General features: G+C 43.7%; 106 protein-coding genes, 1 pseudogene and 2 riboswitches (2 of these 109 only partly in view). Of the genes and pseudogenes, 94 read left to right on the forward strand and 13 right to left on the reverse strand.

The genetic code is table 11. The annotated features are described in order from the left end of the window. The 5 genes from dapA to ISALK_RS00850 all read left to right on the forward strand — a co-directional run. A protein-coding gene (gene dapA / locus ISALK_RS00830) for a 4-hydroxy-tetrahydrodipicolinate synthase (RefSeq protein WP_160718339.1) crosses the window boundary here: on the forward strand, positions 1–197 show its end. 715 nt of this gene lie to the left of the window's left edge; only the last 197 of its 912 coding nucleotides appear in the window; the start codon falls outside the window, past its left edge; it ends in the stop codon at positions 195–197. 5 nt (positions 198–202) lie between these two features. Further along, a complete protein-coding gene (gene dapB, locus ISALK_RS00835; protein WP_160718340.1) occupies positions 203–931 on the forward strand; it encodes a 4-hydroxy-tetrahydrodipicolinate reductase in 729 nt (242 codons plus the stop codon). Between the two features lie 90 nt (positions 932–1,021). Next, complete coding sequence (gene dapD / locus ISALK_RS00840; RefSeq protein ID WP_160718341.1) at positions 1,022–1,744, forward strand: 2,3,4,5-tetrahydropyridine-2,6-dicarboxylate N-acetyltransferase; 723 nt, start codon at positions 1,022–1,024, stop codon at positions 1,742–1,744. A gap of 5 nt (positions 1,745–1,749) precedes the next feature. Beyond that, positions 1,750–2,991 (forward strand): aspartate kinase, encoded by a 1,242-nt coding sequence (locus ISALK_RS00845; RefSeq protein ID WP_160718342.1) that lies wholly within the window; start codon positions 1,750–1,752, stop codon positions 2,989–2,991. Next, the gene (locus tag ISALK_RS00850; RefSeq protein WP_160718343.1) at positions 2,972–4,147 is read left to right on the forward strand and encodes an aspartate aminotransferase family protein; all 1,176 of its coding nucleotides are present in this window, start codon (positions 2,972–2,974) and stop codon (positions 4,145–4,147) included. The genes ISALK_RS00845 and ISALK_RS00850 overlap by 20 nt, the downstream gene beginning before the upstream one ends. Before the next feature lie 141 nt (positions 4,148–4,288). Here ISALK_RS00850 and ISALK_RS00855 read toward each other — a convergent pair whose 3' ends face one another. The 7 genes from ISALK_RS00855 to ISALK_RS15480 all read right to left on the reverse strand — a co-directional run bounded on the left by ISALK_RS00855 (position 4,289) and on the right by ISALK_RS15480 (position 10,329). Next, positions 4,289–5,395 carry an NADH:ubiquinone reductase (Na(+)-transporting) subunit F gene (locus ISALK_RS00855; RefSeq protein ID WP_160718344.1) on the reverse strand — a complete coding sequence of 369 codons (1,107 nt, stop codon included), beginning with the start codon at positions 5,393–5,395 and terminating at the stop codon, positions 4,289–4,291. Between the two features lie 13 nt (positions 5,396–5,408). Beyond that, positions 5,409–5,996: an NADH:ubiquinone reductase (Na(+)-transporting) subunit E gene (locus ISALK_RS00860; RefSeq protein WP_160718345.1), complete on the reverse strand. Its 588-nt coding sequence runs from the start codon at positions 5,994–5,996 to the stop codon at positions 5,409–5,411. Then, on the reverse strand, positions 5,996–6,616 hold the full coding sequence (locus ISALK_RS00865; protein ID WP_160718346.1) for an NADH:ubiquinone reductase (Na(+)-transporting) subunit D: 621 nt from the start codon (positions 6,614–6,616) through the stop codon (positions 5,996–5,998). Before ISALK_RS00865 ends, ISALK_RS00860 begins: the two co-directional genes overlap by 1 nt. After that, complete coding sequence (locus tag ISALK_RS00870; RefSeq protein ID WP_160718347.1) at positions 6,616–7,209, reverse strand: RnfABCDGE type electron transport complex subunit G; 594 nt, start codon at positions 7,207–7,209, stop codon at positions 6,616–6,618. Before ISALK_RS00870 ends, ISALK_RS00865 begins: the two co-directional genes overlap by 1 nt. Next, positions 7,206–8,168, reverse strand: a complete 963-nt coding sequence (locus ISALK_RS00875) for an RnfABCDGE type electron transport complex subunit D (protein ID WP_160718348.1) — start codon at positions 8,166–8,168, stop codon at positions 7,206–7,208. The genes ISALK_RS00870 and ISALK_RS00875 overlap by 4 nt, the downstream gene beginning before the upstream one ends. A gap of 80 nt (positions 8,169–8,248) precedes the next feature. After that, positions 8,249–9,508: a [Fe-Fe] hydrogenase large subunit C-terminal domain-containing protein gene (locus tag ISALK_RS00880; protein WP_160718349.1), complete on the reverse strand. Its 1,260-nt coding sequence runs from the start codon at positions 9,506–9,508 to the stop codon at positions 8,249–8,251. 32 nt (positions 9,509–9,540) lie between these two features. Beyond that, on the reverse strand, positions 9,541–10,329 hold the full coding sequence (locus tag ISALK_RS15480; protein ID WP_371723320.1) for an NAD(+)/NADH kinase: 789 nt from the start codon (positions 10,327–10,329) through the stop codon (positions 9,541–9,543). Between the two features lie 232 nt (positions 10,330–10,561). On the opposite strand from ISALK_RS15480, the gene ISALK_RS00890 reads away from it, so the two are divergent. From ISALK_RS00890 to wrbA, 13 genes are all read left to right on the forward strand, one after another. Then, positions 10,562–11,458 carry an RluA family pseudouridine synthase gene (locus ISALK_RS00890; RefSeq protein WP_160718350.1) on the forward strand — a complete coding sequence of 299 codons (897 nt, stop codon included), beginning with the start codon at positions 10,562–10,564 and terminating at the stop codon, positions 11,456–11,458. 55 nt (positions 11,459–11,513) lie between these two features. Next, positions 11,514–12,743 (forward strand): molybdopterin molybdotransferase MoeA, encoded by a 1,230-nt coding sequence (locus ISALK_RS00895; protein ID WP_160718351.1) that lies wholly within the window; start codon positions 11,514–11,516, stop codon positions 12,741–12,743. A gap of 68 nt (positions 12,744–12,811) precedes the next feature. Next, on the forward strand, positions 12,812–14,782 hold the full coding sequence (locus tag ISALK_RS00900) for a molybdopterin biosynthesis protein (protein ID WP_160718352.1): 1,971 nt from the start codon (positions 12,812–12,814) through the stop codon (positions 14,780–14,782). After that, positions 14,755–15,192: an MOSC domain-containing protein gene (locus ISALK_RS00905; RefSeq protein WP_160718353.1), complete on the forward strand. Its 438-nt coding sequence runs from the start codon at positions 14,755–14,757 to the stop codon at positions 15,190–15,192. The genes ISALK_RS00900 and ISALK_RS00905 overlap by 28 nt, the downstream gene beginning before the upstream one ends. Before the next feature lie 11 nt (positions 15,193–15,203). Continuing rightward, positions 15,204–16,967, forward strand: a complete 1,764-nt coding sequence (gene polX / locus ISALK_RS00910) for a DNA polymerase/3'-5' exonuclease PolX (RefSeq protein ID WP_160718354.1) — start codon at positions 15,204–15,206, stop codon at positions 16,965–16,967. 36 nt (positions 16,968–17,003) lie between these two features. Then, positions 17,004–17,858, forward strand: a complete 855-nt coding sequence (locus ISALK_RS00915; RefSeq protein ID WP_160718355.1) for a GNAT family N-acetyltransferase — start codon at positions 17,004–17,006, stop codon at positions 17,856–17,858. 96 nt (positions 17,859–17,954) lie between these two features. Next, positions 17,955–20,474: a U32 family peptidase gene (locus tag ISALK_RS00920; RefSeq protein ID WP_160718356.1), complete on the forward strand. Its 2,520-nt coding sequence runs from the start codon at positions 17,955–17,957 to the stop codon at positions 20,472–20,474. Between the two features lie 291 nt (positions 20,475–20,765). Beyond that, positions 20,766–21,308 (forward strand): hypothetical protein, encoded by a 543-nt coding sequence (locus ISALK_RS00925; protein ID WP_160718357.1) that lies wholly within the window; start codon positions 20,766–20,768, stop codon positions 21,306–21,308. A 349-nt stretch (positions 21,309–21,657) separates the two neighbouring features. Further along, positions 21,658–25,920: a 2-hydroxyacyl-CoA dehydratase gene (locus ISALK_RS00930; protein ID WP_160718358.1), complete on the forward strand. Its 4,263-nt coding sequence runs from the start codon at positions 21,658–21,660 to the stop codon at positions 25,918–25,920. A 178-nt stretch (positions 25,921–26,098) separates the two neighbouring features. Continuing rightward, positions 26,099–27,958 (forward strand): preprotein translocase subunit SecA, encoded by a 1,860-nt coding sequence (locus ISALK_RS00935; RefSeq protein ID WP_160718359.1) that lies wholly within the window; start codon positions 26,099–26,101, stop codon positions 27,956–27,958. 70 nt (positions 27,959–28,028) lie between these two features. Further along, on the forward strand, positions 28,029–28,544 hold the full coding sequence (locus ISALK_RS00940; RefSeq protein WP_160718360.1) for a PAS domain-containing protein: 516 nt from the start codon (positions 28,029–28,031) through the stop codon (positions 28,542–28,544). A gap of 14 nt (positions 28,545–28,558) precedes the next feature. After that, positions 28,559–29,965, forward strand: coding sequence for an HD domain-containing phosphohydrolase (locus ISALK_RS00945; RefSeq protein WP_160718361.1), 1,407 nt, complete (start codon positions 28,559–28,561; stop codon positions 29,963–29,965). 155 nt (positions 29,966–30,120) lie between these two features. Further along, positions 30,121–30,732 carry an NAD(P)H:quinone oxidoreductase gene (gene wrbA / locus ISALK_RS00950; protein WP_160718362.1) on the forward strand — a complete coding sequence of 204 codons (612 nt, stop codon included), beginning with the start codon at positions 30,121–30,123 and terminating at the stop codon, positions 30,730–30,732. A 343-nt stretch (positions 30,733–31,075) separates the two neighbouring features. On the opposite strand, the gene ISALK_RS00955 is transcribed toward wrbA, so the two are convergent. From ISALK_RS00955 to ISALK_RS00970, 4 genes are read right to left on the reverse strand one after another with little or no spacing between them, the layout of a single operon-like run. Then, positions 31,076–31,579, reverse strand: coding sequence for a hypothetical protein (locus ISALK_RS00955; RefSeq protein WP_160718363.1), 504 nt, complete (start codon positions 31,577–31,579; stop codon positions 31,076–31,078). Next, positions 31,579–32,346: a hypothetical protein gene (locus tag ISALK_RS00960; RefSeq protein ID WP_160718364.1), complete on the reverse strand. Its 768-nt coding sequence runs from the start codon at positions 32,344–32,346 to the stop codon at positions 31,579–31,581. The genes ISALK_RS00955 and ISALK_RS00960 overlap by 1 nt, the downstream gene beginning before the upstream one ends. Beyond that, positions 32,327–33,223: an ABC transporter ATP-binding protein gene (locus ISALK_RS00965; protein WP_160718365.1), complete on the reverse strand. Its 897-nt coding sequence runs from the start codon at positions 33,221–33,223 to the stop codon at positions 32,327–32,329. The genes ISALK_RS00960 and ISALK_RS00965 overlap by 20 nt, the downstream gene beginning before the upstream one ends. Beyond that, on the reverse strand, positions 33,223–33,660 hold the full coding sequence (locus ISALK_RS00970) for a GntR family transcriptional regulator (RefSeq protein ID WP_160718366.1): 438 nt from the start codon (positions 33,658–33,660) through the stop codon (positions 33,223–33,225). The genes ISALK_RS00965 and ISALK_RS00970 overlap by 1 nt, the downstream gene beginning before the upstream one ends. Positions 33,661–34,137: 477 nt before the next feature. On the opposite strand from ISALK_RS00970, the gene ISALK_RS00975 reads away from it, so the two are divergent. From ISALK_RS00975 to lepB, 5 genes are all read left to right on the forward strand, one after another. Then, the gene (locus ISALK_RS00975; protein ID WP_160718367.1) at positions 34,138–34,923 is read left to right on the forward strand and encodes a response regulator transcription factor; all 786 of its coding nucleotides are present in this window, start codon (positions 34,138–34,140) and stop codon (positions 34,921–34,923) included. Positions 34,924–35,006: 83 nt separating this feature from the next. Continuing rightward, on the forward strand, positions 35,007–36,494 hold the full coding sequence (locus tag ISALK_RS00980; protein ID WP_236660214.1) for a flavocytochrome c: 1,488 nt from the start codon (positions 35,007–35,009) through the stop codon (positions 36,492–36,494). 287 nt (positions 36,495–36,781) lie between these two features. Continuing rightward, positions 36,782–38,401 carry an ATP-binding protein gene (locus ISALK_RS00985; RefSeq protein WP_160718368.1) on the forward strand — a complete coding sequence of 540 codons (1,620 nt, stop codon included), beginning with the start codon at positions 36,782–36,784 and terminating at the stop codon, positions 38,399–38,401. A gap of 106 nt (positions 38,402–38,507) precedes the next feature. Further along, positions 38,508–39,095, forward strand: coding sequence for a magnesium transporter (locus ISALK_RS00990; RefSeq protein WP_160718369.1), 588 nt, complete (start codon positions 38,508–38,510; stop codon positions 39,093–39,095). A 626-nt stretch (positions 39,096–39,721) separates the two neighbouring features. Continuing rightward, the gene (gene lepB / locus ISALK_RS00995) at positions 39,722–40,243 is read left to right on the forward strand and encodes a signal peptidase I (RefSeq protein ID WP_160718370.1); all 522 of its coding nucleotides are present in this window, start codon (positions 39,722–39,724) and stop codon (positions 40,241–40,243) included. 66 nt (positions 40,244–40,309) lie between these two features. On the opposite strand, the gene ISALK_RS01000 is transcribed toward lepB, so the two are convergent. After that, positions 40,310–41,263: a helix-turn-helix domain-containing protein gene (locus ISALK_RS01000; protein ID WP_160718371.1), complete on the reverse strand. Its 954-nt coding sequence runs from the start codon at positions 41,261–41,263 to the stop codon at positions 40,310–40,312. Between the two features lie 103 nt (positions 41,264–41,366). Between ISALK_RS01000 and ISALK_RS01005 the strand changes: the two genes are divergently transcribed. The 7 genes and pseudogenes from ISALK_RS01005 (at position 41,367) to ISALK_RS01035 (ending at position 45,801) form a co-directional block, all read left to right on the forward strand. Next, the gene (locus ISALK_RS01005; RefSeq protein ID WP_160718372.1) at positions 41,367–41,513 is read left to right on the forward strand and encodes a hypothetical protein; all 147 of its coding nucleotides are present in this window, start codon (positions 41,367–41,369) and stop codon (positions 41,511–41,513) included. A gap of 120 nt (positions 41,514–41,633) precedes the next feature. Next, positions 41,634–41,948 (forward strand): hypothetical protein, encoded by a 315-nt coding sequence (locus ISALK_RS01010; protein WP_160718373.1) that lies wholly within the window; start codon positions 41,634–41,636, stop codon positions 41,946–41,948. A gap of 125 nt (positions 41,949–42,073) precedes the next feature. Continuing rightward, complete coding sequence (locus ISALK_RS01015; protein WP_160718374.1) at positions 42,074–42,694, forward strand: HD-GYP domain-containing protein; 621 nt, start codon at positions 42,074–42,076, stop codon at positions 42,692–42,694. Positions 42,695–42,939: 245 nt separating this feature from the next. Beyond that, a pseudogene (rpiA, locus tag ISALK_RS01020) lies at positions 42,940–43,620 on the forward strand (ribose-5-phosphate isomerase RpiA). A 156-nt stretch (positions 43,621–43,776) separates the two neighbouring features. After that, complete coding sequence (locus tag ISALK_RS01025) at positions 43,777–44,262, forward strand: ASCH domain-containing protein (RefSeq protein ID WP_160718375.1); 486 nt, start codon at positions 43,777–43,779, stop codon at positions 44,260–44,262. Positions 44,263–44,569: 307 nt separating this feature from the next. After that, positions 44,570–44,839, forward strand: coding sequence for a GNAT family N-acetyltransferase (locus ISALK_RS01030; protein ID WP_371723378.1), 270 nt, complete (start codon positions 44,570–44,572; stop codon positions 44,837–44,839). Positions 44,840–44,865: 26 nt separating this feature from the next. Further along, complete coding sequence (locus tag ISALK_RS01035) at positions 44,866–45,801, forward strand: ATP-grasp domain-containing protein (protein ID WP_160718377.1); 936 nt, start codon at positions 44,866–44,868, stop codon at positions 45,799–45,801. A 213-nt stretch (positions 45,802–46,014) separates the two neighbouring features. On the opposite strand, the gene ISALK_RS01040 is transcribed toward ISALK_RS01035, so the two are convergent. Continuing rightward, positions 46,015–46,971, reverse strand: coding sequence for a hypothetical protein (locus ISALK_RS01040; protein WP_160718378.1), 957 nt, complete (start codon positions 46,969–46,971; stop codon positions 46,015–46,017). A 371-nt stretch (positions 46,972–47,342) separates the two neighbouring features. Here ISALK_RS01040 and ISALK_RS01045 point away from each other — a divergent pair, with 371 nt between their 5' ends. The 64 genes from ISALK_RS01045 to ISALK_RS01360 all read left to right on the forward strand — a co-directional run. Beyond that, positions 47,343–47,933, forward strand: coding sequence for a hypothetical protein (locus tag ISALK_RS01045; RefSeq protein ID WP_160718379.1), 591 nt, complete (start codon positions 47,343–47,345; stop codon positions 47,931–47,933). A 150-nt stretch (positions 47,934–48,083) separates the two neighbouring features. Then, positions 48,084–48,536 (forward strand): GNAT family N-acetyltransferase, encoded by a 453-nt coding sequence (locus ISALK_RS01050; RefSeq protein WP_236660226.1) that lies wholly within the window; start codon positions 48,084–48,086, stop codon positions 48,534–48,536. A 24-nt stretch (positions 48,537–48,560) separates the two neighbouring features. Beyond that, entirely contained in the window at positions 48,561–49,274 is a 714-nt protein-coding gene (locus ISALK_RS01055) for a GNAT family N-acetyltransferase (protein ID WP_160718381.1), read from the forward strand. Between the two features lie 167 nt (positions 49,275–49,441). Next, positions 49,442–49,558 (forward strand): helix-turn-helix transcriptional regulator, encoded by a 117-nt coding sequence (locus ISALK_RS15485; RefSeq protein WP_160718382.1) that lies wholly within the window; start codon positions 49,442–49,444, stop codon positions 49,556–49,558. A gap of 253 nt (positions 49,559–49,811) precedes the next feature. Next, a riboswitch (cobalamin riboswitch) is annotated at positions 49,812–49,991 on the forward strand. A gap of 170 nt (positions 49,992–50,161) precedes the next feature. After that, on the forward strand, positions 50,162–50,680 hold the full coding sequence (locus ISALK_RS01065) for an ECF transporter S component (RefSeq protein WP_160718383.1): 519 nt from the start codon (positions 50,162–50,164) through the stop codon (positions 50,678–50,680). Beyond that, entirely contained in the window at positions 50,677–51,408 is a 732-nt protein-coding gene (locus ISALK_RS01070; RefSeq protein ID WP_160718384.1) for an AIR synthase related protein, read from the forward strand. The genes ISALK_RS01065 and ISALK_RS01070 overlap by 4 nt, the downstream gene beginning before the upstream one ends. Before the next feature lie 39 nt (positions 51,409–51,447). Continuing rightward, a complete protein-coding gene (locus tag ISALK_RS01075; protein WP_160718385.1) occupies positions 51,448–52,833 on the forward strand; it encodes a cobyrinic acid a,c-diamide synthase CobB in 1,386 nt (461 codons plus the stop codon). Continuing rightward, positions 52,820–53,749, forward strand: a complete 930-nt coding sequence (locus tag ISALK_RS01080) for a GHMP family kinase ATP-binding protein (protein WP_160718386.1) — start codon at positions 52,820–52,822, stop codon at positions 53,747–53,749. The genes ISALK_RS01075 and ISALK_RS01080 overlap by 14 nt, the downstream gene beginning before the upstream one ends. Positions 53,750–53,766: 17 nt before the next feature. Continuing rightward, a complete protein-coding gene (locus ISALK_RS01085; RefSeq protein WP_160718534.1) occupies positions 53,767–54,411 on the forward strand; it encodes a precorrin-8X methylmutase in 645 nt (214 codons plus the stop codon). Further along, positions 54,398–55,789 (forward strand): cobalt-precorrin-5B (C(1))-methyltransferase CbiD, encoded by a 1,392-nt coding sequence (cbiD, locus tag ISALK_RS01090; RefSeq protein ID WP_160718387.1) that lies wholly within the window; start codon positions 54,398–54,400, stop codon positions 55,787–55,789. The genes ISALK_RS01085 and cbiD overlap by 14 nt, the downstream gene beginning before the upstream one ends. Before the next feature lie 2 nt (positions 55,790–55,791). Next, positions 55,792–56,535 (forward strand): precorrin-6y C5,15-methyltransferase (decarboxylating) subunit CbiE, encoded by a 744-nt coding sequence (gene cbiE / locus ISALK_RS01095; protein ID WP_160718388.1) that lies wholly within the window; start codon positions 55,792–55,794, stop codon positions 56,533–56,535. Continuing rightward, a complete protein-coding gene (gene cbiT, locus ISALK_RS01100) occupies positions 56,447–57,046 on the forward strand; it encodes a precorrin-6Y C5,15-methyltransferase (decarboxylating) subunit CbiT (protein ID WP_160718389.1) in 600 nt (199 codons plus the stop codon). The genes cbiE and cbiT overlap by 89 nt, the downstream gene beginning before the upstream one ends. Next, positions 57,043–57,750, forward strand: a complete 708-nt coding sequence (cobI, locus tag ISALK_RS01105; RefSeq protein ID WP_160718390.1) for a precorrin-2 C(20)-methyltransferase — start codon at positions 57,043–57,045, stop codon at positions 57,748–57,750. Before cbiT ends, cobI begins: the two co-directional genes overlap by 4 nt. Beyond that, complete coding sequence (gene cobM, locus ISALK_RS01110) at positions 57,747–58,505, forward strand: precorrin-4 C(11)-methyltransferase (RefSeq protein ID WP_160718391.1); 759 nt, start codon at positions 57,747–57,749, stop codon at positions 58,503–58,505. Before cobI ends, cobM begins: the two co-directional genes overlap by 4 nt. Next, positions 58,502–59,701, forward strand: coding sequence for a cobalt-precorrin 5A hydrolase (locus ISALK_RS01115; RefSeq protein ID WP_160718392.1), 1,200 nt, complete (start codon positions 58,502–58,504; stop codon positions 59,699–59,701). The genes cobM and ISALK_RS01115 overlap by 4 nt, the downstream gene beginning before the upstream one ends. Then, complete coding sequence (gene cobJ, locus ISALK_RS01120) at positions 59,698–60,441, forward strand: precorrin-3B C(17)-methyltransferase (RefSeq protein ID WP_160718393.1); 744 nt, start codon at positions 59,698–59,700, stop codon at positions 60,439–60,441. The genes ISALK_RS01115 and cobJ overlap by 4 nt, the downstream gene beginning before the upstream one ends. Next, the gene (gene cobK / locus ISALK_RS01125) at positions 60,438–61,211 is read left to right on the forward strand and encodes a precorrin-6A reductase (RefSeq protein WP_160718394.1); all 774 of its coding nucleotides are present in this window, start codon (positions 60,438–60,440) and stop codon (positions 61,209–61,211) included. Before cobJ ends, cobK begins: the two co-directional genes overlap by 4 nt. Positions 61,212–61,379: 168 nt before the next feature. Then, positions 61,380–61,781, forward strand: a complete 402-nt coding sequence (locus tag ISALK_RS01130; RefSeq protein WP_371723379.1) for a sirohydrochlorin chelatase — start codon at positions 61,380–61,382, stop codon at positions 61,779–61,781. A 17-nt stretch (positions 61,782–61,798) separates the two neighbouring features. Continuing rightward, positions 61,799–63,073: a glutamyl-tRNA reductase gene (gene hemA / locus ISALK_RS01135; RefSeq protein WP_160718396.1), complete on the forward strand. Its 1,275-nt coding sequence runs from the start codon at positions 61,799–61,801 to the stop codon at positions 63,071–63,073. Between the two features lie 181 nt (positions 63,074–63,254). Beyond that, positions 63,255–63,920, forward strand: coding sequence for a precorrin-2 dehydrogenase/sirohydrochlorin ferrochelatase family protein (locus tag ISALK_RS01140; protein ID WP_160718397.1), 666 nt, complete (start codon positions 63,255–63,257; stop codon positions 63,918–63,920). Between the two features lie 71 nt (positions 63,921–63,991). Further along, positions 63,992–64,939 carry a hydroxymethylbilane synthase gene (hemC, locus tag ISALK_RS01145; RefSeq protein WP_160718398.1) on the forward strand — a complete coding sequence of 316 codons (948 nt, stop codon included), beginning with the start codon at positions 63,992–63,994 and terminating at the stop codon, positions 64,937–64,939. Then, on the forward strand, positions 64,920–66,479 hold the full coding sequence (gene cobA / locus ISALK_RS01150; RefSeq protein WP_160718399.1) for a uroporphyrinogen-III C-methyltransferase: 1,560 nt from the start codon (positions 64,920–64,922) through the stop codon (positions 66,477–66,479). The genes hemC and cobA overlap by 20 nt, the downstream gene beginning before the upstream one ends. Positions 66,480–66,599: 120 nt before the next feature. Beyond that, positions 66,600–67,571, forward strand: coding sequence for a porphobilinogen synthase (gene hemB / locus ISALK_RS01155; RefSeq protein WP_160718400.1), 972 nt, complete (start codon positions 66,600–66,602; stop codon positions 67,569–67,571). A gap of 58 nt (positions 67,572–67,629) precedes the next feature. Continuing rightward, positions 67,630–68,916, forward strand: coding sequence for a glutamate-1-semialdehyde 2,1-aminomutase (hemL, locus tag ISALK_RS01160; RefSeq protein ID WP_160718401.1), 1,287 nt, complete (start codon positions 67,630–67,632; stop codon positions 68,914–68,916). Positions 68,917–69,037: 121 nt separating this feature from the next. Further along, complete coding sequence (locus ISALK_RS01165; protein WP_371723331.1) at positions 69,038–69,661, forward strand: CbiM family transporter; 624 nt, start codon at positions 69,038–69,040, stop codon at positions 69,659–69,661. After that, complete coding sequence (locus ISALK_RS01170) at positions 69,658–70,374, forward strand: energy-coupling factor transporter transmembrane component T family protein (protein ID WP_160718403.1); 717 nt, start codon at positions 69,658–69,660, stop codon at positions 70,372–70,374. The genes ISALK_RS01165 and ISALK_RS01170 overlap by 4 nt, the downstream gene beginning before the upstream one ends. A 19-nt stretch (positions 70,375–70,393) precedes the next feature. Further along, the gene (locus tag ISALK_RS01175; RefSeq protein WP_160718404.1) at positions 70,394–71,203 is read left to right on the forward strand and encodes an energy-coupling factor ABC transporter ATP-binding protein; all 810 of its coding nucleotides are present in this window, start codon (positions 70,394–70,396) and stop codon (positions 71,201–71,203) included. Then, positions 71,193–71,648: a hypothetical protein gene (locus ISALK_RS01180; protein ID WP_160718405.1), complete on the forward strand. Its 456-nt coding sequence runs from the start codon at positions 71,193–71,195 to the stop codon at positions 71,646–71,648. The genes ISALK_RS01175 and ISALK_RS01180 overlap by 11 nt, the downstream gene beginning before the upstream one ends. After that, positions 71,648–73,237 (forward strand): cobyric acid synthase, encoded by a 1,590-nt coding sequence (locus ISALK_RS01185; RefSeq protein ID WP_201756809.1) that lies wholly within the window; start codon positions 71,648–71,650, stop codon positions 73,235–73,237. The genes ISALK_RS01180 and ISALK_RS01185 overlap by 1 nt, the downstream gene beginning before the upstream one ends. 2 nt (positions 73,238–73,239) lie before the next feature. Next, on the forward strand, positions 73,240–74,205 hold the full coding sequence (gene cbiB, locus ISALK_RS01190) for an adenosylcobinamide-phosphate synthase CbiB (RefSeq protein WP_160718406.1): 966 nt from the start codon (positions 73,240–73,242) through the stop codon (positions 74,203–74,205). A 38-nt stretch (positions 74,206–74,243) separates the two neighbouring features. Beyond that, positions 74,244–75,377: a pyridoxal phosphate-dependent aminotransferase gene (locus tag ISALK_RS01195; RefSeq protein WP_160718407.1), complete on the forward strand. Its 1,134-nt coding sequence runs from the start codon at positions 74,244–74,246 to the stop codon at positions 75,375–75,377. A 128-nt stretch (positions 75,378–75,505) separates the two neighbouring features. Next, a complete protein-coding gene (cobU, locus tag ISALK_RS01200) occupies positions 75,506–76,075 on the forward strand; it encodes a bifunctional adenosylcobinamide kinase/adenosylcobinamide-phosphate guanylyltransferase (RefSeq protein WP_160718408.1) in 570 nt (189 codons plus the stop codon). Continuing rightward, positions 76,072–76,836 (forward strand): adenosylcobinamide-GDP ribazoletransferase, encoded by a 765-nt coding sequence (cobS, locus tag ISALK_RS01205; protein ID WP_160718409.1) that lies wholly within the window; start codon positions 76,072–76,074, stop codon positions 76,834–76,836. The genes cobU and cobS overlap by 4 nt, the downstream gene beginning before the upstream one ends. A gap of 468 nt (positions 76,837–77,304) precedes the next feature. After that, a complete protein-coding gene (gene pflB / locus ISALK_RS01210; protein WP_160718410.1) occupies positions 77,305–79,548 on the forward strand; it encodes a formate C-acetyltransferase in 2,244 nt (747 codons plus the stop codon). A 43-nt stretch (positions 79,549–79,591) separates the two neighbouring features. After that, a complete protein-coding gene (gene pflA / locus ISALK_RS01215; RefSeq protein ID WP_236660215.1) occupies positions 79,592–80,455 on the forward strand; it encodes a pyruvate formate-lyase-activating protein in 864 nt (287 codons plus the stop codon). 16 nt (positions 80,456–80,471) lie between these two features. Beyond that, on the forward strand, positions 80,472–81,194 hold the full coding sequence (locus tag ISALK_RS01220) for a Crp/Fnr family transcriptional regulator (protein ID WP_160718411.1): 723 nt from the start codon (positions 80,472–80,474) through the stop codon (positions 81,192–81,194). A gap of 70 nt (positions 81,195–81,264) precedes the next feature. After that, positions 81,265–82,119 carry a class I SAM-dependent methyltransferase gene (locus ISALK_RS01225; protein WP_160718412.1) on the forward strand — a complete coding sequence of 285 codons (855 nt, stop codon included), beginning with the start codon at positions 81,265–81,267 and terminating at the stop codon, positions 82,117–82,119. 573 nt (positions 82,120–82,692) lie between these two features. Then, positions 82,693–83,349 (forward strand): cobalamin B12-binding domain-containing protein, encoded by a 657-nt coding sequence (locus ISALK_RS01230; protein WP_160718413.1) that lies wholly within the window; start codon positions 82,693–82,695, stop codon positions 83,347–83,349. 102 nt (positions 83,350–83,451) lie between these two features. Beyond that, positions 83,452–84,678 carry a sensor histidine kinase gene (locus tag ISALK_RS01235; protein WP_160718414.1) on the forward strand — a complete coding sequence of 409 codons (1,227 nt, stop codon included), beginning with the start codon at positions 83,452–83,454 and terminating at the stop codon, positions 84,676–84,678. 27 nt (positions 84,679–84,705) lie between these two features. Beyond that, the gene (gene chrA / locus ISALK_RS01240; protein ID WP_160718415.1) at positions 84,706–85,887 is read left to right on the forward strand and encodes a chromate efflux transporter; all 1,182 of its coding nucleotides are present in this window, start codon (positions 84,706–84,708) and stop codon (positions 85,885–85,887) included. Positions 85,888–86,076: 189 nt separating this feature from the next. Continuing rightward, entirely contained in the window at positions 86,077–86,511 is a 435-nt protein-coding gene (locus ISALK_RS01245) for a universal stress protein (RefSeq protein ID WP_160718416.1), read from the forward strand. Positions 86,512–86,608: 97 nt separating this feature from the next. Continuing rightward, a riboswitch (THF riboswitch) is annotated at positions 86,609–86,700 on the forward strand. A gap of 78 nt (positions 86,701–86,778) precedes the next feature. Further along, a complete protein-coding gene (locus tag ISALK_RS01250) occupies positions 86,779–87,366 on the forward strand; it encodes a folate family ECF transporter S component (RefSeq protein ID WP_160718417.1) in 588 nt (195 codons plus the stop codon). Between the two features lie 449 nt (positions 87,367–87,815). After that, entirely contained in the window at positions 87,816–88,169 is a 354-nt protein-coding gene (locus ISALK_RS01255; protein ID WP_371723380.1) for a nitroreductase family protein, read from the forward strand. A 529-nt stretch (positions 88,170–88,698) separates the two neighbouring features. Further along, complete coding sequence (locus ISALK_RS01260) at positions 88,699–89,058, forward strand: ArsR/SmtB family transcription factor (protein WP_160718418.1); 360 nt, start codon at positions 88,699–88,701, stop codon at positions 89,056–89,058. 45 nt (positions 89,059–89,103) lie between these two features. Beyond that, on the forward strand, positions 89,104–90,135 hold the full coding sequence (locus ISALK_RS01265; RefSeq protein WP_160718419.1) for a permease: 1,032 nt from the start codon (positions 89,104–89,106) through the stop codon (positions 90,133–90,135). A gap of 444 nt (positions 90,136–90,579) precedes the next feature. Beyond that, complete coding sequence (locus ISALK_RS01270; RefSeq protein WP_160718420.1) at positions 90,580–91,218, forward strand: DUF1847 domain-containing protein; 639 nt, start codon at positions 90,580–90,582, stop codon at positions 91,216–91,218. A 92-nt stretch (positions 91,219–91,310) separates the two neighbouring features. Further along, positions 91,311–92,417, forward strand: a complete 1,107-nt coding sequence (locus ISALK_RS01275; RefSeq protein ID WP_371723339.1) for a plasmid pRiA4b ORF-3 family protein — start codon at positions 91,311–91,313, stop codon at positions 92,415–92,417. A 360-nt stretch (positions 92,418–92,777) separates the two neighbouring features. Further along, positions 92,778–93,404 carry a class I SAM-dependent methyltransferase gene (locus ISALK_RS01280; protein WP_160718422.1) on the forward strand — a complete coding sequence of 209 codons (627 nt, stop codon included), beginning with the start codon at positions 92,778–92,780 and terminating at the stop codon, positions 93,402–93,404. A 127-nt stretch (positions 93,405–93,531) separates the two neighbouring features. Further along, entirely contained in the window at positions 93,532–94,368 is an 837-nt protein-coding gene (locus tag ISALK_RS01285) for a tetratricopeptide repeat protein (protein ID WP_160718423.1), read from the forward strand. 499 nt (positions 94,369–94,867) lie between these two features. Beyond that, the gene (locus tag ISALK_RS01290; protein ID WP_160718424.1) at positions 94,868–97,045 is read left to right on the forward strand and encodes a diguanylate cyclase domain-containing protein; all 2,178 of its coding nucleotides are present in this window, start codon (positions 94,868–94,870) and stop codon (positions 97,043–97,045) included. Between the two features lie 664 nt (positions 97,046–97,709). Further along, the gene (locus tag ISALK_RS01295; protein WP_160718425.1) at positions 97,710–98,999 is read left to right on the forward strand and encodes an MFS transporter; all 1,290 of its coding nucleotides are present in this window, start codon (positions 97,710–97,712) and stop codon (positions 98,997–98,999) included. 49 nt (positions 99,000–99,048) lie between these two features. Next, a complete protein-coding gene (locus ISALK_RS01300) occupies positions 99,049–100,500 on the forward strand; it encodes an NAD(P)/FAD-dependent oxidoreductase (RefSeq protein ID WP_160718426.1) in 1,452 nt (483 codons plus the stop codon). A 172-nt stretch (positions 100,501–100,672) separates the two neighbouring features. Beyond that, on the forward strand, positions 100,673–101,047 hold the full coding sequence (locus ISALK_RS01305; RefSeq protein WP_160718427.1) for an HIT family protein: 375 nt from the start codon (positions 100,673–100,675) through the stop codon (positions 101,045–101,047). Positions 101,048–101,108: 61 nt separating this feature from the next. Next, positions 101,109–101,930, forward strand: a complete 822-nt coding sequence (locus tag ISALK_RS01310) for a M55 family metallopeptidase (RefSeq protein WP_160718428.1) — start codon at positions 101,109–101,111, stop codon at positions 101,928–101,930. 87 nt (positions 101,931–102,017) lie between these two features. Then, positions 102,018–102,779 carry a glycerophosphodiester phosphodiesterase family protein gene (locus ISALK_RS01315; RefSeq protein WP_160718429.1) on the forward strand — a complete coding sequence of 254 codons (762 nt, stop codon included), beginning with the start codon at positions 102,018–102,020 and terminating at the stop codon, positions 102,777–102,779. 237 nt (positions 102,780–103,016) lie between these two features. Then, positions 103,017–103,616 carry a TetR/AcrR family transcriptional regulator gene (locus ISALK_RS01320; RefSeq protein WP_160718430.1) on the forward strand — a complete coding sequence of 200 codons (600 nt, stop codon included), beginning with the start codon at positions 103,017–103,019 and terminating at the stop codon, positions 103,614–103,616. After that, complete coding sequence (locus tag ISALK_RS01325; RefSeq protein ID WP_306770674.1) at positions 103,616–104,995, forward strand: glycoside-pentoside-hexuronide (GPH):cation symporter; 1,380 nt, start codon at positions 103,616–103,618, stop codon at positions 104,993–104,995. Before ISALK_RS01320 ends, ISALK_RS01325 begins: the two co-directional genes overlap by 1 nt. After that, the gene (locus ISALK_RS01330) at positions 104,995–106,173 is read left to right on the forward strand and encodes a galactokinase (RefSeq protein WP_160718431.1); all 1,179 of its coding nucleotides are present in this window, start codon (positions 104,995–104,997) and stop codon (positions 106,171–106,173) included. The genes ISALK_RS01325 and ISALK_RS01330 overlap by 1 nt, the downstream gene beginning before the upstream one ends. Then, positions 106,170–107,720: a UDP-glucose--hexose-1-phosphate uridylyltransferase gene (locus ISALK_RS01335; protein ID WP_160718432.1), complete on the forward strand. Its 1,551-nt coding sequence runs from the start codon at positions 106,170–106,172 to the stop codon at positions 107,718–107,720. The genes ISALK_RS01330 and ISALK_RS01335 overlap by 4 nt, the downstream gene beginning before the upstream one ends. Next, complete coding sequence (locus ISALK_RS01340; RefSeq protein WP_160718433.1) at positions 107,717–110,155, forward strand: glycoside hydrolase family 2 protein; 2,439 nt, start codon at positions 107,717–107,719, stop codon at positions 110,153–110,155. Before ISALK_RS01335 ends, ISALK_RS01340 begins: the two co-directional genes overlap by 4 nt. After that, positions 110,152–112,569, forward strand: coding sequence for an alpha-galactosidase (locus ISALK_RS01345; RefSeq protein ID WP_160718434.1), 2,418 nt, complete (start codon positions 110,152–110,154; stop codon positions 112,567–112,569). Before ISALK_RS01340 ends, ISALK_RS01345 begins: the two co-directional genes overlap by 4 nt. A gap of 57 nt (positions 112,570–112,626) precedes the next feature. Beyond that, positions 112,627–113,607: a UDP-glucose 4-epimerase GalE gene (gene galE / locus ISALK_RS01350; RefSeq protein WP_160718435.1), complete on the forward strand. Its 981-nt coding sequence runs from the start codon at positions 112,627–112,629 to the stop codon at positions 113,605–113,607. A 38-nt stretch (positions 113,608–113,645) separates the two neighbouring features. After that, on the forward strand, positions 113,646–114,689 hold the full coding sequence (locus ISALK_RS01355; protein WP_160718436.1) for an aldose epimerase family protein: 1,044 nt from the start codon (positions 113,646–113,648) through the stop codon (positions 114,687–114,689). A 174-nt stretch (positions 114,690–114,863) separates the two neighbouring features. Continuing rightward, positions 114,864–115,343: the 5' portion of a glycerophosphodiester phosphodiesterase family protein gene (locus tag ISALK_RS01360; protein ID WP_201756810.1), read on the forward strand. It continues 300 nt past the right edge of the window; 480 of the gene's 780 nt are visible here — the first part of the coding sequence; it begins with the start codon at positions 114,864–114,866; the stop codon falls past the right edge of the window.

A 115,343-nucleotide genomic window follows, 5' to 3' on the forward strand; every position in this document is an offset into this window, starting at 1 on the left:
TTCATCAGGTCTTCGCTGAAGTAAACCCCATACCGATTAAGGCGGCAATCTCTCTGATGGGTATGGCCCTGAATGAACTCCGGCTTCCCCTGACTCCCCTTAGTGAAGGGGCGAGGCTGAACCTTATTCGTGAGATGGAAAATTACGGGCTACCCCTTAGGGAAGCAACGGAAAAGCAACAAAAGGATCCGAGGTGAAGTCGATGAAATTACTGATTTGGGGCATTAGCGGTACCATGGGAAGAAATATGGAAGCCTTGGCCGAACAGGAGGAGTACTGGACAGCAATCCAAGGGGTGGATTCAAAAACCGACCTGGATAAACTGGATGAAGATATGGATGTAATTATTGATTTTTCCCATCCTTCAAGCCTGGAAAAACTCTTGGGCTTTGCACTGAAAACCAAAACCCCGGTGGTAGTGGCCACAACGGGATTCAGTGAAAAACAGCAGCAGGAGATTGACTTGGCATCAAAAAAAATTCCCGTGCTTCAAGCCTCCAACACTTCTATCGGAATGAATCTGCTGTTTTCCTTGGTAAAGCAAAGTGCCAAGGCCTTAGGAAGCAGTGTGGACATTGAAATTGTAGAGACCCATCACCGAAGAAAGAAGGATGCCCCCTCGGGCAGTGCCAAAACCCTGGTTCATTCCCTGGAAGAAGGACTTGGAGAGAAGCGGAAAATCACCTACGGCCGGGAGGGGGAATGTCCCCGGGAGACGGGGGAAATCGGAGTCCATGCCCTAAGAGGCGGGGATATTAAGGGAGTCCATCATGTGCACTTTATCGATGATATGGAACAGATCACCCTATCCCATGAAGCCATGGATCGAAAGGTTTTTGCGGGAGGCGCCTTAAAGGCGGGAAAATTTCTGATAAACAAAGGCCCCGGACGCTATGGAATGGAAGATGTATTGAACCAAAGGGAAGAGTGATAATAAAAATTTGAAAAATCACCTTTGGAGTGAAGAATAAACCAATGGTTAAAGAAAGGATCAAAAAACCAAAATAAAGGAGACGAAACAATGGAACCAATGAATGCACAGGAAATTATTGATTATATTTCTAACAGCGAGAAAAAAACTCCGGTGAAGGTAATCCTTGCGGGAGATTTGATAAATATTCCGAAGGAAAATTATGATATTGAAGTTTACTTTGAAAAAAATTCCGGAATCCTGTTCGGAGACTGGAAAGAGGTAGAAAAATTTTTAGAAAAGGAAAAAAACAAAATTGAGCGGTACCGGGTGGAAAGCGATCGATGCTTTTCCGGGGTGCCTCTTCTGGATTATCCTTCCCAGAAAGCCCGGATAGAGCCGGGAGCCCTTATTCGGGAGAAAGTGACCATCGGAGAAAATGCGGTGATTATGATGGGAGCCACTATCAATATCGGAGCCGTGATCGGTGAGCGGACCATGGTGGATATGAATGTGGTCATCGGCGGTCGAGGAACCATCGGCGCCGACTGTCACATCGGTGCGGGAGCCGTGATTGCCGGGGTCATTGAACCGCCTTCGGCAGATCCCGTAGTGATTGAAGACAACGTGGTTATAGGAGCTAATGCCGTAATCCTGGAAGGGGTTCGGATAGGTAAAGGAGCGGTGGTCGCCGCGGGGGCGGTGGTTACCAAAGACGTAGCCCCGGGCACCGTGGTGGCAGGCATGCCGGCGAAGACCATTAAAACCTTGGATGATCAGACAAAGGGGAAGACGGAGATCGTAGCCGCCCTTCGATCCTTGTCCGAGGAGTAATTCCCATGAAAATTCTGGTTCAAAAATACGGGGGGACCTCCCTGGGAAGTCTGGAAAAAATCAAAGCCGTGGGAGAGAAAATCCGAAAAAAAAACGAAGAAGGATATAAAATTTTGGTGGTGCTTTCAGCCATGGGATCCGCCACTAATGACCTGATCAGTCTCGCCCAGGGGATAACGGAAAAACCCTCTCCAAGAGAAATGGACATGCTGTTGGCTACAGGAGAACAAACGTCAATTTCCTTACTGACCATGGCATTAATTGATCGGGGCTGTCGTGCCATATCCTATACCGGTTATCAACTAGGGATTGAAACTACGGCACTCCATCAAAATGCGAAAATAAAAAAAATTGATCAAGAAAAAATCCTCGCCGCCTTTGAAGACTATGAGGTTATTGTGGTGGCGGGATTTCAAGGAATAAATGAACAACAGGATTACACCACCTTAGGAAGGGGAGGTTCCGACACCTCCGCCGTGGCGCTGGCCTGTATCCTTCAGGCAAGATGCGAGATCTACACCGATGTGGAAGGGATTTTCACCGGGGATCCGGGAAAACTTCCCAAGGCAAGAAAAATTGAAAATATCGGCTATCAGGAAATGATGGAGATGTCCAGCCTGGGAGCGGGGGTTATTCATCCCCGAGCCGTGGAGTTAGCGGGAAAATATAAAATTCCCCTGTATGTGGCCTCCACTTTTTCCGATCAACCCGGTACCATGATCGAAGACAAGGAGGAAAAAATGGAAGAAGCAGTCATTACCGGCATCACCTCCAGTTTGGAGGATGTGCAAATTACCATTCATCAGCTGGATCCAACAACGGATCATTTGTACAATCTTTTTTCCCGGTTGGGAGAAGAAAACATCAATGTGGATATGATCTCTCAAACGGTGGTCAAAGGGGATTTAATGAATGTCAGTTTCACCCTTCCTAAAGCCGATCGGGAAAGGGGCCGAAAATTGATAGAACAGTGGGAGGGGGTCAATCCCCATACCAAAATGGATATTATGGATATTAATGAAGATATTGCAAAAATCTCCGTAGTGGGACTGGGGATGCGCTCACATTCCGGAGTAGCCGCCAAGGTTTTTCAGACCATGGCGGAAAACCGGATTCCGATAAAAATGGTCACCACCTCGGAGATCAGTATCAGTTGGGTGGTGGATTCCCGGTACGAAAAAGAGGTGATTCGACGGATCGGAGAAGCCTTTAGTCTGGAGGAAGACAATGGAAAAATGGATCGATAGAGAAGAAAACATCTTGCTGAATACCTACAATCGCATGCCTGTCGTTGTCAGTCACGGAGAGGGCTGCTATCTATATGATGATTCAGGGAAGAAATACTTGGATATGTTCTCGGGACTTGCGGTCAATGCCTTGGGGCATTGTCACCCTGAGGTGGTGGAGGCAGGGAAAAACCAGTTGGAGAAATACCTTCATATCTCGAACTTCTTTTACTGCAAACAGGGCATTGCCTTAGGGGAAGCTCTGGTTTCAAGGAGTTTTCCCGGGAAGGTGTTTTATACAAATACCGGAACGGAAGGGGTGGAAGCCGCGGTTAAATACCTGTACAAAATCGGGAAGAAAAAAGGTAAACGGGGCATTGTCTGCCTTTCGGGGAGTTTTCACGGCAGGACCTTAGGGGCCCTTGGCCTAACGAAAATCCCCTCCGTCGCCCAGGACTTTCCTGTTATCGATTACCCGGTGTATGAAAACTCAAGAGAGGCCTTAGAAAACTTAGAGGAACTGTTTGATAAGAAGGAACCCGTAGGGATGATCTTAGAGCCGATCAGCGGCAGCGGAGGTATAGAAGTGCTTTCCCGGGAGGAGATGAAAAGAATTTCCGAGCTTTGTGAAAAGTACGATGTGGTTCTTTGCATGGATGAGATCCAAACCGGCATCGGCAGAACCGGAAAGTTCTTTGCCTACCAGCATTACGGTGTGATTCCGGATCTAGTGATCTTTGCCAAGGCAGTGGGGGGCGGAAGTCCCCTGGGTGGAATGCTGGTTCATAAGAATATTGACGGTTATTTTAAGCCGGGGGACCATGGCACCACCTTTGGACCCAGTCCTTTAGGCGCAGCTTTGGGAAGGAAAGTGTTGGAAATCATTGATGAGGATTTTCTGATGGAAGTAGAGGAGAAAGGCCGGTTCTTGCAGCTGGGTCTTGAAAATCTGCAAAAAAAACATCCCGAAAGCCTTGGAGAAATTCGGGGTAAAGGACTGATGATGGGAGTTGATTTGAAAATCGATCCCGCAAAGTTGAAGAGGAACTTTTTAGAGGAGCAGGTATTGATCAATATTACGGCAAAAAATGTGCTGAGACTCCTGCCACCCTTAATCATCCGCGAGAAGGAAATCCGGGAGTTTTTACTGGCCTTTGAAAAGGCTTTGAGTAAATAAGGGTATAGGAAGATTAAAGACTTGCATTGAGTTTGTTCGGGAGTTCGGGGTTCCCGAATGAAAAACTTATAACTAAAAAAGGTTGCCCTATAATAGTGGGCAACCTTTTTTTCGGATATTGATAAACTTGTTATAAAGAAACTAATCGAATTTATCATAGAAGACCTTGTCTTCTTTTAATCCTTTTTTCACTAAGGCTTTTTCCGTAGAGTCAATCATCGGTGCGCTACCGCAGAGATAGGCTTCGCACTCTCTTTCCGCCTTATCTTCCAAATATTTATCTACAAGATCCGTAACTCTTCCGGTTTCTCCATCCCATTCGCCTTCTTCCGCTCGGGAAAGGACGGGGATGAATTCAAAATCATACATTTCTTCTTCCAGTTTTTCCATTTCCTCCACCATGAACAGGTCCTCGGGTTTACGGGCACCAAAGTAGTACCGAACCCGGCGCTCGATGTTATGTTCATTCATATAATGAAGGATGCTTCGAAGGGGGGCCATTCCAGTTCCCACCGCCACCATATAGATATCACTGCTCGAGTCCTCGTTCAAATAAAAATCTCCGAAGGGTCCGTTAAAGATGACTTCATCTCCTTCAGACAAGTGTTCATGGACATAGGTGGTAACTAAGCCTTCCTCTACATAACCAATGATCAGATCAATATAATCTTTATGATCAGGAGAAGAAGCAACGGAGTAGGCTCGGAAAACCTCTTCTGCATTCCCGGGATAGGGAGGCGCTAAAAGCTGGACATACTGTCCCGGCTTAAAATCGATTTCCTGTCCATCGGTGATTTTGATTCGTAAATATTTGATTTTATCGGTCAAGTCCTTGGAAAACTCGATTTTACCTTCAAACTGCTTGACGTTAAACAGCTCTTCGGGGATTTCAATTTTCATATCCTCTTTAACCTTTACCTGACAGGTAAGGCGGATACCGTTTGCCTTATCCTCCTCGGTAAGATAAGAAAGTTCTGTGGCAAGAACCGGACCGCCGCCTTCGATGACTTTTGCTTTACAGTAACCGCAGCTTCCCTTTCCTCCACAGGCCGAGGGAAGGAAGATTTTATTATCCACTAGGGCTCCAAGAATACTTTTGCCCCCTTCTACAATAAACTCCTTATCATTGTTGATGAGAATTTTCTTTTCGCCGTAATCGGCGATAAAGGCATTGGCAAAGGTAATCAGTATGGCTAAGGTCGTAGTTATACCGGTTATAATCAAGATGGTTGTCAGTATATTTGTCATTGGATCACCTCCGTTATTGTATTGTAACGACACCGGATAAGCCAATAAAAGCTAAGGCCATCAGTCCCGTAATAATCAAGGTAACCCCGGCTCCTTGCAATCCTTTTGGTATTGGGGCATTTTTAATTTTTTGTCGAATCGCCGCCAAGGCTACAATGGCTAAAGTCCATCCCAGTCCGGAACCGATGCCGAAGGCTAGGGATTGTAGCAGGGTATACTCCCGAATAACCATAAATAAGGAGACCCCTAAGATAGCACAGTTCACCGTGATCAAGGGCAGGAATATTCCCAGGGAATAATACAGTGTGGGAACGTAACGCTCAATGACCATTTCCACTAACTGGACAAAAGCGGCAATGGTAATGATGAATACAATAAAACGAAGGTATTCCAGGCCGAAAGGTTCTAACAAATAGGTATAGACTAAGTAGTTGATCACAGAGGTTCCGGTTAGGACAAAGGTTACCGCCTGACCGAGACCCAAAGAGGTTTTAATTTCCTTGGATACCGCAATAAAGGAGCACATCCCCAGGAAATTAGCTAAAATCATATTGTTGGTAAAGATTGAAGCGATCAGAATCGTCATCGGATTAATATCCATTATTGAGCACCTCCCATTTTTTCTTCCTTAGTGGGAACGTAAGTATTCGCAACCCATAGGATGATTCCCAGCATGAAGAAGGCTCCCGGAGGCATGATCATGAAAATCCAATTGGTCCACCAGTCTCCTACCACACCTATACCGAAAAAGGTTCCAAAGCCCAGGAACTCCCGAAAAAGGGCAATGGACATCAAAACTAAGGTATACCCAAGCCCTGAAGCAATGCCATCTAAAAAAGAGGGCAGGGGTTTATTGTTTTGGGCGAAAGCCTCGCAGCGGCCCATGATAATACAGTTGGTAATAATCAGTCCCACATAGGGGCCTAAGGCGTCACTCATGGCGGGGAAATAGGCTTTCAGGACAATATCTACAATAATTACATAAGAGGAAATAATCAAGGTTTGTACCATCATTCGAACATGACCCGGCGTGTGATTTCGAAGCAGGGATACCGTAAGACTCGAAAATGAGGTTACAAAGATTAAACCGAGACTCATAGCAAGGGAGTTGATTAATAGATTGGTTACTGCTAAGGCGGAACAGATCCCCAGGATTTGACGGTAAACCGGATTATCTTGGAAAACTCCGTTTTTAAAAATATTCTTTACGCCTTTAATCATTATAACTCCTCCTTTACTTCGTTGATAAACTCATAAAGATGATCATTTATAATATCTCTTACGGCATTGGAAGTACCGGTAGCTCCGGATATGGCGTCGATCTCCCCTTCATAATCAACGAAGTTATCCCCTTCCACATCGGAGATGTCAAGTTCGCGAAATTGTTCTTTGAACTCCTCTTCTTCAATTCTACCACCCAGGCCGGGCGTTTCGTTATGGGACAAAAATTCCACACCTAAAAGGTATTCAAAATCTCGGTGAATGCCAATGATCCCACGGATCTCTCCCCATACGGCGCTGTCAGCCATGGGATACACATAACCTAAGAGTTCATCGTTTGGGTGAACTTCGTATAAATCCCGTCCCGCCACAGTGATTTCCGTAAAGGTTTCTTCGAAAAGCTCTGTGACCTCTTCGGCGGAGAGGTCTTCATACTCCAAATCCGCTACATTTAAAAAGGACCGCTGCTCCGCTGCCTCTTCGTTAAGTTCAACCTGCTCTGCGGTGATTTCGTTGATGGTTGCCAGGATACCGGTAAAAACCACGGTAATAGCAATCATAAATAAAATAGGTTTCGGACTCATTTTTTTCATGCAGGATTCCCTCCTTTTTCTGACTTCGTTGCTTTCAGTTCTTTAACCGCTACATCCAGAATCGGAGCGAAGGTGTTCATGATGAGCAGAGCGAACATTCCGCCGGCGATGAAGATGCCGTAAGTTCGGATAATCATTGCCACAAATCCGATCAGAATTCCATAAATCCATTTAGCCTCTGTGGTTTTCGGGGCACTGATGGGCTCGGTAACAAAAAACACGGAAAGAAACAACATGCTTCCCGATGTTAAACCGAATACCGGATCGGGAACTCCCTCAACACCCATCATATAAAAAATGCTGTTAAAAGCGACAAAACCCACCAAAGGGGCGGCCATCAGCTTCCAGTCCGCGGTTTTCGTAGCCAGCAAATAAACCGCGGATACAAGGATCAGGATTATACTGGTCTCTCCTAAGGAGCCGGAGACATTACCGATAATCAGTTCCGATAATCCCGGGGCGTCGGCAGTTCCCATGGCAGCCAAGGGTGTGGCGCCGGAGACCGTTTCAATGGAATCCGTAATGTACTTCGTAAAACCTCCGGGAAAGGATTGGGAGGGTAAATTCCATGTGGCGGTCAAGTATTCGGGAAAAGAAACATAAATAAAAGTCCGTCCGGCGATGGCGGGATTGAAAACGTTACGACCGAAACCGCCGAAGACTTCCTTAGCGAAAACAATTCCAAAAATAATACCTACCATAGCTACCCAGTAAGGGGTGCCCACGGGAAGCGCCAGGGTAAATAATACGGCGGATACGATTACCGCTTCGCTAACCGGTTTTCCGTCCTTTCGTTTAAATAAATACTCCGTAATAATTGCGGTTAATGTAACTACTGCGGTTAAGGTTAGTGTCCTTAATCCAAAAAAATAGGTGGCTCCGATGAGAATCGGTATGGTAGCGAAAAGGACTTTCCTCATCATGGCCTGTTTCATGAAAAATGATTTCTGTTTTGCCATAAACTTCCCTCCTAAATGTAAGTGATCAATCGATAAAATTCCATACTAATAAGTTTTTACCCAAAAGTTTTGAGTAAAAACTAGTCTTTTTTCTTCAAAAGCACAACACAATCCTCATGGGAAGCATAACCCATAACAATATCCTCTGCCAGAGATCGACAGGAAGGAGAACCGCAAGCACCGCAGTCTATATTCGGCAGGGTTTCCAGAACTTTGTTGATTTTTTCCATCTTTTCTAAGGCTTCAGAAAGATTCTCATCCAAGGAAGATATCTCAAAGGGGAGAATTTTCTTTTGTATTTTAAACCGTTCGCTTTCTTCGGTTACAGGCTTTGATTCGTAGGATTGGTGCTTTTCCGCTAAGATCCGTATTCGATTTCGGGCCACAAAGGAGTTTTCAATGGAAAAATTCCCTCCCACACAGCCGTTGGTACAGGCCTGACATTCTAAAAATGACAGATGCTGTAGTTTGTCATCCTCCACTTCTTCTAGGATGCTGATCACATTTTCAATCCCATCCACGGCGAGAAACTCTTTGATTGATAGGGCTTGACTCTGGCCTCCCAGTCTTGCCCAGCCGATGGCTTTTCCGTTAGGATAAAACTCAGAGTCTTTAGAGCTCTCAGTTATTGTATTTTTATCGCTATTTTTCATACCGCTGATTTTCAGAAAAACATCTTTGATGGAAAGGGTTCCGTCCACATTGGAAGTTTCCCGGCCGATGGGGTTTTTAAAACTGAAGGAGCGGGCGGGACAGGTGGAGATGTAGAAGGCTCCGATGTCCTCCTTTGAAATCTTTTCTTTTTCCGCAAATCGCTCCTTGGCCAGTTCCGCCGCAATTTCCGCAGGGGAGTCCATAGGCAGGATGTGATCGATCAGATCCGGGAAACGAATTTGAATGGTTCGTAGAATTGCCGGACAGGAGGAGGAGATCACCGGTAAATTTCGGGATTCTTCCATGAATTTCTTAGTGAAATCCGTAATAATCGGGGCACTTCTAGTAACTTCATAGACCATATCAAAGCCCAGACGACGAATTCTATTCAATATATCCTCAGGGTTCAGGGTATCTTCGTTGAATTGGGCATAGAGTACAGGATCCACTAAGGCAATTTTATAAGAATAGGCTTCGATAGCCTCCAGTTTGTCGCTGATCCCCGTGAGGGCATTGTGGGGACAGACGGAAATACACTGTCCGCAGTTGATACATCGTTTTTTTATAATTTTTGCCTTTTGATTTTTTACCCGAATGGCTTCCGTGGGACATACGCGAATACAGTTGGTACAGCCATTGCATTTTTCTTCACATAGGGCAATTGCATAGATTTTTGATTGGGGCATGAAAATTACCTCCTAGGTTAAGTTCATAGAATTTACAAAAACTTGTCAATAACTTTATTCCAAAAATTCCCTTTTTCCAAGCGGATCATTTCAATGGTTTCCTCGGCAATATAAATATCTACCTCGGTAATTTTACTGTAGCGGTGTTCCACTCCGTCACAAACAATCACGATATTGTCCTCGAAGCGATACTCAGGACTGATCTTAACCCGGGCATCGGGAGGGAGAATTACGCTAGAAGTAAAGGAGCGATAGGCATTGGTGTTTATCGGTGCCAAGGGTGTGATCTGCAGTACGCTCAAACGGGGATCTACGATACTGCCTCCGATGGAGTAGTTGTAAGCCGTACTTCCCAGGGCGGAGGAAATCAATATTCCGTCACCGCTGAAGCGCTGAAGGAGTTGATCATCTACGGAAATGTCCAGGTGAATGGTTCGGGACTTATCTCCTTTAATGACAATTTCATTCACGCCCATTTTTTTAATACAGCTGTTTCTTGTACAAATAGAAGCCTCCACCGGGTGGGAGATCTCCGTGGTATACTCTCCCCGTTGGTATCGTTCGAGGAAATAGTCGATGCCGTCGGGATCCACCTCCGCTAAAAATCCCAAATGACCGGTGTTAATACCGATGATGGGGATATTGGGAAAATCATAATCATGAAGGGCTTTCAAAAAGGAGCCGTCTCCACCCACACAGATGATAAGGTCCGCATTTTCGTCAAAATCTTCCGCAATGGTAAAGTTCATATCCTGTAATTTTTTTCGCAAATATTTAGCAGTTTCCTGGGAAAACTGAAGTTCGTTGTATACAATGTTCACTAATTTTTTATTTCCGATAATGAATCACTCCTTATTCCATAGTTCCTTATTACCTAAAAGTATACCCTTTTTAAGAAATATTAACAATAAAAACTCCGGGGATTGTAAAAATTAATAGGCTGAACCCGGCTTTTTTCCTTCGGGATCCCGGGGAATTGGTTGTTTATCCAAAGGATTCATATTATAATGATAAGGATGGATTGTATGAAAAAAAATATACTGGAGGATTTATATGCTGGATCCGAAAAAACAAAGCGCCACAACCATAACTCATATTGTGGAAATCTCTGAGGAAGGCGGGACTCTGAAGGACTTTTTAAGAGACCGTTACGGGATTTCCAGCAGATTGCTCAGCAAGATGAAAAAAAAACGACAAATATTAATGAATGGGGAGTATGCCCCTTATCATACCCGGATCTACCGGGGGGATCAAATCGAGATGAATTTTGAAGAAGATCCCAACAGCTACCCTTCGGTTCCCATGAATTTAGAGATCGCCTATGAGGATCTGGATCTACTGATTATCAATAAAAAACCGGGGATTGTCACCCATCCCACCCAGGGCCATCATAAGGATACCCTAACCAACGGAGTGGTGGACTATTTCCAACGGATCGGATTGAATATGAAGGTACGGTTTGTTAACCGGTTGGATATGAACACCTCAGGACTTTTAGTGATTGCGAAAAATCCCTTCGCCCATTTCGATTTAATGAAACAGATGCAGGAGGACCAAGTGACTAAGAGCTACCTTACCTGGGTGCACGGCAAAGTAAAGGAAGATCAGGGGATGATTGAGGAGCCGATTTATAACCCTGAAGACAGCGGCGGCCGTAGAATCATAGATTCCCGGGGGCAAATTTCGAAAACCGGTTACCGGGTTCTACGGCGAAAAGAAAACCGAACGTTGTTAAATGTTCGACTGTATACCGGAAGAACCCACCAGATCCGGGTACACCTAGGATCTATAGGCCATCCCATCATCGGGGACACCTTATACGGAGATGAAGGAGAGGAAAGCTTTCCGAGACAGGCCCTTCATGCCTTCAGCCTGGAGTTCTTCCAGCCCCGGTACCGGAAAAAAATACAGGTAGAGGCCCCTATGCCTAAGGATATGGAAGCTTTATAGAAGGTTTTGTAAAAAAGGAATCATTAAAAATAAATGGTAGAACAGGGAGGTTTATATGGAGTTACTCAGCACTTACACCGTAGAACAGGTTCAGAAAAAAATCAAGGAAGCATTTCAGGATTTTCCCTTAAAAACCGAAAGAATACCCCTTACCGAGGCCCGAAACCGTGTCTTGGCCCAGGAGGTGATTTCCTATGAGAACATACCGGAATTTCACCGTTCCACCGTGGACGGCTACGGGGTGCACTATTCCGACACCTTAGGGGCCGGCGAAGCGCTACCTGCTTATGTACAAAAGAAATTCACCGTGGAAATGGGTAAGGAAGCTCCGGGAAAAATTGCCCCGGGGGAATGTGCTTATATCCCCACGGGGGGCATGGTTCCCGAAGGGGTAAATGCCGTGGTGATGATTGAGCATACGGAAGTCTTTGATGAAAACACCATCGGAGTGCTAAATAGTGTATCGGATCAGGAGAATATTTTGCAAAAAGGAGAGGACATCCAAGCAGGGGCCGTGGTATTTACCAGGGGTGAACGGCTTCGTACCGAGGATATCGGTCTGTTGGCGGGCCTTGGTGTCGGGGAGGTCCGGGTTTATCAGAGGATTTCCGCAGGACTGATTTCCACCGGGGACGAGATTGTGGATATTCATCGGCTACCCGGCCTCGGAGAGGTTCGGGATATGAACCGTTACAGTCTGGGAGCCGCCTTGGAACGGGACGGATTCACCTTGCAACAAACCGCCGTGGTGCCGGATCAGCGTCGGAAGTTGCAGGAGACCCTGGAAGAGTTTTTGAAAAACTGTGATCTGGTATTGATTTCCGGAGGCAGCTCCATGGGGGAGAAGGATTATACCAAAGAGGTGATTAACGCCCTGGGAGATCCCGGGGTTTTTGTCCACGGGGTATCCATGAAACCGGGAAAACCAACGATTATCGGGAAGGTCGGGAAAAAAGCGGTCTTTGGCCTTCCGGGACAGCCGGTATCGGCATTGATGGTCTATGAAGTCTTAGTAAAAACCCTGACAGAACTTTATGAGACACCAAAAATCGAAGCTCCCTATGTTCTTGGGGAGATGGATCGAAATTTTCCCTCCGCAGCGGGACGGGCTCATTATTTTATGGTGTCCATAAAGAATGAAGAAGGAAAAAACCATGTGACTCCGGTGTACGGAAAATCCGGCACCCTGTCTATGATGAGCCGGGCCGTGGGCTATGTGGTCATCGGCCATAATGAGGAAGGACTGAATAAGGGGGATCCGGTCAAGGTGTATCCGCTGACCTAAAAGGATGGGAATTTATAACAATGATTGATAAAGGATGTACCCACTAATTATTTGAAGGGGGTTTTGCCGTGGAACGAAACAGTCGAAATATTTATTTAAAAAGTGCAGAGTTTGTAGAAGCCGTGGAGGGCTATCAACAGGCCATGGTAAAAAGAAATATAGGAAGACAAGTCGAGTTGCTGGATACAAAAGCAGGCTTAAACCGTGTCACCGCTGCTCCGGTGTTTGCCCGGGATTCTTCACCGAACTACAGTGCCGCCGCCATGGACGGCATTGCCGCCGTGTCGGAAAGGACCCGGGGGGCCTCGGAGACCCGCCCGGTAATTTTGGAAAAAAACCGGGATTTTGTCTATATCAATACGGGGGGGAGGGTCAAAGATCCCTACGATACAGTGATAATGATTGAAGACCTGGTGGAGGTCAGCTCCAACGAAGTGGAAGTCCGCAGCAGTGCCCCTGCTCGACAACATATCCGAGAGATCGGAGAAGATGTGGTTAAGGGTGAGTTGATCCTCCCATCCAACCATGTGCTTCGACCCATGGATATTGGCGCCTTGTTGGCGGGAAAAGTGGAAACCATAGAAGTTTATAAAAAACCCCGGGTGGGGATCCTGCCCACGGGTTCGGAGATTATTGATGTGGGAGACTCTCAGGAGCCCGGAAAGATCATCGACTCCAACTCCTATTTGTTTGAAGGAATGATTGAAGAAGCGGGAGGCACTTCGAAACGTTATCCCGTTACTGAGGATGATTATGATTTATTAAAGGAAAGAATTTTGCAGGGGGTTCGGGAGAATGATGTATTTGTCATCAACGCCGGATCCTCAGCGGGGAGCAAGGATTTTACCGGGGATCTGATCAAGGAACTGGGAGAGGTGCTGATCCACGGAGTGGCCATTAAGCCCGGAAAGCCCATCATTCTGGGGTTTATCCAAAACAAACCGGTCATCGGCATCCCCGGCTACCCCGTCTCCGCTTTCATTGATTTTAAATATTTTGTACAGCCCTTAATCGAGGATTTAGCAGGAAGAAAAGCAACCACGGAAAAAAACTTAACCGTCACTCTGTCTCGAAGAATCGTCTCTTCCTTAAAGCATGAGGAGTTTGTCCGTATCAAAGCGGGGAAAGTGGAAGATAGTTATGTGGCTACTCCCTTAAGTCGAGGGGCGGGGGTCAGTACTTCCCTGGTTAAGGCCGACGGGATCCTACGTATACCCAAAGGGCTGGAGGGCTATGAAAAAGGAACCGCCGTAAGTATTCAACTGATGAAGGAACTAAAGGAAATTGAAAACACTCTGGTGTCCGTGGGAAGCCATGATGTGGTCATGGATCTCCTAAGCGACCGGCTACAATGGAACCGACGGGACGCAGGGCTTTCTTCCGCTCATGTGGGTAGTTTCGGAGGCATCTTGGCTCTGAAAAACCGGGAGTGCCATATGGCTCCGATGCATATTTTAGACGAGGAAACCGGCGGCTACAATAAAGCAATGATTCAGTCCCATTTTCCTGCAGGGGACATGGGGATAATAAAGCTGGTCAAAAGAAGCCAGGGCTTAATGGTTCCTAAGGGAAATCCAAAAGGGATCACCGGTATTTCCGACCTTGCCGGAGAAGGCGTGGAGTTTGTTAATCGTCAAAGAGGATCCGGGACTCGAATTTTACTGGATTATCACCTGAAAAGACTGGGGATTTCCTCGGGGGACATCGCCGGTTATGACCGGGCTTTGACCACCCACACCGCCGTGGCGGCGGCGGTTGCTAATAACACCGCCGATGTGGGCCTGGGAGTGTACTCGGCGGCCAAGGCCCTGGATGTGGATTTTATCCCCATCGAATGGGAGGACTATGATCTGGTGCTTTCGAAAAAATACTTGGAGGATCCCAGAATCCTTGAAATCATTGATCTGATTCAACAAGAGGGTTTCAAAAAGAAAATTGAAAACTTAGGCGGCTATCAAACCGATGAAATAGGAGACGTTTATATTTTGGAAAAAACCGAGGAGGAAACAACATGGCAAAAGTGGTATCCATCAACGTAAGTGATAAAAAAGGGGTGGTAAAGACCCCGGTGAAGGAAGGTACTTTTATTAAGGACCACGGCATCGAAGGGGACGCCCATGGAGGGAAGTGGCACCGTCAGGTAAGCTTACTGGCTCAGGAAAGCATCGACTATGCGATGAAAAAGGACGGACTGGAGTTAACCCCGGGGATGTTTGCAGAAAACCTCACCACGGAAGGGGTGGTTTTACATGAACTGCCGGTGGGAACGAAAGTCCGAATCGGAGAGACCCTTCAGGAGGTTACCCAGATCGGGAAAAAATGTCACAGCAAATGCGAAATTTATTTTAAAACCGGGGATTGTGTAATGCCCAGAGAAGGGATCTTTACGGCGGTGCTTAAAGGGGGAGCCATCAAGGTGGGAGACCCCGTGGAAATTATGAAAGAGTAGGGGGGGGTTAAATGGATAAAAAAGAGGTGGCGAAAATCCTGGAGGAAATCGCGCTTATGCTGGAGTTGAAAGGGGAGAATACCTTTAAAATTCGAGCCTACCAAAATGGAGCCCGAAGCATAGAAAACCTGGAGCAGAACCTGGAGGAACTGGTAAAAAGCAGGGAACTGGGAAAGGTTCCGGGAATCGGAAAAGGTCTTAGTGAAAATGTAACGGAACTGATTAACACCGGAGAAATGACATATTACCAGGAACTGAAAGAGGAGTTTCCGCAAACCCTGTTTGATCTTTTCAAGGTGCCGGGGCTGGGCCCGAAAAAAGTTAAAGTTCTCTATGAAAAGCTGGAAATTGAAACGCTGGGAGAACTGGAGTATGCCTGTTTGGAAAATCGGTTAACGGACTTGAAGGGCTTTGGGAAAACCACCCAGGAAAAAATCCTTCAGGGCATCGAAAACCTGAAAAAATACCGGGGGAAATACCTAGTATCCACGGGAATCATGGTGCTGGAAGAATTGCGGGATTATTTTCAACAAGAGGAAAGAGTTCTTCGTTTCAGTGAAGCGGGCAGTCTCCGGCGACGTAAAGAAGTGATTAAGGATGTGGATATTCTTGCCGCCGTTAAGGAAACGGACCGTAAGGCCCTGGGGGATTATTTCATTGCCTTTCCCCGGGTGGAAGAGGTCATTGCCCAAGGAGCGACCAAGATCAGTGTCCGGCTGGATTTAGGTATCAATGTGGATTTACGGTTGGTGACGGAGTCGGAATTTCCCTACGCCCTCCATCATTTTACCGGCAGTAAGGCCCATAACACCAAAATACGGCAGATGGCCAAGAAAAAAGGACTGAAAATGAATGAATACGGCATTTTTGACGGGGAGGAGAGAATCCCGGCGAAAACCGAAGCCGATGTGTTTAAGGTGCTGGACCTTCCCATGATTCCACCGGAGCTTCGGGAAGATCAGGGGGAAATTGAGGCCGGGGAAGCCGGAGAACTTCCCCCACTGGTGGAAAAACAGGACATTAAGGGACTGTTTCATATCCACAGCCATTACAGTGATGGCATAAACGCTGTGGAAGAGATTGTTCAGGAAGCTGTGGAGCGGGGCTTTCAGTATATCGGAATTTCCGATCATAGCCAGACGGCCTACTATGCCAACGGCCTGAAACCCAAGGATATAGAAAGACAGCATCGGGAAATTGAGAGCCTTCGGGGAAAATACCCGGAGATAAAAATTTTAAAGGGCATTGAATCCGATATATTAAAGGACGGCAGTCTGGACTATGAAGAGGAGGTGCTGGAAAAATTCGATTATATTATCGCCTCCCTGCATTCGAATTTGAAGATGGACCGGGATTTGATGACGAAGCGCCTGATCGGCGCCATTGAAAATCCTTATACGAAAATCCTCGGTCATATGACCGGACGGTTGTTGTTGTCCCGGGAGGGTTGTGACTTCGACGAGGAACAGGTCTTTAAGGTTCTACAGAAAAACAAGGTAGCTGTGGAAATCAACAGCAATCCCCATCGCCTGGATCTGGACTGGAGAAAATGCAAAAAAGCCAAGACCATGGGGATATCCATTACTATCGATCCCGATGCCCATAAACTTTCCGGTTTTGACCATGTAGACTACGGTATAGGAGTTGCGAGAAAGGGCTGGATCGAAAGGAAAGAGGTAATTAACGGACAAAGCTTTTCGGATTTGAAAGTATTTTGGGGCCTGAACTTGGAGGATAAGAAATCGGAGCAAGGGGAAAATACAAAACAATCATAGCCCTGAATCAAGGGAGGCACAAGGAGGCATAGGAAAATGGAAGAAACCCTTCGACAGGGAATCTACGAAGACAAAGAACAGATACTGGAAATATCCAAAACCGTGTGGGAGCGAAACGACTTTATCCTTCGAACCGTGGATAGCTGGCTGGATCCGGAAAGCGGCAAGATTTTGGTGGTGGAAAAGGACGGGGAAATCCGGGCCTTTGCCAAGATGAGTTATTTAACAAAGATCGATTACTGGCTGGAGGGACTGAGGGTAAAGGAGGCATATCGGGGCAGGGGTTATGCGAATCTATTAACAGGTGAACTGATCCAAGAAGCGAAAAAAACCAACCCCCGGTCTCTGCGTTTTGCCTGCCACCGAAAAGCGGTAGGTAGTATTCGCTCGGGAGAAAAACACGGCTTCCTTCGAAAAGCGGAGTTGAACTTTATTCTCTGTGAAAAATTGCCCCGGGTAAAACCTGAAATAAGGATTTCTCTCCTTTCCAAGGACCAAAATCCCTATGAGAAATTACGGGAATTTCCCCAGTTTTATCGACACCACGGGTTTTTGTTCGGGAGCAAGTGGAAGTTTCTTCCCGCCGAGGAAAGGATCCTGAAAAAACTTCACCGGGAAGGGAAAATTCTCGTCACCGAAGAGGAAAAGGATCTCTTAGTTTATGATCACGACAGCGACGACCTGCGGCTACTCTTTTACGCCGGCGGGAGGGAAGGGGTAAAACAGCTGATTTTAGCCCTGGGAGAAAAAGAACCGGGGAAATTGATAAAAACCATGACCCTGCCGAAGTCAGAGTACAACCCGATCTTTCAGGAGCTGGGCTTTCATATGAAAGGGGAAAGGGAAGTGGAACTCCCTCCGAATGTTTATCTTTATGAATATCCTTTATAACTTATAGGCAAAGGTCCTTTTGGAAAAATTAGAAATTAGTTTTATGCGTTAAGGTTCGAGTGTAGGTTTGAGTGTTAAGAAATGAGGGATTCATTGATGAAGGATCGATTGAATGCAGGAAAGAAAAGCGGGAAAAAGCCTCCCGTTTATGAAATTTTAGCCCCGGCGGGAAGGCGGGAGGCCTTAGAGGCGGCGGTGCAAAACGGGGCCGACGCCGTCTACTTATCGGGAAAGGAGTTCGGTGCCCGGAAATTTGCCGCCAACTTCTCTAAGGAGGAGCTTTTATCAGCTTTGGATTACTGTCATGAGCGGGGGGTTTCGGTGTATGTCACCGTAAACACCCTGTTGTTTAATCAGGAGTTTGAAAAGCTGAAGGAGACCCTTGACTATTATTACGGCATCGGTGTGGACGCCGTGATCGTACAGGATATGGGAGTCCTATCCTTTATCCGGAGGACCTATCCGGAAATGGATATTCACTGTTCCACCCAGATGTCGGTACAAACCGTGGAGGATATTCGCTTCTTAGAGTCCCTCGGGGTAAAACGGGTGGTTCTTGGCCGGGAAATGTCTCTAGAGGAGATTCGCCGGGCAAAAAAGGAGACCGATGTGGAGCTGGAAGTTTTTATCCACGGGGCACTTTGCATCTCGGTGTCGGGACAGTGCTTAATGAGTAGCATGATCGGAGGTCGAAGCGGGAACCGTGGGAGTTGCGCCCAACCCTGCCGACAAAAATACACCCTGTATAATGAGGATTCGAATAAAGAAATTCCCTCGGAAAAGGGAGATTATCTCCTGAGTCCCAAGGATCTTGCCGCCGCTGAAAATATTGCCGCCGTCATTGAAGCCGGAGGGTATTCTCTGAAAATTGAGGGGCGGATGAAAAAGCCGGAGTACGTGGCCACCGTGGTTCGAGTATACCGACAGCTGATCCGGGCCTCCTACGGTGATGAATTGAGAGGAAAAGACGTTGAAAAAGCCTTGGAAGATCTGACCATATTCAATCGAGGGTTTACCAAAGGGCATTTATTCGATGACCCGGGTAAAGATTTTATGAGCCTGAAGATTCCTGGAAACCGGGGGATCTATATCGGAAAAGTGCTGAAACAGGATCGTTCCTCGGAAAAAATCGCCATCGCTCTGGAAAGGGATTTGTCCCATAACGATGAAATCCAGCTGCAACGCCGGGAAGGAACGGTGGGAGGCCGGGTGGAGCGACTGGAGGACCGGGGGAAAGTGGTAAAACACTGTTCCAAGGGAAAAACCTGTGAAGTTAATTTCAAACACCGGGTAACGAAAGGAGAGCCGGTTTATAAAACCTTTGATGAGGTTTTAATGAAAGAGGCCCGGCAGACGTATCATAAGGAGTTTTTAGAAATTCCGATTACCGGGGAGTTCACATTTAGAGAAGGGCTTCCTCTTCGGGGGATGCTCACCGATGGAAAAATAAAAGTTCTGATGGAGAGTACAGAGGTTCCTGAGAAAGCCAGGGGGAAAAGCCTTACGATTCAGGGGCTTCAAAAGCAACTTTCTAAACTGGGAGGCACGCCGTATAATATGAGGCGTATTGATGTGGACCTTCAAGGGGAATTGTTTATTCCTGCAAGGGCAGTCAATGAGTTGCGCCGGGATCTGGTGGAAAAGCTTAGTGAAGAGCGAATACAGCGATATCGCCGGGATTTCTCCTCTCTAAGTTTAAACGGCGGAGATATTATTGCCGGTGAAACCGATGGAAAGGAAGAGTCACCTAAGAGAAAAACACCGGTGGAAGGCCAAGAGTCCGGGAATCCTTGGTCGATAGAACTTACCTATAGTGCGGCAAACCTGGAGCAATTGGATAAATTGCTGGAATTACAAGGGAAGACCATTTACTATAAAGAACTGGAAACATTGAAAGAGGCCTTTGAAATGGTCGAGGGGAAAAACTTTTCCGGGGATTTTATTCCGGAGGTCTATGGGGCCGCCACGGGGAAGGAACTGGATACTTATAAAAAAATAATTTCCAAGGAAAGGCCCTCCCGGGTATTGGTTCAATCCTTCGGCCATATCCCGGAGTTTGAAGGGGTTGCATTGACGGGGGACCTTTCGTTAAATGTGGTCAATGACCGCTCCTATGAATTTTATCGAAGACAGGGGGTTTCCCGGATCACCCTCTCTCCGGAGTTGACGTTAGCTAAAATCAAAGAGATGAAGTTCGAGACGAAGGCCACGGAAATTTTCGGCTATGGGCACCTGCCGGTGATGGGGCTGAAGCACTGTCCCATAAGTACGGTAATGGGACTTCAGAAACACTGTAACGCCTGCAAAGAAGGGGATTACAGCCTGGTGGACAGAATGGGTGAGCACTTTCCTCTGCTTCGCCGGAATCACTGTTATGTTGAACTTTATCATTGTAAAAAGCACTTTTTGCTTGAGGATCTGAAAGTCCTAGAACAAGCAGGGATAGGGTACTTTCGACTGAATTTTGTGAAAGAGTCCTCAGGAGAAGTGGAAAAAATCGTGAAACTTCACCGCAGGGTGCTCAAGGAAGGTTTGACCGATGAGATCAAGGATCTTCTTCGATGGATGAAAAAAGAGGAAATGACTAAGGGCCACTTATACCAAGGAGTGGAATAAAAAAAGACAGGAGACTTATCCCAGGTGGATAAGTCTCCTGTCTTTTTTTCCTTTGTTCCATTGTTCTTAGGTAAGAAGTCTTTCATGAGGACACCTTTCCTGGTCCTAGAGTTATGGTGTCGTGCCAAATCCCGGGGCTATCATTCACAGGATAAATCTGAGCCTCAGTACAAATATAATATAGTGTATTCGGAAGGCTTATGGTATAATAATTAAGCAGACATAAAACTCTGAAAACTACCGATCATCCGAAGGAGAGAATATCAATTGAATAAAAAGGCAGGTGCTTTCATGGATCGAACAGAAATACTGAAAAAACAGAACCGGGTTGTGGTACAGCTTTTATGGATCGCCGGGTTTTTAGCTTTTTTAAATAATTTACTCAGTGTTCGGGACCCTATTGCCGGGACTCTGATTATCGGTGTGATCGGAGGACTGGCTCTGATTATGTCCTATCTGGTCTACACCAATAAAATGCTTCACTCCGTAAAATATTTAGGAATTGCTGGAATCTTCATCACCGTATTCGTCTTTATTGAGTTTACTCCGGGGTTGCTATCCTACCTTACCATTTATATCGCATTGTTTATTCTAGGGATTTATCAGGAACAGGAGGTCATAACCATAGCAGGGGTCTTAAGTATTATGGTCTCCAGCTACGCTTTTTTCATGCATAAGGAGATGATATTCCATGAACGATACTTTGACCTGCTCTCCCTCGTCTCCATAAATTTCTTTATATTACTGGCCTGTGTGCTGTTAATTATTCAAAGTCAGTTCGGTTTACGATTGCAGCGGGATATGAAAAGAGAACATGAAACCCCAAAGAAATAAAAGCTTAAAGACCACCGAGGATTCTGAAAAATCTTCGGTGGTTTTTCCAGTAATTAATTTACGCGTAAATGGGTATACATCCTAATAACCGGCAAGTTATTTGGTGAAAAGGTAAAGTGCCTGGTTATTTAGTAAAACTTTGGGTATGAGTGAACAGTCATTTGTTACAAAGGATTAAAACACAGGAAAAGGAGAATAATAACTATTCTTAAAAAAGAGACTTTATGGTAAAATATTGTTCAGAGATTATAAAGTACAATATGAAAAAAATAAAAAGCTTGAAAATTCAAGCAAGAATTAAGGGGTATTAAAAGACTAAGCATTAAAATTAATGATGGGGTGAGAGCGTATGAATAAGGTCTTAAATATCGGTTTAGATGTGGGATCCACAACGGTGAAAGCTGTTGTTCTCAATGAAGAAAGGGAAACGGTTTTTAAAGATTACCGACGTCATTATTCCGACGTAAAAAACACGGTGAATGAGCTTTTTAACAACATGGAGGCGACTTTTAATCAACGGGAACTCCGCATTACCGTCACCGGTTCTGCCGGCCTTGGGCTTGCGGAGACGTTGGACATCCCCTTTATTCAGGAGGTAACCGCCTGCAGCAAAGCCATTGGACACTTAGCCCCAGAAACCGACGTGGCCATTGAACTTGGGGGAGAAGATGCGAAAATCATGTACTTCACCAATGGTATCGAACAGCGGATGAACGGCACCTGTGCCGGAGGGACCGGAGCCTTTATCGATCAGATGGCCTCTTTACTTAAAACCGATGCAGGAGGGCTTAATCAATTGGCCACAAAGCATCAAACCATATATCCCATCGCTTCCCGTTGTGGGGTATTTGCGAAAACCGACATTCAACCTCTGTTAAACGAGGGAGCCAACAAATCGGATATTGCCGCCTCGGTGCTACAAGCCGTGGTAAACCAAACCATTGGAGGTTTGGCCTGCGGAAAACCCATCCGGGGAAAGGTTGCTTTTTTAGGTGGTCCATTAACCTTTATGCCGGAATTGAAAGAACGTTTTCGCTCCACCTTAAATCTGCGATTCGAGGATGAAGTGAAGTTGCAGGATACTCAGTATTTTGTAGCAATGGGGGCCGCTTATGCAGCTTTTAACGAAGAAACCATGGAACCGAAATGCTTATACGATCGAATACCTAATTTATTTTGTGAAAGCAAGGATATTGCAGAAAGTTTAGAACCACTGTTTGGCAGTGAAGAGGAGTATGAAGCCTTTAAACAGCGGCACAGCAAAAACCAGGTGAAAAAACGGCCCTTAGCGGAAGCTACCGGGGAGCTTTACCTTGGCATTGATGCCGGGTCTACCACCTTAAAGGTGGCGGCGGTGAACGAAGACAAGGAACTGGTATTTTCCCATTACAGTTCCAATCACGGCAATCCACTGCAAATCGCACGGCAAGCGGTACAAAAGCTCTATGCTGAGATGCCAAAAACCGCAACCATTGCTCAAAGTGCGGTAACCGGTTACGGAGAGCAGCTCTTAAAGGCAGCCCTGGGTGTAGATCACGGGATTATTGAAACTGTGGCCCATTCCAAGGCGGCGGACTATTTTATGCCCGGTGTGGATTTTATTTTAGACATCGGCGGTCAGGATATGAAAAGTCTTCGGGTCCATGACGGAGTCGTAGACTCCATAATGTTAAACGAAGCCTGTTCCTCGGGATGCGGCTCTTTTGTGGAGACCTTTGCCAATGCCTTGAATCATGAAGTGGAGGAATTTGCAAAACTGGGAATTTTTGCAGAAAACCCGGTGGATCTTGGGACCCGGTGCACCGTATTTATGAACTCCCGGGTAAAGCAGGCCCAAAAGGAAGGGGCCAGCGTCGGAGATATCTCCTCAGGAATTGCCATCTCCGTGGTGAAAAACGCCCTGTTTAAGGTAATACGCATGCGGTCTAAGAAGGATTTGGGCGAAAAAGTTGTTGTTCAGGGTGGCACCTTCTATAACGACGCCGTTCTTCGTGCCTTTGAGCGGATTGCGGAAAAGGAAGTGGTTCGACCGGATATCGCCGGAATTATGGGAGCCTTCGGAGCCGCTTTGATTGCCAAGGACAATCGGGATCCTAAATTTCAAAGTACGTTTTTAAGCCGGGAACAGCTGGATGAATTTAAAGTGCTTTCGGAAAATAAACGGTGCCAACTATGTAATAATCACTGCCAGCTGAACGTCAATTATTTCTCCGACGGCCGTCAATATATTACAGGGAACCGCTGCGAACGGGGTTCCAATGTGGTGAGCAATAAAGAGCCCATGCCCAACATCTACGCTTATAAGCTCAAGGAAGTCTTTAAAATCCCGAAAACCGAAAAAACCCAAACCCGGGGTATCGTCGGACTGCCGCGAGTACTGAATATGTACGAGGACTTTCCCTTCTGGGCAAGATTTTTTACCAGTCTGGGTTATCAAGTGAAGCTCTCAGGGCATTCCACTAAGAAAATTTATGAACTGGGTATGGAAACCATTCCTTCGGAGAGTGTTTGTTACCCTGCAAAACTGGTACACGGACATATCGAAGATTTACTGAATAAAAAGGTGGATATGATTTTTTATCCTTCCATCCCCTTTAATATTAAGGAGAACCCTGAGGCGGATAATCAGTTTAACTGCCCCGTGGTCACCTCCTATCCCGAAACCATCAAGGCCAATGTGGACCGGCTCCATGAGGAGGATGTGGAGTATTTGCATCCGTTTTTACCCTTAGATGACGAAAAGCGAATGATCAAACGGATCCAGGAGGTATTCGCCCATAAGAATATCCCTCGAGGAGAACTGACAAAAGCTGTGAAGGAAGGCTATGAAGCGCTAGAGCACTACAAAGAGAAGGTGCGTAGGGAAGGGGAGCGGATCCTGGAATGGCTGGAGGAAAAGAATAAAAAAGCCGTGGTATTGGCGGGGCGGCCTTATCATATCGATCCCGAGATCAATCACGGAATTCCGGAACTGATCGCCTCTTACGGATACGGAGTTCTTTCCGAGGATGCCATCAGTCATTTGGAACGGGTGGGGAGACCTTTAAATTCTGTGGATCAGTGGATGTATCATACCCGTCTTTATGACGCCGCCGAGTACGTAACGAAGCATAGAAATTTGGAGCTGGTACAGCTAAACTCCTTTGGTTGCGGATTGGATGCCGTAACCGCCGATCAGGTAGCGGATATTTTAAAACGGAAAAATAAGCTAAGCACTTTGATAAAAATTGACGAAATCAATAATTTGGGAGCTGCACGAATTCGCATGCGTTCCTTGTTTGCCGCTGTGGAGCAGCGGGACAAAAAATCCGTGCCGGCAATCGAAGAAAAACCGGACATTCCAAAGGTTCTTTTCACCAAGGAGATGAAAAAGACCCATACCATACTGGTCCCTCAAATGTCGCCGATCCATTTTCAGTTTCTAGAGCCCGCTCTGCAGTCGGAAGGCTATAATGTGGAGTTTCTCCCTGCCATCGATACCAAGGCCATTGATGAAGGATTGAAATATGTAAACAACGATGCCTGTTATCCTTCGATTCTGGTAACGGGACAAATGATGAAGGCCCTGAACTCCGGAAAGTATGATCTGGATAAAACCGCCCTGATCATCTCTCAAACCGGAGGGGGATGCCGGGCCACCAATTACATCGCCTTTATTCGTCAGGCTCTATATGAAGCAGGGATGAGTCAAGTCCCTGTAATCAGCCTAAGCGCCCAGGGAATCGAAAAACATCCCGGTTTTAAAATATCCCCCAAGCTATTAAAACGACTGGTGGAAGGGGTGCTTTACGGAGATCTATTCATGCGGGTACTCTATAAAACCCGACCCTATGAGGCGGTGCCCGGTTCGGCCAACGAATTGTATAAAAAATGGAGGAAAATCTGTACCGAATCCATTGAAGGAAAAACCGGCAGAAGTTTCAAGGAAAATGTAGGGGATATCGTTCAGGATTTTGATGAACTGCCCCTATCGGATATTCAAAAACCCAAGGTGGGCCTTGTTGGTGAGATTCTGGTGAAATTCCATCCCACAGCCAACAACAATATTGTGGAAATGATCGAAAAAGAAGGAGCGGAAGCGGTTATGCCGGACCTGATGGACTTTTTCGCCTATTCCTCCTATAACAGCGTGATTAGACGGGAATATCTGTCGGGTTCCATGAAAAACGCTATGATGGCAAAAACCGCCATCAGCGCTATTGAATTTATGCGAAAGGCCATGACTGAGGCCTTGAGAGACAGTAAGCGTTTTACTCCTCCTGCATCTATTGAAGAGCTGGCGAAACTGGCGGCACCTCATCTGTCTCTTTGTCATCAAACGGGGGAGGGGTGGTTTTTAACCGCCGAGATGTTGGAGCTTATTGAACATGGCGTGGACAATATAGTATGCATGCAACCCTTTGCCTGTCTTCCGAATCATATCACTGGAAAGGGTATGATTAAGGCATTAAAGAAAAGCAATCCGAAGACCAATATCGTGGCCATCGATTACGATCCCGGTGCCAGTGAAGTTAATCAATTAAACCGAATTAAACTGATGCTTTCTACCGCTTTTGAAAATCTGGACCCCAAAGGTCCCGAGGAAACCAAAGGATTTGAAGAAAGTTTCTAAGTCTCAGGAATACAATAACCCAGGATGAATAGTTCCTAAAAACCCTGAAAGCTAAAAGCTTTTAGGGTTTTTTGAAAAAAAATTAAAAGTAAACAGGAATCTTGAGCAGAGATATCGAATTACTAATAGAGAGAACATGGAAAAATGTTCAGATCAAAAAAATGAATCGAGGTGTACTATGAAAAATTTACTTAAAAAATTCTTCGGAGGTTCCACTGTTAAAACCAAGGAAGAAGTAAAACAGCCAAGGGAAGACTTTCGGTCCTTTGAAGAAGCTTGGAAAGAGGTCGTAGACCAGGATTTTAAGGAACCGGCGATTGAAACTGCTACAGCCCTTACCCTGGGACAGGTGGTGGTAAATTCTGATCGGGAATCCCGATTTCAAGGAATGGCCTTAGCTACCTATCTTAAAGCCTCCCGAGGGGAAAGGGTACATGTTATTTCCATCAATGAAGCCGTAGCCTCCCGTCGTTTTGAGGAGCTTCAAAGTCTTTATGAAGCCTTGGGTTTTACCGCCGGTCTTCTCAGTCGTGGTCAAAGCAACAAAGAAAGACAGGAAGTCTATCAAAAGAATGTGGTTTTCGGCACCTCCGGAGCATTTATTTATGATTATCTAAAGGATCAGAAAGTTCTGGATGCAAAAGAGCGAAGACAGCCTGTCCGGTCCTTCGCCATTGTGGAAAAAGCCGATCTGGTTCTTCTGGATCAAGGCACACGGCCTGTGGGTATTTTTGAACAGGATGAAAAGGTTATCGACAGTATCACCCTGCGCAGTTATTTTTCCAACTACCAGAATTTAAGCGCCTTAGTGGACTTTGATGGAGGGGACCAGCCGGAGTTCTCCGATCTTTACGGTATGGAAACCCGAAAGATCGGAGAGCAAAAAGCATCGAAGAATTCCGAAGAAGAACCCCCGGTTCGAATTTATAAAACTCTTGAAGAAAAACGAAAAGCCATCCTAGAGGAACTGAAACAAAGAGCGGGATCTTCTGAGCCCTTATTGGTATCCCTTCGCAGCGACGAAAAAGCGGAACTGTTGATGGAACATTTAGATGGAGAGGGAGTGTCCTATCGCAGTCTTTTATTAAAGGATGATAGTAAGGAAAAGGCGTTTGTACAACAAGCATTGGAAAATCAGGAGATGATGCTGGTGGTCAATCCTGTATCCCGGGGAGTGGAAGAATTCTTACCGGAAAACATTCATATTCTCAGTACCGAGCGCTATATGTTAAAAAGGAATGACCGGCATCTGATAAAAATGGCGGAAAATGCGGGGAGTAAAGGAACGGTGGAGTTTGTTCTATCTCTAGGGGATGATTTGCTGGATGTGTTTTCCGAAGAGGAAATGGAACACTTTAAAGACAGTATCAACGTAGAAGCGGGGCAGCCTATTGAAAACGGCAAAGTCCGTGAAATGATGGAATACGTTCAACAGCGAATGAAGGAGAAGAATGCTTCCCTTCGAAGTTATGTACGAAACTTTGAAGCGGTGATACAGAAACAGCGGGAGGTGATTTACTCCGAGCGGGAAAAAGTTTTGACGGAAGAGGACATCAAACAGCATGTGTTGAACCTTATGGAAAAAGCCATCAATGAAGAAATCGATAAATATACGGCCAATAGTGTGTTTCCTGAAGAATGGGATTTAGAAGGGTTGGCCGAGACCCTCAGCAACAGCTTTTTACCGAAGGAACAGCTGGTATTCAGCAATGTAGAGGATCTTACGAAGAAGGATTTGAAAGGTCATTTGATTCAGAAGGCCTCGAAGGCCTATCTTGAACGAAAAAAAGAAATGGGGGAAGAGTCTTTCGAAAGAATGCAAAGGATCTTGCTGCTGAAAATCATCGATAGGAAGTGGTCGGAGCATTTAGAGGCTATGGAAGAACTTCGCCAGGACATGAATCTGCGGGCCATGGGAAGGCAAGACCCAATCCGGGCCTTTCAGGTGGAAGGCTTTGAACTCTTTGAAAACATGACGAAAACCATTCCAAAGGACCTGATGCATGGACTTTTCAGTATTGAGCCCTTAGAACAATAAATAGTGGTTGCTATTAGGCTTTAAAGTTTTATAAACTGTATAGTAGAAAAAAACACAGGAGGAGATTCCTTTGGCTATCCCAGACGCAGTACGCACAATTCCCATGTTACAACCAAATTATACCCCCTTGGAAACCCTAGGAATTCTCACTCTTCCCATGCTTTTGTTTATTCTGCTGGTGGTTCGGCAAAGAAGGCGTAATCGGGAACTCAGTAAAATGAAGGAAGAACTGGAGCGTTTTAAGGAACGTTATGAACAGCTGTCAGAGCAGAGCGGCACCTTCATCTGGGAGGTGGACCGTGAAGGCCTCCATACCTATGTGGATCCCACGGTGGAAAAGGTTTTAGGATATACCCCCGGAGAAATGATCGGCAAACGAACTTTTTATGATGAGCTTTACCCTGAGGACAGGGAAAAAATGAAAAACTTTGGATTTATGGTTATGGCAAAGGGGGACAAAATTAAAAATCGGGAAGTGCGACAACTCCATAAAAATGGTCATACCGTATACACCATCACCAACGGTCTGTCCATCCATGACGGAAAAGGAAATGTGATTGGTTACGGGGCACTGATACGGATATAACCAAGCGAAAAGAGATGGAACTGTCCCTTAAGAAAAGCGAAGAGAAATATCGATTGCTCTTTGAAAATGCAGTGGAGGGCATTGCGGTGTTGCAACAGGGGAAAATTAAAATATGGAACCCCATGCTTCAGAATATGTTGAAGATTTCTGGAGAGGAGTTACAGGATAAAAACATTGGAGATCTGATTTATGTTGAAGATCGGAAACGGGTAGAAGAACTTCACTTTCAACGGGTACAGGGCTTAAAGGACCAAATCACTGAAGAATTCCGTATTGTACGCCAGGACGGAAGCCTTCGCTGGCTGGAATCCAAGGGCATACAGATTACCTGGAACGGAAGCCCCGCTTCCCTGAATTTCTTAACGGATATCACCGAGCGAAAGGAAACGGAGAAAAATATTCTGCACCTTAGCTATCATGACCAACTAACCGGGATTTATAACCGTCGCTTTTTCGAAGAGGAACTGAAGCGCTTAGACAATCCTCGAAATCTGCCCCTGTCCATTGTGATTGTGGATGTTAACGGATTGAAACTCTTTAATGATGGATTCGGTCACGAGGCCGGGGACCGGCTAATTATCACCGTGGCTCAACTTCTGGATGGAGAGAGTCGTGGCAATGATGTGACCGCCCGTATAGGGGGAGATGAATTTGTGGTGATGATGCCCAATACAGATCAGACCCAGTTAAAAGCCTTTCAAAAACGTTTTGAGCAACAATTGGCCAAGAAAAACCTTTCGGGAATTCCTATTTCCGTATCTATGGGGTATGCAACAAAATTTGAACAGGAGATGAGTGTTCAGGACATATTTAAGCGGGCAGAAGAGCGGATGTATCGAAGAAAAACCGAGGACAGCTCGAAATACAAACGTAAAACCCTGGGTCGTATTATGGAATCGGTTTTTGATATGATTCCCTGGGAAAAACGTCATGGGGAAAACACGGCAAAGCTGGCCAAGCTATTCGGAGAAGTCATGGATTATAGCGATAAGGAGCAGGAAAATTTAAAATTGGCGGGGTACTACCATGATATCGGGAAAATCGGTGTGGACCGGAAAATTTTAATAAAAAACACAATGTTGGAGCCTGAGGAGATGCGGGTTGTGGAAAGGCATCCGGAGGTGGGCTATCAGCTTTTAAATACCACCAATGAAACCCTAGCCATTGCGGAAATGGTGTTGTATCACGATGAAAAGAGGGACGGCACCGGCTATCCCCAGGGGCTGAAAGAAGAAGAAATTCCCAAAGGGGCTCGGATTCTTTCCATTGTGGAGGTTTATGAAAATCTTATCCATGACCGGCCTTACCAAAAGGCCTTAAATCCTCAGGAAGCAAAAGCCATTATGGTATCGGAAAAGGGTAAGGCCTTCGATCCGGAACTGGTGGACATCTTTATTGAAGAAGTGGAAAAGATCACTTGACCTTGTCAAAAGTCCCGATGATTTTTTAATTGAATATTATTCTCATTATATGTTTGCGATAATCTCTTTCGGGTATCTAACATACTAGGTTGGTTATCACCGGATCTATTCCGGTAAAATAAAATGAATAAACAAAAAAAGAAGGAGGAATATCAATGAGAGTAGTAATACCGTTTTATTCTTTGTACGGACACATTTACAAAATGGCCCAGGCGGTGAAAGAAGGGGTGGAACAAGTTGAAGGCGCAGAAGGGATAATCATGCGGGTGCCGGAAACTCTACCCGATGAAGTGATTGAAAAAATGGGAGCCATGGAAGCTCAGAAGAGTTTTCGAACCCTGCCGGTGGCAACACCCGATGATTTGGCTAATGCCGATGCCATTATCTTCGGAACCCCCACACGTTTTGGAAATATGATCGGACAAATGCGACAGTTCCTGGATTCCACCGGAGGCCTTTGGGCGGAAGGTAAATTAGTCGGGAAAGTCGGCGGTGTATTTACCAGTACCGCAACCCAACACGGTGGTCAGGAATCTACCATCCTTAGTACTCATACCACCATGCTTCATCAAGGTATGATTATAGCTGGCCTTCCCTATACGTTCCAGGGTCAAACCACCCTTGAAGAAATCAGCGGAGGCTCTCCCTATGGCGCATCCACCATCGCCGATGGCGACGGATCCCGTATGCCTTCAAAAAATGAACTGGAGGGCGCTCGGTATCAAGGCCGCTATATCGCAGGCATTGCAAAAAAACTTAAAGGATAGAAGATAAATAGCACTAAAAGGAAAAAAGTGTACCAAGGGGTCGGACCCTCTGGTACACTTTTTTACATTAAGTTAGTAAGACATTTTTGAAGAGTTATTCTATTAGCCGGTGGGGCTCGGAGCCCTGAAAACGAAAGGGAAGATCCTCGGGAATCTGAATCCAATTAATGGTCCCCACATTAAGGGTGGGAACCTGACTACCTCCGAAACGATCGCTGTGAATGTTTTCATCAAATTGGAAGGCAAAGGGCGGAGGGGTAAGGGTAAATAGGTTGATTTCTGAACGATTGAGAACGGCCTTTAGACGGCCGTCGTCCTGCCTCCAATCATCAAGGGTCCAGGTTCAGGGTTCAAACCCTTGGGTTACCTCATAACCCTGAATAAAAGCTCTTTGTTGAAACTGGGTTATGACAACGGCTTCTACTTCATCGCTTCGTTCTACGATCATAGTATATCCATATTCTCTGTCGTACCACCCGTCGACATTCAACCCGCTAGTGGAAATCACAAAAGGGTCTTCCTCTGAAAAATTCTCTGTGGGAATACCAAATACCGTTTCCTTAAGAATAGATAAATAATCGTCGTTTTTTAGATCCTGCAAGTTATAGTTTTCGTAGTCTTCAAGAATGTCCTGATAATAAAAATCCGGAGTTTCCGTAATCCCGTCATCTTCATTTACAGGATCCGTGGCAAAGGCGGCAAGGAAAGGAGAGAGAAGAAGAATGACCCCATAAACTCCCATTAACTGAAGGGAAAGCTTAGTAGAAATTTTCTTTCCGAAAAAGCGACCGAGAAAGACTATCAAGACAAGTAAAAGAATAAACGCAAAGGGTAAAATTGCATACATTATTTATTCACCTCCAGATTTTTAATCCCCAGCCAAATGAGGCCATAAAGGGCGCCAATGCTTCCGATGATTTTTATGAGCCAGAGAATGATACGGGATTCCTGAGCGTAAAACTGTATCACCCCTGCAATTCCAATATTAAAGTCGGGACCGATGAAACGGACTCCCAGGAGGCTCCCTACGATCAACAGAAGAATAAAACCGATACTACTGATGACAAAGAAGGATTGGTAACGAATTCTTAGGATTCCTAGAAAGTAAGCTGCTGCCCCAAAAAGCAGCGAGTAAAAGGTAGTGGTGATAAATAGGGATAGATAATGGAGGACGGTCATAGAATCATAGGTTGTGCCCAGGCTTGCATTTCCAAGGGCTAAACCTCCTAGAAGCTGAAGCATAGGGCCTGAAAAGACCATGGTTATTCCAATGATTACTGCATAGATCTCCAGTACCGCGATATCGGAAAAATAGGCGGTGAAGTTATTTGAGACCATATAATATTCCCGTCGTTTCTCCCCGGAAAAGCCGAAAGCCTGGATAACAATCCAAAGGACACTCATGATAAAAAGGGGAATGGGACTGATATGACGGATGCTGAGCATAAAATGTTGATCACCTATTCCTGTCATGCTACTGGAAAAAGAAAATAGATATCCCAAGGCTTGTAGGGCAATCAATTGAAAAAAGGCAAAGGAATTATGATAGAGCTTGTCTTTAAATTGTTCAAAAGCTACAGACATTTGGGAGTCCTTATGAATGATAGAGTTCATCGATACCCCCTCCTTTCCGTTGGGTTAGATACACGAAGGCATCTTCAGGACTGATCCCTTTCACAGTTAGGTTATTCATCTCATCTTCTTCTAAACTGAGGGATTCCAGGTCTTTGCTTTCTACGATGATGCGACGAATTCCTTCGCCGAAATCCTTGCGGTCGTAGATCTTTATATTTTTTTCCAGAGATTCAATCAGCTCAGGCGGCCCCTGAACTCCCTTTAGAAAAGTTTGGAATTCTTCCACATTGTCATGTTTTAACACCTTACCTTCGTGAATAAAGAGAATACTATCCAGTAATTCCTCCATTTCTCCAAGGTAATGGCTGGAGATCAGGATAATCCGGGGAACTTTGATGTAGTCTTTTAAGATCAGCTCGTATAGTTCTTTACGAACACCGGGGTCCATACCTGTAGTAGGCTCATCTAATAAAGTTAGAGGAGCCCTTGCGGATAGGGCTAGAATCAGTCGGAAGGTGCTTTTCATTCCTTTGGAAAGGTCACTGTATTTCTTTTTATCCGAAAGATGGAAATACTCAGTCATTTTTATAGCCAAACTTTGATCAAAATTCTGATAAAATCGTCTGTAGGACTCCATTAGTTCATATAGCGAGGCAGTTGTGTAAAAAGCCATCCCTTCCTCGATCAGCATCACATTTTGGGCTGCAACTATGTTTTGGAAGGCCGGCTCCTCTAATACATAGGCTTCGCCCCTTGTAGGTTTTAAAAATCCTGCTAAAGACTTGAATAACGTGGTTTTTCCTGCGCCGTTCACCCCGATTACTCCGGTAAGGGTGGGTTCCAAAATCTCAAAACTGCAACCGTTCAGTGCCTGGGTACCATTAAAATACTTCGTCAGTTCTTCGCATCGGATCATTATTGATCATCCCCCTTTGTAGATTCTCTTTGTAGATTATTTTGATAATTATTTTCCGTTTTATTATTCGAAGATTTTTGCATCTCTTTTTTTAGCATATTCATCAGTTCCTCTTCCGAAACATCCAAGAGTTTAGCCTCTGCCACCAATTCCCGGATCTGCTCGGTCAGCACTATATTTTTATGTTCTTTTTTTAAAATTTTCAAGGCATCATGGGATACAAACATCCCCAGGCCCCTTTTCTTATAGACAATGCCCTTTTCTACCAATAGGTTGAGCCCTTTTAAAGCCGTTGCCGGATTTATTTTGAAAATCTCCGAGAGTTTGTATTGAGAATAAATTTTTTCTTCGGGTTTTACCCGCTTTGAAAGAATTTCATTTTCCAACCAATCTCCTATTTGAATATAAATCGGTTCAGAACCTTCTAACTCCTTCATAAATCGTCATCCCCCTTTCCCGATGATGGCATTTTGATGGAATATTAATCTGGCATTACTAAGTTAGTGTTGTAACTTAGTATATTTCTTGGAGAAGCTTTTGTCAAGTAAAAAGTGACAGCGGGACGGAGTAACTGTCATCTAAGACAGCGCTAAAAAAATCCATTGTTATGACATAAATACTGTTGTAATGCACAGGAATGGCAAATGGTAAAATTGTCCTTTCGGCGTTAAAAGAGTCAACCTTTTGGTTGGTTTTTTCATTTGCATTTGCAGGGGACTAGAGAGATCGTACTGGTTAAAGGGGATAGACTTGACGCAGGGTAAAAGCCTGTATATTATAAAAGTAATGTAATGAATCTTCAACGTTAAAACAGCGGGTATTCTTACTGTTAAGACAAAACAAATAAAAAACAATAATCAACAAACTCTAAAAGCAAATAATGATTTAGAAGATAGCATTAAGGAGTGGATCTTATGTACCGAATAGCTATTGTTGAAGACGATCCCATGGTAGCGAAAATTCATGAACAGTTCCTTAGTTCCTTTGAAGACCTGCAACTGGTGGAAATTCTTTCAAAGGGCAGGGAAGCCAAGGATTGGTTGCTCAAAAATGATGTGGATCTGATTATATTGGATCTGTTTATTCCGGAAATGAAGGGATTGGATGTATTATTGGCTCTTAGGCAGTCAAAAAAGGAAGTGGATGTGATTGTGGTCAGTGCCGCTAAGGAAAAAGCCACCATTGAAGAGGCCCGGCATCTTGGGGTTTATGACTATTTGATCAAACCCTTTAGTTTTAATCGACTTGCCGTGTCCTTAGAAGCCTATATGGATCGTAAAAAACAGCTGGAAAAAGAGGAAATTCTCACTCAAAAGCAACTGGATCAAATGTTTTGTTTTAACACCGGCATCCCAGCCCATAAGGATCCGACAAAAAATAATGAGGGAAGTTTTACCAATACGGGAAGCAAAGAAAAAGCTTCTTTACCAAAAGCAATTCTTAAAGTGGAAGATACTAAAGGGATCCAAAAAGAAACCCTGCATTACATTGCTGAGTATTTAATGCTTTTAAAGGAAGGGAAATCCGCCGGGGAGTTAGCGGAGCATTTGGAATTGGGAAGGGTTACGATTCGCCGTTACTTGGAGTTTCTGTATGAACAGGGGCTGGTTTCCATGAGTATCGAGTACGGCAGTGTGGGACGACCGAAGTACTTGTACCGCTGGAAAAACCTTGAACAATATGAACAAAATAAACTATAATGACAAAACATTAACAAAACCTCCTGCCGAATGGTATACTTGGTTTGTGAAACATCAAACAAATTTAAGGAGGATGACTAGTAATGAAATTAATGAAAAAAATCGCATTATTACTGATCTTTTTCATGTTGGTGACGGCCTTTGTTGCCTGTAACGGAACCACCGATGAGGAGGCGCCGGAAGAGGAAAACGGAGCGGTTGACACGGAAAATGGAGAAGATGAAGAAGCCGCTGCGGAGGATCGGGAGACCGACGTAGTAATCATAGGAGCCGGCGGCGCAGGGCTTGCAGCAGCTATAGAAGCCCGAGAAGCGGGGAATGAAGTAGTAATCGTTGAAAAAATGAGTTTTGTAGGAGGAAACACACTGCGGGCAACCGGAGGTCTGAATGCAGCGGGAACTTCTCCTCAGGAAGACTTGGATATTGACGACAGTTGGGAAACCCATTATGAAGATACTATGACCGGAGGACAGGACAAAAACGACCCTGAGCTCGTAGAAATTTTAACGAAAAATGCTCCGGATGCTGTAGAGTGGTTAATCGGAATGGGAGCCGATCTGAGTGACGTTGGCCGACTGGGAGGGTCCAGTGAAAACCGAACCCACCGACCCACCGGTGGAGCCGCTGTGGGTCCTCATTTGGTAGAAGTTCTCAGAACCAATGCGGAGGATGAAGGTGTAGAAATTTTAACCAAAACCGAAGCTATTGAGATTTTAGAAGAGGACGGAAAGGCCAGTGGAGTTGTTGTGCAAAACGGAGAAGATGAATATATGATTTCTGCTAAGGCAGTAGTTGTGGCAACCGGAGGATTTGGATCAAACACCACCATGATCACGGATTACGACGAAGATTTAGAAGGGTTTGGAACGACCAATCATCCTGGAGCCGAGGGAGACGGGATTACCATGGCGCAAGACATCGGTGCGGCTTTAATCGATATGGAAGAAATCCAAACCCACCCGACGGTAAATCCTGAAGAGAACTATATGATTACCGAAGCGGTTCGAGGAAACGGTGCAATCCTGGTAAACCTTGAAGGGGAGCGGTTTGTCAACGAACTGGATACCCGTGATGTAGTATCGGAAGCAACCTTAGAGCAAACCGAGGGTTATTCTTACCTGATCTTCGATCATGATCTGCGAGAATCCTTAAGTGCCATCGAAAGTTATGTAGACCGCGGATTGGTTATCGAAGGGGAAACTTTAGAAGAATTAGCAGAGGAACTAGACATGGATGCTGAAGCGTTGGAAGACACCGTAACAAATTACAATGGTTTTGTAGAGTCAGAAGAGGACGCAGATTTCGGTAGAGAAGATCTCGAGACTACATTAGATCAAGGTCCTTACTACGCAATTGCAGTAGGTCCCGCAGTACACCATACCATGGGCGGGCTTCAAATTAACGAACGAGGACAAGTATTGAATGAAGAGGGAGACACGATAGAAGGTCTTTATGCCGCAGGAGAGACCGTTGGAGGGATCCACGGAGCTAACCGTCTAGGCGGAAATGCTCTTGCAGACCTTATGGTATTTGGTCGGCTTGCAGGACAATCCATCGGAGAAGATTTATAAAATAATATTTCAGAGTTAAAAATGGGAAGAAGAATTTTAGAAAACCAATGAAGGAATCTTCATTGGTTTTCTGTACATAAAGATCTTTTGTAATAATGGATTTTTTAAGGGAAATAGGGTAAAGTAAAGCTAGTGTTGGAAAAAATTACTTGAAAGCATGAATAGAAAAGATCCGAGTCCTGGAAAAAATAAGAAAGAATCGAAAAGAATAAAAAAAGGATGGCTGAGCAAAGGCTAGGATAAATTGTAAAACAGCTAATAATTTAGTAAATAAAGGGGTAGGTGGAATGAGAATTAAACTCCAGCAAAAAATTATAATTATCGCATTGATTACCACTTTGATTGCTCTGGGAGTATCGGGCTTAATTTCCCGAAACATTGCAAGGGAAAAATTGGTGCAGGAGATCGAAACCTCAGTGATGAATAGTGCCAGGACCGTAGCTCAGATGGAGAGCATCATTGAAGGATTAAAAGAGGAGAACCCCCGCAGGGTTCAAGATCAGGTGTCCCGGGTGCTTCTATCCTCGGACAAGATTGAGTTTATTGTAGTTACCGACTTGGAGGGTCGCCGCTATTCTCACCCGAATCCCGAAGAGATCGGGCGGTATTTTCAAGGGGGAGATGAAACCCGAGTTTTAGAAACCGGGGAGGAATACACCTCTGAAGCTCAGGGAACTTTAGGGTTTTCTGTCCGGGGGTTTACGCCGATATATAACGAAAACCAGGAACGGATCGGCATGGTGGCCGTGGGAATATTAAGCGAAAACGTACAAAACATAAGGGGCGAACTTAATTACGGTACGGTGCTTTCCATTCTTATCGGAGCCATGATGGGGCTTTTTGCAGCCTTAATTTTGTCAAGAAATATTAAAAAGTCCCTGATGGGTTTGGAGCCTATGGAAATCAGCACCCTATATCAAAAGTATCAGGGTCTTTTGGACACCGTAAGTGAGGGAATAATATCCATTGATGATCAGGGCCGGATCAACTATATCAACCAAGAAGGCTATGAGATTCTTCCACTGGAAAATCCTGATATTCAGGGAAAATCCGTGGATGAGGTGTTCCCGGGAAATCCTCTTTCCCGTACGCTTCAGGGAAAAGGATCAGAAGAACATGTAACTTGCTTTTTTCATGGGAAGGAAATTATCATGAGCACAAAACTGATAGAACATAAAGGAAAACTTTTAGGCGCCATCGGAAGCTTCAAGGATAAAAAAGATATCACCCGCTTAGCCGAGGAACTCACTGGAGCCCGGATTCTTACCGATTCCCTGCGGGCTACCACCCATGAATTCTCCAACAAACTACAGGCGATCCTAGGTCTAATTCAACTGGGAAATATCGAAGAAGCCCAGAGTTACCTCCTAGAGACCCAGGGAAAAAATGAGAGTCTTTTACAAACCCTGGGGAAAAACATTGGGAATGCAAAAATCCAAGGACTGCTCCTGGGAAAAATCCATCGCTGCCAGGAAGAGGGTGTGCAGTTGTTGATTGATGAAAAATCCTTCGTTATGGATCCTGAAATCACCACAGGGGACCACCAGTGTGTGATGACCATTGTGGGGAACCTAGTGGATAATGCACTAGAGGCTTCGGTTGTTGGCGGTTTTACAAAGGAGAAATCAGAGATCCGAGGGCATAAATTCATTCGGCTGCTTATTCAAGAATCGGAAAAGAATATAATAATCGAAGTGGAAGACAACGGTCCCGGAATTTCCCATGAAGATGCTTCAAGAATTTTTGATAAGGGCTATAGTTCCAAGGGAGAGGATCGAGGCTTTGGTCTTCATATCGTAAAAAAATGTGTGGATTCTCATCAGGGCAGTCTGAGAATAGATACATCGGAGGGGGAAGGCACCACTTTTTACATCACCCTCTCCAAGGATGACACTGGGACGGAGTAAATTTATCTCCGGAAGCTTTTCCTTTGGATATCTTTCCTCCCCTTGCCTAATATAGAGAGCTATACATTCGAATTTTCGAGTGTACGGATCCATCTTATGGGAGTTGATGAGGGCCAATAGTAAGGATAAGATCAAAGACATTATGAACGATCATGTGATTAAAGTACTGACCAGCACAGACCAGCAGGAGGTAGCGAAAATTCTTCAAGAACTGGACCTATTAGCGGTACCTGTAGTGGATAAGGAAAACCATCTAATGGGGCTCGTCTCTTTTGATGATGCCATGGATATCCTGGAAGAAGAACTGACCGAGGATATTTATGATAAGGCAGGACTTGCAAGTATGAATAAAAAAGAATTCTCAAGGAGTGCGAAGTTGATTGACGGTTCCTTCTTTCAAATCTGGTCGGTTAGACTCCCCTTTTTAGTTATTACCTTAATCGGTGGAGTTACCACAGGATTGATTGCAAACATCTGGCAACCGGTGGAAGGGCTGGGAATTGACGTGGGACAGTCCCTGGGATTGACTATGACCATCGCAACAACCTTTGGATTTTTAATCCCCTTTATGCTGCAAAAGTTTAATATTGACCAGGCAGCAGGAGCCGACCCCATTATTACCACCATCAAGGATATCTCCGGACTGATCATTTACTTTTTCTTAGTATCCCATTTCTTAGGGCATTTGATGTAGGATCTTGAATTGAAATTGTATAAATTATTGGATTAAAACACCGCGCCAACCTTCGGGTTGGCATTTTTTAGGTTTTAAGGAAGTATAGAAGAAAAGACCAAGCGGCATTCTAGGAAAGAGGCATGTTTTCTAAAGCAAGTAGAAGGATAGGCAACTTTAAAAAACTTCGTATTAAAGGAAAAAGAAATATGATAGACAATAAGAATAAAATAAAACGGTTTCCTATAAATGTAAAATAGTGGAGATGACAAAAACTCCGTCAGGCTGCGTAAAAACGCTGATGTTATAATTATCAACAGCTATATATAGTTGAACATTAAATCATGGATTCAACATATAGTATATAAAATTTGTAACAAAACAGTTTTTACGCAACCTGCCGTCCCGCTGTCATTTTTTATAATAAAGCCTCTGGGATGACCCTGGGGCTCTTTTGAGCGAAGGTTATTTTTAGAGGATAAAAGCAAGCAACTGCTTAAAAAGAATCATGAACTTTAGAAAAACATGAAAGTTTAATGGATGAGCGAAGGAATAGATGGTAAAATGAGATAAGGATAAAAAAAAGATGACAAAAACACCGTCCCACTGTCATCTTTGTTAATAAATCCCACTAGGAGGCCATCCCGATGATAAGAGAAATAATTGAGTGGATCAAAACTATTGTAGTATCAATTCTTATAGCATTATTGATTACGACCTTTGTTAAACCCACCATGGTTCAGGGCCAATCCATGGAACCGACCCTATGGGAAAATGATCTGTTAATCATAAATCAACTCCTATATAACAGGGATGAACCAGGACGAGGGGACATTGTGGTATTTGAATCCAATCAGTTGGACGAAGACGGAAAACCAAAACTCTTTATTAAAAGGGTTATCGGTCTTCCGGAAGAGGAGATCACCATAAGCGACGGAAAGGTATATATCAACAACGACATCTTAAGCGAGGATTATCTTGCGGAGGAATACACCCATGGAGATATCAAGGAAATAATTCCTGAAAACAAAATTTTTGTTATTGGCGATAACCGAAGCAGCAGTCTCGACAGCAGAAGCCCGGAAATCGGAATCATCGATTTTGAGGATATTGTTGGTCAAGCGGTTATGAGGTTGTATCCCTTTGAGGGTCTCGGAAAAATTGAGTGAAAGATGACAGCGTGACGGAGTTATTTTCATCTGGCCCGTTGTCTTTCTCTTTTTCAGAACCATTGATTAGCCTATTTCAATACCGTATAAATTCAAAGTGGTTTGAATAAACTTCTGCTTCAACTCTTCCATACCGTAGACTTCCAGTAAAGTTATCGCTTTATTTAAGCTATCCATATAACAGTCGATGCCAAGTTGATATTCGGCAATCCCTTTTCTGTAGAATAATTGCGGTAAGGAATATAAAATATGGTTGGTAGTAGCGAATTCGATGGCTTTAGAGGTGATTTCAATAACTGACTCATAGTTATCGTCAGTGTGATTATTATACGCTAAATTATACATTAGTTTTAATTTCATTCTGTCATTCGTCACAGTTTTTATGTTGAAAATATCGAGCCGCTCTAAGCAAGTATTAAGTATTAGGGTGCTACTTTCGGTATCACTAAGCTCTCTTTTGATTACACCTAGTAATAGCAATAAACTGATGTCAAAGTAATTTAGTGGATAATCAGGGAGATTTTCTATCGTAAAAGTTTCTTCAATAGAAAGTGTCAAAGCTTCGATTAATAATATTTCCGCATTTACATAACTTTCATGATGTGATTCAAAATATTCACCGATAGCTTCTAAATATAGTTTCAGTTTTAGTGGTTCATCAGAATTAAATAACTGGAAAACCCTTTTGTTTTTTTCAAGAAAGACATGGATTTCCTTAGAAACCGATGCAAACTTTTCGATATCATTGGATGTAATCATTTCATTAACTTTTTGGATGTAGGCCATTAAACTCTGATCACTTTTCATGTGTGCCAACAGTTCTAATAAATCCACCTTATAGGCTTTAGAAAGCAACTGCAAGGTTTCATATTTAGGAATTACCGATCCGTTCTCGATCTTTCTGAGTCCGTCCTCATGAATGCCCACAAGCTTTCGAACATCACTTTGGGTATAACCACAGGATTTTCTGATTCTTTTCAGTGTCAGACTATAGTCTTTTAAGTCATAGGTATCAAACATAGGCAGCCTCCTGTTACCCCGACTCCAATCGGGTTGTAATCTTCTGTGATTATTATATCATGTATATAAAGAAAATTCTAAATAATTACTAGGAGGAATTCCAATGAAGAAATTAAAAATTTCTGTATCGATGCTGGTTATAGGGACATTACTTTTATTCAGTGCGAGCCATGCTTTTGCAGATTTTAATATTAGTCCCAATGGCGAACGGGACATTCCAGCTCTTTTTTCCTATGAGGTAGAGAAGTAGCAAGGGTAAACATATTAAACCCGAATTAAACCCGATGAATAAAATTGATGATAGAACATATAACATAGTACTCCACATTTTTGATAAAAAGTTACTTTGGTGGGGTAAGGAGGACAGCCGGTGACTTTAAAAGAAGTGTTGGAAGAACAAATCAAATCCAGTCAGAATGATATTTCCTTTTATGAGGAACAACTCAAAAGGCTTCCGAAGGGCACCTTCCATTCCATTATCATAAATGGTAATAGAGTGAACTATTTAAAGGATTATGATGACCGGGGAAAAAGAGTTGAACGAACTGTTGATGAAGAGGAGTTAGAAATTGTTAACAGACAGCTTCAAATGAGAAATCAAATAGAACAATGGTTGCATGAGCTGAAGGAAGAGATTGAAGCTGCTGAAAACACAATTCATTATATACGCAAAGATAATAAATAGGTGCTATTTGTTTAGGAAGAGCCTGTGGGAGGTTCTTTCTTTGGCTTAAAAAATTTGGAAACCTCATGTTTTCCGTAAGGGAAGGTCAAAGTAATAATTATTTAAGGGATGACGGAGGTGTTTTGATGGAGAGGTACGAGAATCAAAATGATATTCAAAGAAATTTTCAAACCTCGGTTTTAGAGCACGCCTTAAATTCGATCAGTTTCCGATGCGAGGAACAGGATAATCATCCGGAGCAAGTGGAATCTTACAGTATTGCTATTGGAAAAGCAATGAACATGAGTTATAAGGATCTAAAAAACCTAGCCAAAGCGGCAAAACTCCATGATCTTGGGAAGACATTTATCGATCAGGGAATTTTAAATAAACCCGGAAAACTTACCGTAGCGGAAATGGAAGCGATAAAAAAACATCCTGAAATCGGGTATAGGCTATTAATAACGGATATTAGATATAAAAAACTGGCGAAATGTGTTCGACATCATCATGAACGTTGGGACGGTCTAGGCTATCCGGGGGGATTAATGGGCGGAGAAACACCACTTTTTTCAAGGATTATTGCGGTAGCTGATGCCTATGATGCAATGACCACGAACAGAGTGTATCAAAAAACAAAAAGTCAGAAAGAGGCTGTTCAGGAAATCATTGAGAACTCCGGCACCCAGTTTGATCCAACAATTGTAGAGGTTTTTGTAGGAAAAGTTCTGTTAAGTGCTCGAACTTCGTATACAAATAAGAAGTAAGCTCCTGTGAAGGAGCTATTTTTATATTGAAAAGCATGTTGCCGAGGCAATGGTTAAAAAGAAAACCTTATACTTAGTTAACGTGACAGCTGGCGAAGTTGCTGTCATTTTATTTTCAAATTGTAAATAATGGGTATAAAATTGTTAAACTGAAAAAAGGAAAAGCTGTCTACTTTCTGAGCATCAAGGGGTTTTTTTATATTAGTGGAATAAAAAGAAATAGTAATTTTGAGAGGAGTAAGACCATGAACACGAAAAAAATCGTCGGAGAAGCAGCAGCGGAATTGCTTCAAGATGGTATGACCGTAGGCTTGGGTACTGGTTCAACGGCTTATTGGGCCATCGTAAAAATCGGAGAGCGAGTAAAACAAGGTTTAAAAATCAAAGCCATTGCCACTTCAAAGAAATCGGAAACATTGGCGATGGAGTTAAATATTCCGATGGTAAGTTTTTCGGAGATTGATGCCTTCGATACTACAATTGACGGAGCCGATGAAGTGGATCAGGATCTAAATTTGATCAAAGGTGGAGGCGGAGCCTTACTCAGAGAAAAAATCATTGCAGCGGCCAGTAAGAAACTGATCGTTATAGTAGATGAAGGTAAGCTGGTAAAAAAGTTAGGCTCCTTTCCTCTACCTGTGGAAGTGATCCCGTTCGGTGTAGAAAATACAAAAGCTAAAATCGAGAACCTGGATTGCAAAACAGAAATTAGAATGACCGATGATAACCATTGATTTGTTACCGATAACGGAAATTACATCCTAGACTGTAAATTTCCAGTGATAGAGAACCCGAAAAATCTTAGTCAGGAACTGAACGGGATCCCTGGGGTCGTAGAAAATGGCCTGTTCATCGGATGTGTTCATAAATTAATTGTGGGCTTAAGTAACGGGAAGTTGGAAATAATTGAAACAGCCGAGTCTTGAATAAAGGGCATTTAGCCGCTGTAGTTATGTCTCAAGATGGAAATATTCAGAGGCGGGGAATCACTGATCAGGTCGTTGTGGGTGTTGCTATTAAATACAATGATGTTGCAATGATTTTCACTATGGAAGTTCATTAAATGTATGGGGGCAAGAGCAATGGAAAAAGAAGAATATTTACAGCAAAGAATTAATGAATTCTGGGAAGGGTTTTTATCAAAAACCGGGAGATCCGAGGACACCAAATATATTGAGGTGTTTCATTTCGAGCTGTCGGAAAAGTGGGCCAATGAGTTACTGCGTTTAGTGTTAATAGGGCAAAAGAAAGCTACGGCCAGCAGTCTATTCAGCTTTGAATTATCAGGAGAGCCTATACCGAAAGTCGGAGATTTGAGCATCGTTACGAACTGGGAGGGTGACCCGAAATGTGTAATTGAAACCACCGCTGTAACCATTCTCCCTTTTTCTGAAGTTACTTATGATATTGCAAAGCGCGAAGGGGAAGATCAAACATTAGAATCTTGGCAAAAAGGACATATCAAATATTATAAAAAAGAAGGGGAAATAATAGGTTATGAGTTTAACGAGGACCTTCCTATAGTATTTGAAGATTTTAAAGTGGTATACCAAGTAAAAGATTCGTAATTGAGACATTTGTTCGCGTGATTGCCTTCGCCTCGATAGAAAATAAATTTAGGGGAACTGAAAAGGGGTGGAAGAATATCTAATGGGAAAATACAAAAATCAAGAAGACGGAAGGAAAGAGAATTACCATGAATAACATAAAATATGCACTGAAAATTCTATATCAGGATTGAGTTCGCAATATAAACATAATCAATTTCATCAAGACACAACCTGTTGAGACTGAAAATATTGAAGGGGACTCGGTTATCGTGAAAGGAAGAAGTGATCAACCCTGGATTTACATCAGCAGTGAATCGGACTGGGAATCTATGAAAAAGAAAAGCCTGTTGCCAGGATGCTAACCCATGATGATGGAGCCATGGGATTTTTTCATGTCCTGCCGGAGCATTGCTGGAAAGGGTATGCTTGGGAATTGAGTATTGCTATGATGAAAAAACTGAGGGAACAAGGTGAGATCCCTTTTGTCCATATCCAAGAGGACAATCAAGGATCCATGAGCTTAAGTCGTAAAATAGGTTTTGTTAAAGAACGGTTAATTCAATGGGTGAAGATCAATTTAGAAGAGAAAGGATAAAAGAAACAATAAGGAGGCTTTAATCAATGAAAAATATCTACATTATTCATGAAAACGATGAGTGGACTGCGCCGCTGAAAAAGCATTTAGATGACTTAGACCTGCCCTATGAGGACTGGTTTTTGGATGAAGGGATTTTGGACCTATCAAAAGAACCACCCCAGGGAGTATTTTATAATCGAATGAGCGCTTCATCCCACACGAGAGATCATCGATATGCCCCGGAATACACCGCAGCGGTCCTGGCTTGGCTTCAGAGAAAGGGTCGAAAAGTAATCAACACGGAAGACGCCCTTAGACTGGAAGTCAGCAAAGTAGCTCAGTACGCCTCTCTCAATGCCCATGGGATCAAAACCCCAAAAACCATTGCCGCCGTTGGAAGAGAAGAAATCGTAAGAGCTGCAGAAGGGTTTATTACTCCCTTTATTACGAAGCATAATCGCGCAGGCAAAGGTCTCGGAGTTCAGCTATTTCAAAATATAGATGCTCTACAGGAATATGTAAATGGACCAAACTTTGAAGTGCCCATCGACGGGATCACTTTAATCCAGCAGTATATTCAGTCCCCGGAACCCTTTATAACACGCTGCGAGTTTATTGGAGGCAAGTTTTTCTATGCGGTTCGGGTGGACACCTCGGAGGGTTTTGAATTATGCCCTGCGGATGTTTGCCAAATAGGAGAGGGAGCTTGCCCTGTAGGTGAGGTGGAAAAACCGAAGTTCGAGGTGATTGAAGGTTTTACGAATCCAATCTTAGAGCATTACGAGGGGTTTTTAAGAAGTAATGGTATACAGATAGCCGGCATTGAATTTATAACAGATAGAAAAGGAACCATATATACCTATGATGTCAATACCAACACCAACTACAACCCTGAGGCTGAAGCAGTAGCGGAAAAGTACGGAATGCTGGAAATCGCTAAATACCTAGGAAAAGAACTGGAAAAAGCAGAGGGAAAATAGCCGGAAAAACTTATGATACGGTATTAAATAATGTTTAACATCTGAGAACAACAAAACAACAAAAATCCCTTGACCATAGGCTCTAGGGATTTTTGCATTAAAATTAAACTTATAGTTACTCAGATCATGATCATAAAACAACTGTCTCTAAACAGAAAATGTTAACGTGGATAAATAAGTTATCATTTTATTTGAAAGAACTAAAAAGTAAATTTATGATTCGTATTCGGTTTTTTGGCTTCTGCTTTTTTGGGTTTTTCTTTCTTTTACCAGTTTTACAATCTCGATCATTCCCCGAATAGCTATTACAGAACCAAAGGCCGTTGTTCCCAGTTTTCCTCCGCCGCCTTGCATAAAGGGTTGAGAATAAATAAAAATCAAACCTGCAAACAGTCCGGCGATGGCCATGTATGCTTCATTTGGTACCCGCTGGTAGTTAGACATACCGGCATAAGTTGCACAGGTTACCATAACCGCCAACTGTCCACCAACCTCAGGATGAATAACCGGCAACAGCAAGCCTGCGGTCAAAGCAACGATACCTGAGCCCATTACCGGACCATGATTGAAACGTAAGCTGATGACCATGGTCAAAACAGCACCAATGACCGCATAGAAAAGTATCAAAGCGTTAACATCAAAAGCTGGGATCGGATCCGTCAACAAATTCTGCCCCGTCAGTAAGGCAGCACAGACCGCTCCCGTCCAGGCAATGGTCCCCAACTTTCCGCCAAAACCGTTAAAAACAGCTTTGGCAGCTACGAAAACAGCTCCTGCAATCACTCCGGCAAGCAGGATATAAGCCTGATTTGGAAGTAGTTCCGCCGATGACATCCCGACAAAAGCTCCACAGTACGTAGGTACTGCGTACTTGGGAACAATCAGCGCTGCAATAATTCCCACTAAGCCTGAAGCAACCACAGCCCCCAGATCAAAGTTGACACTTAAGGTATAGCATGCCAGGGCGCCAACCACCACGGATAAGAAATTAAAAAAATCAGTCATAGTGAAACCGTTGTCTTCAATTTTCTTCTGAGTCAGGTTTTTCAGCCATTCTCGCCGTTTTTCATAAAGTAGGGCAATCAGGACTAATATAAATATCCCTGCAACAAGCAGAACCCCTTCACTGAATGAGACGATAAAACTTCTCAAAAATAACAGTACTGTCATAAAAGCTAATATCAAATAGCCTGATTTTAAAACAATCCCTCTCAATTATTACACCTCCAAATGTTCCAAAAACCTATATTGCAATAATTCCGATGAAATGAAACTTGAGTCTTATAAAAACAGCGGTGCTGTTTATGGTTATATTACCCGATTGTTAAATTTTTAATCAATTGGTGCATTAAAAATATTTTTTTTGAAAGAAATATGAAGGATGTCGTTGTTCTAATGCATGATTTTTTGACTTCCTCCGTCTTTAGAATGAAATAGAATCGGTCTTTTGGAGCTTACGATTCTTTCCGTGTTTCGATACACTGTATGTGATAAGAAATGTTAAAATTCAATCAGGGTTATGGGGATCGGAGGAATAGACGATGGAAGCAGTACTTTATAGAAAAGAATTATTGGTTATTGCGGTAATAGGGATATTTCTTTTGGGGTTATCTCTTACCATTTCCTGTAATGATTTGCCGGAGGGGGACATTTTAAAACATGCAGAGCTATCAAAGGATGCTGCAAATCTAGTTAATATCACAGGTACGACGGAAAAATGGGTTTTACGATATCATGCAGTCGACGAAATCGGTATCACCCTTCAAGCGAAGTACTATGAAAAAGGAAAAGAAAGGACCGGTCAGTCTCCATCGTTTAGCGGGAATATTGAAGGGGAAGGTTTATTGGTACTGGATTATAAAGAGGGCGATTTGCTTATGGGGATCGGGGATGACGGGGGGCATCAGACGATACAAACCACTTTAGAAAAACCGGAAATTTCAGGGAATGTGAAACATTTCTTAGAAGAACCGATTGTCTTGGGAAAAGGGTCTCACCCAATAGGGGCTGTAATCATGTCCAAGAATGGACGTATTCACAGCCGGGGGATTACGGATCAGGAAGCCATAGATTTTAGTGTGGAAAACAATGATTATGCAGTAATTTTCACCGTAGAAGTCCATTCGGAATAAACCGGCCTGGGCAATAGGAAAAGAGAAGTATCCACAGGGAAAAGTCGACGGGTTTTGAAAAAGCTTTTTATGATCATAAGGACATTTGAATTTGAATGTCCTCTCTTTTTTCTTTGGTAAAATAATTAGAGGAGTGATAAGTTGAAAAAAATGATTGTACCGGGAAGTCCGAAAGATTTACATGCATGCTGTAAAATTCTTGAGAACTCTGAGCTTGGAAGGATTTATTTTTTTGATAAAGACCCTGGCAGGATGCTTTCGAAAGCTTTGAATAATGAAGAAATCTATGTGGTATTGGATGATCAGAATAATTGTATTGGATTTATTTTGTTTGAGTTGAAGGGCACCTTCGGAAAATATCCTTATCTGCATATGATTGTTGTAGAAAGAGAATTTCGCGGGAAGGGGATCGGCAGGGAACTAATCTATTATTTTGAAAATGTAATAGCTGCGGAGTATGATAAGGTATTTTTGCTAGTCGGGGATTTTAACAAAAGAGCGAAGGAGCTTTATCGGCAGTTGGGTTATGAAGAGATCGGAATCCTTTCCGACTTTTATAGAAAAGGAGTCAATGAATACCTGATGGGAAAATATAAGAAGTAGAAAACTGACCGGAAAGGAGTTACTATGGACAACATAAAAGTGGCCCTTGAAATATTGAGTGAAGACCCTATCCGAAACATCAATTTAATCAATTTTATCAAAGAATACCAGATTGATGTTATACATATTGAAGGGAGTTCGGTTTTGGTTAAAGGGAGAAGTGATCAAGCTTGGACTTATATCAGCAGCAAATCGGAAGCGGAATTGAATGTACTATTAAAACATTTGAAGGAAGAGGATCAGCACTTCGCTACAATAGAAGATTGGATGCTACCGTTTATTCTGAAAGACCGAAGACTGGAGTGGAAATTATCCTGTGTAAAGTTCTATTTTCCAAATAATTCAGCATTGCCGGAGAATATGGTCTCCCTCTTGGAACTGTCAACAACGGACGCGCAATACATTTTCGAGAACAGCAAGTATCAGGAGTACACTTCTAAGGAATACATAATTGAACGAATCCAAAAAGGTATCGGACTGGGAATCTATAAAAATGAAAAACTTGTAGCCTGGATTCTAACCCATGATGATGGAGCTATGGGATTTCTTCATGTCCTGCCGGAGTACCGGGGAAAAGGGTATGCTCGGGAATTGAGCATTGCTATGATAAGAAAACTGAGGGAACAAGGTGAAATTACTTTTATCCATATCGAAGAGGATAATAAAGAATCCATGAGCTTAAGTCGTAAAATGGGATTTGTTAAAGAACGCTTAGTTCACTGGGTGAAGATCAATTAGAAGAGAAGGATAGAGAAACAATAATGGGTCTTTACGGGTTGTAATCTTTTTTAACGATGGAAACTATCGGTTGCGTAAATTACACACCACATTTACTTGGCTTATTAACAGTTGATAGGCATAATGGTTGTAAGAGGATGATTAACTGTTAGGGAAAGGGAGCTTTCATGGAGCAAGGAGAGAAAATTCGGAGTCTTCGAAAAGAGGGAAGGTTATCTCAGGAGACTTTAGCTGAAACACTGGAGGTATCCCGGCAGTCCACTTCAAAATGGGAATCCGGGTAATCTGTTCCGGATATCAAAAAAATACTGTTGATTTGTGATCTGTTTGATATAAGCATCGACGACCTTTTTGAGAAAAATCCCCGAGATGAGGTAAAAATAACCAATAATGGAAAGGGGAGGATCGTCTACGCTTTTAATTCTACCGGGATAAAGCAATGGCAAGGATGACAAAAACTCCGTCCCGCTGTCATTTTTTTGTCTTATGCAGTTATCTATTGTACAAAAATATTTATTATGCTATGCTAATAATGACAACTGAATAAACCTTTGTGGTGCCCCGATAGATTTGGGGTTAAAAGGGAAAGTGGTTAAAATCCACTACAGCCCCCGCTACTGTATTTGGTTAAAGGTCCTTTACTATGCCATTGGGAAACCGAGAAGGCAAAGGATCATCGCCATAAGTCAGGAAACCTGCCTCGAAGGAAATGCTATAACAATCTTCGGTGGGAAGATGGGCGATGGTGATTAACTGTGTTTATTTTAAAGGGTTACTTTTATTTAAAGACGGCTTTTCTTAACCAATTGTTCATGAATTCCTCGAAAGAGGAATTTTTTTTATACAAATTTTTATTAATTACAATCTTAAAATTAAGGAGTGATTGGATGGAAGCAATGAAGCTCGAAAAAAGTAGTACCGTAACAAAACTAACCTACAGCGGAATATTGGTAGCACTCTCCTATGTGGGATCTTTACTAGGACTTATTATACCGGGAAGCCTGGCCTTTGATTCCATGCCCGCATTTTTCGGTGCAATGATACTGGGCCCGGTTTACGGAGCTGCAGTAGGAGGTGTGGGCCACCTCTTAACCGCTTTGATTAACGGTTTTCCATTAACGTTACCCCTACATTTATTTATCGGTGTACAAATGGCACTGATTGTAGGTGTTTTCGGATGGGTCTGTCAAAAGGAGCGAAGGATTGTTGCCGGAGTTTTGGCAACAGTGTTAAACGGTCCGCTATCTGCCGCAACCTCAGCCTTAGCCGCCCATTTACTCGGGCTCCCCTTTAGTGGATGGGTCCTCTTTAATACTATGGTTATTCCTCTTACTATTGTATCTTTCTTAAACGTATCCTTGGCCTTAATCCTTGGAAATATTCTTCAAAAGCGTATGGCCCGATGATCCGTTTTGAACAATTTAGAGATGTAACCCTGCTACATATGAAAAATGAAGAGACCTTGGTGATTTCCTGTGATTCCGTCGGAGGGGTCGGAGAAAAGAAAGAGGACCGGGTCCAGGCACCGCCGGAAGTGGTGGGATACTACGGAGCAAGAGTTGCGTTAATGGAAGTAATCGCCTTAAGGGCTAAACCTTTAGCATTGATTAATACCCTTTCCGTGGAGATGGAGAATTACGGGGAACGTATTTTAGCAGGGATTGAAAAGGCTGTGAGGGAACTACCCAGGGATGTGGTGATGCCGGTTACAGGAAGCTCCGAAGAAAACTTTCCTATGGTGCAGACAGCTCTCGGAGTTACGGTGATCGGTACCCTGGAAAAAAAAGCAGACCTGCCACCGAAAACCGACGGGGGGGAAAGTCTTTTCCTGGTAGGTCTTCCTAAGGTAGGAGAGGGCGTTCTTGCCGATGAAGGGGAAGTTTTATCCATGGAGGATCTGTATCATTTGATAAATCACCGGGGTGTAAAAGATATCCTTCCTATAGGCTCTAAAGGTATTGCTCACGAACTGGAGGTGTTAGGCGAAGAAGGTGGGAAGGTGGACCGGGAAACACATCGGGAAATCGATTTTTTTCAGTCGGGAGGGCCTTCCACCTCGGCCCTGGTGCTTATGAAGGAGACCGGGGTTAAGGAACTTCGAAGCATCCTTAAAGCCCCGATCACAAAATTATAGTGTTGAGTATCTAATTATTGGAATCAGAGGAGGGAAAAAATGCCGGGAATTATGATTGCAGGAACCAGCAGTGGTGTGGGTAAGACCACCTGTACCCTGGGGATCATGAAAGCTCTTAGGAAAAGAAGTATAGACATTAACCCATTTAAAGTGGGCCCTGACTATATTGATCCGGGATTTCATCAATTTGTCAGCGGAAATCCCTCGTACAATTTGGATCAGTGGCTTCTTCGAGATTCCACTATTGAGGTGCTCTACGGAAAACATAAAAAAAGAGGAGAGTTCTCTGTGGTGGAGGGAGTAATGGGTCTTTACGACGGCGTAGGCATATCGAAGGACGTGGGCAGTTCGGCGGCCATGGCAAAGCTCTTGGGACTTCCGGTGATTCTGGTAATCGACGGCGGCAAAAAATCCACCAGTGCAGCGGCGGAAGTGTTGGGCTATAAATTGTACGATCCAGAAGTAAACATCGCCGGGGTGATTGTCAATAAAGTCTCGGGAAAAACCCACTACGATATGATTAAAACCGTCATTGAGCGGGATGTGAAAATTCCCTGTGTGGGATACTTGAAAAAGGAAGAAGGACTTCACTTAAAAAGCAGGCATTTAGGGCTGATACCGGCGGAGGAAGTTGAAAACCTTGAAGAACAGCTGGAAATGCTAAGTGAGGGAATGGAGGAAACTGTGGATCTGGATACAATTATTGCCATCGGAAGTGGGCACGTTCCCCGGGAGCCTAAGGAACATGAGGATTTTATCACCCTTCAGATCGATAAGTTAAGAAGGATGGGAAAGGGACTCAGCCTCGGTGTATTTCAGGATCCCGCCTTTAGTTTTTATTATCAGGATAATCTGGAGATTTTAGAGGAAATCGGTATAATCTTAGAATTTATCAGTCCCATGAAGGATCAAAAGCTGAAAGAGGGCCTTTCGGGACTGTATATCGGCGGCGGATTTCCTGAAGTGTTTGGAAGGGAACTGAGGGAAAATCAAGGATTTATGAGCTCGTTAACAAAAGACTTGGAAAAGGGCCTGCCGACTTTTGCGGAATGCGGGGGACTGATGTATTTAACCGAGGGGATTGAAGACCTTAGGGGAGAATTTTATCCCATGACAGGATTTTTTCCCGCAAAGACGGTGATGACCAAGCGCTTGCAGCGTTTTGGTTATGTGGATGTGACCATGGATAAGAATATCACCCTGAAGGCCCATGAATTTCATCGCTCCAAACTCATTGAAAGGAACCAAACCCCGAAGAGCTATCAGGTGCAAAAAATTCGGGAAGGCAAGGTCTTAAAGGAGCATGAATGCGGCTTAAAGAAGAAAAACACCCTAGCAGGCTATCCTCATTTTCATTTTTATGATCACTGGGAATTTCTCCAAAACTGGATCGAAGAGATGAGAAGGTACCATGATCAGCGTTAGATGTCCCGCCTCCTGCGGAGAAATTTTTCAAGGACCGGTTGATGATCAGGAAGCACTGATCTCCTACGCTATAGACTTTTACGCCTTGGTGCGTTTGGAGAAGGGAAAAAGAGTAACCGGGAAAAATCAGGACAAAGCCTACCATGCCATGGAAGAGACATTGAAGTATTTTGATCGGTCCCCTAGTCTCTTAAAGGACTACCGATTGCTCGTTGAAAGTGATATCCCAAGGGGAAAGGGAATGGCAAGTTCCACAGCCGATGTGGCCGGTGCCGTAATGCTCAGTGCTAAAACCCTTCAGTGTCCTATGACGGAAGAAGTTCTTGGGAAAATCGCTGCAAAAGTAGAACCGACGGACAGTACACTGTTTTCAAAACTGAGTCTCTTTAACAGCAAATCCGGAAAGCGGGTAAGAAGCTATGGCCCTTATCCTAAGGGAAGGGTGTTGATTCTGGAGGGTTTTTCTACGGTAGATACTTTGGAATATCACCGACAACATTCAAAAACGAAAGCCTTGAAGTTGTATCAGCAAAAAGAGAACTTGAATAATTGTTATCAGACTGGTGTTATTGAAAAACCAATAAGAGTTGCTCAAGCCTTTGAAGCCTGGGAGAAGAAACGGGATAATATTTCCTTAAAGGAACTGGGAAAACTGGCCACAGTCAGTGCAAGAGCCCATCAACAGATTTTACCAAAGCCCGGGTTGGAGAAGATTATCAAACTGAGCAGCCAATCAGGAGCATACGGTGTTAATACCGCTCACAGCGGATCGGTGTTAGGTGTTCTCTACCATGAGGCCTTCTTTGATAAAAAAGGGTTTATCAAGAAGATTCAGCAGGAAGGTCTTAGGAAGCATTATCCGATCCTTCGGGATCACCGGCTGATCCCCGGCGGTCTTCAATGGATGAAATACTGATAAAGAAAAGAGGAATAATGATGTATATCAAAGATCCTATGGAAATTGAACGTAAAAGCTTTGAAATCATTGAGTCGGAATGGAAGCAAAATCCGAAAAGCTACGAGGAAGCACAAATTATGAAGCGGATCATACATACCACCGGCGATTTTGAGTACGGAGATCTGCTGCGAATGGGGGAAGACGGGATCGAAAAGGGACTGGCGGCCCTGAAACCGGGATTTAAAATCTACAGCGATACCAAAATGATTCAATCGGGAATTAATAAAGCCAACTTAAAAGTCTTACAGGGCAAGATGTATAACGCCACCCATGATGAGGATGTGGCCATTCAGGCGAAAAAAGAGGGCAGGACCCGGTCCATGGTAGGGATTGAAAAAGCCGTGAAAAATGAGGATATTCAGATCTTTGTGATCGGAAATGCTCCTACCGCTTTATTTCATCTATTGGATCTGTTGGAAGAAAGGAAACAATCCCCGGCGCTGATTATCGGCGTCCCCGTAGGTTTTGTAGGCGCCGAGGAGTCCAAGGAGGCCCTGATGAACAGTCCCCATCCTTATCTCGCCGTAAAGGGGCGCAAGGGAGGAAGTCCCGTGGCGGCGGCAATGGTTAATGCTTTAATGAAAATTAAAGTACAAGAGGCTGCCCATGGGGGAGAATAGACTGGATCAATTTGCTTTCAAAAATGGCAAAAAACTCCGATACGGATTTACCACGGGGAGTTGTATGGTAGCCGCAGCCAAAGGCAGTTTATTAATGATTTTAAAAGATCAAATCCTCGACGAGGTGGAACTGTTAACGCCTAAAGGATGGAACCTATATTTAAAGCTTCGGGATCAGGTGCTGGAAGGTGATGAGGCCCGGTGTTCCGTAATTAAGGATGCAGGGGACGATCCGGATATTACCCACGGTATTAAAATCTTTGTCAGGGTAAAAGTTCAAAGGGCAGAAAAGGGAAAACCTAAGGTGTTGTTAAAGAGCGGTAAAGGTGTAGGAATCGTTACGCAAAAAGGCCTTTCCATTCCCCCACAGGAGCCGGCGATCAATCCGGTACCGAGGAAGATGCTGAAGCGGGAACTAACAGAGCTATTGCCGGAGGATCTACGAGCGGAGGTTCTGGTATGGATTCCTAAGGGAGAAGAAATCGGAAAAAAAACCTTTAATCCCAGACTGGGCATTGTGGGAGGGATCTCGATTATTGGCACCAGCGGCATTGTGGAACCCATGAGCGAAGAGGCTTTTCAGGAGAGTATTCGAATTGAGATGGATATGCTGATGGAAAACCGGAAGGATCTCATTTTTATCCCTGGAAACTTTGGTCGGGACTTTGGCAAAGGTCTTGGACTGAGGGAAGAGGATATGTTGAAGACCAGCAACTTTGTAGGCTTTAGCCTGGACTGTGCCTATGAAAAGAAGGTTCGAAAAATTCTATTGGTGGGGCATTTGGGAAAATTCATTAAAGTCGCCGGAGGGATCTTTCACACACATAGTAAAATCGCCGATGGCCGCATGGAAATACTGGCTGCCTATACCGCAAAACACCTTGAAAATAGACGGCAACAGCAAATTCTAGAGGAGCAAATAGCAAATTCTAACAAAGTTACCGACTACAACGAGCATAGCGATGGAAATGAAAAAGCCGACCTGCTGCCGGATCATCTTATAGAAAAGATACTGAGCGCTAATACCACTGACGAAGCCGTGGAGAAACTGTTACAACTTGGCCTGAAAGAAGTGTTTACGGACCTGGCGAATAAAGTTTCGGAAAAGGCTCGGATTCGAACCCATGAAGAAATAGAAATCGGAACGGTTCTTTTCTCTCAGATCCATGGAGTCCTGGGGTTTTGTGATCAGAGCTGGAAAATGATCGAGGAACTTCGAAGTGCCGGGGAAGTACAGACGGAAGATATAAATACTGAAGATGAAAATGCGGAAGTTATAAATACTGAAGATAAGAAATCTAAAGATAAAAATACTGCAGATGAAAATCCTAATGATAAGAATCCTAAAAATAAGAAATCTACAACGGGGAGGCGATAAGCATGGAAAATATTCAAATTTTGGGCCTCGGCCCCGGTGCCAAAGACTATGTGCTTCCCGTGACCCTGAAAAAAATTCGTGAGGCCTCGGTGATTGTAGCAGGAAAGCGTAATCTACTTGAGGTGGAGGGACTGATCGACAAACCGCTTAAAGCGTCGGAAAAAATTAGGATTACCGCTCCCTTAGAGAAGGTGATGGAAAAAATACAGGATTCGAGAAAAAAAGGGAAAAAAATTGCCGTGGTGGTTTCGGGGGACCCGGGGTTTTACAGTATGCTTTCCTTTATGAAAAAGCATTTTTCCTCGGAGGAGCTGGAAGTAATCCCGGGGATCAGCTCGATGCAGGTGTTTTTCGCAAGGCTGAGTTTTCCCTGGAAGGAAGCTTATATCGGGAGCCTTCACGGAAAGACCGGGGATTTGGAGGCGGTTTATCATAATCGTTATTCCTTTTTCTTAACGGATCAAGACAATACTCCTTTCAAGATTAAAGAACAGTTATATCAAAAAGGGGAGAAGGATTCGATAAAGAAAAAGATCCTTGATGGGATGAAAATCCATATCGGAGAAAACCTGACGTATTCCGATGAGAAAATTACAAGCTGTCGGTTATCGAAAGTACCGAAGGAAATTGACAATCTATGTGTGGTGGTGTTGGAAAATGAAAACGAAACAGTACCGGGGCATTCCCGACGAAGCGTTTTTTCGGGGGAAGGTACCCATGACCAAAGAAGAGGTAAGAGGCATTAGCATAAACAAACTTCGACTCCGGGGAGGGGAAACTCTTTTGGATATCGGAGCGGGCTCCGGCAGTCTTTCCGTGGAAATGGCCATTGCTGTTGGAAAACAGGGAGGGGTCCATGCTGTGGAAATCAACCCGGAGGGAGTTCAACTGATCCACAAAAACCGGGACAAGTTTGCCGTGGACAATCTACAGGTCCGTCAAGGGAAAGCTCCGGAAGCCCTTAAAGATTTGCCGCTTATGGACGGCGTGGTCATCGGGGGCACGAAGGGAGCCATGAAAGAGATCTTCCAGGTGTTACGGGAAAAACTAAGACCCGAGGGGCGTTTGGTGATCAATGTACTGACATTGGAAAATCTCAGTTTAGCCCAGGAAATGCTAAAGATTCATGAGTACAAGGACATTGAAATTATTCAAGTTGCCATAAATAAGGGTCATGATGTGGGAAATTTGACGATGATGAAGGCGGAAAACTCGATTTACATATTATCCGCTACAAAGAAAGGGGAATCCCGATGAAAAAACTATACGGCATTGGTGTTGGACCGGGGGACCCGGAGTTGATAACGATAAAAGGGATTAACGTGTTGAAAAAGGTTTCGGCTATTGTTACCCCCCAGGGAAAGAAAGGGGAGGATAGCATTGCCTTAACAATTGCAAAGCCCTACCTCCGAGAGGAGGTTCATATTGAGTCCCTGGTATTTCCCATGACAAAGGATCCTAAAGCCTTGGAACTTTCCTGGGATGAAAATCGAAAAAAAATTGAAAATCTGCTGGACAACTACAACGAGGTAGCTTTTTTAACATTGGGGGATCCAAGTGTTTTCAGTACTTATATGTATATGATTCCGAGATTGATGGCAAGAGATATTTCCGTTGAGACCATTCCGGGAATTACCGCCTTTTCAGCCCTGGGCTCCGCCATTAATAAAAGTCTTACCCTGGATACGGAAGCCCTAGGGGTATATCCGATGCAAAAGAATGCAATTGGCTTACGATCCGCCCTGAAAATCTTCGATAATCTTGTGGTGATGAAGCTTTCCACAGATCCTGAAGCCATAAAGGAAGTTCTAGAGGAGCAGGGACTGGAACGAAATTTTGTAATCGTATCCCATGTAAGTCAACAGGAACAGAAGGTAAGTTATGATATCTCGAAGCTTAACAAAGGCCAAGTGCCCTATTTATCAACGATGCTGATCAAGAAAAAGGAGGTGTTTCAATGAAAACCGTCTATTTTGTAGGGGCCGGCCCAGGAGATCCGGAACTGATTACCGTAAAGGGACAAAACCTTGTGAAAGAGGGGGATATAATTATCTATGCGGGATCCCTGGTGAATGAAAAAATCCTGGACTGCAAAAAGAAAGATGCGAAACTTTACAACAGTGCTTCCATGACCTTGGATGAAGTATTGGAGGTAACGGAGCGCTCTCTGGCAAAAGGAGAAATGGTGGTACGGGTACATACGGGAGACCCGACGATCTATGGAGCGATTAAAGAGCAGATTGATGCCCTGGAGGAAAAAGGTATTCGTTCCGTGGTCATTCCCGGGGTAAGCTCCTTTACCGCTTCGGCGGCGTCTCTTAACCGAGAGTTGACCCTGCCCGGTGTCAGCCAAACCGTAATTTTAACCCGGCTGGAGGGGAGAACCCCGGTACCGGAACTGGAAAAGTTGGAAAGTCTCGCCCGGCATCAGTCCACCATGGCGATTTTCCTATCGGTTCAAATGATTGACAGGGTGGTGGAAAAACTACGAACCCACTATCCGGAAGATACCCCTATTGCCGTAGTGCAGCGGGCCACCTGGGAGGACCAAAAGCAGGTAATCGGAACCTTAGGAGAAATTGGAGAAAAAGTAAAGGAAGCAAAGATTTCGAAAACGGCACAGATTCTTGTGGGACGTTTTCTAGGAGAGGAGTATGAACTCTCAAAGCTCTACGACCCGAAATTCACCCATGAATATCGAGAGGCCAAAAGATGAGTTGGGGAATTATTACGCTGACTCAAAACAGTCTTCATTTAGGACTTCGGGTTAAGGATTCATTAAAAGATAACGGTACCCTTTACGCTCCGGAGAAGATTATTAATTCCTATAGAAATGAGATTATAGAATCCATAGACCAGCCTTTTAAATCTTTCGTCAAGTCCATCTACCAAAAGCACCAGGGCATGATTTTCATTATGGCCGCAGGGATTGTGGTTCGAAGCCTGGAGGGCCTATTAGAGCATAAATCCAAGGACCCCGGGGTGATTGTAATGGATGAGAAGGGAGAATTTATTATCCCAATCCTCTCGGGACATTTAGGAGGGGCTAACGAAATGGCCATCGTGCTGGCAGAAAAACTGAAAGCCACACCGGTAATTACCACCGCTTCCGATGTTCAAGGGAAAATGGCTGTGGATATGCTGGCTAAGAAGTTAGGTTTTGCATTCGTCGATTTTAACGCCGCAACGAAACTAAGCGGAAAAATTGTAAATGATGAAAAAGTAGTGGTATTTACAGAGGTCCCTTTACCGGATTGGGTAGAAAAGTACTTTCCCGTCCTTCGTTGTAGTAAGGAACAGTTGCCGGATAAGGTCCAGGAGCACTCCGGCGGTGCAATCATCGTCAGTAGTCGGAACTTGGGAAAGGAGCTTGGAAGCAAACCTGTAAGAAAACATAAAAGTGAACGGGAAAGCAAAAAAGATAATGGACAGGAAAGCGAGCAAGCAGGTGAAGAAGGAAATGAACAAGGAAGTAAACAAGCTTGGGAGCATAAATTTAACAGTGCTTATAGGATTCAGTTGTATCCGAAGAACTTAATCCTAGGCATCGGCGCCCGTAAAAATGTTTCCGCCAGCCATGTACGCCGAAGCATTGAAGCGGTACTAAAGGACTTCGGCTACAGTGCATTAAGCATTAAACATTTTGCCACAGTGGATGTGAAAGAAAAGGAACCGGGTATTCTAGAGGGAATTAAAGAATTTAATCGACCCTTAAAAATCATCTCCCGGGAGGAAATAAAAACCGTGGAAGGGAGTTTTGAAGGTTCGAACTTTGTCAAAGAAACCCTTGGAATTTTGGCGGTGGCTGAACCTGCAGCCTATCTTTCCTCGACAAAGGACGGAGAGTTTATCTTTGGAAAAAGGAAAATTGAGGGGCTGACCTTAGCTCTTTGGAAGGAGAACTGTCATTGAAAAAAGGAAAAATTTATGCCGTGGGAATCGGCCCGGGATCCCGGGAACACCGAACCCTTAGAGCCGTAGAAGCCATAAAAGAAAGTACGGGAATTGTGGGTTACAAAACCTACATCCCTTTAATAGAAGATTTAATCGAAGATCAACAGGTGCATCGCCTGGGAATGAAACATGAAGTGGAGCGGTGTGAAAAAGCCCTGAGTCTCGCATTACAAGGGAAGACCGTATCCTTAATCAGCAGCGGGGATGCAGGAATATACGCCATGGCGGGGATTTTATTTGAAGTAATCGAAAAAAACAACGCCCTGGGAAAGGTGAATATTGAAGTGGTTTCCGGGGTTACGGCATCCTCCGCCGCCGCGGCAAGCCTTGGTGCACCGATTATGCATGACCATGTATCCATTAGCTTAAGCGATTTGTTGACCCCCTGGAGTGTAATTGAAAAACACCTGGATCTTGCTGGACAGGGAGATTTCGTCATTAGTTTATACAATCCGAAAAGCAAAGGACGTCCGAAGCACCTTCAAAACGCGACGGAAATTTTACTCCGGCATCGTAGGAAAGATACCCCTGTGGGCATTGTAATCAATGCCAAGCGAGAGGGCGAATCCGTAAAGATCACCACCTTGGAGGCTTTACCTACAGAAGAAGTGAATATGTTTACGATGGTTCTGATCGGAAACAGCAACACCAAAATCCTTGGAGATTTTTTAGTGACTCCCCGAGGTTATGACCTATGATTTGGATAGCCGCCGGTACCGAAGAAGGGCGACGGATTGCGAAGGCCTTGGCAGAAAAAGACCAAGAAATTATGGTCAGTGTCACCACGGAATACGGAGGTTCTCTTTTACGAAGGGAGCTGGAGAATGTAAGGATCATCGATCGTGCCCTGGATTATCAGTCAATGGGAAAAATCATAAAGGAGTTTCCCATAACAAAGATTGTTGACGCCACCCATCCCTATGCGGATCTGGTTTCAAAGAATTTGATTGCATTGGCCGAGAAAAACGTTATATCCTATATCCGCTACGAGCGCCCCTCCCTTAAAGAGCTGATTCAAAAGGAAATACCGGAACATGAAAAAGATCATATTTTATGGGTGAAGAACACTGGGGATGCCGTTGAAGCATTAAACAAAAGTCGGGGAAAGGTACTGCTGACCATGGGAAGCAAAACCCTGGGAGATTACCTGAAGGGTTTGGATTCCTCAAGAATTTATGCCCGGCTCCTGCCGGTGGCGAAGGTGATGGAAAAATGCAGAGCTTTAGGGCTACCCCCCGGTCAAATACTGGGTATGCAGGGTCCTTTCTCAACAGAGTTTAATCGCGCTACGTTGAAGGAATTCAATATCGAATCCTTGGTCACTAAGGACAGCGGCCTCACGGGAGGGGTCCGGGAAAAAATCCTTGGGGCTCTGGAGACGAAGGTTCAAATAATAATTATTGAAAGACCCGGCGTGGTTTATCCAAGGGTTTTTAGTGATATGGAAGCATTGATGAAAGAACTGTAATCGCATAGAAATTATTAGTAATAGAATAAGTAAAGGTATCAGCAGTTAAGCAGAAAGTAACTATAGCAGCACTGTAATTATAAAAAAAACCCAGTAAGGTATGGAATGCACAGGATTTGTTAGACGGATGGTAAATACTGATCGTTTTAAAATACAATCATTAACTCAATAAAACAGTTTAAGAGAGGAGAACAACAAATGAAAAGAGGATTATTTATTTTAGCCCATGGAAGCCGCTCTCCTGAAGCGGGAAAACAGCTGGAAAATGTGGTGGCAAACATCGAAAAAAATGGAGGAGCAAAGTTTCAATTTGTTGAATACGGCGCCATGGAACTGTCCAAACCTTCTTTTCCCCAAGGCATAGAAAATTTGGCGAACAAAGGGGTCGAGGAAATTGTGATTGTTCCCCTGTTTTTATTTTTCGGGAATCATATCAAAAAAGACATCCCCAAAATCCTGGAGGATATTAAGGTAAAGCATCCGAATGTGAAATTCACCTTGACCAGCCCCATTGGAGAGGATCCGAGAATTGTGGACATCGTCATCGAAAAGGGAAATCAAGCACTGTAGATCTAGGAGGAATACCGATGAAGATTATATCCTTTAGTATCAATCATAAAAAAGCGAAGATCGATTTTCGGGAAAAGGTATCCTTTACGAAGTCGGGACTGATAAAGGCATTGGAAATCCTTCGTGAGGGATCGGGTTTTGAAGAAGGGGTTATTTTATCCACCTGTAACCGTACAGAGCTCATTGCAGTAGTGGAAGATCTCACCAATGCGGAAACCCGGTGCCGAAAGTTCTTTTCCGATTTTTTTCATCTGAAGCATGGAGAAATCCTGGGGCAGTACGATTTCAAAGAGGAGACCGATGCCATCAATTATCTTTACGAAGTGGCAGCGGGGCTGGACTCTATTGTTCTTGGAGAGGATCAAATCCTGGGTCAAGTTAAAGAGGCCTACACCAAAGCCCAGGAAATCGGTGCCAGCGGTAAAGTGCTAAATAAGCTGTTTCTTGGAGCAATCACCACGGCGAAGGAGATTCGAACCACCACCCGTATTTCACAAAACCCTCTATCCATCAGTAGTATCGCTATTCAAAAAGGGAAAGAGGTTTTAGGAAGCTTAAAGGATAAAACCGTTTTGGTGGTGGGCTATGGAAAAATGAGCCGTCTGGCCATGAATCATCTCGTGGAAGAAGGGGTTGTAAAAATCTACCTATGCAACAGGCGGGCGGAGAGGATCGAAGAGATAAAAGACCCTAAAATACACAAAATCTCCTATCAGGATAAGTACCGGATTTTACAGGAGGAAGAAATCCATCTGGTCATCAGCGCCACGGGAGCTCCCCATATGATCTTTGAACGGGAAAACTTCGAAGGGCTGCATAAGCGATTTTTAATGGAAAATCGATCCTTGGCAATGATTGATATTGCCCTGCCTCGGGATGTGGATCCAAGCATTGGGGAGCTACAAGGCATTCATCTTTACACCGTGGACGATTTAAAAGTAATTGCAACGGGAAATCTGAAGGGGCGAGAGTCTCTAGTAGAGGAAATCAAAGAGTGTATTGAAAAAGCTGTGTCGGATTATGAATGTTGGCAGCGGTGTATTCCCGTCCATCCCAAAATCGCAAAAATCAAGAACCAAAGCAGTACCTTGGTGGACCGGGAACTGGAGGATCTTTTTCGAAAGTTGGAACACTTAGAGGGTAAGGACCAAAAGCTGATTGAAAAGAAAGTAAAAAGCATCGTGGGTAAAATCCTCAAAACCCCCATATTGGAAATGAAAAAGGCCGGAGAAAAGGGAGAGTCCGATGAGGCCGTAAAATTTGCCCATCGTTATCTTGGAGTTAAAGAATAAAAGGGAGTGGGGAGATGACAGCGGGACGGAGAAACTGTCATCCCATAAAACTGCGTGGTTGTCTCGGGCGGGATTGTATGCTAACTGGACTAAATCATTATTGGAGGAGTATCTTTAGAAAAATAGAGGCGGAATAGATTCGTAACACGGGTAAAAATCAAGAACGATAAGGAGGCAGTCTATGGCTTATCCCATCGTACTAAAACATAGGAATCAAAAAGTCCTGATCATCGGAGGTGGGGCGGTAGCCCTCAGAAAAGCGAGAAGACTAAGGCGTGAAAGTTTTGAAATCATAGTCGTTGCTCTAAAATTCAGCAGGAAAGCCCAGGCGTTTTTTAAACAGAATGGAATTGTCTTTGTGAAAAGAGGATTGACAGAAGAGGATTTTCCAGGTGTGGACCTGGTGTTTAATACTTCAGGGAATGAAAAGGTTCGTGGGATGATTCATCGAGCCAGAAAGCATCATAAATTCTGGCTAAACGACGGATGTTTTCCGGGGGATTCGGATTTTCATGTTCCCGCCAGCTACAACCAGGGAGATTTGATGTTAAGCGTATATACCCATGGGAAGAGTCCGGCTCTTGGGAATCGCTTCCATGAGTACTTTGAGGATTGTTTTGGTAGGGATTGGCAGGCGGTTCTTGAAATTCTTGGAAGAGAACGAAAAAGGCTGTTGGCGGAAGAACCTTCAGAGGAGCGGCGAAAAGAGCTTTTACGGCGAATGGTGGAAGAAATTCCTGAGGCAATGTTTGAACCTGGGGATCTCTTGCCCGAGGAGAAAGAAAGAATTTTGGAAAACATACAAAAGGCCTGGAAAAAAGATGATGGGAATGGCGAAAAAATATAGAAATAGAGAAAAAATCCTCATATAAATTTCATCATTATAACAGGTAGCAAATCAGAAAGGAGATTGGTCCAATGAAACGAGTGATCAATATCGGATCCCGAGACAGCAGACTAGCATTGATTCAGAGTGAAATCATCATCGAGGCTTTAAAAGCCAGTTACCCCGAATATGATTACAATATAATAAAAATCAAAACCAAAGGGGATAAAATTTTGAATAAAACCCTAAGCAAAGTAGGAGGAAAGGGACTGTTTGTTAAGGAGATTCAGCAGGCTCTTTTATCGGAAAAAATTGATTTAGCGGTGCACAGCATGAAAGATCTTCCGGGGGAGACTCCAAAGGATTTGGTGATCGGTGCCATGCCAAAGAGAGAGGATCCAAGGGATGTTTTGATTCTCAGAAAAGAAAAGAGACTTCAAGACATTCCTAAAGGGGGATTGATCGGAAGCAGCAGTCTTAGAAGACAGTCTCAAATTCTAAAACAGCGCCGGGATCTCAGTATTAAAGGGATTCGTGGAAACGTGCAGACTCGACTTCGAAAAATGGAAGAGGAGGAAATGGACGGGATCATTCTTGCGGCGGCGGGACTGAATCGGTTAGGGTTAAGCTTTGATAATTTCGCACACCTGAACACAGAAGATTTTATCCCTGCGGTGGGACAGGGGGCCCTTGGCTGTGAGATTCGAAGAGAAGACCGGGAGCTGAAGAATATGTTAAAGACCATTGAAGACATTCCTACAACTTTGGCAGTACAAGGGGAGCGAAGTTTTTTAAAAGCTCTAAACGGAGGTTGTCATGCTCCTATCGCCTGTTATGGAAAGATTCAGGATAGTAAGCTTATCCTCCGGGGCATGGTGGGAGAAGCATCGGGAGACTTGCATCTGGTGGAAGCGATCAGCGGTGCCATGGAGGAAGGGGTCCGCTTAGGAAAAGAGCTTGCCAAAGTCTTAGAAGCTAGAGGCGCCAGGGAACTGTTGCAACGGGAGGAGGAGAAGGAGCATGCATCGGACCGAATGTAAACAGGGAAATCAGACAGAAAATAAACCGGGGAAAGTATACTTAGTGGGGGCGGGCCCCGGCGATGAAGAGCTGATCACCTTAAAGGGTGTAAGGGCCATTGAAGAAGCCGACGTAATTCTTTATGACCGCTTAAGCAGTCCCGGACTATTACGTTACCAAAAGTCGGGGACGGAACTGATTGATGTGGGAAAGAAGCCGGACCATCATAAGGTGCCCCAAGAGGAAATCAATAAGATTTTAATAGATAAAGCTCTGGAAGGCAAAATCGTCACCCGAATTAAAGGAGGGGATCCCTTCGTTTTCGGACGGGGAGGGGAAGAGGCTCTAAGTCTTGAACGAGAAGGAATTCTGTACGAAGTGGTACCGGGAATCACCTCGGCGATTGCGGTTCCCGCCTACGGCGGTATCCCGGTGACTCAACGAAATATCAGCACCTCCTTTCATGTGATTACCGGCCATGAAAACCCGGAAAAGGAAGAGGCTATGGTGGACTATAGCCTCTTGGCAAAGCTACAAGGGACCCTGATATTTTTAATGGGCATCAAAGCCCTTCCGAATATTACAAAGAAGTTGCTCAACGAGGGGATGAAGCCTAACACCAAGGCGGCGGTGATTCATCGAGGTACCACGGCGAAGGAGAAAAAAGCGGTGGGAACTTTGGAGACCATCGTAGAGGAAGTGAAAAAAAAGAAAATCATCTCCCCTGGCATTATCGTCGTCGGGGAAGTGGCGGGATTTTCAGACCAAATGGACTGGCGGCGCTTCATGCCCTTGAAAAATAAACGGATTTTATTAACCAGGAGTCGAAAGCAAGCAAGTACCCTTCGAAAACAGCTGATGTCCCTAGGGGCCGAAGTTGTGGAGTACCCAAGCATTAAAATCGTAGAAGAGAAGGAGCCGGGGAAACTGTCACACCATATTCTTCAGCTTAAAGAAAGTGGCGCCGCTAATCTGTTTTTCTCCAGTCCCAATGGGGTTGAGGCCTTCTTTGATGGATTGAAGGTTATCAAAAAGGATATAAGAAATCTGAAGGATATGAAAATTACAGCCATTGGGGAGAGTACGAAAAAAGCCCTGGAAAATCGAGGGGTCATGGATGTGGAGATCCCTGAGAGTTATACCTTGGAAGGGGCCCTAGAGATGTTCGCGGCAAAACTTCAAAACGGTGACATCCTCTATCATGTACGGGGAAGCTTAGGGAGAGATTTACTGGAAAAGGAGCTTTCCAAGAAAGGGATTCAAGTTATTGAGAAGGATTTTTACAGTACAGAGAGACCTAAAGACAGCGGAGATTTGAAAGAGATCTTATCCCGAGGGATTGACGCCATTACCTTTACAAGCTCTTCCACGGTTCAGTTTTTCCTGGAGTCACTGTCCGATGAGGTCATTGATAGTGTTCAGAAAAGCAAAATATTTGCCATCGGACCGGTAACCGCCGAAACGGCAAAGTCCTTTGGTCTTACGGTGGACACCATAGCCAGTCCTCATACCATCAAAGGGTTAGTGGACGCCATGGTTAAGGATGTAAAGGAAGAGTAACGCGAAAGGGAGTAACGAAAGACAAAGCAAAGAAAGTTAAAGCAAAGAAAAGATAGAAGGACGAAAACTTTCCATAATAGCGAAGGTTGCAGCATCTTGTTTTTTTAAAGGAGGATACACATGTCAGCAGATAATTTTACACGGTCCAGACGACTTCGAAGGACCTCAAATATACGGAAAATGGTCTCCGAGACCAAGGTGACGGCAGAGGATTTGATCTATCCGATTTTTGTCACCCAAGGTAAGGGGATCAAAAAAGAAATCCCCAATATGCCCGGGCAGTTTCACTACAGTGTGGACCAGTTGGGTGAGGCCATTGAAGAGGTTGTTTCTTTAGGGATTCCTGCAGTAATGGTCTTTGGAATTCCAAAGACCAAGGACTTTAACGGTTCCGGAGCCGATGATGCCGATGGCATTGTACAGCAGGGGGTTCGGGAAATCAAGAAGAAGTTTCCCGACCTTACGGTGATTACCGATGTTTGTATGTGTCAATATACTACTGACGGTCACTGCGGTTTAGTGGTCGATGGGGAAGTGGTAAACGATCCTAGTTTAGAGCGTTTGGGAAGTATCGCTTTCAGTCATGCAGAGGCGGGAGCAGATATGGTGGCTCCCTCGGATATGATGGACGGGCGTGTGCTTCGGATTCGCCGTGAACTGGATCAGGCGGATTATCAAAATGTGGCGATCATGAGTTACAGTGTGAAATACGCCTCCAGCTTTTACGCTCCCTTTCGAGGGGCGGTAAATTCCGCTCCAAGCTTTGGAGACCGGAAAACCTATCAGATGGATCCGAGAAATCGCCTGGAGGCTAAGCGACAGGCGGCCATCGACTTAGATGAAGGCGCGGACATTTTAATGGTTAAGCCGGCCCTGGCCTATCTCGATATTATTCGAGAGGTAAAGGGAGACGCACCCCTTGCGGCCTATCATGTCAGCGGTGAATACGCCATGTTTAAGCTCGCTGCAAAAAACGGTTTGATTGATGAGACCGAAGGCATGGTGGAAATCCTCACAAGCATCAAACGGGCAGGGGCGGATTTGATTCTTACTTATTTTGCTAAGGATATGGCGAAACATCTTCACTACTGAGCATGGATCTACTGAAAAATAACGAAAATATTAAAATAGCTTATGGGAGGGAACGGCAATGAATAAATCAAGTGCATATTTTGAGCGATCAAAGGGAGTCATGCCCGGGGGCGTAAACAGTCCCGCAAGGGCTTTTTCCAGCGTGGATATGGACCCGCCCTTTATAGAACGGGGAGAAGGAGCCTACATCTATGATGAGGAAGGCAATAAATACCTGGACTTTGTGGGATCCTGGGGGCCGCTTATTTTAGGCCATGGAGACGAAGACGTGGTAAAAGGTTTGGAGGAAGTTATAAAAAAAGGAACCAGTTTCGGAGCCCCTACAAAAATTGAGATGGAAATGGCGGAGTTGATGGTGGATTCTCTGCCGAATGTGGAAATGGTCCGGATGGTAAATTCCGGCACCGAGGCCACCATGTCCGCCCTACGTTTAGCCAAAGCCTTCACCGGACGATCGAAAATTGTAAAATTTGAAGGAAACTATCATGGGCACTCCGACAGTCTACTTATTAAAGCCGGATCTGGAGCCTTAACCCACGGCGTTCCTGATAGTTTAGGGGTGCCCGAGGAAATCGGCCGAAACACATTAACTGCAAACTATAACGATTTAGACAATTTGAAAGCGATCTTTGAGGCGAATAAAGAGGAAATTGCAGCGGTAATAATTGAGCCCGTGGCGGGAAACATGGGTGTGATTTCTATGACGGAGGAATTTGCCCGGGGACTTCGAGCGCTAACAAAAGAACATGGAATTATCCTGATTTATGATGAAGTGATGAGCGGTTTTCGGGTTAGCTTCCAAGGAGCTCAGAGCCTTTATCCGGGTATTGCTCCGGATTTGATCTGTTACGGAAAAATCATCGGCGGCGGACTTCCTGTAGGGGCTTTTGGAGGTAGAAAAGACATTATGTCCATGCTCGGACCCATCGGTCCGGTGTATCAAGCGGGGACCCTTTCGGGGAATCCATTGGCCATGCGGGCGGGATTTGAGACCTTGAATAAACTGGGAAAAAATCCTGAGTTTTATAAAAAACTTGAGGCCATGGCAGAAAAGCTGGAACAGGGAATTCTTCAAGCTGGAGAGCGCCACCGCATTCCTGTAACGGTTAACCGGGTTGGGGCCATGATTTCTCTGTTTTTCACCGATCAATCGGTAAGGGACTTCAACGGTGCCAATGCTGCAGATCAACAACGTTTCAAAACCTACTTCAAAGCCATGCTGGAAGAAGGAATCTATCTTCCCCCATCTCAGTTTGAAGCTTTGTTTTTGAACGTACAAATGACTGAGGAGGATCTGAATCAAGCAATAAGTGCCATTGACCGGGTATTTTCCGAGCTTCCCTAATATAAAGAAGGATGGAAAAAACAGTATTCTATTACAATTGACATAAGAGATGGAGCGTATTTAAGAAAGTAGCAGGAAATTTTTCAAAGATAAGAGTGGAAGAATTCTATTAAAAAAAGAGGTGATTTCTATGCATTTAGCCGATGGGGTACTGAGTACGGAAATGGCGGTGGCAACCTCAGTGGGAGCGGCAGGGATGCTCGCTTACAGCCTATATAAAACCAAGGAGGAAGAAATTCCGAAAATCAGTTTAATGAGCGCCGTGTTTTTTACCTTTGCCATGCTCAGTCTTCCCTTAGGGCCTAGCAGTGTACATCCCCTGCTACCGGCACTGATCGGAACGATTTTAGGAAGGCGGGCACCCATTGCGGTATTTATCGGACTATTTATACAGGCCGCGGTTTTTCAACATGGAGGCATTACCACCTTGGGGGTAAACACCTTATTGGTGGGAGTTCCAGCACTGGTTTGTTGGCAGGTATTTTCAAGGGTTTATCATCGGGAAAAGTCTCCCTACGTACTGTCGGGTCTCCTTGGTGGTTTAGGGGTAACCCTTACGGTGGTTCTCTTGGTTGGGGTTTTATTGGCAACGGATATCCGCTACAGCCAGGGAATGATCTCGAATATCCAGCTTATTATTTTATCCCACATCCCATTAATTTTTCTAGAGGGAGGGATTACGGCCTTTGCTGTGGGATTTATTCATAAGAGTAGAAAAACGGTGTTGGAGGGCGCAAAAGGATGAGAAGACCGAAAGTCTATTCATGGATTTCGAAACTGGAAATTCGGTGTAAAATAATTTCCATTATGGCCGCGGCTTTTTTACTGATTACCCTGGAAGAGCCTATAGTTCTAGGCATTGTACTTGTGGGGCTTTGGATTCTTGCTCGGCAGATGGGTCTTCCCTGGAAGTTTCTGATCAGAAAATTGGGGCTTCCCCTGCCCTTTCTTCTTTTTATGTCAATACCCCTGATGTTGGGAGAGGGTTTTCCCGTATCCGCTGATCGTTTGATATTCGCCTATCAGTTGATAACAAAGGGACTTGGCGTTTTTATGCTTCTGATAATCCTTACTTATACCCAGGAAGAGGTTCAATTGGTGGAGGGTATTCGTCAGCTACCGATCCCGAAAACCCTAAGCGCGGTACTGCTGCTGTCCTTTCGTTACATCCATGTATGGACGGCTACCTTAAAAAAGACCTATCGATCCTCGGTGTCCCGGGGCTTTGAAAAAAGTTGGCATCCGAGCACACTCAAGGTATATGGGGAAATAATGGGAGCCATGATTCTTCGAAGCATGGATCAGTCCCAACGGGTGCACCGGACCATGGTTTCCCGGGGATTTAGCCGGGATCTTCCCAAGGGACCTCCTAAAGCATTAGGCATAAGGGAGGGACTTTGGGTGTTTAGCTTGATGATTGGATTTATCTTACTTAAAGCACTGGAAATGATGCTTTAACTGGAAATGAGGTTGGAAAATGGAGGGAATTAGCGTATCAAAAATGTCATACACCTATCAAGGAGAACAACCAGCCTTAAAAAATGTGAGTTTTAACGTAACTTCAGGAAAAAAGCTTGCAATCCTTGGGGCTAATGGCAGCGGTAAGTCTACACTGATTCAACACTTTAACGGATTGATTCTGCCCCAAAAAGGCACTGTTAAAATCCGAGAGGACTTTGTGGAGAAAAAAAATTTAAAAACCCTCAGGCAAAAGGTGGGGATCATCTTTGATCAGCCCGATGATCAAATTCTTGCCTCCACGGTTTGGGAAGACGTCGCCTTTGGCCCGAGAAACTTAAGGCTTGCTGAAGAGGAAGTTCAACACCGGGTAAAAAAGGCTCTGAAGCAAATGGAAATTGAAGAACTGGGGGAGTTTTCTCCCTATGAGCTGAGTCTTGGACAAAAGAAAAAGGTGGCCATCGCCGGTGTGCTGGCCATGAAGCCGGAGATATTGGTGTTTGATGAACCTTTTTCCGGATTGGATCCCGGTTCCCGGGAGGGACTGAAAAAAGCTCTGGATACTTTGCATGGAAGGGGGCATACCTTAATATTCACCACCCACAATGTGGACATCGCCTACCAGTGGGCGGATCAGTTGTTGATTTTAAAAGAAGGTCAGGTTCTTCACAGCGGAGGGGTTGAAGCTCTGGAAAATGAAGATCTGTTATCAAAGGGAAATCTTGAACTTCCAGGCTTAGTAAAACTTTTACAGGGCACCGGAATTGCCGGGAAAGATTCAGCGGAAATCAATAGAACATTAAAGGAGGCGTTAGGCATTGAAAAGTAACAAGAAAAATAGGATACAACGTAGAATGGTAACAAAGGGAATTTTAGTACTGCTGATTTTTTTATTATCCGTAACCACGGTTTATGCCCATCGAATGATGATTGATCCCATAAAAGACACAACTATATGGGTAGGTTACGAAGGTGGTACCACGGTAGAAAATATCAATGTTGAAGTATTGGATGAAGAGGGAGAACTTCTGGCATCGGACACCGCCGATGAAGAGGGATATTACTCCTTTGAAAACACACCGGAAGCCCATAGTATTGTAGCCGATGACGGTATGGGACATCGAGTCACCTGGGTGGTAGGAGAATCGGCGGTAATGATGGAGGGCTGGACGCGATACCTAAGGATCGGAGGAATTGTTCTGGGTTTTATTTTGGTAGCCCTGTTTTTCTGGCAACGAATCCGGCGATTTAACAAGGGAGAGAGGAGCAGCTGATGGGAAAAAATATCATGTTTCAGGGGACCGGTTCCTCTGTGGGAAAAAGTTTACTGACCGCAGGCCTTTGCCGGGCGCTTTTTAATCGGGGCTACGCCGTGGCTCCTTTTAAATCCCAAAATATGGCTCTAAACTCTTTTATCACGAAAGATGGTAAGGAAATGGGAAGGGCCCAGGTGGTTCAGGCGGAAGCGGCTGGAATCGAACCCTCGGTGGAGATGAACCCGATTCTCTTAAAGCCCACCAGCCAGGTAGGGTCCCAGGTGATTATTGAAGGAAAGGTGTACGGAAATTTGGATGCCAAGGCCTATCAAAAGGAGAAGGTCCATTTAAAAAAGAAGGTCCATCGGACTTATCAAAGCCTCAGTAAAAAATATGAAGCGGTGATTATTGAAGGGGCCGGCAGTCCCGCAGAGATCAACCTTCGAGAGCATGATTTGGTAAACATGGGTCTTGCGGAGATGGTGGACGCTCCGGTAATTTTAGTGGGAGATATCGACCGCGGTGGGGTGTTTGCATCGATTTACGGCACTGTAATGCTTTTAGAGCCTCAGGAACAGCGGCGAATTAAAGGATTTATCATTAATAAGTTTCGGGGTGATGTGGAAATATTAAAGCCCGGGATCCGGATGATGGAGGAAAAAGTCGGAATTCCCTGTCTCGGCGTTATGCCCTATGACAGTTTTATGATCGAAGATGAGGATAGCGTTACCAATCGATTTGAAGAGAAGGCTTCTCAAAATAAACCTGATCAGGGAAATGCACTCCGAGAAAATCAAGACGGGAGTTTATCGAAAGTAAAAATCGGAGTGATTAAGCTGCCTTTTATCTCCAACTTTACAGATTTTTTGCCCCTGGAAACAGAGCAGGAGGTTCTGTTAACTTACATTCAAGACCCTAAAGACTGCGAAGATCTGGATCTATTGATCATTCCCGGCAGTAAAAACACCCTCCATGACCGTAAGTTTTTAATCGAAAAGGGCTTTGACGAAAGAATATACCCTCAGGTGAAAAAAGGAAGCTTGGTAATGGGTATTTGCGGCGGATATCAAATTCTGGGAAGTACCTTACGGGACGATCATCAAGTGGAATCGGGGATCGCGGAAATCAATGGTCTAGGTTTATTGGACATCGATACGGTGATGGAAAAGGAAAAAACAACTAGACAGATTACCGGCCGAAGCCCTCTTTTCCAACAGAAAATAGAAGGAATGAGTCTTAAAAGGGAGTTCGAGACAATAATCACCGGCTATGAAATCCACATGGGAAGAACCACAAGAAAAGAAGGAACCAGCCCCTGGATTAGTTTAGAGGACGGCAGTTTCGACGGCAGCATCGACGAGAAAAACCAAATTTTCGGAACCTATCTTCACGGGATTTTTGAAAACGATGATTTTCGCCGGGATCTGATCGGTCATTTAAAAAAGAAAAGAATTCTGGACACTACGGAGGGGAAAGACTTTATCAGTGCCGTGGAAGAAGCGGGTTCTTCCTTTAAAGAGCTCAAGAATCAGGAATACAACCGACTGGCGACTATGATGGAAGAGTACGTGGATATGGACGCCTTGCTTAGGGTCATGGGGTGGTAGGGATGGAGTGGCTCATGGTTATAGTCTTTGCCCTAATCCTTGACAGGATATTTGGAGATCCTGTAGGGATGCCTCATCCTGTGATCTACATCGGAAGGTTGATTACGCTCCTTGAGAAGGGTATTCGAAGGCAGAAAAGCCTTTCCTTAAAAGTTGCAGGATTTATCCTGGCCCTTGGGGTGCCTCTGGTCGTTGGGGTTTTTATCCATGGATTATTACTGCTGGGGGATTTATTGCATCCCGGGCTTTATTGGGTAATTACGCTTTATTTTTTAACGTCGGGGATCGCTACAGAGTGTTTAAAGCAAGAGGGAATGAAGGTTTTTGACCAGCTGAAAAAGACGAATTTAAAGGACGCAAGACGGCGACTGTCCTACCTGGTGGGGAGAAACACCGAAGAACTTTCCGAAGAGGAAGTGATAAAGGCCACGGTGGAGACGGTTTCGGAAAACACCATTGACGGGGTGTTAGCCCCCTTGTTTTATATATTTCTCGGGATCGCCCTGGGCCTGCCCCTGGAGCTATTATGGATGTATAAAGCGGTAAACACCTTGGATTCCATGGTGGGCTATATTCAAGAGCCCTATAAGGATATCGGCTACGCCTCGGCGAAGTTGGACGACCTGTTAAATCTTATCCCCGCAAGGCTGGGAAGTTTATTGATGCTGATTTTCGGAGCGGGTAGCAAAAAAGAGTTTTGTGATGGACTGAGCACCTTTCGCCGGGATCGTAGGTCTCATAAAAGCCCCAATGCGGGACATCCTGAGTCCGTGGTGGCAGGGATCCTAGGGATTCAGCTAGGAGGGACCCATCGCTACTTCGGTGAAGTGTTGGAAAAACCTGCCATCGGAATTTCCAAACGAGGTCCGAAACTCCAGGATATTCCCCGGGCGGCACTGATTATGTATCGGGCCCAGTACGGTTTTACAGTACTTTGGGTTACTATGTATATTTTTTTCAACGCTTGATTGAAATTTTAATTCATGGGAAAAACGGAGGTCTACACATGAACAAACACGGCGGCTATCTAGGCAACAAGGAACAGGTGATTGATTTTAGCGTGAACATTTCACCCTTTGGTCCTCCGGAGTCCGTGAAACAGGGGATTATGGAGTCCTTAGAGGCGATTGAAAAATACCCATCCATTGATGGAGAAGATTACCGTTATTTGTTGCAAAAAGCCTTCTCACTGGATAAATTGGATCCCCGACAGCTGATTATCGGAAATGGAGCCATGGAGCTGATTTACTTATTTGCCCGAAGCCTTAAGCCGAAGAGGGTGCTATTGGTCCAGCCCACCTTTAATGAGTATCAACGGGCTTTTGAACTGGCGGGGACAAAAGTGGAGTATTTTATCTTAGAGGAAAGCTCAGGGTTTTCCATTCCCGAAGATCAATTGATGAAAAAACTCGAAAACCTCAAGCCTGAAGCACTTCTTTTATGCAGCCCTAACAACCCTACGGGGGTCTATTACGAGAAAAAGCTTCTTCAGCGCATTGCCCATGTGATGTCCACCTGGGAAGGAATCCTTTTTGTAGATGAATCTTTTGAAGAGTTTGTGCTTGATGAAGATTTATACGGGAATGAAGAATCAACCTTATTTTCAGCAGAGGATTCTTCAGGGGACAATACTGGATCAGAAACAGCTCCACTATACAATACCGGTATAATGAATATGTTCATTCTTCGTTCCTTAACAAAATTTTACGGAATACCCGGACTTCGCTTAGGATATGGGATCGGCCATAGCTCGCTGATTGAAAAGCTACTGGAACATAAGGAGCCATGGACCGTGAACACCTTTGCTTTTAAGGCCTTAGAGAAAATCGTCTTCGAAAAGGAGTATCCACGTCATCTGACTGAGTGGCTAAAGGAAGAAAAAAACTATTTGGAAAAACACTTTCAAGAACTCAGAAACTTGGGTTTAATAATCTACCCGAGCAGTGTAAACTTTTATCTCGGGAAAATTCCCGGGATATCGGCAAAATTGCTGCAGGAAAAACTATTAGAGGCCGGCATATACATTCGTACCTGTGAAGATTTTCATGGACTGGACCATGAACATTTCCGATTTGCCCTAAGGATGCGAAAGGATAACGAAAAGCTGATTCAGGCACTTGAGAAGCTACTAACCGATTAAGTCATACTGCGGGCAGTTAATACTGAAATAGGCTTATACTGTGATCCGGAGATAGGAGAATATAAAATGGAAGGGAAAAAATTAAAAGGTGGAGAAAGCAACGGGAGAAGATACAAAGGAGGCGTAGTATGATTACCTTTATCACAGGAGGAGCAAGAAGCGGAAAAAGCAGCTTCGGTGAGGCACTGGTAAAAAAAGCGGCAACGGTGCCCGCTGATGTTTTATACATACCCACAGCAAAGGCCTATGACGAAGAAATGCAGGATCGGATCAACAAACACCGCATCCGGCGGCCAAAGGAGTGGGAAACCCTGGAAATGTCCACAAGGTTTCAGGGGCTAGAAATAAATTCGGATTTTGTAGAGCGTTCCGTAGTTATGGTGGACTGTCTCGGTGTTTTTGTGACCAATAGAATGCTTTTAAAGGAACGGGACTTCGATCAAATCACGGCAAATGAACGGGATCAGATGGAAAAAGAAATTCAACGGGAAGTGAAGCATCTTCTGGACATACTAAGGGAAAAAGAGGCTTTTATTGTATCCAATGAAGTGGGGATGGGCTTAGTACCCGAGTATCCCATGGGGCGGATCTTTCGAGATATTCTAGGCCGGATAAATCATGAGGTGGCGGCCCGGGCGGATAAGGTGTATTTTGTTGTAGCCGGTATTCCCATGTGTCTAAAGGGGGAGGATCGGTGAGGAGTAAAATTTTTTCGGCCATCGGGTCTGAGATGCGTTCCTTTCTGTTGATGCTGACCTTTTTAACTCGGATACCCGTAAAATTCTCCTTTAAGATTAGGCAAAGGGAATTTCATCGGGGAATCTTTTATATGCCTTTGATCGGAGGAATCATTGGCATTGTCCTTGGAGTTGTGGGATACCTAATGCATTTTATGGACCCCTTAATACGGGCAGTGATTCTCTGGATGGTTTATTTATGGCTTACAGGTGGTCTTCACCTGGATGGACTTTCCGACCTTAGTGACGGGATTTTCAGTAATCGTAAAGAGGAGGACTTACGAAGAGTTATCAAGGATAGTCACATTGGTGCCTTCGGTGTTATTGCCATTGTAGTAAATATCCTCCTCACCGTAGCACTTTTTTCTTTCATGGGACCGGCATACATTATTCTAGGCCCTCTGCTCAGCCGTAGCGGGGTCCTGTTTGCCATGGGTTTTTCCTCCTATCCTAAAAATCAGCAAGGTCTTGGCAAAGGAGTGATTGAAGCTACGGGGTTAAGAACTTTGTTGATGAGTACATTGCTACCGGTAGTTATTGTTCTTATCTTTTATCCGACAGTGATTTTTCTTCCCCTTTTTTTAACCTTTATGGGAGGCTTGTTCCTCTCTAAATGGATTACAATGAAACTGGGTGGCCTTACGGGCGACGGTATCGGATTTATTATCGAGGTGCTTCAGCCTCTTAGTTTATTTTTGATTTATCTCATAAACCTTAGCTAAAGCTTATAATCAAAATAAACAAACGAGGAGACAGCGGGTGAAATGTGGACGGTGACAGGGGGACGGAAATACTATCTCCCTGCAGAATTTGACTTTTAAGCCTTGATATAAAAGCAAAAACTTAAAAATATTTAAAGAGGAGTAACTGTTTTCATGGTCCCGACCGAATGGGTAAATGAAGACAGTTGTTCTTTTTTGTATATGGGGGGGGCAGTTACTCCGTCCACCGTCCTTCGCTGTCCTCCTGCTATGTTTTTTACCGATTATTAAGAAGTTTCCTGATAAATTTCCTAAAAGTGACTCCGGTCACTGCTAAAAGAAAAAAAGCGTTCTATAATGGTTTTGACAGCGGAAGTCATCCGTTGAAAAAATTTCAATAGAAATACTTGAAAGGATAAGGCCCCAAGACGCATGTGATGGGGGACAATTAATAAGATTAGGAAATTTAAAATATAAGGAGTGGAGCCGATGAAAGCATGGGATGGATTCAAAGGATTTCAGTGGAAAGACAGTATAAATGTACGGGAGTTTATTCAACAAAATTACACACCCTATGAAGGGGATGATCTTTTTTTAGAGGGATGTACCGAGAGAACCAAGAGTCTTTGGGAGAAAGGGGAGGCCGCCATTACCGAAGAGATTAGAGAGGGAAAGGTTGCCATTGATACTACTAGGTTTTCCGGGATTGCCAACTATCCTCCCGGGTATTTAAACCGGAAAAAAGAGCTGATTCACGGATTTCAGTCGGATCAGCCCCTAAAGCGGATTGTAAATCCTTACGGCGGGTATCGAATGGTACAGGACGCCTTAAAGGCCTATGATCATGAAATGGATCCGGAATTGGAAAAATCCTTTACCGCCTTTCGAAAAACCCATAACGACGGGGTGTTTGACGCCTATACTAAGGAGATGAAAAAAGCCCGGTCGGTAGGACTTTTATCGGGACTGCCCGATGCCTACGGTCGGGGAAGAATCATTGGAGACTATCGACGAATGGCTCTTTACGGATCTCAGGTGCTAAAGGGTGAGAAGCTAAAGGAAAAGGACGATATTAAGGGGAGCTCCGTAGAAGAGACCATAAAACTTCGAGAAGAGATTAAAGAGCAGGTCCGGGCTATTGAAGAAATGGAAAAAATGGCGGAAAGTTACGGTTATAACATTACCCAACCGGCAGATACTGCCCGGGAAGCGATACAATTTTTTTACTTTGCTTATTTGGCAGCGGTAAAAGAAAACAATGGAGCGGCCATGTCCCTTGGACGAAACACCACCTTTTTGGATATTTATATAGAACGGGATTTACAGCGGGGAATTATAAGTGAAGTACAGGCTCAGGAGTTGATTGACGACCTGGTCATTAAACTTCGAATGGTACGGCATCTTAGAACCCCGGAATATAATGAACTTTTCGCCGGAGATCCCAACTGGATTACCGAGGCCATTGGCGGAATGGGTGTTGATGGGCGGACCTTGGTAACGAAAACCGCTTATCGATTTCTTCATACTTTAACGAACCTAGGCCCGGCTCCGGAGCCCAATATGACTGTCCTATGGTCCGAAGATCTGCCGGATAATTTTAAAAACTACTGCAGCAAAATGTCTCTGGAAACCGGGGCCATTCAATACGAAAACGACGATTTGATGCGACCGATCTACGGCGACGATTACGGCATTGCCTGCTGCGTATCGGCGATGGAAATTGGAAAGGAAATGCAGTTTTTCGGTGCCCGGGCAAATCTTGGGAAAGCCCTGCTATACGCCATCAACGGTGGTCGGGATGAGATGAAATCTGGAGAAAACGGTGAACCGATCCAGATGATTGAGGGCATTGAACCCTTAGAGGGAGAAATTCTGGACTTTGACCAAGTGATGAAAAACTTTAATAAGGTAAATCAGTCCCTGGCTAAGCTCTATGTGGAAACCATGAACACCATTCACTATATGCATGATCAATATGCCTACGAAGCCTCTCAGATGGCTCTTCATGACAGTCTGGTGCACCGATATATGGCCTTTGGGGTTGCGGGACTGTCCATTGTGGCCGATAGCCTGTCGGCAATTAAATTTGCCGAGGTGCGACCGGTTCGAAATGAACAAGGCATCGCCGTAGACTTTAGGGTAACGGGAGAATATCCAACCTACGGCAATGATGATGACCGGGTGGACGACCTTGCAGTACAGGTGCTGGAAGACTTCAGCAAGGAGCTGAAACAAACAGAAACTTACCGAAATGCGGAGCACACCCTGTCGGTGCTGACCATTACCTCGAATGTGGTTTACGGAAAGAAAACCGGGACCACTCCCGATGGAAGGAAAAAAGGTGAACCCTTTGCACCGGGAGCCAATCCCATGCACGGGCGGGATCAACGGGGGGCACTGGCTTCACTGAACTCTGTGGCAAAACTGCCCTACGATAAAGTATGTAAAGACGGGATCTCCAACACCTTCTCCATTACGCCGAAGGCTCTTGGAAAAGAAGTAAGGAATCAGATCAAAAACCTTAGCAACATCCTAGACGGCTATTTCGCACAAGGGGCCTTCCATCTAAACGTTAACGCCGTACAGCGAAAAGTTTTGGAAGATGCCATGGCTCATCCGGAAAAGTATCCTCTATTAACCCTTCGGGTTTCCGGATACGCCGTTCACTTTAATCGATTGACCCAAGAACAAAAGGAGGAGGTTCTGGCACGAACCTTCCACGAAAGTGCATAAATATAGCAGAAAAAACTTGAAAAAAGAGGGTTGATAAAACCCGTTGAATAGAGAGTTGATAAAACTTGGACAGTTTGATGATGAAAGCAAAAGAAAGGGTGTGAAGGCTATAATGATAGGACGAATCCACAGCTATGAAACCATGGGCCTTCATGACGGGCCGGGCATCCGCACCGTGTTTTTTCTTCAGGGATGCCCGCTTAAATGCCTCTACTGCCATAATCCCGACACCCAAAAGTTTGATGGAGGCAGGGAAATGAGCACTGAAGAAGTGGTGGCTGTTGCAAAGCGATACAAACCTTTTTACCGACGGTCGGGAGGAGGCGTAACCATCTCCGGTGGGGAGCCGCTTTTGCAATGGGAGTTTTTGCGAGATCTTTTTCAAAGGCTCAGGGAAGAGGGGATCTCCATCGCTTTGGATACCAGCGGATATGGAGGAAGTAACAAGTTAACAAGCTACGACGAAACAAATAAAACAATGGGGCCGACTTCAGGGTACCTTGGAGAGTTACTTTCTTATGTGGATCATTTGTTAATGGACATCAAACATGTAACGGATTCCAAGCACTTGAAACTCACAGGTAAGAACATGGAGGGGACCCGGGACCTCCTTCGTGAGCTACCTGATTTTCATGGGAAGGTTTGGATCCGTCATGTAATGGTCCCGGGTTATACCGACAATAAGAAGAGTATGGAAGCTTTATACTGTATGATAGCTCCCTATCAAAATAAAATAGAAAAAGTAGAGATCCTGCCCTACCATAAAATGGGGGCGGAAAAGTATCAAGAGCTTGGCCGAAAGGACCCCTTATCCGGAACCCCTCCCATGGATGTTGACAAAGCCCGGGAATATGAGTTATTCTTAGAAAAACTTCTGGAAGCTAGGGAAGCGTTGAGAACCGGATAAGAAAGCGGGTGGTGGTATGCCAAGCACTTCTGCAAAACTGCACAACCCTTGTCAAAATTGTCAGGGAGAACACTGTATCAAAGAAATACCCCTGCTCTCGTCTTTAAGCAAACAGGAACTGGAAAAACTGACGGAAGAGGTAATCATCCGAGATTATAAAAAAGGAGACCGTATTTTTCGCCGTGGGGATAAAGCCGACGGTCTCTTTATCGTGTGTTCGGGAAAAATGAAAATCACCAAGTCCCTCTCCGACGGAAGGGAACAGATTCTTTACATTTACTCTCCGGGGGATTTTATCGGGGCCTTTAATCTCCTAAAGGCTGATCGTTTCGAGTTTGATGCTACGGCCATCCAACCGACAAGAATGAGTATTCTAAAAAAAGGTTCTTTTGACGCCATAATACTCAAAAATCCTGAAATGACCTTAAAGGTTTTGGAAAAGGCCTATGACCGGATCAACAGCATTGAATCCTTAGTAGAGCGCCTATCCATCGGAAATTCCGATGCCAAAGTGGCAAGTATGCTCCTAAGCCTTATAAAGGAGTTCGGAAAAGAAACCCCTGAGGGTACATTGTTGAATCTCACTATGAATCGGGAGGAAATGGCAAGTCTCGCCGGTATTGCCCGGGAGACTGTGATTCGAAAAATGAAAGAGTTTCAGCGAGAGGGGATCCTAGAGGACCGAGGCAACCGGAAAGTGTTGATCAAGAGTATTAAAAGACTTGAAGGGAAGCTTTAGGTTTAAAGCTGAAGGAGGGGAAAGAGAGGGAGGAACAATATAAGAAAGGCGTGAGAAGGTGGAGAGGAAAATGGAAAAAGAACTGAAATATTGGGTTGATCTATGGGAGAAACAGGAAAAGGGAAGACATAAGCAGCAAGAGTTTTGGGATAACAGAGCTGATTTTTTTGACGGCAAAGTATTTACTGAAGGGAAAATAGGCAGCAATGTTGTGAAACTGTTAAAATCTAAAAATATGCTGTCAAAAGATATGAAGGTACTGGATATCGGCTGTGGTCCCGGTAAACATACCCTACCCATGGCTAAGGAGGTAAAAAGCATCACTGCTTTGGATATATCGGAAAACATGCTGAAACATTTACAGAAAAACATGGAAAGTACCAACATATTAAATATCCATCCTATAAGTTTGGATTGGAAGGATGTAGATTTAAAAGGGCGTCAGTGGGAAAAAGCCTTTGACTTGGTTTTTGCATCCATGACTCCCGGGGTATTTAACTATGAGACCTTGGAAAAAATGCTTATGGCCTGTAGAAAGTATTGTTACCTCAGTGGCTTTGTCAGAAGATCCGACCGATTAGAGAATGAAATCGCCGACTACATTTATGAAAAGTATCAATTGTCCCCGAAAAAAATCGATAAAGTTTATTATGTCTTTAATATCCTGTGGCAACTGGACTACACCCCGGAGATAGAGTACATCCACAGAAAGTGGGAGGATGATATGACAGTGGAAGAGGCCTACAGTCTTTATACCGACAAAATGTCTTCTATGGTAAGCTTGTCGGAAGAGGACCGAGAAAAAATCAAAAAAATTCTTGAGCATAAATCCCACAAGGGGAAGGTAACTGAAAAAACTGAAGTGATTCAGGGCATCCTCACTTGGAAATGTCCACCTTATTCATATCCCAGTAAAAAATTGTAACAGGAAAATGACTCTGAAACCTATATATAGTAAAGCTGAAAACAACTCCGTCCTGCTGTCATCAACTGTCACGCTCTATATAATTCTCCCTATCATAGATGAATCGTTCATTGTATAATAGATAGAAACTAGAAAGCAATATTTAAGGGCGTGACAAAAGGAACAAAATAAAAGAAATAAAGAGGATCACTCTATGGACTTTCATACTTTTGGTCCTTCAAGTACATATAAGCAACAATCACTTCGGTTTCGGGCTTACCCAAGTGGAAGAAGATAGATTATCGAGACCTTACAAAAAAGCCCTGAGTGTAAAAGAAGCCCTAGCAGAACTGAATCGTTTCGCTGGTTTTCAACTCGCCCGGTACTGCTCCAGCTGATTACCGAGATAAATGTATTTGGTTCTCCGGAAAAGGATTAATACAAGATGATAGGTAGATGACAGCGGGACGGATGACAACAACTCCGTCCCGCTGTCATCTATCATAAATGCATAGATAAATTCTTTAAAATCCTATATAATAATAGGAAATGATAAAATAGTTCGGCTACCAGCAATTTATCGGAGGGGTTTTTATGGATATCCAAAAGCTAAAAGAGGAGTATTTATCAGGCTTACTTCGGGGAGATCGACGTCAGTGTTACCTTTTAGTGAAGGAGGCTCTGGATGAAACAATCACCCTGCAGGAACTGTACGAAGAGGTGATTGGTCCTTCTATGATGGAAATAGGAAGGTTGTGGGAAGTTAATGAAATTACCATAGCCCAAGAGCATTTAGCAACCGCCATTACCCAAAGTGTTATTTCCGGTCTTTATGAGCATCTGTTTTCCAATAAAAACCCGGAGTATAAAGGAAAGATGATTTTAACCTGTGTCGGGGAGGAACTTCACGAATTAGGACCACGGATGCTGGCGGACCTTATTGAAATGGATGGTTGGGATGTTCGATACCTAGGAGCCAATATGCCCATTGATGCAATATTTGAAATGGTGAGGGAAGAAAAACCGGATCTTGTCGGGCTCTCCGCTACGGTAGAAGAAAACAAAGAAGTTATCAGAGACCTGATCAAAAGAATTAAAGAAGAATACGATCCATCGATTCCGGTAATGGTAGGAGGGTTGGCCTATGTAATTTCTCCTGATTTGTATCAGTACACCGGGGGGGACTTTTTAGGAAAAAACTTCACTGAAGCATTGCAATTCACAAGAAAAGTCGCTGCTAAAAGAATATAATATATCAGAAAACAGAAGCACTATAAGTATAGCAGTATTACAAATATAAAATAACAACACTATGAAATTACTAAATAGCAAATTGATAAGGGGCGAATGCTGATGGAGATGAATTCTGAGACAAAGGGCCGAGGCTTTATTATTCGTTGCAGCCGGGAAGGCATTATTAAAGATATTATCCGAAATGAACTGAAACGGGAATTTCCCTTTGATCCCAAAGAAAACATCCATTATTACCTGGATCATGAAAGTCTTATAGAATATAAAAGATTTTTTGCCGAAGTAGCGGAATCCGGTACCGGTTTAGGTTGGAAACTGAATCTTAAGGGCCAGGAAAAAAATATACCCTTGACCTTTGCTGGGGTTCTGGATGAGGAAGACTTTTTTGTTGTTGCCGCCGAGAACGCAGATCAAATTTTAGATTATTACGAGGAACTGATCAAAAGGAACAGCCCCTATGGGGAGAAGATTCGTGATATTATAAAAAGAAGTTTTACAAGAAATGTCACACGAAACAATGGGTTGCCTAAAAATGCAGAGGTAGAAACTTATCATCATATCAGCACCTTGAATAATGAGTTAACCAATATGCAACGAACATTAACGAAAAAAAACATTGATCTGAAGCGTTTGGATAAGCAGAAAAACGAATACTTAGGTATGGCGGTTCATGATCTTCGTAATCCCATAGGTACCATTATGGGGTATAGTGAAATACTGAAGGGAGAAATTCAAGCGCAATTGAATGATGAACAAAGAGAGATGCTGGATTTGATCTCCAGCTCCAGTGAATATATGCTGAAGATTATAGATGATTTTCTTGATGTTTCTAAAATTCAGTTGGGGAATTTGCAGTTGGATAAATATTTAATAAATATTGAGGACCTTGTAAGACATAATATTTCCAATAATCTTATTGTGGCTCGTCAAAAGGATATTAATCTGGAATATCTCCTTAAAGGAGAATCCCCATTTGCAAAAGTGGATCCCGGTAAGTTGAACCAAGTACTAAATAATCTAATAGGGAATTCTGTAAAATTTTCCCCCTCCCACAGCAGTATAAAAGTCACGGTATCATCGGACCATGAGAAGGTGATCATCGAAGTGTCAGACCAAGGCCTTGGGATTTCAATGAAAGATAAAGAAAAACTGTTTAAGCCCTATCAGCAGACGGATACAAAAAGTACCGAAGGAGAAAAGGGGGAAGGATTGGGTCTTGCCATAGTTAAAAAAATCATCAAAGGTCATGGCGGGGACATAAAAGTGGAATCGGAAGAGGGAAAGGGCTCGAGATTCTCTGTGCTACTTCCGAAGGAAGAAGTGAATTAATGGCCCTGACATAAGGAGAGGAAGCCTTTGGAAGAAAAAAGAACGATAGGACGGAGTACATTTTTAAAAGACGTTTTGATCTGTTCTCTCGGTGCCTACGGTGGCCCCGAGGCTCACTACGGAGTTTTTACGGATCAGATGGTTATTAAGAAAAAATATTTGACCGAAGAAGAGCTTGTGGAGCTGATGGCCTTAACCGGAATTTTACCGGGTCCCAGTAGCACCCAGACGATTGTTGCTATCGGATACAAAACCGGTGGGCCGCTGCTGGCGCTGCTGACCATGCTGGTATGGGCATTGCCTGTTCTTATAGTAATGACCCTACTTTCTTTTTTGACCCAAATACTAACGGATATGAACCTCTCCCAGGAAGGACTGCGCTACATTGGTCCTATGGCTGTAGGGTTTATTATTGTAGCCGCATACCGAATCGGACGAAAGGTGATAAAAGACGGAATCACCTTGGGACTTTTAATATTTGGAGGGGTAACTACATATTTTTTGAGGGAACCCTGGGTGTTTCCCTTGGTGTTGATCTTTGGCGGAGCCGTAAGTGTTTTAACATCTAGGGAAAAGGATATGTGGCATCGGGTTAAATTGAACCCTCCATGGAAGTACTTAATTCTCTTTGGAACCTTCGCCTTAGGAAGCCTGGTGCTGGTGTTTCTCTCGGATAATCAAATGATTCGGCTATTTGAGAGTTTCTACCGCTACGGTTATTTGGTCATCGGCGGCGGACAGGTGGTAATTCCGATGATGTACAGTGAGATTGTGGAAGTGAATCAACACATGAGTAGTCAAGAGTTCTTAACGGGCTACGGTCTGGTACAGGGGCTTCCCGGTCCGATGTTCAGCTTCAGCGCCTATGCCGGGGGCATGGCAGCTCGGGGAGGAAGTGCCGTAACCCAGGTCCTTGGTGCTGTGGTCAGCGGCATAAGCATCTTTCTGCCGGGGCTTTTATTAATTTACTTTATCTATCCCGTGTGGGAACGGCTGAAAGGGATAAAAGGTATTAAAATCGCTCTTCGGGGGATTACCGCCGTGGCCGGAGGACTGATTACCATTGCAGCGGTGATCTTAATGCAAAGCAGCGGGTTTGCGATCGATAACTTTATAGTTATGATCTTGACCGTCGCATTGCTTCTGACGAAGAAAATACCGGCACCCCTGATTGTTCTGGCGGTTCTGGTTTCTGGATTTTTGCTTTAGATTTTGTCTTGAGATAATGTAACTAAATTATTTGTCATAATAAAAGAGATCCCGGAGGAATGAGGTCGGTGAGCATTCATATGAACCTCAAAGGAAATTAAAGGATTGAACTTGAGACAATAAGACGTTTAATATGTAAAAAAAAGGGTACATGCTTACTATAATAATATATGTGAGGGGGTACTGAATATGAAGATTTTGGTAGGATTTGATGGTTCTGAGGGCAGCAAAAAAGCATTAAAGATGGCAAGGAGTTTAATCTACACCTGTGTGGTTGGTGAAATAACGGTTGTTCATGTACAGAGAAAGAGTCCTATCAAGTATGCATCCTATGAAGAAGTACTGGACATAAGTGATATGGATCAGACTTTAAAAGAAGTTTTTGATGAGGCCTACAAAGAAAGTCAGGAATCAATCAAATACCTAGAAAATGCTAAGGTAGAACTTAAAATCATAAAGGGGGATAATCCGGCTCAAGTATTAGCGGATTATGCAGAGGATAGAGCGTTTGATCTGATTGTTGTGGGTGCAAGGGGAGCCAGCGGATTAAATAAATGGAGACCCGGCAGTGTAAGTAAGGGAATCGTGGATAATTGCTGCACAAGTGTGTTGGTTGCAAAATAGTATAATTTAGATGCTTCTGAAGTTTCAAGGTCTTCAGTCTCATCGAGGCATTCTTTCGGTTTACATTCTCTAAATAATCAGTTATTATAGTTCTGTGGGCAGAGTAAGTAGTATGCGTTAAGTGTTAGAAGATGGGAAGTTGCTTCTAAACGAAGATGAACATCGCGTTATACTGCTGCATCCGCTGTTTCACCATTAGAGATTTTACTGAATTTCTCTTAATGTTGGAGCTTCTATGCCTAACTTTGAGAGAAAGGAGGTGCCGAGATGGATCGTTCGGATAATATAAGTGTCAAAAGATTTTTCAGCCCGGGAAAATTAACCACAAGAACTCTGGTTATCAGTGCATTGCTGATTTCCATGGCGGTGGTACTGGGTCAATTTTCCTTTATGGTAGGACCCAGTGTGCGGATAGGATTCAGTCGAATTCCAATTATCGTATCCGGTATGCTGTTAGGGCCCTTAGCCGGAGGGTTGACGGGCATTGTACATGATTTGATCAACTTTATCATGCGGCCTGCCGGCGGTTTTCACCCCGGATTTACCCTGAGTGCCATGATGACGGGAATGATTCCCGGATTTATTGTTCAGTTCAGTTTATTCTCCGGTTTTAGAAAGTTTAACAGATCTCGAAAAGCATTTACCGTAACCAATGTGGTTACCAGTGTTGCTGCGGTTTACTTGATTGTAACCTTGTTGATGAACACCTACTGGCTATCCCAGTTAATCGGGGACAGCTATCTGGTGTTGCTGCCCGTAAGGGCATCAACCCAGTTGTTGGCCAATGTGGTAAATGCCTTAGTGATTGTGATGCTTGCGAAACCTTTGGAAAACTTTAAAAAACAGTATTCATAAGATAAAAAGATAACCCTGCCCCGGAGAGGTTCTAAAAGAACTTTTTCGGGGCAGTTTTTTTGCCCGAGCACAGAACAAGGAGTTCGATGCAAAAATCCTATTCAGAGCTTACCTAGCACCATCGATAGGACTTACCAGCATTGCACTGATGTTTTATGCATATATCCTTATGTAAAAATCATTTGTAAGACCACAGAGTAGTGTATAAGCCTATACAACAATCCTGTCGCCAATAAAACAATTTTAAAAAGGAGAAGATATAAATGGTGATTGAAGAACTCTATCCCCGAGTATTTAAAGAAAGTCCATACGTAAATTTCTAAAAAACTCTTAGAACCATCGGTGATCGAAAAGTTAAAACAGCAAATTCATAAACTGGAACCGTTGTTTGAAGAGATTTAAACGGAAGTTGCCATTTTTGAATAGAAGGAAGTCAGCGGTTTTTTTCAATCAATGCCCCTCATTATATTGCGATTTATTCCGAGGAAAAGGAAGGATATTTATTGAATGCCGGTTATATTCTGCAACAACTGGACTTGTATTTATCAAAAGAAGGGATTGGAACCCTATGGCTGGGACTGGGCAAACCTCAAGAAAGCCTGAAAGCCAAGAACGGCTTACTATATGTAATCACTTTGGCCGTTGGGAAGGCCAAGAAAAAACTTCAGCGGAAAAGCAGCGCCGAGTGTAAACGAAAGGCAGGAACGGTTCACTTGATCCTCGGAGCAAAGCATTTGCTCCGGGATTTATTTTTATTGAGGTCTTTCGAACCAACCACGGACTTTATATTATTCTCCCGTTGATCACCCCGGCCGTAAAGGGTGCAGGATCAGACTTTAAGCCTGTGAAAGGATTATAAAATATATGCTTGGCAATCGTTACTTTTGGTTCACAACATCCAAAAGAGGGTAAAAACACATAAATCAAGAAACACCACGTAAAATTCCATGAGATGAGGAAAATGAGGGCTGAAAATGTTGGAAAAAATTGATTTGTCTTTTAATGTTGGGGAAGAGAATTGTTCGATGGAAATTTTAAAAACATTATGCTTGAAAAAAAATCAATACCGGGGACACATCCAGTGTGATTCTATTATCATGGATCAGGCCGTCGTCTCTAGGAATGTTCTTCGAGGCATGTTCATTTTCTAAAAAGAGTAGGAAATGTTTGCAGGTGTAATAGGATAATAAACCGAAGAGTACATCTTCGGTTTATTTACGTCCTAATAACATATTTTTTAGACAGGCTCGCCAAATTATTTGAATAAAAGCTTGACAAAGAATAAAGAACATATTAACATATGCATATAATGGAATATGAAAGGAGGTAAACATGAAATCTTTACAGGGATTTTTAAAACTGATCTCGGAAGAAACCCGACTTAGGATCCTGATGTTGTTAAATGAAGAGGCCTTATGTGTTTGTGAACTGGAAGCAATATTAGAAGTTCCCCAACCCAGAGTATCAAAAATTCTTTCGAAATATCGGGATTTGGGTTTGGTGATCGACGAGAGAAAGGGAAAGTTCATTTACTATAAACTTGCTTTAAAGGATCCGTTGCATCAGGCCATCGTTTCCACTATAAAAGAAAAAAGAGAAACCATTGAACAGTTATCCCGGGATTATCAACGCATGTTGACAAAAGAGGGGTTACTTAATGCCTGTCAAGGCTCCCCCTCGGAACTGGAATAACCATCAGATAGAAAATCAGACTAAACATTAGACAAGGAGGATATTATGGAATTATTTTTAGAAACCATTAAATCAGGATTTGAAGCCGTGGGAGACTATGTGACCCTTCGACGGTTAATGTCTTTAACCATTGCCTTTTTCCTTTCCGGTGCCATTGCTCAGTTCATGTCTCAAGGCGCCGTACTGAAATACTTTGGTCCGAAAGCGGATAAAAGAGTGGCTTACTTAATTGCATCATTATCAGGAGCGATTTTAACGGTATGCTCCTGTTCAGTGCTGCCCATGTTTGCAAGTATACGACAGAAAGGGGCCGGGATTGGTCCAGCTATTACCTTCCTGTTTTCCGGACCCGCTATTAACGTGTTGGCCATCAGCATGACCTTTACGGCACTGGGGTACGATATTGGACTGGTTAGAGTAATCGGAGCCGTAATTATTTCTCTGGTTATTGGGCTGATAATGTTCTTGATTTACAACAAAAGCGAAGTGGTGGATGAAAGTGAGGAAATGTTCAGTGTAGAGGATGACAGCGATCGGACGATGCTACAGAACATGATGTTTTTCGCCAACCTACTGGCTATATTAATTTCCGGAGTGCGAAATCCTATACCCACCCTGTTATTAGTGGCATTGCTTTTCCTTCAACTGAAAAAGAACTTTACCTTGGAGGAAGTGAAGGACTGGGCAGCGGAAACCGGAGATCTGGCAAAAAAAATTGCCCCCTTATTCCTAGTGGGAATTTTTGCGGCGGGAGTTATTCAGGCTCTGCTTCCCCATGAGGTGGTAGCTCAGTTTGTCGGTGAGAACACTTATGCTGCGAACCTTTTAGCTTCTGTATTTGCCGCATTCATGTATTTCTCAACTCTTACGGAGATCCCTATTGTAGAAGCCTTTATGGAAATGAATATGGCAAAAGGCCCTGCTACAGCTCTTTTATTAGCGGGACCATCCTTGAGTCTTCCGAATATGATTGTTATTTCCAGAGTATTGGGTAAGAAAAAAACCGCTACCTATATTGTTTTGGTAATGTTTATATCCGCCGCTGTAGGATTGGTGGCAGGCAATATTTTCTATTAATTAAGATTAATCAGCATAGCGTAAGTACAGACAAAGGGACAGGGACCTGTTAGTTTTAAGTGGGTCCCTGTCTTATTGCTCTCCTACAGTAGAGTTTCATTATACTATAGGATTAATTTCAGCGATCTAGGGCTTAGCATGTTTACGGAGAAAATAAATATGTCGGATTATGGAGAATCCGGTGCAAATTTGAAAAAGAGATACCTATTTATAGGGTATTAATTCACTCAAAAAAGGAATAGGAAGAGAACAGCTATTTCTTTTTTTCGGTTTTACTTGAAATAAAAAAGAAGTATATGAAGGATTTTCTATAAAAAAATAGAATAATTACATAAACGGATATCAAAACTGTGACGGATAGGGTTAATCGGTTTAAATGGTCCATCAAAAGAAGGAGGATTTTAAGTTGATGGGTAGTAAATAAATAACGAAAGGATGATGGCGATGTATAAATGTACAAACTGCGGGGTGCTGGCATGTATAGAGGAAAGTCCTCAAAGCCTTCCGGGAAACTGTCCGATGATTAGTGAGACCCTTTTGGCGAAATCTTTCTCCGAATACGAAAAGGAAGAAAACAAAGACTTCCATTTGAAAGCCACGGAGATCGAAGCGGCAGGGTATGGACAATGGCCAAGAGTAAGGGAAATCATGGAGTTTGCCAAGTCCATGAATTACAGGAAAATAGGTATCGCTTTTTGTCTCGGGCTCCATAAGGAAGCGGGAACTTTAAACCATATATTAGAGGAGGCGGGATTTGAGACGATTTCGGTGATCTGTAAAACCGGCGGGGTGGCGAAGGAGAAAATCGGTATAAAAGATGCATTGAAAGTACGTCCCGGTACCTATGAGACAATCTGCAACCCTGTGGCCCAGGCGAAGCTGCTAAATGAGCGGCAATGTGATTTTAACATCGTGGTAGGACTTTGTGTCGGTCATGATTCCATGTTTTATAAATATTCGAAAGCAATGGTGAGCACTTTAATTACGAAGGATCGGGTCCTGGCCCATAATCCCGCTGGAGCATTATACTGCTCGGAAGGGTATTTTAAATCTAAAATTTCTGATGGAAATAAAGGGGAGTGAAGGAGTAGCCAAAAAAGGTTAAACTTTTTCAAACACAAGTTTTGATGCTTATGGTTTCGGAGTGAAAGCGATAAGAAAGTGAGGAAAAATAAATGTATATTCAATGCACACAAAAGCTTAGAGAGAAGATGGGTTTAATGGAAAGAGATCTTATCTCGGGAAAGGATTATCAACAATATCCCAGTTCCCTAAGGGCATGGCACGGGAATTTGATTGAATACAACGAAAAGCAGTCGGTGGTGCTGATCAATGATGAAACCCGTTATGGGGTTCTCTTATTTGGAATGAAGGATAAGGAGTTTAAAAAGATCGACGGGCTGATCCTTGAGGGGATTCGTGTTGCCCTGGAAATGGAAGGGGTGAGACCGGAAGTCATCGAAGAATACTTACAGGAGGAAAAAGGGATTTTCTATGGAAAAACAAAAAATCGGAGCACGGTTGCCAAACTTAATAGCACTACAAGAAATCTTCATATGTCCCATCGGGCCCTGGAAGAGGACCGGATCATTCAGCGGAACCTCTCTCGGTTGGAAAGTCGATATCCTGTTGAACACGGCGGATATCCCTATGCTTTAATGCTTCTGAATCTTCATGCCTTTGACCCTTATAGGAAAAAAAGCGTCGTTGAAACACCCCTTTATCAGTTGAAGATTCAGCTTGACCTGAAGGGCCATGAAGTTTACCGAAGGGTTGCGGTCCCGGGACTTTTTACCTTTAGACAGCTCCACAGAATCATTATGATGGTTTTTGATTGGCATGAAACTCACCTTCATTTTTTTGAAATAGAGAAAGAGAATGGGGAATCTATCCGGATTTTAATGGACGATGATCCGGAAACCTTGGAGTGTTTTAATGAAGAAGCTCATCAGATCATGATGGATAAAACAACGTTGTTGCAGGATGTTTTTCCTCGACACAACCTGGTTAAATACACTTATGATCTCGGAGATCACTGGGTACACAAAATAGAACTGGAGCAAATCACGATGGCTAATCAGCTGGAAGGTGAATACCTGGGCGGTATGGGGGACCGGCCTCCGGAGGATGTAGGCGGTGAATCGGGCTTTAAGGAATATCTTGAGGTGATCAGAGATGAAGAGCATTCGGATCATGAAAGGATGAAAATCTGGGGGGAAAGTCAGAAAGAAAAGCCCAGGGATTCCCAACGAATTAACCAAAGGATTCGATGGATCTTTTAAAATGAATGGCAGTGGTTTTAAGGATGGGGGGCTCAGACTTTACTGTTTAGAACACCTATGTTATTAGGAATAATGGTTCATTAAGAATAAGCACGAAAAGGTGGCTAAAAGGAGTGCTGGGAATCATTTAAAATACTCCTTATAAACGCAAGAGGCTTTGGTGCAAGGGAAAAAATGAAATACTGCTATAACCTAAATAATTGTCGTCGGAGAATCCTTTTTAATTCTTCGGCGATTTTTTGAGAAGGAATTTTAGAAAATTAAAGGATTTATGAACCGGTTTATCGAATTAAATAATAGGCCGGTTTATCTAATAGCTATCGGAATCTATAAACTATGAAACATCAAAGGAGGCTGTACATGCTAAGCAAAGAAAATTTTGACCGATGGTCGGAAGAGTATGATGAAAGCATTCAAAAAAGCAAAGGCTATCCCTTTGAGGGGTATTATGATGTCCTTGGATATGTACAGGGAAAAATCAAAGGGCAGGGGACGGTGAAGGTATTAGATATCGGTGTCGGTACGGGACAACTCACCCAGCAGCTTTATAAAAATGGAGCCCGTATTTTCGGGCTGGATTTTTCGGAGAAGATGATTCGGGAAGCCCGAAAGAAGATGCCCGAGGCAGTGTTTTTTCAACAGGATCTAAATGAAGGGGTCCCTACAGAAATTCGTGAAGAAAAGTTTGACTATATTGTCTCTTCCTATGTACTGCATCATTTCCATAATACCGTAAAGATGGGCATCATCGAAGAACTGCGCAATCTTCTATACCCTAAGGGAGAAATCCTGGTGGCGGATGTAGCCTTTGAAAATGAAGAAGATTTGAATCGCTGCAAACAAAAATGTGGTAATGAATGGGATGATGAGGAATTTTATATGATTGGAAAAGAGATGACCGAAGCTTTAGAAAAAAATGGACTGGAATCGGATTATCAGCAGATCTCCTCCTGTGCCGGGGTACTAAGTATTCAGAGTAATAATTAGCAAAAGTGGCCTGAGAAATTTTTGCTGAGGACTCTCTAATAGCCGGCAAGGGATGCAATTTGTTATAGAAAAGTACTTGTTATGAGAAATCACTTAAAAAGAAAAAACCGAAATGGGGAATGACAAAATGAAATACTGCAATGTATGTGAAAAGCACGTTGAACCGGTAAAAGCCGACTGGAACTGGAAATGGTTCATCCTGTTAGTCTTAACAGTGGTGGGATGGATTCCTTATGTAATTTATCATGTTTTTTTAAAGAAAAATAATCGGTGTTCCATATGTCAATCAGATGAACTGTCAAAGTTCAGTCCTGAAGAACGGGCAGAAAATAAAAAAAGAAGAGAGATGAGAAAAGCAAAGAGGGCAGCCCAAAAGGGTGAAGGTAACGTGGGTTTTGAAGAGGACCTGATGGATGTTTTTGATGATGAAACGGAAAATTTATTAAAAAAAGCCGACATAGCCTTTGAAGAGGGGGAGGGTGATCAGGCTGTAAAACTGATTGACAAAGCATTGGATATTTATGAAGAGGATGAGGATGTAACCGGATCGTTTCCCTTATATAAGAAAAAAGCCTTCTATTTATATAAGAGCGGAAGGAACGATGAAGCCTGGGAACTATACAATCACATGTATAGTAAATGTGACGAAAAGCGTATACTTCTGGCACAATTGTTCAATGAGAAAAGAAAGATGCTGGAATTTGAAGGGAAATACTTAGGCGCTCTCCGGGAGGCGATCATGGCAAAGATATACTATGATTGGTGTTATCTGGATAAGGACCGGAGCGACGAAATCGATTATGATTGGACTGAGGACGATTCTTTTAATGAGTTAGCCAGAAAAGCGGAGAAAGAACATCGGTGGGAGGAAGCCAGGCAAGTTTTGGTGGAAGCCTATGATGACCTGGAAAACCTTGACTTTCCTGAGGTGAACAAAAAGGTGCACACTCTTTTTAGGAAGTAGTCATAACCAGGGCAAGGATATACAGGGACAGGAACCCTTCGGTTTCCTGTCCCTTTTTCCGGCCTGCCCGAATGGGTCTAATAATAAATCTGTGGCTTGATGGGGAGCACTTCCTCAATATAAATTGATGCGTAGGAAAGCTCCTCTTTATCTTCTTTGTAAATACGATCCATGGTATCGGTCTTCATCGGAAACCTCCTTTCACTAAATAAACGGATGGCAGAGGAAAAGGTTACAGTGTAGTTTAAAAAATCACTTCATTAATGTAATGGCATAAGAAAAGGAGACAAGGAGAAAAAGAGAAGAAGGAAATCATAACATTTCCGGAATTTTTAATGGGAGTTTTTGAAATTTTCTTTTCAATCTCGAAATAATCCTTTATACTAATAAATAGTATATGATCGAAATTAAGTACTGTTCACTGAACTGTTGCAAGATTTGCCTAAAATCCAAAAATAAAGGGGAAACACACTTTACCTAATATTCAGGAGGCCGGAAGATGAGTAAATTATTAGAGAAGTATAAAAAGCTTCTTATAGAAGCTAAAAAACTTGAGCGGATTAATCCTAAGGAGGGGGCCCTTTTAGCAGAGGAGGTTCGAAGTTTTGCAAAAGAGCACAATCATGAAATACTGGAGTCAGAGGCCCTACTTCGGATCGGTCGATGCAGTTATTTGAAGGGAGACTTGGAAGCGGCTTCTGGTATTTTGAATGAAGGACTATTGCTGGTGGACGGTCTGGGGGCCAAGGAAGTGGAATGTGAAATGAATTTATCCATGGGCAACACCTACTACTTTATGGAGATCCATGATCAGGCGGTTTCATATTATACAAAGGCTTTGGATATTTCAAGAAAAGAAAACTTAATCCATTTGGAAGCGGGAATATTGAACAATATTGCAGCTATTTTTTATAGTCTGGAGGATATGGAGGATTCCCTTGAGTATATCAAAAGCGGGATGGGTCGCCAAAAAGAAGGTAGCGATGCTTTTCTGGAAACTTCTTTTGCTTATAATCTTGCAGAGCTTTACTATAGGAATGCTCAAATGACCGAAGCCAGGAGTCAGATTGATCGAACTATGGAGATGATCGATGGAAATAAAGATCGATTACTGTATGCGAAAGTCTTACATATTTTAGGTTTGATTGAAAACGAAGAGGGGAAAAAAGAAAGTTGCTTTACCCATCTGGAAATGGCTTTGGAAATATCCATTGAAACGAAGGAGTTTTTAATGGAAATGGAACTCCGTTTGGACTTAGCGGAGTGCCTAATCAAGGAGAAAAAAACGGACCGAAGTATAAGGATTCTCCAGGAGGCAGTGGAGAAAAATACCAAAAATGAATTTGGCACGGCGATGTTAAAGATCTATCGAAAGCTTGCAGAATACTATGATCTTAGAGGAGAGCAGGAAAGTGCCAACTATTATTATCGAAAACATCTTTTGACTTTACAGGGAATCGAAGAAGAAAAAAAGCGGGAAAGGGTTCGGGGAATCAAGCTGCACTTGAAATTAAAACAATATAAGGATGAAACCGAGTTATATAAAAATCTATCCTCAAAACTTCAAGAAAAAACCGGACTTCTTTCGGACTCCTATAAGCAGATGCAAATAGTCAGTGAGATAGGGCAAAAGATCACGGCGAAACTTGATATTGAAAGCATTTTTGAGGATTTGTACAAGGATATGAGTCGGTTGATGAAGCTTAATACCTTAGGGATTGGAATTTATGATCGCAAGACCTGTTCCATAAAGTATAGTCTGTCGATGGAGGACGGAGAAATAATGCCAGTCCACCGTATCAATTTAGAAAATCCCAGCAGCTTAGCCGCCTATTCCGTCAACCAGGATCAGGAACTGATTATCAATGACATGGAAAAGGAATATCATCAATACGTCAACAAGAGAAGCTCCAGTGTGGGGAAACCTTCAAAATCCGCAGTATTTATCCCTCTCAAGGTGAAAGAAAAACTGATTGGGGTGTTAACGGTGCAATCCAGAGAAATTAACTCCTACTCCGACAAAAGCTTGATGGCTTTAAATACCCTAGCTTCCTATATTGCAATTGCCATTAATAATGCTCAGAAGTCTCAGGATCTAAAAAAGGAAATTCAAAACAAGGAAAGGGCACAAAAAAGCTTACAGGTATTAAATAAGAAACTGAAGAAGCTTTCCAATAAGGATGGTTTAACGAAAGTAGCCAATCGAAGGTATTTGGACTATCAATTGGAAAAGGATTGGCAAAAAGCCCTTAAACATGCTCAGAAAATTTCACTGCTGCTTTTGGATATCGACTATTTTAAAGAATACAATGACTTTTACGGACACTTAAAAGGGGACGAGGTCTTAAAAAAAATTGCGGAGATTTTGACCCGGACACTGGAAGAAGAGGTTTTAGAGGATACCGTCGCTCGATACGGAGGAGATGAGTTTATGGTGGTCTTACCGGAAGCCGATCTTGAGAAAGGAAAGAAAATAGCCGATAAAGTCATGAGGGAAATGAAAAAGGAAGAAATTCAGCATGAAGAGAGTCCCTTGCTTAATCGGGTATCCCTGTCTATAGGTATTGCAACGGTAATTCCGGAGGGCAACAATCACACCTGCTTAATAAATAAGGCGGACCAGGCCCTTTATAAAGCCAAGAGAAACGGAAGAAACCGCATCGGAGCTATCGGATAGCCCAAAATACCTCAAAGAGGCCGAAGGTGCTTGAGGCATTTCATAAAAACTCTATATCAAAGAGAAAGACTTTGCACCATGGAAAGTACCAAGCCTTGAGACATATAAGTATATGGAAGACTAATGTAAACTACCCCCTCTTCGTTGATTTGAAGGCGGGGGTAATTTTTAATTAATTTCAAGTTTGTTCACTGATTTTGTATGATTTCTAGGGTTTATCAGATGAAAGTGGATCGAATAATTCCAAAGGTATCACAAAGGATAAAGAAAAAGCAATGATATTACCAGCACCCTCAATGGTTCTGCCGGTTTCAAGGTTTTTCACTCGTTGATACTTGCTTTAGGAATCACATAGAACAACACTGCTGCAATTAGAAAAATCGAAGGTAATATTGATCCAAGTCAATGCTATCAGTTATAAACCTATTGAATAAAAATAGTTAAGACTTTGGGTCTCACCTTTGCAGTAAAATTTTGAAACATCTGCCTGCGTCGACAGGTAAAGATTCGATTAAAGTTTATGAAATCGTCTTGTGGAAGGACCTCTTTTGGATTATAATGGCATTATCTTAAAATTTGGCAGAATTTTTCGAATGCAACGATGGAAATCCTGATATTAAGGATAGGATAACATGAAAGAAATATATTTAGGAGGAGAGTTCCAATGAATGATGAAAAGTTAGATTCTGGAGAAAATGCCGGCGAAACAGAAAAATTCTCTTATAAAAAGATATGGTGGATCGGCTTCGGTTTTCTCGGGGTCCAGCTGGCATTCACCAGCTACAACGCCTTTCTTCCTCTAATGTACCGTGAATTTTTTGCATCCCGGGCGGTGGTGGGTCTTTTGATGGGCACGGACAACCTGATCGGATTGCTTTTGATTCCCATTATCGGGGCCTGGTCGGATCAGATGGACGCTCCCTGGGGACGGAGGCTACCTTTTATTGTTGTGGCCATACCCATTGCAGCCCTTACTCACTTTGCTATACCTCTGGTTTCATCGGTATTATTTCTATTAATTATTACAGAAATTCTCTTCACCGCCGCCATGCATTCCTACCGGGGTCCGATAATTTCCTTGATGCCGGACCATACTCCTCCGGAGAAACGCTCCACAGCCAACGGAATCATCAATTTGATGGGGGGGATCGGAACTCTGGTCAGCTTTGGGATCTTATCCTTACTCTATGACGTGGACCCAAGACTGACCTTTGGTATCGGTGGTGTGGTTCTTTTACTAAGTTTAGGAGTTGTATGGCGAAAAGTGGATCGCCATCCTCCTTATGTGGACAATGCTCCGAGGTCTTCCACTAACCCGATTAAGGACGCAGCAAGAGGAATTCGAAATCTGTTAAAGCCGGGCTTTATCGGTCAGTTTCTAATTCTTCTCGCGATGCTGACGTACTTTATCGGTTATGCGGGTCTCAATGCCATGTTTCCCATCTACGGGGTGGAAACGCTGGGTCTTACGGAAGGTCGGGCAAATTTTATTCTGACTTCCTTTGCCGGATCTTTTTTAGTATTTGCAATTTTTGCTGGATTTATCGGTTCGAAAATCGGAAAAATCCCGACCATGTTATGGGGGCTTCTCCTTGTCCCTGTATTATTTCTTGCCGCCATTCCTGTCAGAGCGCCCATAGTGATTGCGGGAATCTTTGTTTTAGGAGGACTGGGCTGGGCTCTGGTCAATGTTCAAGCGATGCCCCTGATTGCGGACCTGGGGGGCAGAGACCGGGTAGGCTTTTATATCGGTCTTTACTATATGTTTACCATGATCGGACAGATGACGGGGCCTTTTATGCTGGGCCTTGCCATGGATCTCATAGGCAATGAAGGGATGTTCATCGGTGGGGCAGCATTTTACTTTATCGCCTATATATTGATGAAAATCGGGGCGAAAAAACTCAGTGCCAGTCCGGTGGAAATCGCCCGTCAAACCCAAACGGAACCTTAAAACGAACACAAGCAATCAAAATCATAAGAAATTAAAGGAGCGGATTGTATTGTATGATGTTGCTATTATCGGAGGGGGAGTTGTAGGGGCATCCATCGCCCGGGAACTCTCAAAATACCATGGAAAGATTGTTTTAATAGAAAAAGAAAGGGACGTTTCCTTAGGTGCAACAAAAGCCAACAGCGGCATTGTACACGGTGTATATGCAACAGAATACGGTACACTCAAAGGAAGGCTTGCAGCGAAAGGCAGCCCTATGTTTCAACAACTGAATAAGGAGCTTAATTTCGGTTATCGGAAAACAGGTTCTTTAGTGGTGGGCTTTAATGAAGCCGACCACAGAAAGATTCAAAAACTTTACTATAATGGAAAGAAGTATGGAGAGAATGATCAGGACCTCCAGTTAATCGGTGCTGAGACCATAAATAAGCTTGAACCTCATATCAACGGAGATGTGAAAATGGCTCTTCACAGTAAAAATGTGGGAGTGGCGTCACCCTACGAGATGACCATCGCCCTTATGGAAAATGCCCTGGCCAATGGTGTGAAGGTGTTCTTCGGTCAGGAAATAAATAAAATTTATCGACGGGAGAATGACTTTAAAATTCAAGGGGAAAATCAGACCTTTGAGGCGAAGTATATAGTCAATGCTGCAGGGCTTTATAGTGACCGTGTGGCAAGGATGGCGGGAATCGAGGACTACGAAATTATTCCCAGAAGAGGCCAGTACATTCTCTTCGGGAAGGATCAGGGTCACCTGGTAAACCGAGTGATATTTCAGGTTCCCAATGAAAAAGGCAAGGGAATTCTTGTGACTACCACCTTTCACGGGAATTTTATGATTGGACCAAATGCAGAAGAGGTCAATGATCGGGCTGATGTATCCACCACAAAGGAAAGTCTGAAGTACATCATCCAAAATGCAAGAAGGTCCATCTCGGATTTTAAGTTGAATCGGGCGATTACCACCTATTCTGGAATCCGGGCATCGGTGAAGGAAAAGGATTTCATCATAGAAGGGGACCGGGTAAAGGGAATGATCAATCTTATAGGGATCGATTCCCCCGGCCTGACGGCAGCCCCGGCAATTGGAGAAATGGTAAGGGAAATGCTGAAGGAACGGGGGCTTATCTTAAATAAAAAGACTGAGTTCCAGCCTTATCGAGCACCTCTGTTCCATAAAAAAGAGGAGGACTTTGAAGGGTCTACAGATCATCAGGAACCGGAGAAAAAAGTCATTTGTCGATGCGAAACCGTGACAGAGGAGGAGATTACCGAGAGTTTTCGCCGGGGACTTCCCGTGGAATCCATCCAGGCAGTGAAGTTTCGAACCCGGGCAGGTATGGGTCAATGCCAGGGAGCCTATTGTCGGTCAAGGGTGAAGGAAATCATCCGACGGGAACAGGGGGGTTACAAAGAAAACATTCCCATGACCAGTCATCGGGAGGAGCCGAAAGTTCATAAAGTGGATATTAAAAAGATCAGAAAAATGGATGTGTAGCAAATAGTCCAAAATAAACATATATCTAAAGAGGACGCAGGTATTTAGAACATTGAAGTTACTAAGATTACCCCGGAGAGAGACCCTAATGATTTTCGTTTTATTAGTTAATGGAAGTTTTGGTGTTTAAACAAATCGGGTATGATAAAACATTGAGGAGGTCGGCAGAAAAATGAAATGCACATTTTGCAATCTAGAAAAGGACCGCATTATCTTAGAAAACGAATTAGCCTTCGGAGTTATGGATAAATACCCCATCAATGAAGGGCATATGCTTTTTATTCCCAAAAGACACTTTAAAATATTCTTTGATGCCACGGAGGAGGAAGTTACCGCTCTTTATCAACTGCTTCATGAAGGCAAAAAATACTTGGACAAGAAATTTCATCCCGACGGGTATAATTTAGGGGTGAATATCGGTGAGGATGCAGGGCAATCCATTATGCATCTTCATGTACATCTGATTCCTCGATACAAAGGGGATGTTGAGGATCCTACGGGAGGAGTCCGGTGTTTAAAAGGAGAGCTGGCACCCTATAAGGGGTAGCGGAGAAATGAATCTGTAAGGGAGGTTTGAAAGTATAATTAATGAGAGGATGATGCACCTTATGAAAATCTATATATCGGCGGATATTGAAGGGATTTGGGGCGTGGTATCGAAAAAACAGCTAGGGGGAGAAAGTTCCGATTATCAAAGGACGCGAAAGCTGATGACGGAGGAAGTGAATCTCCTTTGTACATATTTATGGGAAAACGGGGCAAGGGAAATCCTGGTGAATGATTCCCATGGACCGATGGATAATATTTTGATAGAGGATCTGGATCCTAAAGTGGGGCTGATCAGCGGTTACCCAAAAGCCCATAGCATGATGGAGGGCCTGGATGACAGTTTTGACGGAGCAATCTTAATCGGTTATCACCCCAAAGCGGGAACGAAGAAAGGGATTTTTGACCACACCTACTCGGGACGGGTGGTAGCCACGATTAAAATAGATCATCAGGAAATGGGAGAAGTAGGTCTGAACGCCAGACTGGCAGGTCACTACGGGGTGCCGGTGATTTTGGTTTCTGGTGACGAAAGGGTTTGTCAAGATGTGAAAGAGGAAATCGGAGAAATCGAAACCGTAGCGGTGAAAACCGCGTTGTCCCGTTACTGTGCAAAAAACCTGCCTTATGAAACCGTAAAGGAAAACTACAAAATCTCGGTGAAAAAGGCCATGGCATCCATCGGGTTTATCAAACCCTTGCCCGTGGCAACGGGGCCGGTAATAGAGATCGAATTCCAGCAAAGTGTAATGGCGGAGCTGGTGGAAAATATCCCCGGAATAATTAAAATCGATGAACGAACCGTCAATTATCAAGCAAGGGATGTTTCGGATATGTATCGGGTGATGAGATGCGCAATAACTTTGGCGTCCACCGTACTTTAGTGAAATAGAAATACATTGAAATAAAAATAAAATAGCCGGATATGGCTACAAAAAAAGAGGTTAAGAACCAAAGAACAGGAGGCAACGATGACAGAAGAGCTGAGCTGGTTGAAAGACACATACATCACCCATCGAGGATATCATTCCCCCGAGAAAGCCCCGGAAAACTCTATGGCGGCTTTTACTCGAGCGGTGGAAGAGGGTTTTGGTATTGAGCTGGATATCCATTTAACAAAAGATCAACAAGTGGTGGTGTTTCATGATGATGATTTAGAGCGAATGACGGGATATACTAAAAAAATAACTGATTGCACTTGGGGTGAAATCCGATCCCTTACTCTGTTGAACACCCAAGAAAAAATTCCTTTGCTAAAGGAGGTGCTTTACTTAATTGACGGCAGGGTTCCGTTGTTGATTGAAATTAAAAATCGGGGAAAGGTGGGAAAGCTCGAGGAAAAAACCGATGAATTACTAAGGGGATATAAGGGGGAATTTGCTATACAGTCTTTTAATCCCTATTCTGTCGGTTGGTTTAAAGAGCACTCACCGGAGATCATTCGGGGCCAGTTATCCGGTGTTTTTAAAGAGGAAAATTTACCAATGTATAAGAAATTCCTATTGAAAAATTTATTGATGAATCATGTCAGCAAACCCCATTTTATTAATTACGACATCGATTATTTATCGAAGATTCCTGTTAGAATACACCGCAAAAAAGGAAGCATCCTTCTGGGATATACCGCAAAAGATCCTCAAGCCTATCAACAGGCTTTGGAAAAGACCATCAATGTGGTGTTTGAAGGGTTCAATCCGAAAGAACTGACAAAAGATGACAGCGGGACGGAGTAACTGTCATCTTTATCTACTTTTCAGCCCAAAGGGGACTGAGGTATTTGAGTCATAATGACTCAGACGCGTTCGGCCCCTTTGGGCTAATTTAATATTAAAATTTCTGACAATTCCCTTGTGATTTCGAAAGATTCCGATTATAATAGAAACTAAGAAACTGGATATAGTTTCCGGGTTTCTGTTTTCCACTTGTACTTCCTGTTTACAAACAAAAATATAAGAATAAGGAGACTGATCATGGAAAATAATCAAAGTCCGGTAGAAATAAGGGAACGTTTGTTGCATACGGCACTTTTAGCCTTCAACGAAAAAGGAGCGAAATTTACCCTAGAGGACATCAGCAGGACATTGAACATCAGTAAAAAAACGATTTATACGGTTTTTTCAGGAAAAAAGGAATTGATCGAGGAAATGATCGACGAGGGATTTCGAGAGGTAAAGGAAGAAGAGTCTTATATTGTGGCGGATACAAGACTAAACACCCTGGAGAAGATACGGAAAATGGTTATAGTTATCCCTGAGCGGTATCAGGCTATGGATTTTAGAAAATTCGCCACCCTTAAGGAAAGCTATCCGGAATTGTACCAAAGGATAGAAGAACAAATCGAAAGGGAATGGGATTTGACCATTGAACTCCTGGAAAAAGGAATGGAGGAAGGGGTTCTTCGAAGGTTTTCAATTCCTGTTTTTAAGATCATGATTGAAGCTACCATGGAACGGCTCCTTGAAAGAGATGAGCGGGAAGGGTTTGAGTATATGGAGGCCCTTGAAGAAATGATGGATATTGTTATAAAGGGTATAGAAACAAAGGGTGGAGAAAAGGAGGGGAAAGATTAATGATGAAACTTACCTTACGAGAGAAAACCTCCTACGGAATCGGAGCAGTCAGTAAGGATCTTGTATATTCTCTGGTTGCCGGTTTTCTTATGTATTATTACAATGCGGTGCTGGGGATTTCCGCCACCTTTATCGGAGTCCTGTTTATGGCGGCTCGGCTCTTTGATGCCTTTAATGATCCTATTATGGGCGTGATTATTGACAAGACAAAAACCCGCTTTGGAAAGTTTCGACCCTGGCTATTGATTGGAACCATAATTAACGCCGGGGTGCTGTACTTAATGTTTTCCATTCCCACCCACTTAACTGGAAACGAACTACTGATTTATGCCTCTATTGCCTATATTGTTTGGGGGATCACCTATACCATGATGGATATTCCCTATTGGTCCATGATCCCCTCTATCACCGAGCACGGAAAGGATCGGGAAAATCTTGCGGTGATTGCAAGGAGTTCTGCGGGGTTGGGTTTTGCCATTCCAGTGGCTCTTACCATGTTGTTGGTACCCATCCTAGGTGACGGAAACGAGCGGTTGGGATTCAGTCGTTTCTCCGCTATCATCGGAGTGGTATTTATTATAGGGATTATAATCACCAGCTTTAATGTAAAGGAAAAAGTAAAAGCCGGTCAGAAAAATCCTAAAGTTAAGGAGATGTTCCAAGCCTTGATACGAAATGATCAAGCCTTAGTGGTGGTGGTTGCCATTGTGGTTTTCAATGCATCGCTGTATCTGACCAATCAACTGGCTATTTATTTTTTTCGATTCGATATCGGGAATGCAGCCCTATTTGGGATTTTTGGAACCATCGGCGGGGCAGCCCAGATCGTCTCCATGCTGTTTATACCTCTACTGAGGAAAAAATTTAACGCAAAATCCCTTTTCATCGGAGGAATTTTTACCACCATTTTCGGTTACGGGATTCTGTTTATTTTGGGAACCCTGAATATTACCAACATCATCTTTTTAAGTATTGCGGCGGTAATTATTTTTATCGGCTTTGGTATTGCAACGGTACTGACAACCGTGTTCCTTGCCAATTCCGTGGATTATGGGGAATGGAAAAATCAGCATCGAACCGAGAGTGTGATCTTCTCTCTTCAGACCTTTGTAGTGAAGTTAGCCTCGGCATTTTCCGTCTTGATTGCAGGAGTAGGACTGGATCTTATCGGATTGGATGTGAATGCCCCTGTACAAACAGAAGCAACCTTACTGGGTCTTCGAATGCTTATGGTAGCGCTTCCTATGGTCGGTCTATTGATTTCCGTTCTGTTTTTCATGAAGTTTTACCGATTGTCCGAGGATAAACTGGATGAAATATCCGAAGATCTGAAAGTTCGTCGAGAGACGGAAAAAGCTGCAAAGGCAGGTGTTTATTGATGAATGAAAAAATGGTAAAAGAGTTTCAACGGATATTTAAAAATCTCCCAGAATATCAAAGCTTTGCTCCAGGACGGGTAAACCTAATCGGCGAACACACGGATTATACGGGAGGTTATGTCTTTCCCTTGGCACTGGATATCGGCACCTATGCTCTCGCTAGAAAGCGAAGGGACGGGAAATTTCGATTCTTTTCAATGAATGAACCGGAATCAGGAATCATCGAAGTGGATAAGGATTGGAGTTATCGGATAGAAGATGGCTGGGGAAATTATCCGAAAGGGCTGGTCCAAACCTTGGATAAAAAGGGATTTAAAAGAGATCGAGGATTGGACATTCTGTTTTGGGGGGATATCCCCAGGGGTGCTGGATTGTCCTCTTCGGCATCCATTGAACTTGCCACAGGGGTTATGATTGATAAAATATACGACTTTCGTATTCCCAGAGTTGAGCTTGTTACTTACTGTCGGGAGTCGGAGAATGTTTATGTGGGTGTTAACTGCGGTATTATGGATCAGTTTATCATCGGTATGGGAGAGAAAAATCACGGGCTACTACTGAATACCGGGAATTTAAGCTATGAACAGGTGCCCCTTCCTCTTAAAGATCACTCCATTTTGATTATCAATTCCATGGTTCGTCGTAGGCTATCGGATTCGGGATACAATCGTTGTATTGAAGATGCTAAAGCCGGTGAGAAAATCCTACAAGAACAGGGGATAAAATCTCTCGGAGAACTTACACCTAGGGATCGGCCTTTAGTAGAAAGATTGATCAAGCACCCTGGAATCTATCGTCGAGTGAAACACATTATCACGGAAAACCACCGGACACTGGAAGGGGTTGAGCTTCTTATAAAAGACGATGTTGTAGGGTTTGGAGCTTTAATGCTGCAAAGTCATGAATCCCTAAGAAGGGATTTTGAAGTTTCTATTCCACAGTTGGACACATTGGTTGAAGAATCCATGAATCTAGGCGCCGTGGGAGCCAGAATGACCGGCGCGGGATTTGGGGGCTGTATCGTAACAATCGTACCCAAGGGGAATGTGGCGATCTTCAAAAGGGAAATTGCTGAGAAGTACCGAAAGGCTTATGATCTTGATCCTGAGATTTACATTGTGAACAGTAGTAGCGGAGCTGTAGCGGATCGAATAACACGGGAGGTGGACAGTCAATGATTGAAGAAAGGATACTTGATTTAGCGGAATACGGAAGACAGAAAAGGTTTTTTCCCGAAGAGGATTTCGTGTTTGTGATTAACCGAATTTTAGAAGTGTTAAATATGGATACAATTGATATGGAAATAAAGAATCACAGGATCTACGATCAAGAACAGGATCTTCAAGAAATTTTAGGGGAAATTCTTGACTGGGCAGCAAAAGAGGGACTGATGGAAGAAGATACTCCCACCCATAGGGATTTATTGGATGGAAAGCTGATGGGAGCCCTTTTGCCGGGGCCATCCCAGGTGATTACCGAGTTTGAAGAAAACTATCAACTAAGTCCTACCAAAGCCACTGAGACGTATTATAAATTTTCCATTGATGCAAACTACATTCGCAAGGACCGCACGGATAAAAACAGGCACTGGGTTACCCCATCGGATTACGGGGATATGGAAATTACGATTAATCTATCGAAACCGGAGAAGGATCCGAAAACCATTGCCAAAGAGAAGGAATATCCGACATCGGGGTATCCTAAATGCCTACTTTGTAGAGAGAATGAGGGCTATGCCGGTCGAATCAATCATCCCGCCAGACAAAACCTTCGTTTGATTCCCCTGACATTAGATGGCGAACCATGGTTTTTACAATACTCCCCCTATCTTTATTATAACGAACACAGCGTGATTTTTTCCGAGGAACACCGTCCCATGGTAATCACGAAAGAGACCTTCCGACGGATGCTTCACTTTCTGGAGCAATTCCCCCATTATTTTATCGGGTCCAATGCGGACTTACCCATTGTGGGGGGGAGTATTCTTTCCCATGATCATTATCAAGGGGGGCGGCATGCTTTTCCCATGGAGAAAGCCCGGATAATTAAAAAATTTATGAATTTAACCCATGGAGAAGTGATCGCCTCCTGGATTCAATGGCCCCTGTCGGTGATCCGCCTTCACAGCCATAATCGGGAAGCCTTGGTAAACTGCGCAAATGAAATTTTCAAGGCCTGGAAGGTGTATGAGGACAAGGTACTGGATATATTTTCAGCAACGGATTCCACCCCTCACAACACCATAACCCCCATTGCTCGAAAGAGAGAAGGTCTCTACGAGCTGGATGTGGTTCTTCGAAACAACCGAACCTCCCAGTCGTATCCCGAGGGAGTATTCCATCCCCACAGGAAAGTACACGGCGTGAAAAAAGAAAATATTGGATTGATCGAAGTGATGGGCCTTGCCATTTTACCTCCCAGACTGGAAAAGGAGATGGAGTACATGGTAAAGCATTTGGAAGGAGAAAAACTGTCTTCAGAGGAAGAAGAACAAATCGGAAAACATCGTTCGTTGCTCCAAAATTTAGAAAGTCATTGGAATAAATTGTTGAAGGAGGAGGCTCCGGATCGCAGTCTTCTATTCAAATCTGTTGAAAACGCTATCGGTAAACGTTTTATAGAGGGCTTGGAGCATGCGGGAGTTTTTAAGGATACTTCCGAGGGACAGGAAGGATTTCTTCGGTTTATGACCATGTTAGGCTGGAAGGAAAGGGATCATCAATGAAAATACCGATGAATGATGGATGGGGATTTATAGAAGAATTTGATCGGGATCTTTTAAAAGCCGAGTTTGATCAAGAAAGTCTCCAACCTGTTCGCATTCCCCACACTGTGGCGGAAACCCCTTTCAACTGCTTTGATGAGTCCATATATCAAAAAGTGACAGGATACCGGAAAGTCATTCGTCCTGAGGATTCCTGGAGAGATAGAGCCTTGAACCTTACCTTTGAAGGAGCGGCTCATGCAGCCGAGGTCTATTTTAACGGGGAACTGATTACGACCCATTACGGTGGCTACACTGCCTTTACCGTTGACCTTGCCCCCTATATCCGATTTGGGAAGGAAAATATTCTCGTAGTGAAGCTGGATAGTCGAGAAAGTCTGAACATTCCTCCCTTTGGCTATGTTATCGACTTTCTAACCTATGGTGGGTTGTACCGTGAAGTTTATTTAGAGGTGCTCCCGAAAATCCATCTAAAGGATGTGTTTGTCCGTACCGAGGGCGTTCTGAAAGAGGAAAAGATCATGATTGCAGAGATGACCCTCACTGAATTTAAAGACGTTGAGGGTAATAAATCCGAAGGCCAGAACTCAGTTAAAGCTGTTTTTTCTCTGAGGCACCATAACACCCTGGAATCTCGGGAGTTGGGAAGGGCTATAATTGAAGAGGAAAAAAGCACCCATCGTTTCATCATAAAGGATGTCGAGCTTTGGGATATAGAAAACCCAAATCTTTACAGCCTGGAAATCCGCCTGGATAACCGGGAGGAAGCCTATGATTTTCCCTTTGGTTTCCGGGAGATGAAATTGGAACGGGAGGGCTTTTTTCTAAACGGCAGAAAGATCAAGATTCGCGGGCTTAACCGTCATCAATCCTATCCCTATGTGGGCTATGCCATGCCCAAATCCCCTCAGGTTTTGGATGCGGATATTCTTAAAGACGAGCTGGGCCTTAACGCAGTTCGGACTTCTCATTATCCTCAATCGAAACACTTTATTCAACGGTGCGACGAGATTGGGCTGCTGGTGTTTACGGAAATTCCGGGATGGCAGTATATCGGCGATGAGAAGTGGAAAGAAATCGCCTTACAGCAAGTGGAGGAGATGGTGATCCAGTACCGGAACCATCCTGGAATTTTTATTTGGGGGGTCAGGATTAATGAATCTCCGGACCAGCATGAATTTTATAAAGAAGCCAACAAGATTGCTCGAGTGTTGGATCCCACAAGGGGTACCGGGGGGGTCCGATATATAAAAAACAGTGAACTATTGGAAGATGTTTATACCTATAACGACTTTTCCCACGAGGGTAACAACTCGGGAATTGAAAAAAAGCATAAGGTAACATCCCGTAAAAAGGCTCCTTATATGGTAACGGAGTATAACGGGCATATGTACCCCACAAAGGCTTTTGACGATGAACCCCATCGACGGGCTCATGCCTTGAGACACGCTAAGGTCCTCAATGACATCTATAAGGAACAGGACGTGCTGGGAGGATTCGGATGGTCTATGTTCGACTATAACACCCATAAGGATTTCGGCAGTGGGGACCGCATCTGCTACCATGGAGTCATGGATTTTTATCGAAACAAAAAATTGGCGGCGGAGGTTTATGCTTCCCAGCAGGAAAAAGAACCGGTGCTGGCCTTGAGTTCAAGTATGGAAGTAGGAGAATACCCCGGAAGTATTCGGGGGGATCTGTACGTCTTTACCAATGGTGACGAAGTACGCCTCTATAAGAATGATCGATTTATAAAGGGTTTTACTCAAGAGCAAAGCCCCTATCCGAATCTTCCAAAGGGGCCCATTTTGATTGATGATGTGTTGGGAGACCGACTGGAGGAGGAATCCCGGTTTTCCCCGGGAAAACGAGAAGATCTGAAAAAGGCTTTACTTGCTGTGGCAAAACACGGACCGAATCATCTTCCTCTTTCGGTGAAGCTTGTGGCATTAAAACTGATGCTCCGTCATAGGATGTCCATAGAGGAAATCGGAAAATACTACACTCAATACATCGGTGATTGGGGGCAAGAGGCCACCTCCTACTCCCTGGAAGCTTTAAGGGAAGGAAGAGTCATTGCCCGGATTGAAAAAAAGACCATGAAATCCGTGGATTTATCGATAAAAAGGGACCGGAAAAATCTTGTGGAGGAGGAAACCTATGATGTGGCTACCCTGAGAATTCAGGCGGTCAGTGAAAGCGGAAACCTTCTTTCTTATCTCGCAGAGCCTCTGATCGTTGAAACAGAAGGGCCTATAGAGGTTATCGGTCCTAAGGTGTTAACCCTTCGGGGAGGCATGACGGGAACTTATATTAAATCCCTGGGAAAACCGGGATCGGGGAAAGTCACGATTCGACTGGATCATCGTGTGAAAAAAACTTTGGACTTTACCGTTGAAGTTATGAAAAGAGAAGAGGGGATGAGAATTTTATGATTTCCTGTGACAACAATTTATTCACCCTGAAAACCCAAAATACGGCTTATCTTTTTTATCGCACTCCTTCGGGACATCTCGAACATTTTCATTACGGAGAGTCCATTGATTTAGAAACCCCCGAGGCATTCATGCAAAAAAATGAGCATTTGCCCGGAAATGCTATAGGCTACGGTATGGAGCCAGATGCCGAAGGAAAAGACTTAGCTGGAAAACCCAATGCCGAAAAATTAAATGGCCCTGGGGAAGAGGTTGCTTCATTGAACTTGGAAAACCTTTCCTTGGAGATGAGTACCCTGGGAAAAGGAGATATTAGAGAACCTTTAATAAGACTGAGGCAGGAAGACGGCAGTGAAACTTCCGACTTTTTATACCAAGAGCACGAAATATATAAAGGAAAAAAAGATTATGAGGGTCTTCCCAGTTCCCAGGGAAAAAAAGAGGAGGTACAGACCCTTGTGATAGTATTAAAGGATCGAAACAGCGATGTGGTGCTTAAACTTTTATACCATGTATATGAAGCTGTGGACGTGATTACAAGAAGTAGTCGCTTCGTTAATGCCGGACAATCCAAAGTTCGGCTGGACCGATTGTTGAGCACTCAAGTGGATTTTCAGAACCATCACTATAATATGGTAACCTTTACCGGGGCCTGGGCTCGGGAAATGGAGAAAAAAGTGCAGCCCTGTGAAGGGGGAAAACTTATAAGCAGTACCCTCGCTGGGGTATCCAGCAACCGTGCCAATCCTTTTTTTATGATTGCTGCAAAAGAGTCTACCGAGGAATACGGGGACTGTTACGGCTTTAATCTTGTTTATAGCGGGAATCACTACAGTGTGGCAGAGGTCAGTGCCTATGGAAAACTTCGGGTGGCAACGGGAATAAATCCCGAAGATTTTTCTTTAGAGCTTAATCCAGGAGAGGAGTTTCAAAGCCCCGAAGCGGTAATGACTTATGCAAAGAATGGGTTTAACGGACTTAGCCAAAACATGCATAACTTCATCCGTCGCCATATCGTGCGGGGCACCTGGCAGTGGAAAGAAAGACCGGTGCTCTTTAACAGCTGGGAGGCCGCTTATTTTAAAATCAATGAAAAAAAACTTTTGCAACTGGGGAAAAAAGCGAAAAAGGTGGGCATTGAGCTCTTCGTTCTAGATGATGGATGGTTCGGCAAACGGAACAATGACCAAAGCTCTTTAGGAGATTGGCAGGTGAATAAAAAGAAGCTTCCCCGAGGATTAAAGAGACTTTCCGAGAAGATCAATGAAATGGGCATGGATTTTGGCATTTGGGTAGAGCCGGAGATGATCAGTAAAGACAGCGATTGTTATCGGAGACATCCGGACTGGGCGGTGAAGATTCCGGGGAAACCCCATGCCCAGGGACGGAATCAAATGATTCTCGACCTTACCAATAAAGAAGTACAGCAGTATCTTATTGATTCCATGAGAAGGGTGTTCTCCGATGGAAATATACGTTATGTGAAATGGGATATGAATCGGATTTTTTCCGATGTTTATTCTCCAACTTTAGAAAAGGAGAAGAGGGAAAGCTTTTCCCATCGCTATATTTTAGGTCTCTACCACGTACTGGAAACCTTGGTTGGAGAGTTTCCCCACATTCTGTTTGAGGGATGCGCCTCGGGGGGAAACCGTTTTGACCTCGGGATCCTTTCCTATATGCCCCAAATCTGGGCCAGTGACAATACCGATGCCATTAGCCGTTTAAGCATTCAGGAAGGCTACAGTTATGGATATCCCCTGTCTGTTTTGGGTGCCCATGTATCCGACTGTCCTAACCACCAAACCCTACGGAAAGTGCCGGAAAAAACTCGATACCATGTGGCTTGTTACGGTGTTTTAGGGTATGAATGTAACCTAGGAGATGCATCAAAGGAACGGCTAGGGGAGATTCAAGAGGAAATCGCCCTGTATAAAAAGTGGCGAAGGGTATATCAGTTCGGAGACTTTTATCGGATCTCTCGAAGAAATCTGAAAAGCTGGATGGTTGTCTCTAAGAACAAGAAAAAAGGGGTGGGGAGTCTCTTTCAAATCCTGGCAGAAGCCAATCGCCCGGATCTTCTCTTTCGGGGAAAGGGGTTATTGCCTGATGAAATCTATCATTTTTACAATATTCCCATGAGTCATAACCTGAAGGTCTTTGGAGACCTGATCAATACCGCATCTCCCGTGCATATTAAGGACGGATCCCTACCTCAGGATGTAATCGCGAAGTTTTACAAACTGAAAGGGGAAGAGGAGGATTACCGTATTCGGGGCAGTGCCCTTTGTCGTCGGGGAATTTCCTTAAAACAGGGTTTTATCGGTACAGGATTTAATGAACAGGTGCGTTTGTTTCAGGACTTTGCTTCCAGGACCTATTATATGGAGGCGGAGGAGAAAAGCGAGAACTGATAAACCAGTGGAAACAAAGCAGTGTAATTAAAGTACTATTTGAAAAGGAGGGTTTATATGGCAGTATTAGTGACGGGAGGCGCAGGGTATATCGGAAGTCACACAGTGCAATATCTACAGGATAGGGATGAGGAAATCATAGTGGTGGATAACCTTCAAAGCGGCTATCATGATGCTGTAAAGGTTAAAGCATTCTATTCCATTGATCTTCGCAATGAGCAGGAACTAGACCGGGTATTTAAAGAACACCACATCAGCGGAGTAATTCATTTTGCCGCTAATTCCCTTGTGGGAGAAAGTATGGAAAAACCCTATGAATACTATCATAATAATGTGTTCGGTATGATGACCCTCTTAAAGGTCATGAAGGATCACGGTACAAACAAGATTGTTTTCTCTTCCACAGCGGCAACCTATGGGGAGCCTAAGGAATCTCCCATTACTGAAAACTTTCCCCTAAATCCAACCAATCCCTACGGCGAAACCAAGCTTGCCATGGAAAAAATGATGAAATGGTTTGACCGGGGCTATGGTATTCGCTATGTTTCCCTCAGGTATTTTAATGCGGCGGGTGCTCATTACAGCGGACTCATCGGTGAGGCTCATGAACCGGAAACCCATTTAATTCCTCTAATTCTTCAAGTCCCTCTGGGGAAACGGAAAAAAGTTTACATCTTTGGGGATGACTATGACACTAAGGACGGAACCTGTATCCGGGATTATATTCATGTGATGGACCTGGCTTCAGCCCATGGAAAGGCCATGGATTACCTTAGAAAGGGGAATCCTTCGGAAGTTTTTAATCTGGGTAATGGAAAAGGATATTCGGTAAAAGAGGTTATCAACACTGCCCGGGTAATTACGGATCATTGGATTCCTGCAGAAGTGGAACAGCGAAGACCGGGGGACCCGGCCGTACTGGTGGCCTCTTCAAGAAAAGCCAAGGAAATCCTAGGTTGGAACCCACGGTATGAAGAACTTGGAACCATTATCGAGGATGCTTGGCGTTGGCATAAAAACAACCCCGATGGATATTAGTACAAAGGATAAGGAAAGTAACTCAAAGGAGAAATATTATGAGCAGAATCGTGAAGGAAGAACTCATCTTTGAAAAAGAGAAAAACTTGAAACGTTATCGTATAGAGAATTTTGGAGATCTATCGATTAGTATTCTCGATTATGGCCTGACGATTGAATCCCTGAAATACAAAGGGATTAATCGGGTTCTGACATTAAAAAATCCCCAAGATTATTTTACAAATAAACACTTTATTGGATCTACTATCGGAAGAGTTGCGGGACGTTTATCTAAAGGGCTGATCGATATTGATGGTCGGAAACACCCCTTGGATCAAAACGCGGGAGCGCATTGTCTTCATGGAGGTTTTCAAGGACTCTCTCATAAAAAGTGGAAGTATTGCGGGAGTTACCCGGTTAGTGTCGGGGAAGGCGAAGAGGAATTATCCCTGGAGTTTTCAACGACCAGTAAAGATGGGGAGGGAGGATTCCCGGGGAACCTGAATATAAAGGCACGGTTTAGTATTTGTAAAAAAGGAAAACTGACGATGGAATATTTCGCAAAAACCGATAAAAAAACACCGATCACGATAACGAACCATAGCTACTTTAATCTAAATAAAGAACCAATGAGGACCATAGAGAATCATTATTTAATAATCAATAGTAGGGAATACTTACAGTTGAAGGAAGATAAAATACCAAAGGTTTTTCGAGGTGTTGAGGGCACACTTTTCGATTTTCGCGATAAAAGGAATCTGGGAGAGGCCATACAGCAATTAAAGAAAAGTGGTGAAGAAGGAATGGATCACCCCTTTATTTTTCATCAAGAAGAAAAAAAACTTCAGTTGTTATGTCATCTGAGCAACACCCGGTTAGCCATAAATACGACAGAACCTTGTGTAATAGTCTATTCCGGAAACCTTCTTAGTCAGGATATTCAATTTAAAGAGCAGGGTCCTGGTAAACCCTTTCAAGGGGTCTGCTTGGAAACCCAATGGTATCCCAATGCTCTTAACACGGATTTTCTGCCCAAAAATTTTATTAGTCCCCAGGAAGGGTATTATAGTAAAACGGAATATGAATTTCAACAGATAGAGTAGTTTATTTAGCGCTAAGGATAATAAACAAAAAAATGGAAGCGTATGGTTATGACGTAACGAAAACTTCCGTCTTTTTGTGCTGTTTCTCAGCTATTGAACTCGACAAGACTTACATTTATACTATAAGAAAGGAAAAATGCCGGATTAGTTACGAAAGGTTTAATGGAGGGGACTATGAAAGAGAAACTGATCACAGAAGAAATGAAATGGCTAAAAGAGTGCTATATTGCTCATAGAGGATATCATTGTCCTATAAGTGCGCCGGAAAACTCTATGGGAGCTTTTTCCAGAGCCGTGGATGAGGGTTTTGCCATCGAGCTTGACATCCAATTCACAAAAGATCAAGAAGTGGTGGTATTTCATGACGGTCATTTAGAGAGAATGACAGGGTATGCTAAAAAAGTAAGGGACTGTACATGGGATGAAATCCGATCCCTCACTTTGTTGAATTCAAAGGAGAAAATCCCTCTCTTAAAGGACGTATTAGAGTACATTGACGGCAGGGTCCCTTTATTGAGTGAAATCAAAAATCGAAGAAGAGTTGGCAGGCCGGAAAGAAAGACCAATGAACTATTACAGGATTACGAAGGGAAATTTGCGATTCAATCCTTTAATCCCTATTCCGTTGGATGGTTTAAAGAGCATTCTCCGAGA

The sequence above is a fragment of the Isachenkonia alkalipeptolytica genome, assembly GCF_009910325.1.
GTDB lineage: Bacteria > Bacillota > Clostridia > Peptostreptococcales > T1SED10-28 > Isachenkonia > Isachenkonia alkalipeptolytica.

Coding starts and splice junctions, on each gene's coding strand:
- ISALK_RS00850 (WP_160718343.1), top strand. CDS start 2,972: ATGGAAAAATGGATCGATAGAGAAGAAAACATCTTGCTGAATACCTAC.
- ISALK_RS01220 (WP_160718411.1), top strand. CDS start 80,472: ATGCCAAGCACTTCTGCAAAACTGCACAACCCTTGTCAAAATTGTCAG.
- ISALK_RS01355 (WP_160718436.1), top strand. CDS start 113,646: ATGAGCAGAATCGTGAAGGAAGAACTCATCTTTGAAAAAGAGAAAAAC.
- ISALK_RS01055 (WP_160718381.1), top strand. CDS start 48,561: ATGGACAACATAAAAGTGGCCCTTGAAATATTGAGTGAAGACCCTATC.
- ISALK_RS01230 (WP_160718413.1), top strand. CDS start 82,693: ATGGATATCCAAAAGCTAAAAGAGGAGTATTTATCAGGCTTACTTCGG.
- ISALK_RS00905 (WP_160718353.1), top strand. CDS start 14,755: ATGGCAAAAGTGGTATCCATCAACGTAAGTGATAAAAAAGGGGTGGTA.
- ISALK_RS01235 (WP_160718414.1), top strand. CDS start 83,452: ATGGAGATGAATTCTGAGACAAAGGGCCGAGGCTTTATTATTCGTTGC.
- hemA (WP_160718396.1), top strand. CDS start 61,799: ATGAAGATTATATCCTTTAGTATCAATCATAAAAAAGCGAAGATCGAT.
- ISALK_RS01015 (WP_160718374.1), top strand. CDS start 42,074: ATGGAGAGGTACGAGAATCAAAATGATATTCAAAGAAATTTTCAAACC.
- ISALK_RS01245 (WP_160718416.1), top strand. CDS start 86,077: ATGAAGATTTTGGTAGGATTTGATGGTTCTGAGGGCAGCAAAAAAGCA.
- ISALK_RS01115 (WP_160718392.1), top strand. CDS start 58,502: ATGAGTTGGGGAATTATTACGCTGACTCAAAACAGTCTTCATTTAGGA.
- ISALK_RS00920 (WP_160718356.1), top strand. CDS start 17,955: ATGAAGGATCGATTGAATGCAGGAAAGAAAAGCGGGAAAAAGCCTCCC.
- wrbA (WP_160718362.1), top strand. CDS start 30,121: ATGAGAGTAGTAATACCGTTTTATTCTTTGTACGGACACATTTACAAA.
- ISALK_RS00970 (WP_160718366.1), bottom strand. CDS start 33,660: ATGAAGGAGTTAGAAGGTTCTGAACCGATTTATATTCAAATAGGAGAT.
- lepB (WP_160718370.1), top strand. CDS start 39,722: ATGATAAGAGAAATAATTGAGTGGATCAAAACTATTGTAGTATCAATT.
- ISALK_RS01305 (WP_160718427.1), top strand. CDS start 100,673: ATGAAATGCACATTTTGCAATCTAGAAAAGGACCGCATTATCTTAGAA.
- ISALK_RS00975 (WP_160718367.1), top strand. CDS start 34,138: ATGTACCGAATAGCTATTGTTGAAGACGATCCCATGGTAGCGAAAATT.
- ISALK_RS01275 (WP_371723339.1), top strand. CDS start 91,311: ATGTATATTCAATGCACACAAAAGCTTAGAGAGAAGATGGGTTTAATG.
- ISALK_RS01000 (WP_160718371.1), bottom strand. CDS start 41,263: ATGTTTGATACCTATGACTTAAAAGACTATAGTCTGACACTGAAAAGA.
- ISALK_RS00875 (WP_160718348.1), bottom strand. CDS start 8,168: ATGGCAAAACAGAAATCATTTTTCATGAAACAGGCCATGATGAGGAAA.
- ISALK_RS01025 (WP_160718375.1), top strand. CDS start 43,777: ATGGAAAAAGAAGAATATTTACAGCAAAGAATTAATGAATTCTGGGAA.
- ISALK_RS01050 (WP_236660226.1), top strand. CDS start 48,084: ATGATTGTACCGGGAAGTCCGAAAGATTTACATGCATGCTGTAAAATT.
- ISALK_RS01335 (WP_160718432.1), top strand. CDS start 106,170: ATGATTGAAGAAAGGATACTTGATTTAGCGGAATACGGAAGACAGAAA.
- ISALK_RS01195 (WP_160718407.1), top strand. CDS start 74,244: ATGAACAAACACGGCGGCTATCTAGGCAACAAGGAACAGGTGATTGAT.
- ISALK_RS00895 (WP_160718351.1), top strand. CDS start 11,514: ATGGAGTTACTCAGCACTTACACCGTAGAACAGGTTCAGAAAAAAATC.
- hemB (WP_160718400.1), top strand. CDS start 66,600: ATGTCAGCAGATAATTTTACACGGTCCAGACGACTTCGAAGGACCTCA.
- ISALK_RS00985 (WP_160718368.1), top strand. CDS start 36,782: ATGAGAATTAAACTCCAGCAAAAAATTATAATTATCGCATTGATTACC.
- ISALK_RS01315 (WP_160718429.1), top strand. CDS start 102,018: ATGACAGAAGAGCTGAGCTGGTTGAAAGACACATACATCACCCATCGA.
- cbiD (WP_160718387.1), top strand. CDS start 54,398: ATGGGGGAGAATAGACTGGATCAATTTGCTTTCAAAAATGGCAAAAAA.
- ISALK_RS01295 (WP_160718425.1), top strand. CDS start 97,710: ATGAATGATGAAAAGTTAGATTCTGGAGAAAATGCCGGCGAAACAGAA.
- ISALK_RS01035 (WP_160718377.1), top strand. CDS start 44,866: ATGAAAAATATCTACATTATTCATGAAAACGATGAGTGGACTGCGCCG.
- ISALK_RS00915 (WP_160718355.1), top strand. CDS start 17,004: ATGGAAGAAACCCTTCGACAGGGAATCTACGAAGACAAAGAACAGATA.
- ISALK_RS01040 (WP_160718378.1), bottom strand. CDS start 46,971: ATGACAGTACTGTTATTTTTGAGAAGTTTTATCGTCTCATTCAGTGAA.
- cobI (WP_160718390.1), top strand. CDS start 57,043: ATGAAAAAACTATACGGCATTGGTGTTGGACCGGGGGACCCGGAGTTG.
- ISALK_RS00865 (WP_160718346.1), bottom strand. CDS start 6,616: ATGATTAAAGGCGTAAAGAATATTTTTAAAAACGGAGTTTTCCAAGAT.
- hemC (WP_160718398.1), top strand. CDS start 63,992: ATGAAACGAGTGATCAATATCGGATCCCGAGACAGCAGACTAGCATTG.
- dapD (WP_160718341.1), top strand. CDS start 1,022: ATGGAACCAATGAATGCACAGGAAATTATTGATTATATTTCTAACAGC.
- cobA (WP_160718399.1), top strand. CDS start 64,920: ATGCATCGGACCGAATGTAAACAGGGAAATCAGACAGAAAATAAACCG.
- ISALK_RS01260 (WP_160718418.1), top strand. CDS start 88,699: ATGAAATCTTTACAGGGATTTTTAAAACTGATCTCGGAAGAAACCCGA.
- ISALK_RS01265 (WP_160718419.1), top strand. CDS start 89,104: ATGGAATTATTTTTAGAAACCATTAAATCAGGATTTGAAGCCGTGGGA.
- ISALK_RS01345 (WP_160718434.1), top strand. CDS start 110,152: ATGATTTCCTGTGACAACAATTTATTCACCCTGAAAACCCAAAATACG.
- ISALK_RS01250 (WP_160718417.1), top strand. CDS start 86,779: ATGGATCGTTCGGATAATATAAGTGTCAAAAGATTTTTCAGCCCGGGA.
- ISALK_RS01075 (WP_160718385.1), top strand. CDS start 51,448: ATGCCGGGAATTATGATTGCAGGAACCAGCAGTGGTGTGGGTAAGACC.
- ISALK_RS01185 (WP_201756809.1), top strand. CDS start 71,648: ATGGGAAAAAATATCATGTTTCAGGGGACCGGTTCCTCTGTGGGAAAA.
- ISALK_RS00945 (WP_160718361.1), top strand. CDS start 28,559: ATGGAACTGTCCCTTAAGAAAAGCGAAGAGAAATATCGATTGCTCTTT.
- cbiT (WP_160718389.1), top strand. CDS start 56,447: ATGAAAACGAAACAGTACCGGGGCATTCCCGACGAAGCGTTTTTTCGG.
- ISALK_RS00880 (WP_160718349.1), bottom strand. CDS start 9,508: ATGCCCCAATCAAAAATCTATGCAATTGCCCTATGTGAAGAAAAATGC.
- ISALK_RS00860 (WP_160718345.1), bottom strand. CDS start 5,996: ATGGATATTAATCCGATGACGATTCTGATCGCTTCAATCTTTACCAAC.
- ISALK_RS01310 (WP_160718428.1), top strand. CDS start 101,109: ATGAAAATCTATATATCGGCGGATATTGAAGGGATTTGGGGCGTGGTA.
- ISALK_RS00960 (WP_160718364.1), bottom strand. CDS start 32,346: ATGAACTCTATCATTCATAAGGACTCCCAAATGTCTGTAGCTTTTGAA.
- ISALK_RS00925 (WP_160718357.1), top strand. CDS start 20,766: ATGGATCGAACAGAAATACTGAAAAAACAGAACCGGGTTGTGGTACAG.
- ISALK_RS01330 (WP_160718431.1), top strand. CDS start 104,995: ATGAATGAAAAAATGGTAAAAGAGTTTCAACGGATATTTAAAAATCTC.
- ISALK_RS00980 (WP_236660214.1), top strand. CDS start 35,007: ATGAAATTAATGAAAAAAATCGCATTATTACTGATCTTTTTCATGTTG.
- ISALK_RS00870 (WP_160718347.1), bottom strand. CDS start 7,209: ATGAAAAAAATGAGTCCGAAACCTATTTTATTTATGATTGCTATTACC.
- cbiE (WP_160718388.1), top strand. CDS start 55,792: ATGGAAAATATTCAAATTTTGGGCCTCGGCCCCGGTGCCAAAGACTAT.
- ISALK_RS01085 (WP_160718534.1), top strand. CDS start 53,767: ATGATGTATATCAAAGATCCTATGGAAATTGAACGTAAAAGCTTTGAA.
- ISALK_RS15485 (WP_160718382.1), top strand. CDS start 49,442: ATGGAGCAAGGAGAGAAAATTCGGAGTCTTCGAAAAGAGGGAAGGTTA.
- galE (WP_160718435.1), top strand. CDS start 112,627: ATGGCAGTATTAGTGACGGGAGGCGCAGGGTATATCGGAAGTCACACA.
- polX (WP_160718354.1), top strand. CDS start 15,204: ATGGATAAAAAAGAGGTGGCGAAAATCCTGGAGGAAATCGCGCTTATG.
- pflB (WP_160718410.1), top strand. CDS start 77,305: ATGAAAGCATGGGATGGATTCAAAGGATTTCAGTGGAAAGACAGTATA.
- ISALK_RS00990 (WP_160718369.1), top strand. CDS start 38,508: ATGAGGGCCAATAGTAAGGATAAGATCAAAGACATTATGAACGATCAT.
- ISALK_RS01285 (WP_160718423.1), top strand. CDS start 93,532: ATGAAATACTGCAATGTATGTGAAAAGCACGTTGAACCGGTAAAAGCC.
- hemL (WP_160718401.1), top strand. CDS start 67,630: ATGAATAAATCAAGTGCATATTTTGAGCGATCAAAGGGAGTCATGCCC.
- ISALK_RS01065 (WP_160718383.1), top strand. CDS start 50,162: ATGGAAGCAATGAAGCTCGAAAAAAGTAGTACCGTAACAAAACTAACC.
- cobK (WP_160718394.1), top strand. CDS start 60,438: ATGATTTGGATAGCCGCCGGTACCGAAGAAGGGCGACGGATTGCGAAG.
- ISALK_RS01320 (WP_160718430.1), top strand. CDS start 103,017: ATGGAAAATAATCAAAGTCCGGTAGAAATAAGGGAACGTTTGTTGCAT.
- ISALK_RS01070 (WP_160718384.1), top strand. CDS start 50,677: ATGATCCGTTTTGAACAATTTAGAGATGTAACCCTGCTACATATGAAA.
- ISALK_RS01225 (WP_160718412.1), top strand. CDS start 81,265: ATGGAAAAAGAACTGAAATATTGGGTTGATCTATGGGAGAAACAGGAA.
- ISALK_RS00965 (WP_160718365.1), bottom strand. CDS start 33,223: ATGATCCGATGCGAAGAACTGACGAAGTATTTTAATGGTACCCAGGCA.
- ISALK_RS01270 (WP_160718420.1), top strand. CDS start 90,580: ATGTATAAATGTACAAACTGCGGGGTGCTGGCATGTATAGAGGAAAGT.
- cbiB (WP_160718406.1), top strand. CDS start 73,240: ATGGAGTGGCTCATGGTTATAGTCTTTGCCCTAATCCTTGACAGGATA.
- ISALK_RS00845 (WP_160718342.1), top strand. CDS start 1,750: ATGAAAATTCTGGTTCAAAAATACGGGGGGACCTCCCTGGGAAGTCTG.
- ISALK_RS01280 (WP_160718422.1), top strand. CDS start 92,778: ATGCTAAGCAAAGAAAATTTTGACCGATGGTCGGAAGAGTATGATGAA.
- dapB (WP_160718340.1), top strand. CDS start 203: ATGAAATTACTGATTTGGGGCATTAGCGGTACCATGGGAAGAAATATG.
- ISALK_RS01175 (WP_160718404.1), top strand. CDS start 70,394: ATGGAGGGAATTAGCGTATCAAAAATGTCATACACCTATCAAGGAGAA.
- ISALK_RS01340 (WP_160718433.1), top strand. CDS start 107,717: ATGAAAATACCGATGAATGATGGATGGGGATTTATAGAAGAATTTGAT.
- ISALK_RS01290 (WP_160718424.1), top strand. CDS start 94,868: ATGAGTAAATTATTAGAGAAGTATAAAAAGCTTCTTATAGAAGCTAAA.
- ISALK_RS01080 (WP_160718386.1), top strand. CDS start 52,820: ATGATCAGCGTTAGATGTCCCGCCTCCTGCGGAGAAATTTTTCAAGGA.
- ISALK_RS01325 (WP_306770674.1), top strand. CDS start 103,616: ATGATGAAACTTACCTTACGAGAGAAAACCTCCTACGGAATCGGAGCA.
- ISALK_RS01140 (WP_160718397.1), top strand. CDS start 63,255: ATGGCTTATCCCATCGTACTAAAACATAGGAATCAAAAAGTCCTGATC.
- ISALK_RS00930 (WP_160718358.1), top strand. CDS start 21,658: ATGAATAAGGTCTTAAATATCGGTTTAGATGTGGGATCCACAACGGTG.
- ISALK_RS00935 (WP_160718359.1), top strand. CDS start 26,099: ATGAAAAATTTACTTAAAAAATTCTTCGGAGGTTCCACTGTTAAAACC.
- ISALK_RS01005 (WP_160718372.1), top strand. CDS start 41,367: ATGAAGAAATTAAAAATTTCTGTATCGATGCTGGTTATAGGGACATTA.
- ISALK_RS01170 (WP_160718403.1), top strand. CDS start 69,658: ATGAGAAGACCGAAAGTCTATTCATGGATTTCGAAACTGGAAATTCGG.
- ISALK_RS00855 (WP_160718344.1), bottom strand. CDS start 5,395: ATGACAAATATACTGACAACCATCTTGATTATAACCGGTATAACTACG.
- ISALK_RS00890 (WP_160718350.1), top strand. CDS start 10,562: ATGCTGGATCCGAAAAAACAAAGCGCCACAACCATAACTCATATTGTG.
- ISALK_RS01045 (WP_160718379.1), top strand. CDS start 47,343: ATGGAAGCAGTACTTTATAGAAAAGAATTATTGGTTATTGCGGTAATA.
- ISALK_RS00955 (WP_160718363.1), bottom strand. CDS start 31,579: ATGTATGCAATTTTACCCTTTGCGTTTATTCTTTTACTTGTCTTGATA.
- cobM (WP_160718391.1), top strand. CDS start 57,747: ATGAAAACCGTCTATTTTGTAGGGGCCGGCCCAGGAGATCCGGAACTG.
- cobU (WP_160718408.1), top strand. CDS start 75,506: ATGATTACCTTTATCACAGGAGGAGCAAGAAGCGGAAAAAGCAGCTTC.